Annotated in this window: 76 protein-coding genes (1 of these 76 running past the window's edge); 19 read left to right on the top strand and 57 right to left on the bottom strand. The window is 70.0% G+C overall.

Features of this window, described 5'->3' with window-relative positions:
• Nucleotides 1-451 precede the first annotated feature (451 nt).
• Nucleotides 452-1039, bottom strand: coding sequence for an HAD family hydrolase (locus ACIBQX_RS47580; protein ID WP_397016878.1), 588 nt, complete (start codon nucleotides 1037-1039; stop codon nucleotides 452-454).
• A 31-nt stretch (nucleotides 1040-1070) separates the two neighbouring features.
• Between ACIBQX_RS47580 and ACIBQX_RS47575 the strand changes: the two genes are divergently transcribed.
• Nucleotides 1071-2555, top strand: a complete 1485-nt coding sequence (locus tag ACIBQX_RS47575) for a glycosyltransferase family 39 protein (RefSeq protein ID WP_397016876.1) — start codon at nucleotides 1071-1073, stop codon at nucleotides 2553-2555.
• A gap of 161 nt (nucleotides 2556-2716) precedes the next feature.
• Here ACIBQX_RS47575 and tyrS read toward each other — a convergent pair whose 3' ends face one another.
• Entirely contained in the window at nucleotides 2717-3982 is a 1266-nt protein-coding gene (gene tyrS / locus ACIBQX_RS47570; protein WP_397016874.1) for a tyrosine--tRNA ligase, read from the bottom strand.
• A gap of 84 nt (nucleotides 3983-4066) precedes the next feature.
• Here tyrS and ACIBQX_RS47565 point away from each other — a divergent pair, with 84 nt between their 5' ends.
• Nucleotides 4067-4468: a PH domain-containing protein gene (locus ACIBQX_RS47565; protein ID WP_397016872.1), complete on the top strand. Its 402-nt coding sequence runs from the start codon at nucleotides 4067-4069 to the stop codon at nucleotides 4466-4468.
• On the opposite strand, the gene ACIBQX_RS47560 is transcribed toward ACIBQX_RS47565, so the two are convergent.
• The 9 genes from ACIBQX_RS47560 to argC form a co-directional block, all read right to left on the bottom strand.
• On the bottom strand, nucleotides 4408-5181 hold the full coding sequence (locus ACIBQX_RS47560) for a DNA-3-methyladenine glycosylase (protein ID WP_397016870.1): 774 nt from the start codon (nucleotides 5179-5181) through the stop codon (nucleotides 4408-4410). The genes ACIBQX_RS47565 and ACIBQX_RS47560 overlap by 61 nt on opposite strands.
• Complete coding sequence (gene argH / locus ACIBQX_RS47555) at nucleotides 5163-6560, bottom strand: argininosuccinate lyase (RefSeq protein ID WP_397016892.1); 1398 nt, start codon at nucleotides 6558-6560, stop codon at nucleotides 5163-5165. Before argH ends, ACIBQX_RS47560 begins: the two co-directional genes overlap by 19 nt.
• 68 nt (nucleotides 6561-6628) lie before the next feature.
• Complete coding sequence (locus ACIBQX_RS47550; protein ID WP_397016868.1) at nucleotides 6629-7828, bottom strand: argininosuccinate synthase; 1200 nt, start codon at nucleotides 7826-7828, stop codon at nucleotides 6629-6631.
• Nucleotides 7829-7873: 45 nt separating this feature from the next.
• Nucleotides 7874-8380 carry an arginine repressor gene (locus tag ACIBQX_RS47545; protein ID WP_397016866.1) on the bottom strand — a complete coding sequence of 169 codons (507 nt, stop codon included), beginning with the start codon at nucleotides 8378-8380 and terminating at the stop codon, nucleotides 7874-7876.
• Nucleotides 8377-9297 (bottom strand): ornithine carbamoyltransferase, encoded by a 921-nt coding sequence (argF, locus tag ACIBQX_RS47540; protein WP_397016864.1) that lies wholly within the window; start codon nucleotides 9295-9297, stop codon nucleotides 8377-8379. Before argF ends, ACIBQX_RS47545 begins: the two co-directional genes overlap by 4 nt.
• Nucleotides 9294-10460, bottom strand: coding sequence for an acetylornithine transaminase (locus tag ACIBQX_RS47535; protein ID WP_397016862.1), 1167 nt, complete (start codon nucleotides 10458-10460; stop codon nucleotides 9294-9296). The genes argF and ACIBQX_RS47535 overlap by 4 nt, the downstream gene beginning before the upstream one ends.
• Nucleotides 10457-11332, bottom strand: a complete 876-nt coding sequence (gene argB, locus ACIBQX_RS47530) for an acetylglutamate kinase (protein ID WP_189143760.1) — start codon at nucleotides 11330-11332, stop codon at nucleotides 10457-10459. Before argB ends, ACIBQX_RS47535 begins: the two co-directional genes overlap by 4 nt.
• Nucleotides 11329-12480: a bifunctional glutamate N-acetyltransferase/amino-acid acetyltransferase ArgJ gene (gene argJ / locus ACIBQX_RS47525; RefSeq protein ID WP_397016860.1), complete on the bottom strand. Its 1152-nt coding sequence runs from the start codon at nucleotides 12478-12480 to the stop codon at nucleotides 11329-11331. The genes argB and argJ overlap by 4 nt, the downstream gene beginning before the upstream one ends.
• Nucleotides 12481-12547: 67 nt before the next feature.
• On the bottom strand, nucleotides 12548-13570 hold the full coding sequence (gene argC, locus ACIBQX_RS47520) for an N-acetyl-gamma-glutamyl-phosphate reductase (RefSeq protein ID WP_397016858.1): 1023 nt from the start codon (nucleotides 13568-13570) through the stop codon (nucleotides 12548-12550).
• A gap of 224 nt (nucleotides 13571-13794) precedes the next feature.
• Between argC and ACIBQX_RS47515 the strand changes: the two genes are divergently transcribed.
• From ACIBQX_RS47515 to ACIBQX_RS47500, 4 genes are all read left to right on the top strand, one after another.
• On the top strand, nucleotides 13795-15456 hold the full coding sequence (locus tag ACIBQX_RS47515) for a class I adenylate-forming enzyme family protein (RefSeq protein WP_397016856.1): 1662 nt from the start codon (nucleotides 13795-13797) through the stop codon (nucleotides 15454-15456).
• A gap of 176 nt (nucleotides 15457-15632) precedes the next feature.
• Entirely contained in the window at nucleotides 15633-15821 is a 189-nt protein-coding gene (locus ACIBQX_RS47510; protein WP_397016890.1) for a DUF5999 family protein, read from the top strand.
• On the top strand, nucleotides 15818-16255 hold the full coding sequence (locus tag ACIBQX_RS47505) for an ATP-binding protein (RefSeq protein WP_397016854.1): 438 nt from the start codon (nucleotides 15818-15820) through the stop codon (nucleotides 16253-16255). The genes ACIBQX_RS47510 and ACIBQX_RS47505 overlap by 4 nt, the downstream gene beginning before the upstream one ends.
• Before the next feature lie 184 nt (nucleotides 16256-16439).
• Entirely contained in the window at nucleotides 16440-18818 is a 2379-nt protein-coding gene (locus tag ACIBQX_RS47500) for an ATP-binding protein (RefSeq protein ID WP_397016852.1), read from the top strand.
• A gap of 10 nt (nucleotides 18819-18828) precedes the next feature.
• Here the strand turns inward: ACIBQX_RS47500 and ACIBQX_RS47495 are convergent, their stop codons facing one another.
• Together ACIBQX_RS47495 and ACIBQX_RS47490 are read right to left on the bottom strand one after the other, a co-directional pair.
• Nucleotides 18829-18984, bottom strand: a complete 156-nt coding sequence (locus tag ACIBQX_RS47495; protein WP_397016850.1) for a hypothetical protein — start codon at nucleotides 18982-18984, stop codon at nucleotides 18829-18831.
• 380 nt (nucleotides 18985-19364) lie between these two features.
• Nucleotides 19365-20306, bottom strand: coding sequence for an SGNH/GDSL hydrolase family protein (locus tag ACIBQX_RS47490; RefSeq protein WP_397016848.1), 942 nt, complete (start codon nucleotides 20304-20306; stop codon nucleotides 19365-19367).
• A 675-nt stretch (nucleotides 20307-20981) separates the two neighbouring features.
• Between ACIBQX_RS47490 and ACIBQX_RS47485 the strand changes: the two genes are divergently transcribed.
• The 3 genes from ACIBQX_RS47485 (at nucleotide 20982) to ACIBQX_RS47475 (ending at nucleotide 23209) form a co-directional block, all read left to right on the top strand.
• The gene (locus ACIBQX_RS47485; RefSeq protein WP_397016847.1) at nucleotides 20982-21386 is read left to right on the top strand and encodes a hypothetical protein; all 405 of its coding nucleotides are present in this window, start codon (nucleotides 20982-20984) and stop codon (nucleotides 21384-21386) included.
• Nucleotides 21387-21434: 48 nt separating this feature from the next.
• On the top strand, nucleotides 21435-21791 hold the full coding sequence (locus ACIBQX_RS47480; protein ID WP_397016846.1) for a nuclear transport factor 2 family protein: 357 nt from the start codon (nucleotides 21435-21437) through the stop codon (nucleotides 21789-21791).
• 125 nt (nucleotides 21792-21916) lie between these two features.
• Entirely contained in the window at nucleotides 21917-23209 is a 1293-nt protein-coding gene (locus ACIBQX_RS47475; protein WP_397016844.1) for an MFS transporter, read from the top strand.
• Nucleotides 23210-23226: 17 nt separating this feature from the next.
• Here the strand turns inward: ACIBQX_RS47475 and ACIBQX_RS47470 are convergent, their stop codons facing one another.
• The 5 genes from ACIBQX_RS47470 to ACIBQX_RS47450 are packed head-to-tail and all read right to left on the bottom strand — an operon-like array spanning nucleotide 23227 to nucleotide 28491.
• On the bottom strand, nucleotides 23227-24696 hold the full coding sequence (locus ACIBQX_RS47470; protein ID WP_397016842.1) for a sulfatase-like hydrolase/transferase: 1470 nt from the start codon (nucleotides 24694-24696) through the stop codon (nucleotides 23227-23229).
• Nucleotides 24693-25661, bottom strand: coding sequence for an aliphatic sulfonate ABC transporter substrate-binding protein (locus ACIBQX_RS47465; protein WP_397016840.1), 969 nt, complete (start codon nucleotides 25659-25661; stop codon nucleotides 24693-24695). The genes ACIBQX_RS47470 and ACIBQX_RS47465 overlap by 4 nt, the downstream gene beginning before the upstream one ends.
• Nucleotides 25662-25694: 33 nt before the next feature.
• Entirely contained in the window at nucleotides 25695-26474 is a 780-nt protein-coding gene (locus ACIBQX_RS47460; protein ID WP_397016838.1) for an ABC transporter ATP-binding protein, read from the bottom strand.
• A complete protein-coding gene (locus ACIBQX_RS47455) occupies nucleotides 26471-27280 on the bottom strand; it encodes an ABC transporter permease (RefSeq protein ID WP_397016836.1) in 810 nt (269 codons plus the stop codon). The genes ACIBQX_RS47460 and ACIBQX_RS47455 overlap by 4 nt, the downstream gene beginning before the upstream one ends.
• Nucleotides 27277-28491: an ROK family protein gene (locus ACIBQX_RS47450; protein WP_397016834.1), complete on the bottom strand. Its 1215-nt coding sequence runs from the start codon at nucleotides 28489-28491 to the stop codon at nucleotides 27277-27279. The genes ACIBQX_RS47455 and ACIBQX_RS47450 overlap by 4 nt, the downstream gene beginning before the upstream one ends.
• A 312-nt stretch (nucleotides 28492-28803) precedes the next feature.
• Here ACIBQX_RS47450 and ACIBQX_RS47445 point away from each other — a divergent pair, with 312 nt between their 5' ends.
• On the top strand, nucleotides 28804-29898 hold the full coding sequence (locus tag ACIBQX_RS47445; protein WP_397016832.1) for a hypothetical protein: 1095 nt from the start codon (nucleotides 28804-28806) through the stop codon (nucleotides 29896-29898).
• 55 nt (nucleotides 29899-29953) lie between these two features.
• Here the strand turns inward: ACIBQX_RS47445 and ACIBQX_RS47440 are convergent, their stop codons facing one another.
• The gene (locus ACIBQX_RS47440) at nucleotides 29954-30187 is read right to left on the bottom strand and encodes a hypothetical protein (protein ID WP_397016830.1); all 234 of its coding nucleotides are present in this window, start codon (nucleotides 30185-30187) and stop codon (nucleotides 29954-29956) included.
• Between the two features lie 91 nt (nucleotides 30188-30278).
• Here ACIBQX_RS47440 and ACIBQX_RS47435 point away from each other — a divergent pair, with 91 nt between their 5' ends.
• A complete protein-coding gene (locus ACIBQX_RS47435) occupies nucleotides 30279-30884 on the top strand; it encodes a Uma2 family endonuclease (RefSeq protein WP_397016828.1) in 606 nt (201 codons plus the stop codon).
• A 54-nt stretch (nucleotides 30885-30938) separates the two neighbouring features.
• Here ACIBQX_RS47435 and ACIBQX_RS47430 read toward each other — a convergent pair whose 3' ends face one another.
• From ACIBQX_RS47430 to infC, 7 genes are all read right to left on the bottom strand, one after another.
• Nucleotides 30939-33494, bottom strand: coding sequence for a phenylalanine--tRNA ligase subunit beta (locus ACIBQX_RS47430; RefSeq protein ID WP_397016826.1), 2556 nt, complete (start codon nucleotides 33492-33494; stop codon nucleotides 30939-30941).
• Nucleotides 33494-34534, bottom strand: a complete 1041-nt coding sequence (pheS, locus tag ACIBQX_RS47425) for a phenylalanine--tRNA ligase subunit alpha (protein ID WP_397016888.1) — start codon at nucleotides 34532-34534, stop codon at nucleotides 33494-33496. Before pheS ends, ACIBQX_RS47430 begins: the two co-directional genes overlap by 1 nt.
• A gap of 131 nt (nucleotides 34535-34665) precedes the next feature.
• Nucleotides 34666-35748 (bottom strand): ATP-binding protein, encoded by a 1083-nt coding sequence (locus ACIBQX_RS47420; RefSeq protein WP_397016824.1) that lies wholly within the window; start codon nucleotides 35746-35748, stop codon nucleotides 34666-34668.
• Between the two features lie 50 nt (nucleotides 35749-35798).
• Nucleotides 35799-36602, bottom strand: coding sequence for a TrmH family RNA methyltransferase (locus ACIBQX_RS47415; protein WP_397016822.1), 804 nt, complete (start codon nucleotides 36600-36602; stop codon nucleotides 35799-35801).
• A gap of 115 nt (nucleotides 36603-36717) precedes the next feature.
• Nucleotides 36718-37101: a 50S ribosomal protein L20 gene (gene rplT / locus ACIBQX_RS47410; RefSeq protein WP_336212696.1), complete on the bottom strand. Its 384-nt coding sequence runs from the start codon at nucleotides 37099-37101 to the stop codon at nucleotides 36718-36720.
• A gap of 24 nt (nucleotides 37102-37125) precedes the next feature.
• Entirely contained in the window at nucleotides 37126-37320 is a 195-nt protein-coding gene (gene rpmI, locus ACIBQX_RS47405) for a 50S ribosomal protein L35 (protein ID WP_049568545.1), read from the bottom strand.
• A 124-nt stretch (nucleotides 37321-37444) separates the two neighbouring features.
• Complete coding sequence (gene infC / locus ACIBQX_RS47400; protein WP_397016820.1) at nucleotides 37445-38116, bottom strand: translation initiation factor IF-3; 672 nt, start codon at nucleotides 38114-38116, stop codon at nucleotides 37445-37447.
• 241 nt (nucleotides 38117-38357) lie between these two features.
• On the opposite strand from infC, the gene ACIBQX_RS47395 reads away from it, so the two are divergent.
• Both ACIBQX_RS47395 and ACIBQX_RS47390 read left to right on the top strand, forming a co-directional pair.
• Nucleotides 38358-38633 (top strand): type II toxin-antitoxin system Phd/YefM family antitoxin, encoded by a 276-nt coding sequence (locus tag ACIBQX_RS47395; protein WP_397016818.1) that lies wholly within the window; start codon nucleotides 38358-38360, stop codon nucleotides 38631-38633.
• A complete protein-coding gene (locus ACIBQX_RS47390) occupies nucleotides 38630-39052 on the top strand; it encodes a type II toxin-antitoxin system VapC family toxin (RefSeq protein WP_397016816.1) in 423 nt (140 codons plus the stop codon). Before ACIBQX_RS47395 ends, ACIBQX_RS47390 begins: the two co-directional genes overlap by 4 nt.
• Here ACIBQX_RS47390 and ACIBQX_RS47385 read toward each other — a convergent pair.
• From ACIBQX_RS47385 to ACIBQX_RS47345, 9 genes are all read right to left on the bottom strand, one after another.
• Complete coding sequence (locus tag ACIBQX_RS47385) at nucleotides 39027-39881, bottom strand: shikimate dehydrogenase (protein ID WP_397016814.1); 855 nt, start codon at nucleotides 39879-39881, stop codon at nucleotides 39027-39029. The two genes, ACIBQX_RS47390 and ACIBQX_RS47385, sit on opposite strands and share 26 nt — an antisense overlap.
• A 6-nt stretch (nucleotides 39882-39887) precedes the next feature.
• Entirely contained in the window at nucleotides 39888-41036 is a 1149-nt protein-coding gene (mltG, locus tag ACIBQX_RS47380; protein WP_397016812.1) for an endolytic transglycosylase MltG, read from the bottom strand.
• A gap of 247 nt (nucleotides 41037-41283) precedes the next feature.
• On the bottom strand, nucleotides 41284-42339 hold the full coding sequence (gene mltG, locus ACIBQX_RS47375; RefSeq protein WP_397016810.1) for an endolytic transglycosylase MltG: 1056 nt from the start codon (nucleotides 42337-42339) through the stop codon (nucleotides 41284-41286).
• Nucleotides 42336-42818 (bottom strand): Holliday junction resolvase RuvX, encoded by a 483-nt coding sequence (gene ruvX, locus ACIBQX_RS47370; RefSeq protein ID WP_397016808.1) that lies wholly within the window; start codon nucleotides 42816-42818, stop codon nucleotides 42336-42338. The genes mltG (ACIBQX_RS47375) and ruvX overlap by 4 nt, the downstream gene beginning before the upstream one ends.
• A 1-nt stretch (nucleotide 42819) precedes the next feature.
• On the bottom strand, nucleotides 42820-45492 hold the full coding sequence (alaS, locus tag ACIBQX_RS47365) for an alanine--tRNA ligase (protein ID WP_397016806.1): 2673 nt from the start codon (nucleotides 45490-45492) through the stop codon (nucleotides 42820-42822).
• Nucleotides 45493-45509: 17 nt separating this feature from the next.
• Nucleotides 45510-45740, bottom strand: coding sequence for a hypothetical protein (locus ACIBQX_RS47360; protein WP_397016804.1), 231 nt, complete (start codon nucleotides 45738-45740; stop codon nucleotides 45510-45512).
• Complete coding sequence (locus tag ACIBQX_RS47355; RefSeq protein ID WP_397016802.1) at nucleotides 45737-46099, bottom strand: DUF948 domain-containing protein; 363 nt, start codon at nucleotides 46097-46099, stop codon at nucleotides 45737-45739. Before ACIBQX_RS47355 ends, ACIBQX_RS47360 begins: the two co-directional genes overlap by 4 nt.
• A 158-nt stretch (nucleotides 46100-46257) precedes the next feature.
• The gene (locus ACIBQX_RS47350; RefSeq protein ID WP_397016800.1) at nucleotides 46258-47559 is read right to left on the bottom strand and encodes a replication-associated recombination protein A; all 1302 of its coding nucleotides are present in this window, start codon (nucleotides 47557-47559) and stop codon (nucleotides 46258-46260) included.
• A 9-nt stretch (nucleotides 47560-47568) separates the two neighbouring features.
• Nucleotides 47569-48027 carry a DUF2231 domain-containing protein gene (locus ACIBQX_RS47345; protein ID WP_397016798.1) on the bottom strand — a complete coding sequence of 153 codons (459 nt, stop codon included), beginning with the start codon at nucleotides 48025-48027 and terminating at the stop codon, nucleotides 47569-47571.
• A gap of 167 nt (nucleotides 48028-48194) precedes the next feature.
• Here ACIBQX_RS47345 and ACIBQX_RS47340 point away from each other — a divergent pair, with 167 nt between their 5' ends.
• The gene (locus ACIBQX_RS47340) at nucleotides 48195-49082 is read left to right on the top strand and encodes a peptidylprolyl isomerase (protein WP_397016796.1); all 888 of its coding nucleotides are present in this window, start codon (nucleotides 48195-48197) and stop codon (nucleotides 49080-49082) included.
• Nucleotides 49083-49145: 63 nt separating this feature from the next.
• Here ACIBQX_RS47340 and aspS read toward each other — a convergent pair whose 3' ends face one another.
• The 3 genes from aspS to ACIBQX_RS47325 are packed head-to-tail and all read right to left on the bottom strand — an operon-like array spanning nucleotide 49146 to nucleotide 52818.
• Complete coding sequence (gene aspS, locus ACIBQX_RS47335) at nucleotides 49146-50882, bottom strand: aspartate--tRNA ligase (protein ID WP_397016794.1); 1737 nt, start codon at nucleotides 50880-50882, stop codon at nucleotides 49146-49148.
• Complete coding sequence (gene hisS / locus ACIBQX_RS47330) at nucleotides 50879-52138, bottom strand: histidine--tRNA ligase (protein ID WP_397016792.1); 1260 nt, start codon at nucleotides 52136-52138, stop codon at nucleotides 50879-50881. Before hisS ends, aspS begins: the two co-directional genes overlap by 4 nt.
• A complete protein-coding gene (locus tag ACIBQX_RS47325) occupies nucleotides 52138-52818 on the bottom strand; it encodes an MBL fold metallo-hydrolase (RefSeq protein WP_397016790.1) in 681 nt (226 codons plus the stop codon). Before ACIBQX_RS47325 ends, hisS begins: the two co-directional genes overlap by 1 nt.
• 139 nt (nucleotides 52819-52957) lie before the next feature.
• Here ACIBQX_RS47325 and ACIBQX_RS47320 point away from each other — a divergent pair, with 139 nt between their 5' ends.
• The 3 genes from ACIBQX_RS47320 to ACIBQX_RS47310 all read left to right on the top strand — a co-directional run bounded on the left by ACIBQX_RS47320 (nucleotide 52958) and on the right by ACIBQX_RS47310 (nucleotide 56506).
• Nucleotides 52958-53833, top strand: coding sequence for a peptidylprolyl isomerase (locus ACIBQX_RS47320; protein WP_397016788.1), 876 nt, complete (start codon nucleotides 52958-52960; stop codon nucleotides 53831-53833).
• Nucleotides 53834-53894: 61 nt separating this feature from the next.
• Complete coding sequence (locus ACIBQX_RS47315; protein ID WP_397016786.1) at nucleotides 53895-55124, top strand: DUF349 domain-containing protein; 1230 nt, start codon at nucleotides 53895-53897, stop codon at nucleotides 55122-55124.
• Between the two features lie 284 nt (nucleotides 55125-55408).
• Entirely contained in the window at nucleotides 55409-56506 is a 1098-nt protein-coding gene (locus tag ACIBQX_RS47310) for a cupin domain-containing protein (protein ID WP_397016784.1), read from the top strand.
• A gap of 425 nt (nucleotides 56507-56931) precedes the next feature.
• Here ACIBQX_RS47310 and ACIBQX_RS47305 read toward each other — a convergent pair whose 3' ends face one another.
• From ACIBQX_RS47305 to pgsA, 19 genes are all read right to left on the bottom strand, one after another.
• The gene (locus tag ACIBQX_RS47305) at nucleotides 56932-59121 is read right to left on the bottom strand and encodes a RelA/SpoT family protein (RefSeq protein WP_397016782.1); all 2190 of its coding nucleotides are present in this window, start codon (nucleotides 59119-59121) and stop codon (nucleotides 56932-56934) included.
• Nucleotides 59122-59295: 174 nt separating this feature from the next.
• The gene (locus ACIBQX_RS47300; RefSeq protein WP_397016780.1) at nucleotides 59296-59817 is read right to left on the bottom strand and encodes an adenine phosphoribosyltransferase; all 522 of its coding nucleotides are present in this window, start codon (nucleotides 59815-59817) and stop codon (nucleotides 59296-59298) included.
• A gap of 184 nt (nucleotides 59818-60001) precedes the next feature.
• On the bottom strand, nucleotides 60002-60997 hold the full coding sequence (gene secF, locus ACIBQX_RS47295; protein WP_397016778.1) for a protein translocase subunit SecF: 996 nt from the start codon (nucleotides 60995-60997) through the stop codon (nucleotides 60002-60004).
• Nucleotide 60998: 1 nt separating this feature from the next.
• Nucleotides 60999-62789 (bottom strand): protein translocase subunit SecD, encoded by a 1791-nt coding sequence (gene secD / locus ACIBQX_RS47290; RefSeq protein WP_397016776.1) that lies wholly within the window; start codon nucleotides 62787-62789, stop codon nucleotides 60999-61001.
• A gap of 43 nt (nucleotides 62790-62832) precedes the next feature.
• Nucleotides 62833-63216: a preprotein translocase subunit YajC gene (gene yajC, locus ACIBQX_RS47285; RefSeq protein WP_397016774.1), complete on the bottom strand. Its 384-nt coding sequence runs from the start codon at nucleotides 63214-63216 to the stop codon at nucleotides 62833-62835.
• Nucleotides 63217-63410: 194 nt separating this feature from the next.
• Complete coding sequence (gene ruvB, locus ACIBQX_RS47280; protein ID WP_397016772.1) at nucleotides 63411-64442, bottom strand: Holliday junction branch migration DNA helicase RuvB; 1032 nt, start codon at nucleotides 64440-64442, stop codon at nucleotides 63411-63413.
• Between the two features lie 16 nt (nucleotides 64443-64458).
• Nucleotides 64459-65079 carry a Holliday junction branch migration protein RuvA gene (gene ruvA, locus ACIBQX_RS47275; RefSeq protein WP_397016770.1) on the bottom strand — a complete coding sequence of 207 codons (621 nt, stop codon included), beginning with the start codon at nucleotides 65077-65079 and terminating at the stop codon, nucleotides 64459-64461.
• Nucleotides 65076-65621 carry a crossover junction endodeoxyribonuclease RuvC gene (gene ruvC, locus ACIBQX_RS47270; protein ID WP_397016886.1) on the bottom strand — a complete coding sequence of 182 codons (546 nt, stop codon included), beginning with the start codon at nucleotides 65619-65621 and terminating at the stop codon, nucleotides 65076-65078. The genes ruvA and ruvC overlap by 4 nt, the downstream gene beginning before the upstream one ends.
• Before the next feature lie 85 nt (nucleotides 65622-65706).
• Nucleotides 65707-66861, bottom strand: coding sequence for an enhanced intracellular survival protein Eis (eis, locus tag ACIBQX_RS47265; RefSeq protein WP_397016768.1), 1155 nt, complete (start codon nucleotides 66859-66861; stop codon nucleotides 65707-65709).
• Nucleotides 66862-66872: 11 nt separating this feature from the next.
• The gene (locus ACIBQX_RS47260; RefSeq protein WP_397016766.1) at nucleotides 66873-68786 is read right to left on the bottom strand and encodes a carbohydrate ABC transporter permease; all 1914 of its coding nucleotides are present in this window, start codon (nucleotides 68784-68786) and stop codon (nucleotides 66873-66875) included.
• 165 nt (nucleotides 68787-68951) lie between these two features.
• Nucleotides 68952-69704, bottom strand: coding sequence for a YebC/PmpR family DNA-binding transcriptional regulator (locus ACIBQX_RS47255; protein WP_397016764.1), 753 nt, complete (start codon nucleotides 69702-69704; stop codon nucleotides 68952-68954).
• A gap of 3 nt (nucleotides 69705-69707) precedes the next feature.
• Nucleotides 69708-70298 (bottom strand): pyridoxal 5'-phosphate synthase glutaminase subunit PdxT, encoded by a 591-nt coding sequence (gene pdxT, locus ACIBQX_RS47250; protein WP_397016762.1) that lies wholly within the window; start codon nucleotides 70296-70298, stop codon nucleotides 69708-69710.
• A gap of 129 nt (nucleotides 70299-70427) precedes the next feature.
• Entirely contained in the window at nucleotides 70428-72122 is a 1695-nt protein-coding gene (locus tag ACIBQX_RS47245) for an alkaline phosphatase D family protein (protein WP_397016761.1), read from the bottom strand.
• Nucleotides 72123-72350: 228 nt separating this feature from the next.
• A complete protein-coding gene (gene pdxS / locus ACIBQX_RS47240; protein WP_397016759.1) occupies nucleotides 72351-73271 on the bottom strand; it encodes a pyridoxal 5'-phosphate synthase lyase subunit PdxS in 921 nt (306 codons plus the stop codon).
• Between the two features lie 112 nt (nucleotides 73272-73383).
• The gene (locus ACIBQX_RS47235) at nucleotides 73384-74361 is read right to left on the bottom strand and encodes a DUF3048 domain-containing protein (RefSeq protein WP_397016757.1); all 978 of its coding nucleotides are present in this window, start codon (nucleotides 74359-74361) and stop codon (nucleotides 73384-73386) included.
• A 100-nt stretch (nucleotides 74362-74461) separates the two neighbouring features.
• Nucleotides 74462-75004, bottom strand: coding sequence for a hypothetical protein (locus ACIBQX_RS47230; protein WP_397016755.1), 543 nt, complete (start codon nucleotides 75002-75004; stop codon nucleotides 74462-74464).
• Nucleotides 75001-76131, bottom strand: a complete 1131-nt coding sequence (locus tag ACIBQX_RS47225; protein WP_397016753.1) for a glycosyltransferase family 4 protein — start codon at nucleotides 76129-76131, stop codon at nucleotides 75001-75003. The genes ACIBQX_RS47230 and ACIBQX_RS47225 overlap by 4 nt, the downstream gene beginning before the upstream one ends.
• A complete protein-coding gene (locus tag ACIBQX_RS47220) occupies nucleotides 76128-77036 on the bottom strand; it encodes a phosphatidylinositol mannoside acyltransferase (RefSeq protein ID WP_397016751.1) in 909 nt (302 codons plus the stop codon). Before ACIBQX_RS47220 ends, ACIBQX_RS47225 begins: the two co-directional genes overlap by 4 nt.
• On the bottom strand, nucleotides 77033-77635 hold the full coding sequence (gene pgsA / locus ACIBQX_RS47215) for a phosphatidylinositol phosphate synthase (protein ID WP_397016749.1): 603 nt from the start codon (nucleotides 77633-77635) through the stop codon (nucleotides 77033-77035). Before pgsA ends, ACIBQX_RS47220 begins: the two co-directional genes overlap by 4 nt.
• Nucleotides 77636-77801: 166 nt before the next feature.
• Between pgsA and ACIBQX_RS47210 the strand changes: the two genes are divergently transcribed.
• Together ACIBQX_RS47210 and ACIBQX_RS47205 are read left to right on the top strand one after the other, a co-directional pair.
• Nucleotides 77802-79940 carry an elongation factor G-like protein EF-G2 gene (locus ACIBQX_RS47210; protein ID WP_397016747.1) on the top strand — a complete coding sequence of 713 codons (2139 nt, stop codon included), beginning with the start codon at nucleotides 77802-77804 and terminating at the stop codon, nucleotides 79938-79940.
• A gap of 121 nt (nucleotides 79941-80061) precedes the next feature.
• On the top strand, nucleotides 80062-80942 hold the 5' portion of the coding sequence (locus ACIBQX_RS47205; RefSeq protein WP_397016745.1) for a glycoside hydrolase family 10 protein. Its footprint extends 685 nt past the window's final position; the window shows 881 of its 1566 coding nt (coding positions 1-881); the start codon lies at nucleotides 80062-80064; its stop codon lies off the right edge, out of view.

Here is an 80942-nt window from a genome sequence, read left to right as displayed (position 1 = left end):
ATGCACTGGCTTTTAACACACTGTTGAGTTCTCAAGAAACGGACGCGTACATCCCCACACCATCTGATCTCTCAGACCGAGCAGCGGAGGCGCTCATTTCGTATTTAGATCTTAATGGACCGCTTATTTCCTGTCAAATTCAGCGAACTTGCTGGAAATCGGTCAGCCCATCTAGAATTTCTTGCCCTCGAAACTTACCGTGCCATCCCGTGCCTGTCGAATCAACCGGTTTTTCGGTGATCTGGAGACACCCGAGGCGACTCGTGCCTGAGCGCGCTGAAGCGCCTCAACCGAGTGGTCTGTTCTCAAGGGCCCGCTCTGGGGCCCGTCCGCCTGTCGGCGTCCGGCTCACTCCCGGGGCGAACTAAAAGAATAGGTCGCGATCCCCCAGACGTCAAATCGCCCCCGCACCCGCCCACCTGGACGACCCGGCACAGGGACGCCCGGCGCCTCAGGCCGTCAGGGTGCGGACCTGCTCCGGCGAGGTGAAGAGCTCCGCCGACATCCCCGCCGCACGCGCCGCTACGACATTGACCTCGTTGTCGTCGAAGAACAGCACGTCCCCCGTGGCCACGCCCATCCGTTCGGCACAGATCTCGTACGCCCGCCGATCCGGCTTGGCCACGCCGATCCGGCACGAATAGGTGAGCGCGGAGAAGCGCCCCAGCCAGTCCCCGTGCCGCGCCTCCCAGATGGGCACCAGTTCCTCGATGATGTTGGACAGCAGCCCGAGCATCCGCCCCCGGTCGGCCAGTTCGTGCACCACGGCCACCATCTCGGGATCGACGTGGCACCAGCTCTCCAGGTCGGCGTCCATCAGCGCCGGCACATCGGCGAAGCGGGTGCCCAGCCGCCCGGCGACGTCCGCCCAGTACAGGGCACTCTCCTGCCCGGCGTCATAGGCGGGCCTGCACGCCCAGTAGGCCTCCCAGAACGACTCCTCCTGCACCCCGGCAAGATCGACGAGCTGCTGCTTCGCCTCATCTGTCTGCGTACGGGCGATAACGCCGTACAAATCGAACACGATTACTTCAGGCATGGTTTCGAGCTTATGCGCGTATTCTGCCCCGGTGACCAGTGCCGCCACGCTTGCCCCACCCATCACCCCAGCCACCCGTCCGTCCAGGTCAAGCCCATGGTGGGCGGCCCTGGCGGCCGGAGCGGTGGCGTTCAGCGGGACGGGGGCCTCCACCCTCAACGGTGACGAGATCGCCACGATCAGCGCGGCCACCCGCTCACTGTCGGGGCTGTGGGAGCTCGCCCAGCACATCGACGGGCATTTCCTGCCCTACTACGTGTTCATCCACTTCTGGGCGATGGTCAGCACGGCGGAGCTGTGGTTGCGGCTGCCGTCCGCACTGGCGATCGCGGTGGGCGCGGGGTTTCTCGTCGAGCTGGGGCGGCGGCTGCACAGCACCCGAGCGGGGCTGACGGCGGCCGCGCTGTTCGCCGTGCTGCCTTCGGTGTCGTACTACGGGGCCTTCGCGAGGTCGTACTCCTTCGCCGCCGCCGCGGTGGTGTTCTCGTTCTGGGCGCTGCATCGGGCCGTCGAGTCGCCGGCCGCGCGGCGCTGGGTGCTGTACGGGGTGAGTGTGGCGCTGGTGTGCTGCACGCACCTGTTCGCGGTGCTCGTCCTGCCCGCGCAGTTGCTGGCCGCCGCCGTTCTGCTGCCGCGCCGGACGCTGCTGCTGCGGATGCTGCCCGCGCTCGCCGTCGGCGGGCTGCCCGCCCTGGTGCTGGGACTGGTGGGGTACGGCGAGCGGCACGCGATCAGCTGGATCCCGCAGCGCGGTCCCGACGTGCTGCTGAAGTTCCCCAAGATGGCGGCGGGCGCGACCGAGCCCGGGGTGCTGCTGTTCGCGGTGGCCCTGGCCGGGGTGGTGCTGCTGTGGCTCGCGGCGCGCGGTTCGCGCGCCGACGGCCGGATCGTGGTGAGCCGGCCGTGGCTGGCGGCGCTGCTGGGCTGGCTGCTCCTGCCGCCGCTGCTGCTGCTCGCGGTCTCGCATCTGGTGACGCCTGTGTACGTGGACCGCTACCTCTTCGTCACCGCTCCGGCGCTGGCGCTGCTGGCCGGGCTCACGGTGGCGGGGATGTTCCGCGGCCGCACGGCGGTGCTGGCGTGCTGCGCGCTGGTGCTGGTCACCGGTGGCGCCGGGGTGATGCAGCAGTTGGAGGTACGGGAGGTCAACGGGCGCTTCGAGGACGTCCCGTGGGCCGTACGGAAGATCGACACCCGGCCGGGGGACGCGATCGTGTTCGGCCAGAGCGCGGTGCGGGCCAGGTTCGACTATTACGGTGACGACTCGATGCCCGACGACGTGCTGCGCGTGGGGTCGGCGCCGGAGCCGGACGGGTTCGGGTTCCCGGAGCGGGACGATGTGGCCGAGGCGCTGGCCGGGCGGGAGCGGGTGTGGGCCGTGTGGCGCGGCGCCAAGTCAGCCGGGCCCCGCTTCGACCGGATCAAGGCACTGCGAAGCGCCGGCTTCACGCAGGAGTCGGCGTGGCACTCGGCGGATCTGCCCGGCCTCACGGTCGCGCTCTACACCCGACGGTAGCGAGCCCGTGCCCCGAGCTCTGCACCCGGCGGTAGCGAGCCCGTACCCGGAAAGCGCTCCGACGACGGCGGGCCCGTGAACGAAAACACCAGCGGCCGCTCAGGAACACCCGAGCGACAGCGAACGGGCCCTCCCCGTGGGAGAGCCCGTTCGCGTCGGGCTCAGCCGACCTCGACGCCGCCGATCGACTTCTTGCCGCGCCGCAGCACCATGAACCTGCCGTGGAGCAAGTCGTCGGCGGACGGCGTGTGGGTCTCGTCGGTGATCTTGACGTTGTTGAGGTAGGCGCCGCCCTCCTTGACCGCCCGGCGGGCCGCCGACTTCGACTCCACCAGGCCGCTGTCGGCCAGCAGGTCCACGAAGGTCGCGCCGAGCGCGGGGACGGTGGCCTTGGGCACCTCCGCGAGGGCGGCCGCCAGCGTCGAGGCCGGGAGCTCGTCGAGCGAACCCTGGCCGAACAGCGCCTTGGACGCCGCGACGACCGCGGCCAGCTCGTCGGAGCCGTGCACCATCGTGGTCAGGTCCTCGGCGAGGGTGCGCTGCGCCTCACGGGCGAAGGGCCGGTCGGCGACGGCCTTCTCCAGCGCCTCGATCTCCTCCCGGCCACGGAAGGTGAACACCTTGAGGAAACGGATCACGTCCCGGTCGTCGGCGTTCAGCCAGTACTGGTAGAACGCGTACGGCGAGGTCAGCGCCGGGTCGAGCCAGACGGCGCCACCGGCCGTCTTGCCGAACTTGGTGCCGTCGGCCTTGGTGATCAGGTGGCCGGTCAGGGCGTGCACGTGGACGCCCTCGACCCGCCTGATCAGGTCGACGCCCGCGGTGATGTTGCCCCACTGGTCGGTGCCGCCGACCTGCAGCGTGCAGCCGTGGCGGCGGTAGAGCTCGAGGTAGTCGTTGGACTGCAGGATCTGGTAGCTGAACTCGGTGTAGCTGAGGCCGTCACCGCCGAGCCTGGCGGAGACCGCCTCGCGGGCCAGCATCCGGTTGACCGGGAAGTGCTTGCCGATGTCGCGCAGGAAGTCGATGGCGGACATCTCGGCCGTCCAGTCGAGGTTGCTGACCAACTCCGCCGCGTTGGGCCCGCCCTCGAACGACAGGAACCTCTCCACCTGCACCCGGATCCTGGACACCCACTCGGCCACGACCTCGGAGGTGTTGAGCACCCGCTCGGTGCTGCGGCCGCTGGGGTCGCCGATCAGGCCGGTGGCGCCGCCGACCAGGCCGATCGGCCGGTGGCCGGCGCGCTGGAAACGGGTCAGGATCAGCAACGTGGCGAGGTTGCCGACATGCAGCGACGGCGCGGTGGGGTCGAAGCCCGCATAGACCGTGATCGGACCCTTCGACAGCGCCTCCCGCAGGGCGTCGATGTCGGTGGTCTGCGCGGTCACGTCGCGCCATTCGAGCTCATCGAGAATGTCGGTCACGGTGCTGGCTCTCCGCTAGAGGTTGAGTGGTTACAGCGTGCCCGATCGCGCCGCATGACCGCTACTTGGATAGTCTCGATCACCATGTGGAAGGTCCGTCGCGAGCTGGCATTTTTCAAGATCTTAGGGGGTCTGGCATGCGCCGGGCTCGCCGCCTACTGGTACGTGGACGGTGACGTGCGCGGGGTGATCCTGGCGGTGCCGGCCGCCCTGCTGGTGGGGGCGATGGGGGTGCGCGATCTGCTGGTGCCGGAGCGGCTCTCGGCGGACGAGGACGGCATCACCGTGGTGCACGGCTTCGCCGGCCGGCGGCACGTGCCGTGGGATGCGATCGAGGACGTCAAGGTGGACGTGCGCAGGAGGTTCGGGCTGCGCAGCGAGATGCTGGAGATCGACACCGGCGACAACCTGCACATCTTCAGCCCTCACGATCTGGGCGCCTCCCCCACCGAGGTGGCCGCGGTGCTGCGCCGGCGCGGCGCGTGAACCTTGTAGGGCGACACGGTCGGGTCGCCCTCGACCCAGAACCGCCAGGGTACGTCCTTGGCCGTCGAGACACCCGTCCGCGGCCCTGACCTGATCGCGCCGGGCTCCGGCGGGTGGCCTTCGAGCAGGACGACCGAGCCGACCGGCAGGCCGGTCAGCGCGCGCGACCGGCCGTGACCGTCCGGCGAGCCGCCCGGCGGCCCGCCCAGCGGCCCGCCCAGCGCCTGCGGGGAGCCCTCCCAGATGGCGTCGAGGCCGTTGTGCTCGCGCAGCAGCCCGAGCGCCACCGCCAGCCGGGCCGGGCCGCGAGCCAGGTCCCGGTCGGCCAGCGCCTTGCCGCCCGAGCGGCGCGCGCGGGCCACGCTGCCGCCCGCGATCACCTCGCCGGCCCGCATCAGCACCCCCGACCCGTGGCCCTCGGGCAGGCAGACGACGTTTGCGCAGAAGTGCATGCCGTAGGTGAAGTACACGTACAGGTGGCCGGGCGGGCCGAACATGACCGCGTTGCGCGGCGTCCTGCCCCGGTAGGTGTGGGCCGCCGGATCCTCGCCCGCGCCGCCGTACGCCTCGACCTCGGTGAGTCGTACGGCGACCAGCCCGTCCACGGTGCCGTGCACGAGCACGCGCCCGAGCAGCTCGGGCGCGACCTCGTGCGACGGCCTGTCGAAGAAGGCGCGCGGCAGGGGCGCGGAGCTCAGGAGCCCGCCGCCCATGCCGCCTGGGCGTCGACCGCCTCGCCCAGCGCCACGAGCTGGTCGCGGACGCGGTCGGGGGCGGTGCCGCCGGGGGCCTTGCGCGCGGCCAGGGCGCCCGGCACGTTGAGCACGTCGCGGACGTCCGGGGTGAGGTGCGGTGAGACCTTGGCCAGCTCGTCGTCGGTGAGGTCGCCGAGGTCGGAGTCGTTGACCTGGCACCACACCACGAGGTGCCCGACGGCCTCGTGCGCGTCGCGGAACGGCACGCCACGGCGCACCAGCAGCTCGGCCAGGTCGGTGGCCAGCGCGAAGCCGTCGGGGGCGGACTCCTGCATGCGGGCGGTGTTGACGCGCATGGTGGCGACCAGGCCGGCCACCGCGGGCAGGACCAGCAGCAGCGTGTCGACCGAGTCGAACACGGGCTCCTTGTCCTCCTGCAGGTCGCGGTTGTAGGTGAGCGGCAGGCCCTTGAGCGTGGTCAGCAGCGCCATGAGGTTGCCGATGAGCCGGCCGGACTTGCCGCGGGCCAGCTCGGCGACGTCCGGGTTCTTCTTCTGGGGCATGATCGACGAGCCGGTGGAGTAGGCGTCGTCCATCTCGATCCAGCGGAACTCCTGCGAGGCCCAGAGCACGATCTCCTCGCCCAGCCGCGACAGGTGCATGCCGATCATGGCGGCCGCGAACAGGAACTCGGCGGCGAAGTCACGGTCGGAGACCGCGTCCATCGAGTTGGCCGCCGGCGCCGAGAAGCCGAGCTCCTCGGCCACGGCCTGCGGGTCGAGCGGCAGCGACGAGCCGGCCAGCGCGCCCGCGCCGAGCGGCGAGATCGCCGCGCGCTTGTCCCAGTCGATGAGCCGGTCGATGTCGCGGGTGAAGGCGTGCACGTGCGCGAGCAGCTGGTGGCCGAAGGAGACCGGCTGCGCGTGCTGCAGGTGCGTCATGCCGGGCGCGGCGGTCTCGGCGTGCTGCTCGGCCTGGGTCATCAGCGCCGTTTCCAGCTCGACCAGGCGGGAGACGATCGTGCGGGCGTGATCGCGGAGATAGAGGCGCAGGTCCGTGGCGATCTGGTCGTTGCGGCTGCGGCCCGCGCGCAGCTTGCCGCCGAGCGAGCCGAGCCGCTCCAGCAGGCCGCGCTCCAGGGCGGTGTGCACGTCCTCGTCGGCGACCGTCGGCCGGAACTCCCCCGCCTTGCAGGCGCGTTCGAGGTCGTCGAGCGCGCCGATCATGCGCTCGAGCTCGTCGGCGTCCAGCAACTCCGCCTTGTGCAGCACGCGGGCGTGCGCCCTGGACGCTGCCAGGTCGTACGGCACCAGCCGCCAGTCGAAGTGCACGCTCACCGAAAGGCGGGCCAGCGCGTCGGACGGGCCGCCCTCGAAGCGGCCGCCCCACAGCCGCATCGGCTTGCCATCACTCACCAGTGTCTCCTCAAACTTCCCCACGACGTCCTCCGCGACGATAGTGCAACTCAGCCGTGCTTGGCGTCGCGCGCCGCTGCGATCTTGGATGGCAGGCTGAAGAGCTGCACGAAGCCCTTGGCCAGGGACTGGTCGAAGGTGTCGCCGGTGTCGTAGGTGGCGAGCGAGAAGTCGTACAGGGACTGCTCGGAGCGCCTGCCGGTGACGGTGGCCTTGCCGCCGTGCAAGGTCATGCGGATGTCACCCGAAACGTACTTCTGCGTGTCGGCGATCAGCGTGTCGAGGGCGCGCTTGAGCGGCGAGAACCACAGGCCGTCGTAGACGAGCTCGCTCCAGCGCTGGTCGACGCCCCGCTTGAAGCGGGCCAGATCGCGCTCGACGGTGACGCTCTCCAGCTCCATGTGCGCGGTGATCAGCGCGATGGCGCCGGGCGCCTCGTAGACCTCGCGGGACTTGATGCCGACCAGCCGGTCCTCGACCATGTCGATGCGGCCGACGCCCTGCGCGCCGGCGCGCTTGTTGAGCTCGTCGATGACCTGGTACGGGGTCAGCGGGCGGCCGTCGATCTTGACCGGGACGCCCTGCTCGAAGGTGATGACGAGCTCGTCCGGCTCGCGCGGGACGGCGGGGTCGGCGGTGTAGGAGTAGACGTCCTCGGTGGGGCCGTTCCAGATGTCCTCCAGGAAGCCGGTCTCGACGGCGCGGCCCCACAGGTTCTGGTCGATCGAGAACGGGTTCTTCTTGGTGGTCTCGATCGGCAGGCCCCGCTGCTCGGCGAACTCGATCGCCTTGTCGCGGGTCCAGGCGTAGTCGCGGGCCGGGGCGACGACCTTGAGGTCGGGCGCCAGCGCGGCCAGGCCGGCCTCGAAGCGGACCTGGTCGTTGCCCTTGCCGGTACAGCCGTGGGAGACGATCGTGCCGCCGAACTGCTTGGCGGCGGTGACCAGATGCTTGACGATGAGAGGCCGCGACAGCGAGGACAGGAGAGGGTAGCGGTCCATGTAGAGGGCGTTGGCCTGGAGGGCGGGCACGCAGAAGTCCGCGGCGTACTCCTCCTTGGCGTCCACCACGACGGACTCGACCGCGCCGCAGTCCATGGCGCGCTTCTGGATGACCCCCATGTCCTCGCCGCCCTGGCCGAGATCCACCGCGACGGCGACGACCTCGGCGTTCATCTTCTCGGCGAGGAACGGGATGGCGACTGACGTGTCGAGGCCACCCGAGAACGCTAGAACTACTCTCTCCGTCATTTCGTGATCTCCATTACTAAAGTCTGAAATTTCGCCTGTAGTGGGCTAGGTGCGTCGGTCAGCCACCTTCAGCAGGGCCTCGGCAACAGCATGTCCGCCCTGCGGATCACGGCTGATGACCAGGATCGTGTCGTCGCCCGCGACGGTGCCGAGGATCGACTCCCAGTCGGCGTGGTCGATGGCGGAGGCGAGGAACTGCGCGGCGCCCGGCGGCGTCCTGGCGATCACCAGGTTGGCCGACGCTTCGGCGCTGACCAGCAGTTCCTCCGCGATGCGGTGCAGCCGGGCGGCGGGCGACTCGCCGGTGCCGAGCCGCGCCAGCGGGATCCGGCCGCCGCCCTCGCCGGGCAGCGCGTAGACCAGCGAGCCGTCCTCGGCGCGCAGCTTGAGCGCGCCCAGCTCGTCGAGGTCGCGGGAGAGCGTGGCCTGGGTGACCTCGACGCCGCTCTCGGCGAGCAGCTTGGCCAGCTCGGGCTGGGAGCGTACGGCCTGCCGCTGCAGCAGGTCGGTGATCTTCGCCTGCCGGGCGACCTTGGTCATCGGTACGGTCATGTCCGGCTCACCAGCCAGTGCAGCAGCGCCTTCTGCGCGTGCAGCCGATTCTCCGCCTGGTCCCACACCACACTCCGCGGGCCGTCGAGCACCTCCTCGGTGATCTCGTTGCCACGGTAGGCCGGCAGGCAGTGCAGCACGATCGCGTCGTCCGCGGCGTGCGCCATGAGCTCGGCGTTGACCTGGTAGGGCATGAGCGTCGCCAGCCGCTCCTCCTTGCCGTCCTGGCCCATCGACACCCAGGTGTCGGCGGCCACGACGTGCGCGCCCTGGACCGCGGCCACCGGGTCCGACAGCGAGACCACGGAGCCACCGGTCCGCGCGGCGATGGCCGCCGCCTGGCCGAGGACGACGGCGTCGGGCTGGTAGCCGGCCGGGGCGGCGACGCGTACGTGCATCCCCGCCGTGGCGCCGCCGAGCAGGTAGGAGTGGGCCATGTTGTTGGCGCCGTCGCCGACGTAGGTCAGCGTCAGCCCGGCCGTCCTGCCGAGCTTCTCCCGCACCGTCTGCAGGTCGGCGAGGATCTGGCAGGGGTGGAAGTCGTCGGTGAGCGCGTTGACCACGGGCACCGCGGAGTTCGCCGCCATGGTGTCGATCAGCCGCTGGCCGTTGGTGCGCCAGACGATGGCGGCGACCTGCCGGTCGAGCACCCGCGCGAGGTCCTCGACGGGCTCCCCCCGGCCCATCAGCGTCGAGACGCCGTCGACGACCAGCGGCAGGCCGCCGAGCTCGCCGATGCCGACGTGGAAGGAGATGCGGGTCCTGGCCGACGGCTTGTCGAACAGCACCGCGACCGTCTGGGGCCCCTCGAACGGACGGTAGCCGTACCGGTCCTTCTTCATCGCCGCGGCCAGGTCGAGCACCTCGGCCTGCTCGTCGGGCGACAGGTCGTCGTCGCGCAGGAAGTGCCTGGTCATCCGGCCGCCTCCGTCAGGATCCGGGGGAACGCGTCGACGAACGCGTCGATCTCCTCGGCGGTCACGACCAGCGGCGGCGCGAGCCGTACGGCGTCCGGCTGCAGGGCGTTGACCAGGAAGCCGGCGTCGGCGGCGGCCTGCTGCACCTTGCCGGAGACCGGCTCGCGGAGCACGACGGCCAGCCACAGGCCGCGCCCGCGCACCCCCTTCAGCAGGGGGTGGTCGATCGCCTCCAGCCCGCCGCGCAGCCGCGCGCCGGCCGACCGCACGTGGTCGAGGTCCACATGATCGAGTACGGCCAGCGCGGCGGCGCACGAGACCGGGTTGCCACCGAAGGTGGAGCCGTGGTCGCCCTTGTCGAACAGGGTGCCCGCGTCGCCGAAGCCGATGCAGGCGCCGATCGGCAGGCCGCCGCCCAGACCCTTGGCCAGGGTGAGGATGTCGGGGGTGAAGCCGTCGGCCTGGTGGGCGAACCAGTGGCCGGTGCGGCCGATGGCCGACTGGATCTCGTCGGCCACGAGCAGCGCGCCGGTGGCGTCGCAGATCTCGCGGGCCGCCGCCAGATAGCCGTCGGGCGGCGGGACCACGCCCGCCTCGCCCTGCGTGGGCTCCAGGAAGACCGCGGCGCAGTCGCCGGTGACGGCCTCCTTGAGCGCGTCCGCGTCACCGTACGGGACGAACCGGACGTCCGTCGGGAACGGGCCGAACTGATCGCGGATCGACGCCTTGCCGGTCAGCGACAGCGCGCCGAGGGTGCGGCCGTGGAATCCGTTCTCGGCGGCGACCAGGTAGGTGCGGCCGGTGCGCCTGGCGTACTTGAGCGCGAGCTTGAGCGCGGCCTCGTTGGCCTCGGTGCCGGAGTTGGCGAAGAACACGCGGCCGGGCGTGTCCAGCAGGCCCAGCAGCCGCTCGGCGAGCAGCACCTCGGGCTCGTGCAGGAACAGGTTGCTGGTGTGCGCGATGGTTGCCACCTGCTTGGAGACCGCCTCGACCAGCGCCGGGTGGGCGTGGCCGAGCGAGGTGACCGCGATGCCGCCGATGAAGTCGAGGTAGGGCTTGCCGTCGACGTCCCATACGCGGGTGCCCTCGCCCTTGGCGAGTGCGACCGGCGGGACGCCGTAGTTGGGCATGAATGCCTGCTCGAACCTTTCGTAGAGGCTCATGAGGGCATCACCATGGTTCCGATTCCTTCGTTGGTGAAGATCTCCAGCAGCAGCGAGTGGGGCACCCGGCCGTCGAGCACGTGCGCCTGCGGGACGCCGCCCTGGACCGCGGTCAGGCAGGCTTCCATCTTGGGCACCATGCCGCTCGACAGGCTCGGGATGAGCCGTTCCAGCTCCGCCGCGTTCAGCTGGTCGATCAGTTCGGTGTTGTCGGGCCAGTTGGCGTACAGGCCCTCGACGTCGGTGAGCACGACCAGCTTCTCCGCGCTCAGCGCCACGGCGAGGGCGGCGGCGGCGGTGTCGGCGTTCACGTTGAAGACCTCCCCGTCGACGCCACGCGCCACGCTGGAGACCACGGGGATGCGACCGTCGGCGATCAGGGCCTGCACCGCGCCGGGCTCGACCTTGACGATCTCGCCGACCTGCCCGATGTCGACCGGGCTGCCGTCGACCATCGCGCTCTTGCGCTCGGCGGTGAACAGGTGGGCGTCCTCGCCCGACAGGCCGACCGCGAACGGGCCGTGCCGGTTGACCAGGCCCACGATGTCGCGGTTGACCTGGCCGACCAGCACCATCCTGACGACCTTCATGGCCTCCGGGGTGGTGACGCGCAGCCCGGCGGTGAAGGTCGACTCGATGCCGAGCCGGTCGAGATGCTCGCTGATCTGCGGGCCGCCGCCGTGCACGACGACGGGCCGGAGCCCGGCGTAGCGCAGGAAGACGATGTCCTCGGCGAAGCCCTCCTTGAGCGCCTCGTCGGTCATCGCGTTGCCGCCGTACTTGATCACGATGGTGGCGCCGTGGAAGCGCTCCAGCCAGGGCAGCGCCTCGATCAGCACGCCCGCCTTGGCGTGTGCGGTGCCGGCCCTCATGAGGAGTACGCCGAGTTCTCGTGGACGTAGTCGGCCGTCAGGTCGGTGGTGTGCACGGTCGCGGTGTGCGGCCCGGCCGACAGGTCGACGGTGATCGTCACGTCTCGGGGGCGCATGTCCACCTTGGCGCGGTCGTCGCCGACCGCGCCGGCGCGGCAGATCCAGATGCCGTTGATGGCGACGTTGAGCCGGTCGGGCTCGAACTCGGCGTCGGTGGTGCCGACGGCCGACAGCACGCGGCCCCAGTTGGGGTCCTCGCCGTGGATGGCGCACTTGAGCAGGTTGGAGCGGGCGACCGCCCGGCCCACCTTGACCGCGTCGTCCTCGGACGCGGCGCCGACCACCTCGATGGCGATGGCCTTGGAGGCGCCCTCGGCGTCGACGAGAAGCTGCCTGGCCAGGTCGGCGCAGACCTCGGTGACCTTCTGCTCGAACTCCGAAATATCGGGCTTCGTCCCGGAAGCGCCGCTCGACATCAGCAGGACCGTGTCATTGGTCGACATGCAGCCGTCGGTGTCGAGCCGGTCGAACGTCTGCGCGGTGGCCCTGCGCAGCACCGCGTCGAGCTCCTCGGCGGTGAGGTCGGCGTCGGTGGTGATGACGCTGAGCATGGTGGCCAGGCCGGGAGCGAGCATGCCCGCGCCCTTGGCCATGCCGCCCACCATGTAGCCGTCGCCCCGCTTGAAGGAGATCTTGGACACGGTGTCGGTGGTGCGGATCGCATCGGCCGCGGCCAGGCCGCCGTCGCGGGAGAGCTGTGCGGCCGCCACCTCCACGCCGGGCAGCAGGTCGTCCATGGGCAGCCGCTCGCCGATCAGGCCGGTCGAGCAGACCGCGATCTCGCCCGCGGAGTCCTCGATGACCTCGGCCACCTTCTCGGCCGTAGCGTGCGTGTCCTGGAAGCCCTCGGGGCCGGTGCATGCGTTGGCGCCGCCTGAGTTGAGCACGACCGCTCGCAGCCGGCCGCCGCGCAGGACCTGCTGTGACCAGAGCACCGGAGCGGCCTTCACGCGGTTGGCGGTGAAGACTCCGGCGGCCGCGCGGCTCGGACCGTCGTTGACGACGAGGGCCAGATCGCGCGAGCCGCCCGCCTTGATGCCGGCGGCGACGCCCGCGGCCCGGAAGCCGAGAGGTGCGGTCACGCTCATACGGCCTCCCTCATCGTCCGCCAGGGTGTCAGCCACCCGTGCTTGCTGGTTGATCGACTGCGCTTGCTCACGGAGCAACTCCTGTCAGGGGGAGGCCGAGCTCTTCCGGCAGGCCGAGGGCGAGGTTGGCGCTCTGGACAGCGCCCCCGGCCGTGCCCTTGGTGAGGTTGTCGATGGCGATGACGGCGACCACGCGGCCGGCGCGCTCGTCGAGCGTCACCTGCACGGCGGCGGTGTTGGCGCCGTAGGTCATCGCGGTGGCGGGCCAGGTGCCTTCGGGCAACAGGCGCACGAACGGCTCGGCCTTCAGCGCCACCTCGTAGGCGGTCCTGAGCGACTGCTGGGTGAGGCCGGGCTTGGCGGGTGCCGAGCAGGTGGCCAGGATGCCGCGGCTCATCGGGGCCAGGGTCGGGGTGAACGACACCCGCACCGGCACTCCCGCGGCCAGGCTGAGGCCCTGCTCCATCTCCGGCGTGTGGCGGTGAATCCCGCCCACGCCGTAGGCGCTGACCGAGCCCATGACCTCGCTGCCCAGCAGGCTGGGCTTGAGCGACCGCCCGGCGCCGCTGGTGCCGCTGGCGGCCACGACCACCACCTCCGGCTCGGCCAGGCCGTGCGCGAAGGCGGGGAGCAGCGCCAGCAGGACGGAGGTCGGGTAACAGCCCGGCACCGCGATGCGGGTGGCGGCGCGCAGCACGTCGCGCTGGCCGGGCAGCTCGGGCAGGCCGTAGGGCCAGGTGCCGGCGTGCTCGCCGCCGTAGAACTCCTGCCAGGCGGCGGGGTCGGCGAGCCGGTGATCGGCGCCGCAGTCGACGACGAGCGTATCCTTTCCGAGCTGGGCGGCCACCGCCGCCGAGTGGCCGTGCGGCAGGGCCAGGAAGACCACGTCGTGGCCGGCGAGCGCCTCCGCGGTGGTCTCCTGGATGATCCGGTCGGCCAGCTGGGGCAGCTGGGGCTGGTGGGCGCCGAGCGCGCTGCCCGCGCTGGAGGCCGCGGTGAGCGTGCCGATCTCCAGTTCGGGGTGGCTGAGCAGGAGGCGGAGCAACTCGCCACCCGCATAGCCACTGGCGCCGGCGATCGCCGCTCTCATCAGACCTCCTGCATGTTCATGCATCCGTGCTCATGTTCTTGCTTATCGATGATGCCCTCCAGAGGGTGCACATGCAAGCCGATAGCGCCGAGTGTCCAGATGTCGAGACGATGTCCGAGTCCTCATTCCCCCTGCGACCGGCCGTGAGGACGCCTAGCGCTACGTACCTACCGGTCGGTATTGTGATGTATTCGACAGTCGTGACCTGCCGGGAGTACTGCGTAATGACCCTTTCGCACGACGAGGTTCAAGCCAAACTCACCGCCCCGGGCGAGCTTTTCGAGACCGTGGAGCTCGGCGACACCGGAATACGCACGTGGAAACACGCCCCCACCGACCACCGTGCCCTGCTCGACATCAGCAGGTTCCACGGCGACAAGGTCTTCCTGGTCTACGAGGACGAGCACATCACCTTCGAAGACCACTTCCGGCGGGTCGCGGCCCTGGCCGGCCGCCTCATCGAGGACTACGGCGTGAGCAAGGGCGACCGGGTGGCGATCGCCATGCGCAACTATCCGGAATGGTCGATCGCCTTCTCCGCCGTCCTGGTCTGCGGGGCCATCGCCGTGCCGCTCAACGCCTGGTGGACCGAGCCCGAGCTGGCCTACGGGGTGAACGACTCGGGGGCCAAGGTGCTCATCGCCGACGCCGAGCGCGCCGTCAGGCTGCTGGGGACCGGCGTGCCGCTGATCGTCGTCAGGGGTGAGGCGCCGGAGGGCGCGCGGACCTTCGAGGACGTGCTGGGCGAGGTCACGCCCGAGGCGGCGCTGCCCGTGGTCGACCTCTCCCCCGACGACCCGGCCACCATCTTCTACACCTCGGGCACCACCGGCCACCCCAAGGGCGCGCTCGGCACGCACCGCAATCTGGGCCAGTCGCCGATGACGGTCGCCTACGGCTTGATGCGCGCCGTGACGATGGCGGGCAAGGACTACGCCGCGGCCGCCACCGTACGCAGGGTGACGCTGCTGACCGTGCCGCTGTTCCACGTCACCGGCTGCTTCTCCGCGCTGACCACCACCATGTTCAGCGGCGGCTGCCTGGTGCTCATGTACAAGTGGGACGCCGGGAAGGCGCTGCGGCTGATCGAGCGGGAGCGGATCACCGCGATGCTCGGGGTGCCGACCAACGCCTGGCAGCTCCTGTCGCACCCGGACTTCGGCTCCTACGACCTGTCTTCGCTGACCACGCTCGGCTACGGCGGCGCCCCCGCGCCGCCCAAGCTCCTGGAGCGCATCACCCAGAACCTGCCCGACCGGGCGCCCTCCAACGGCTACGGCATGACGGAGACGACGGCGCTGGCCATCGGCAACGGCGGCGCGGACTACCACGCCAGACCCGACAGCATCGGCCGCCCCACGGCCGTGGTGGACGTGCGCGTCGTCAGCCCGATGGGCGAGGAGCTGCCCGCCGGCCAGGTGGGCGAGCTGTGCGTACGCGGCCCGAACGTCATCCGGGGTTACTGGAACAAGCCCCAGGCCACCGCCGAGACGTTCGTGAACGGCTGGCTGCACACCGGCGACCTGGCCAGGATCGACGAGGAGGGCTTCGTCTACATCGTGGACCGGGCCAAGGACATGGTGATCAGGGGTGGCGAGAACGTCTACTGCGCCGAGGTGGAGGCGGCCCTGTTCGATCACCCGGCGGTGGACGACGTGGCGGTGATCGGCGTACCGCACGACGAGCTCGGCGAGGAGGTGGGCGCGGTTGTCCGGCTGGCGCCTGGCGCCACGGTCACCAAGGAGGAGCTGCGGGCCTTCCTGACCGGCCGGATCGCCCCGTTCAAGATCCCCGCGCACGTCTGGTTCCACGACACCGAGCTGCCGCGCAACCCGGGCGGCAAGATCCTCAAGACGCACCTGCGCAGGCAGATTCTGGGCGGCTGAACGACCCGGCGACCCGCGCGGCATCCAGATCTTAGGATCCGCGCGGGTTTGCACGCTTCTGGGACTACCTAGGTAATCCGAATATGGGTAGTGACATAGGGATTTATCACCTGCTGCTGGCGTATGGGGGGAGAGATCCTGGTTAACTCGACTGTTTCACCTGGATGGGGAGAATGATGTGTCAGCACCACCCGCCGTGTCCACCTGCGGACGCCCCGAACCATGAGGCCGCCCGGCTCGTCGCGTATCACCCGGAACAGGGCTGGGGGCTGCTCTGTAACGGGGTCGTGTCCTTCGACGACACGGGCGAGCTGCTGCCGGACGGACAGGCCGTGCCCGCCGGCACCGCGGAGGGCGTGGCATGAACCTGCTCGTACAGCGGCTGGTGACGGCCATGACCGGGGACCGGACCGGAACGGTCTCCTGGACGTTCCCGCCCACCGCCGTCTCCGTCCGCAGGGCCCGCCACCAGGCTCGCACGCAGCTGGAGCAGTGGGGCTACGGCCGGCACGGTGAGGTCGTCGAGCTGCTCGTCAGTGAGCTGGTGACGAACTCGCTCCGGCACGGCCAGGGGCAGATCCAGGTCACCATGTCCGTCGAGGACGGGGTGTTGCGCTGCGGGGTCGAGGACGAGAGCGACCAGCCGCCGCGCATGCGCGAGCTGAGCTGGGACGCCGAGCGGGGGCGCGGCATGCACCTGGTCGACATGCTGGCCTGCTGCTGGGGCAGCGAGAGCACCCGCCTGGGCAAGATCGTCTGGTTCCAGCTGGCCGTGCGGGCCGGCGCCACCTGCTGGTAGACCGCTCCCGGCGTGTGCTGATCACTCTCCGGGCCCTCTCCCCGGGCCCTTCGTCACGCGATGCCCAAAAGTAGTTGCAGCTCCTTTGACCTGCCGGTACGCATCCTTCCAGAGAACCGGGCATAACCAGATAGTCCAGACATGCCCTCACAAAAGGAGCTGCCTTCCCGGCATGAAGGCATCCATGACTGCGGTGACAGCGAGCTCCACCCGGCGACGCCGGCCGAACGGGCTGCCCGCCGAGGTGACCAGTTTCGTGGGACGTCGGCACGAGGTGGCCGCCGCCAGGCAGGCCCTGAGCGAGTCACGCTCGGTGACGCTGACCGGCGCGGGCGGGGTCGGCAAGACCCGGCTCGCCCTGCGGGTGGGCGAGGAGGTGGCACGCGCGTTCAGGGACGGCGTGTGGCTGGTGGAGCTGGCGGCGCTGGACGGCCCCGGCCTGCTCGCCCAGACCGTGGTCGAGGCCCTGGAGATCCGCGGCTCCTCGGCCTCCGAGCCCCTGCGGGTTCTCACCGACCACCTGCACGACAAGCAGGCCCTGCTGATCCTGGACAACTGCGAGCACCTCGTCAAGGAGTGCGCCGTGCTCGTGGAGAGACTGCTGCGCGCCGCCCCTGAGGTACGCGTCCTCGCCACCAGCCGGCAGGCGCTGGGCATCGCCGGTGAGCAGGCGCTGACCGTACCGACGCTGCCGCTGCCCGCGGACGGCGAGCCCCGCGAGTCGCTCGACACCCTGCTGCGGTCCGACGCGGTGCGGCTGTTCGCCGAGCGGGCCCGCGCAGTCCTGCCGACCTTCACCGTCACCGAGGAGAACCGGGACGTGGTGGCGGCCATCTGCCGCCACGTCGACGGCCTGCCGCTCGCCATCGAACTGGCGGCCGCCCGGCTGCGGGCGCTGTCGGCGCAGCAGATCCTCGACCTGCTGGACGACCGCTTCCGCCTGCTCACCGCCGGGTCGCCCGCCGTGCTGCCCCGCCATCAGACGCTGCGCGCGCTGATCGACTGGAGTCACGCCCTGTGCTCGGAGCAGGAGCGGCTGCTGTGGGAGCGCGCCGCCGTGTTCACGGACGGCTTCGCGCTGCCGAGCGCCGAGGAGGTGTGCGCGGGTCCGGGCATCGCCCGCGGGGACGTCGTCGACCTGGTGATCGGCCTGGTGGACAAGTCCATCCTGATCCGGGAGGAGCACCAGCAGGACGTGCGTTACCGGATGCTGGACACGATCCGCCAGTACGGCCGCGACCGGCTCGCCGCCTCGGGACAGGAGGACACGCTGCGGCGGCGGCATCGCGACCACTACCGCGCCCTGGCCGCCCGGGTGCGCTCGGAGCTGTTCGGGCCCGCGCAGGTGGCCTGCTTCACCCGGCTCCACCTGGAGCACGCCAACCTGCGCGCCGCGCTGGAGTACTCCTTCGGCGAACACGCCGAACACGGTGAACACGGTGAACACGGCGATCCTGACGACATCGCCGCCGGCATCGAGATGGCCACCGACCTGCTCTACCACTGGATCACCAGCTACTACCTCGGCGAGGGACGGCGCTGGCTCGACCAGGGGCTGGCCACCTACACCGAGCCGGACGAGATACGCGCCCGCGCGCTGTGGGCCAACAGCTGGCTGGCCATCATCCAGGCCGACATGCCCGCCGCCACGACGATGCTGAAGGAGAGCCGCGGCATCGGCGAGCGCCTGCAGGACGAGTCGATCCTCGGCTACGCGGCCCTGTTCTCCGGCATGGTCGCCATGTCCGACGGCCGCGCGGAGACCGCGGTCAAGCTGTACGAGGACGCCCTCGCCAGGCATGCCGACACCCAGGACCCGGTGGGCCGGACGCTGTCGCTGATCCGGCTGTCTCTCGCGCACTCCTTCCTCGGCAACTCCTCGCTGGCCATTTCCCTGGCCGAGGACTGCATCGCCGTGTGCGACGCCCACGACGAAGGCTGGCATCGCGCGTACACCTCGATGGCGCTGGGCGTGGAGGAGTGGCGGCGGGACAACGTCGAGCGCGCGACCGAGCTGGAGAAGCAGAGCCTGCGCTTCAACGGCTCGCTCGGTGACGCGCTGGGCTCCGGCGTCAACCTGGAGGTACTGGCGTGGATCGCCGCCGACCAGAAGCGGTATCGGCGGGCGGCCCGGCTGCTGGGGTGCCTCATGACGGTCTGGCGGTCCGTCGGCGCGCCGCTGTCCGGCTACGGGCATCTGGCCGGCTATCACGACGACTGCGAGGCACGTACCCGCAAGGCGCTGGGCGAGCCGGCCTTCACCGCCGCCGTCCGGCGCGGCGCCCGGCTCTCCTACGACGAGGCGCTCGCCTACGGCCTGGAGGAGGACAGGCCCGCGGAGGAGGAGCCCGCCGAGCCCGCGCCGCTCACCCGGCGGGAGACCGAGATCGCGCGGCTGGTCGCCCAGGGGATGACGAACAAGGAGATCGCGGCGTCCCTGGTGATCGCCCAGCGGACGGCGGAAGGCCACATCGAGCATATTTTGACCAAACTCGGCTTCAACTCCCGCTCGCAGATCGCCGTGTGGGTCGGCGAGCAGGCCAGAGCCTCCTCCGAGGCCTGACGACCGCGCGTCAACCGGTCCGTCTGGACCACGTCCTGACCAGCCAGGCCAGCCAGGCAAGCGCCAGGAGAGCGCACCCGCCGGCCGCGATCCGGTATCCGCCCACCGCGGCCGTCGCCCGGTCCGCCCCCTCGGCGGCGGTGTAGACCGTGCGGCCGTCGACCACCGCGCCCAGCGATCTCGCGGATCGGGGATCCAGGCCTGGTAGTGAGCCAGCTGTGGCAGCCGCGCGGTCAGCGTCTCGCGCTGGGCCTGCGATAGGGCGGCTACATGGTCAAGGACAGCCAACATCGGCGATGATGAGGGGGCAGGCACGGTCTTCCCTCACGATCAAAGGCGTAGACAACCTCATGATCGCGGAGACCGTGCCTGCATGCGTACCTGCCAGCAGCCTTTCCGGAGAACCGGACAATCAAGCAGAAACTTCAACTACGCCGGAGCCCTGCTCCGCCGCACCCGGTGTTCACCGGATGCGGCAGGATGGCCGGACGTTATCGCACTGCGCTTGCCACCCGGGTGTGACAAGTCCTCAGCTCTGGGAATGGGTTAATTCTCGAGAACCTGAATCCCAGTGGGGAGAGTCTCACCCAGGATGAGGTCGGCGAGTGCGGCGTGGCCCTGCCGGTTGAGGTGTAGCACTGCGACCGGGCCTTCTTGGCCGGATGCGAGGGCGTCGAATCCACGGTAGAACGGAGCGGTCGATTCGCACAGTGAATGGCCCGCGAATTCCGGCCGGAGTGTGGTCGAGTCCTGGTAAGGGCTGGCGAAGCGCACATTGATGCCCTGCGCTTTGGCGGATTGCGCGGCCTGGGACAAGGCATTGTCCAGCGCCGCGAAGATCTTGCCGCCGCTGGCCCGTTCCCGGTCTGTGAGCAGGCCGGCGCCACAGATCAGGTCGAGTGCCACGCCTGGAGGGTTGGGGGCGTCGCTGACTATCCTGCCGTACCCGGTCAGGATGATCTGGGCGCGCGGGCTGCGCTGGTTGATCTCGGCGAGCAGGTCGACAAGGGTGGGCGTCACCCTGGGAATGCGATCGAGGATCGCTGTGCTGGCCGTACCCGTGCAGTCGCCCTGAAGGCACATAAGACCGAAGGTGACAAGGTCGATATCGATGGCGCCGATGGTCAGCGTCACCAGATCGGTGTCCTGGCGAAGCGCGTCGAGCTGCGGAAGCTCCCCGTTGAATGTCCGCCGCAGATCCGCGATGGCAGCGCCGCTGCAGGTGGCGTTGACAAAGTCCACCTCCGTGCCACGCTGCCGAAATTCTTCGACGATGATCGTGGAGGCGGAGTTACGACTGCGATAGCAGGTCTGCTCGGTGCCGGGCTCGTAATCCCCCGCGCCCGTGCCGGCGGCGATGGAGTCACCCAGCGCTACCACGTTCAAACGTGGTGTGTCCTGAGCGCTGGCCGGAATCGCCGCCCATATTAACCCACCCCCCATGACGAAGCTGATGACCCCTGCGATGATTTTGTTGCGCGCGTGCATCAACAGTCCCCTTCTGATGACTGCCGTCGAGATCTGACGGCGAAGGCATTCTGGCAGAAATGAAGCGAGTTATGGGGCGGTTCGCACGCCATTTCTGGACGCCCAAAAGGTGAGGTCGCCTCGGCATTAAGTCAGGGCTCCGGCGTAGTTTAAGTTTCTGCTTGATTGTCCGGTTCTCCGGAAAGGCTGCTGGCAGGTACGCATGCAGGCACGGTCTCCGCGATCATGAGGTTGTCTACGCCTTTGATCGTGAGAGAAGACCGTGCCTGCCCCCTCATCATCGCCGATGTCCGAGTGGATGAAAGCTGTTTTGCGTGGACGTAAAGGGCTTCTCCGCCCCCTATCCCTGCCGGGGCAACTCCCGCCAGGTCCGCATCTACATCGAGGCACGGCCATGAGCGTCACCACCCGGACCTGCCTGGTCATCACCTGCACCCGCTGCGGCGAGGTCAACGACGTTCCAAACACCGGAGACCGGTGAGTGAGTGACGAACTGCGTGACAACGGCCCCGGCTCATCATGGACGTTGGCGAACGTGTGTGGACGCTTTGGGCTGGGTCTTCTGGAACCGTAGCCGTGATCGAAACGCTGCTTGCTTTACCTCACACGTAATCGCGGCGGCTATGTGCCCGGTGAGACCTTGGCGTTGTCGAAAACGCCCTAAGGAGACATGAAATGAGCACTCCTGCCGTTGTCACCACCGATCGCACCAGGTTCCTGCGCCTCGTCCTGGCCCTCGACGCCGCCGTCACGGGGGTCAACGGGCTGGCCTACCTCGCGGGCGCCGGTCTCCTCACCGACCTGCTCGGACCCGACGCGGGCCTGCTGCGCGGGCTCGGGATCTTCCTGCTCGGGTACGGCGCGGCGGTCGGCCTGCTGGCCGCTCGCGGCACCGTCAGCAGGGCGGCCACCACGGTGGTCATCGGGGTGAACCTGGCCTGGGCGCTCGGCAGCGTCGCCGCCGTCCTCACCGGGGTGCTGGAGTTCACCACGATCGGGGCGGTCTGGGCCATCGCCCAGGCGCTCGTGGTGGCGGTCTTCGCCGAGCTCCAGATCACCGGCCTGCGCAGGTTGCGCTGACACGCCGTACCCCATAGACCGAAATATCGTTTGAAAGGCTGAAAAAATATGAGCAATCTGGTCGAGCGTTACCTCGCCGCCTGGAACGAGACCGACGCCGCCGCCCGCGCCAAGGCCGTCGCCGAGGTGTGGACCGAGGACGCCACCTACACCGATCCGCTGGCCGACGTGGCCGGGCACGCCGGGATCGCCGCCGTGATCGAGGGCGCCCAGGGGATGTTCCCCGGCTTCGTCTTCACCGCCGGGAAGGTGTACGACGCCCACCACGGCATCGCCCGCTTCACCTGGCATCTGGGCCCGGCGGGCGAGGAGCCCGTGGTGATCGGGTTCGACGTGGTGGAGCTCGCCGGGGACGGCCGGATCAGCAAGGTCCTGGGCTTCCTGGACCAGGTCCCCGCCGCCTGACGCCCCACCCGCGCCCTTGGCCTCCGGGACACCGGGGGCTTTCGGCGTGCCGGGGCGGTGGCGAAGATCATGGCGGGTGGAAAACCGTTTGTGGGGCGTGGCGCGGCAGGAGAGAATCGGACTCCGTGTCCGATCGCATCAAGAACCTCGCATCCCACCTCGCGCTGGACGTGAGCCCGCTACGCGACTCACGCGACTTCCGGTTGCTGATGGTGTCGGGCGTCGTGACGATGTTCGGCACGTTCATCACCATGGTGGCGGTGCCGTACCAGATGTGGGAGCTGACCGGCTCCTACCTGGCGGTCGGGCTGATGAGCCTGGCGGAGTTCGCGCCCATGGTGGTCTGCGGGCTGTGGGGCGGGGCGATCGCCGACTCGCTGGACCGCCGTAAGGTCATCCTGCTGAGCGAGCTGGGGCTGGCGGTCACCTCGGCCCTGCTCATGGTCAACGCGATGCTGCCGGAGCCGCAGATCTGGGTGCTGTACGTGGTCGGCGCGCTGGCGACGGGCATCAGCTGCCTGCAGCGGCCCAGCATGGAGTCCCTCATCCCGCAGGTCGTCCGGCACGACCAGCTCGGCGCGGTGGCGGTGCTGACCAGCGTGCGCTGGAACTTCGGCGCGATCGCCGCCCCTGCGCTGGGCGGCCTGCTGGTGTCCACGCTCGGCACGGCCTTCGCCTACGGGCTCGACACCCTCAGTTTCGTGCTGTCGCTGCTGCTGCTCTGGCGGATCGAGTCCAGGGCACCGGCCCAGGACGCCGGGTCCGCCTCGCTCGGCTCGCTGGTCGAGGGCTTGCGCTATGCCGTCGGCCGCAAGGACCTGGTCGGCACCTACCTGGTCGACATCGCCGCGATGGTGTTCGCCATGTCGACCTCCCTCTACCCCGGCCTGGCCGAGGAGTACGGCGCGCTGGAGGCCGTCGGGCTGCTGTACTCGGCGGGCGCCGTCGGCGGCCTGCTCGCCTCGCTGACCGGCGGATGGACCGCGCGCGTGCGCCGGCACGGCCTGGGCGTGCTGGTGGCGGCGCTGCTGTGGGGCGTGGCGGTGACCCTGGCCGGGCTGGTCCCGAACTTCTGGACGATGGCCGCCTGCCTGGCGCTCGCGGGCGCGGCCGACATGGTCAGCGGCATCTTCCGGATGACCATGTGGAACCAGACGATCCCCAACGAGATGCGCGGCAGGCTGGCGGGCATCGAACTGCTCTCCTACTCCACCGGCCCGATGCTGGGCAACACGAGGGCGTCGCTCATGGAACGGCTCGGCGGGCCCCGGATCTCGATGGCCGCGGGCGGGTTGCTGTGCGTCGCCGCCGTGGCCGCGCTCGCCGCCGCGCTGCCGCAGTTCCGCCGCTACGACTCCAGCACCGACGAGCACGCGCTGGCGGAGCGCGCCCGCCGAGCCGAGCAGGCCCCGGTCTGAGCCGGTCTAGTTCGGGTCTAGGTCCGCACGCCTTCCGGTTCGAAAGAGCTCAGACTCGGGTCGTAGTCCGAGGCGCCGATGTCGTACATGGGCGTCATCCAGTGGTAGAAGTTGTCGCCGCGTTCCCGGAGCAGGTCGTACAACCTGCGCATGAGACGGCGGCGCACCGGTTGCAGCTCCGGGTGCGGATACCGGTTGGTGAGCTCGTGCGGGTCCTCGACGAGGTCGTAGAGCTCGTTGACCGACTCGGGGTTGACCACGAGCTTGTACCGTTCGTCGCGGATCATCCGCTGTGGGTACGGGAAGTGGTGACCGTGGAACTCGGCGACCAGCTCGGCGGGCCACTCCGGGTGCTCACCGCGGACGAGCGGCACCAGGCTGCGGCTGTCCACCGCCGGTGACGGGTCGCAGCCGGCCAGGTCCAGGATCGTGGCCGTACAGTCGGTGAGGGTGACGAACTCGTCCCTGACCTGCGGCTCGGCGCCCGGAACCCGGATGATGCCGGGGATGCGGTAGATGTCCTCGTACATCGCCGGGCCCTTGTCGTGCAGCCGGTGGGCCCCGGTGAACTCGCCGTGGTCGGCGGTGAAGAAGACGGCCGTCTCCTCGGTGAGGCCGAGCTCGTCGAGCCTGGCCAGCATCCGGCCGATCTGCTCGTCGATCAGCGTGACGTAACCCCAGTAGACCGCGATCAGCTTACGGGTGACCTCGATCGGGATCGTGTCGAACGTCCAGTGCGCACTGTAGTTGCGCTGCACGGGAGGCTTGCCCTCGAAGGTCTCCGCGATCGACGGCGGCAACTCGACCAGGGCGGGATCGTACCGGTCGAAGTACTCGTCCGGCAGCAGATAGGGCAGGTGCGGCCCGAAGAAGTGGGTGGCGAGGAAGAACGGCCGCCCGTCCTCGGCGTAGCGGTCCAGCTGCTCGATCGCCCGGGTCGCCAGATAGTGCTCGAACGTCGCCTCGACCGGCTGGTGCAGCCGGGCGGCCAGCAGGTTGCCGGGATTGCCGTTGGGCGTGGTGCCGCGGATCAGGTCGGAGATCCGGTACGGCGGCAACCCGCGCTCGGCCAGGTAGGCCAGGTAGTCGGGATGGTCGACGGGATTGTGCCAGCCCGGCAGGTCGGGACCGTCGAAGCCGTACGACGCGGCGTTGCGGTGGGTGCCGCCGTGCCACTTGCCGATCAGGCCCAGCTGGTAGTCACGCTCCCGCAGCGCGTCGGGAAAGGTGAAGGCATCGGCCCGCAGGTCTTCGAGATAACCGACGTTGCGCTCGTAGTTCGCCAGGAGCCGGTGCCGGAACGGCGCCTGCCCGGTGAGCAGGCTGGCGCGCGCCGGCGTGCAGATGGCCGTCGGCGTGTAGAACCGATCGAATCGCGTACCGGTCGCGGCCAGCCTGTCGAGGTGCGGCGTGGCGACGTGCGGGTTGCCGTAGCAGCCCAGCGTGTCAACGCGATGCTGATCGGTCATCAGGAACAGCAGGTTCACTTGCTGAAGGCCTTCGTGTAGAGGTCACCGGTGTAGTAGGTGGCCGGGTCGGGGGCCGACGGGAGCTGGCCCGTGCTGACGAAGAAGTCGCCCAGGCTGTTGAGCCACTTGCCGACACTGCCGTCCTTGGTCTTGGCGACCAGGTCGGCGGTCGTCATGGTCTCCACGTTGGCCGCGTCCGCCTGGACCTTGGCCTTGTCGAGCTTGAGCAGGGCGGCGGCTTCGGCGATCGCCTCGTCCGGATGTGCGGCCCGCCAGTCGTTGGCGTCCTGCAGCACCTTGATCACCTTCTCGGTGAGCTCGGGCGCCACCTGGGTGCCGCCGACGAAGGCCGTCGGGAAGGAGTTGTCGGGGAACTCCTTGGTGCTGGCGAGCTCCACCGTCCCGGGCACCTTCGCCTTGATGTTGTCGATCAGCGGGTACCAGATACCGGCGCCGTCGATCTGGCCGGCGACGAACGCGGAGACGACGGTGGCCGGGTCCATGGGCACCTTCTCGATGTCCTCGGCCGTCATGCCCGCCTTGCGCAGGGCCAGGTTGAGCACCATGTCGCCGGAGGTCCCCTCGGGGACGCCGACCTTCTTGCCCTTGAGCTGCTGCATCGTGGTGATGCCGGGCCTGGCGATGACGCGGTCGGCGTACGCGAGCGTGTTGATCGCGACGACCTTGGCCTTGCCCGAAGCGGGCAGCCACATGGCTCCCGGGCCGATGTAGCCGAAGTCGAGGTCGCCCGCGCCGAGCGCCTGGATCTGCAGCGGGCCGTTGGTGAAGACCTTGATGTCGGGAGTGAGCCCCTGCTTCTCCCACATGCCCTGCTTCTCGGCGATGGCGAGGAGGCTGGCGCCGTTGTAGTCGCTGATGTAGCCGAATCGGACCGTGGAGCCGTCGGAGGAGCAGGCGGTCACGGACAGCGAGAGCATGGTCACCGCTGCGGCGGTGGTCAGGGCGCGTCGAAGTACACGCATGGCGGTACGTCCTTTCTGGGGGGTGGGTGGGCGTCAGGCCGCGGGGGCGGCCGGTGCCTGGTGGTAGACGGAGTGCCAGACCTCGTTACGGATCCGGCCGAACTCCTGGGAGAGCCGCATCTCCTCGGTCCGGGGGTAGGGCAGGTCCACGTCGACGATCTGCTGGACGCGGCCCGGCCTGGCGGCCATCACGATCACCCGGCTGGCGAGGTAGACGGCCTCGTCGACGTCGTGCGTGATGAACATGACCGTGCGCTGCTCCTGGCTCCAGGTGTGCAGCAGCTGGTCCTGCAACTGCACCCGGGTCAGCGCGTCCAGCGCGCCGAACGGCTCGTCCATGAGCAGGACCTGCGGGTTGACCGCGTACGCGCGGGCGATGGCGCATCGCTGCTTCATCCCGCCCGACAGCGTCTTGGGCAGCGCGTCGGCGAAGTCGGTCAGCCCGACGAGCTCGATGGCCCGCTCGGCTCGCCGCCTGCGCTCCTCGGCGGAGATCGCGGTCAGCTTGAGCCCGAACTCGACGTTCTTGCGGACCGTCAGCCAGGGGAAGAGCGCGTACTGCTGGAAGATCACCCCGCGGTCGGGGCCGGGGCCGGTGACCGGCACGCCGTCCACCAGCACCTCCCCCTCTGTGGGCCCGACGAGTCCGGCGGCCATGCTCATCAGCGTGCTCTTGCCGCAGCCCGAGGGGCCGACGACCGTGACGAACTCCTGGTCGGCGATGTCCAGGCGGACGCGATCGAGGGCGACGAAGGTGCCGTCCCGCATCGGGTAGGTCTTGACCACGTCCCTGAACGAGATCTTGTTGTTCATCGGCGCTCCTGCCAGTCGGTGAGGCGTCGGTCGGCCAGCAGCAGCAGCCGGTCCATCAGCAGGCCGAGCACGCCGATGGCGATCAGCCCGACGAAGATCGTGGAGAGGTCGTAGTAGAGCTGGGCCTGCTGCATGCGGAAGCCGAGGCCCTCCTGCGCGGCGATCAGCTCGGCGGCGACCAGGGTCCCCCAGGCCGAGCCGAGCCCGACCCGCATGCCGACCAGGATGAACGGGGTGGACGCCGGCACCACGACCTTGAGGAAGATGGTCCGGTCGGAGGCCCCGAGCACGCGCGCGGCGTTGATCAGCGTCTTGTCCACGTCCACGACGCCCTGGAACGTGGCCACCACGCTGGACAGGAACGAGGCCAGGAAGATGACGAAGACCTTCGGCACCTCGCCGATGCCCAGCAGCACGATCGCCAGCGGGATGATCGCCAGCGGCGGGATCGTCCTGAAGAACTGCACATACGGCTCCAGGAGCCCGCGGGCGGTGGCGTACCAGCCCATCAGGAACCCGACGGGGACGGCCAGCAGGGTGCCGAGGACGAAGCCGAGCAGCACCCGGCGCAGGCTGGCCGCCGCGTCCAGGAGCAGCGTGCCGTCGGCGATCAGCTCGCCGCCCTTCGCCGCCACCGCGAGCGGGCCCGGCAGGCCCTGCACGCCGATCGATGACAGCAGTGTCCAGAGGGCGAGGCCGAGGGCGACCGCGATCAGGTTGAGCACCACGGCACGCCGCGGCCGGTACGCGCCGGCGCGCCTGTCGGGCGGCATGGACGTCTTCTCGGACGTGATGATCGCGGTCATGGCCGTGCCAATCGGTTCATGTGGGGGTCCTCCGCTTGGTCCGGCTCCGCCGGATAGCGCGACAGCAGTGGTGACTCGTGCAGCACCAGCGCGATGCCGCCGAGGGCGCCGGCGACCTCGCCGAGCGTGGCCTGGCGCAGGCTCACCCGGTTCCGGGCGATCGGCATGATCTGCGCGCCCAGCGTCGCCTCGATCGGCTCCAGAAGTGCGGGGCCGGCCTCGGCCAGCTCACCGCCGATGACGATCATGCTGGGCCCGATGGCGTTGCAGAGCGCGGCGAGCACCGCGCCGATCCGCGAGCCGACGTCCCCGAGCAGGTCGAGCGCGGCCCGGTCACTGGACCTGACCGCCTTCACCAGCTCGGCGACGTCGTCGGCGTGCCCGCCCGCGGCGCGATAGGCGTCGAGGACGGATCGGATCGAGGCCACGGTCTCCAGGCATCCCGTGCCGCCGCAGTCGCACCGGGACCCGTGCGGATCGACCGTGATGTGCCCGAACTCGCCCGACAGCCCGTACGCGCCCCGGTGCAGGGCCCCGCCGACCACCAGGCCGCCGCCGACGCCGTGGGACAGGCGCAGGTAGAGCACGTCCGCGCCGCCCGCGGCCGCCCCCCAGATCGACTCGGCGAGCGCGGCCAGCCTGGTGTTGTTGTCGCTCATCACCGGCACGCCGAAGCGCTCACGCAGCAGGTCTTCGACCCGGTGGCGGTCCGCCCGCTCCTCCTCGGGGTCGCCGACCGGGCCCACCACACCCACGCCCATCGCGCTGAGCGCGCCCAGCCGCAGGGTGCCGCCGGTGTGGGTGCCGGTCAGGCCGCCGACGAGCCGGCCGGCGAGCTCCACCTTGCCCTCCCAGGACAGGTCGGCCGGGTGCGGCTCGCTGGCCGAGCCGACGACCTCGTGGGCGACGTTGACGGCGGCCACGTGCACCGCGCGCCGGGCGAAGTCGATGCCGATCGCCTGGCCGGCGTCGGGGTTGAGCGTCAGCGTCTCGGCCGGGCGGCCTCGCCCGCGCGGGGCCTCCTGCGAGGTCGCGGTGACGACCGCGCCGCTGGTGACCAGCTCGGCGAGGATGTCGTACAGGGTCGTACGGGACAGCCCGCAGCGCTTGCCGAGCTCGCCGCGGCTGAGCGGGCCGTGTTTGCGCAGCAGCCCGAGCACGAGCTCTTCGTGCCCGCGCCGCAGTTGTGAGAGGGGACCGAGGTGACGCATGCCGCTGAGTCTGCCGACGGCCGGTCATTTTGGTCAATAACCCGGAAAAATGGCCGTTGAGGTGCATATCACGGCTTTGACCAGGCAATACACGGCGATTACGGCACTTGAGGGGCTCGTAACATTCGCGTAACGACAGCGGCGCGCCGCCTCTTCTCGCTCACCTGGTGTTTGACCCGCGGCCATGGACCGGCCAGACAGGAGTCTGTCAGGATCTCACCAGACACCCTAATGTCCTCCTTTATCACCAGAAATCCATGGAAGGTAAGAGAAGAACACATGCGGGTTGCATACGTGGTTGCTACGGCTTTGATGGCTTCTGCCCTGATTACCTCTCCTGCGCACGCCTCCGGCAAGCCGGAGTTCCCGGCGGAGGTGTCCGGCGGAGCGTGGCCGTCGGGCCATGTGCAGGGGATCGCGGTCGACGAGAAGAGGGGGTTCATGTACTTCTCCTTCACCAACCTCCTCGTCAAGACGGACCTGACCGGTCGCCCCGTGGGCTCCGTCACCGGCTTCACCGGCCACCTCGGCGACCTCGACTTCAACGCCAAGGACGGACGGGTCTACGGCTCCCTGGAGTACAAGGACGCGCAGGCCTTCTACATCGCCATCTTCGACGTCGACCGGATCACCAGCCTCGACATGAACGCCGAGACCTCCGAGGTGGTGACCGCCGTCTACCTCAAGGAGGTCGTGGCGGACTACAGCGCCGACATGAACGGCGACGGCGTGTTCGACGGCAACGTCGGCGCCACCCCGGACCACCGCTACGGCTGCAGCGGCATCGACGGCGTCGCCTTCGGCCCCTCGTTCGGCAAGCGGCACGGCAAGCAGAAGCTGACCGTCGCCTACGGCGTCTACTCCAACACCGGCCGCCAGGACAACGACCACCAGGTGCTGCTGCAGTACGACATCACCAAGTGGCGCGGGTTCGAACGCCCGCTCACCCAGGCCGACCCGCACACCTCCGGCCCCGCCCGCCCCGACGGCAAGTACTTCGTACACACCGGCAACACCACCTACGGCGTACAGAACCTGGAGTACGACGGCTACACCGGCAAGTGGCTCATGGCGGCCTACAAGGGCGTCAAGCCGCAGTTCCCCAACTACTCCCTCTTCACCGTCGACGGTTCCGAGCGTCCCACCCGCGGTCCGGTCAAGGGGCAGCCGCAGCCGGAGCAGGGCGACCTGCTCGCCCTCTCCCCCGAAGGCCTGCACCACCCGGAGAGCGGCGTCCGGGGCTGGGAGTCCGGCGGGCAGTACGGCCTGGCGTCACTGGACGACGGCCGCTTCTACGTGACGCAGGACGGCAAGATCGTCGAGGACGGCGTGACCAAGCAGACCGCCCACTCCCGCCTCCACCGCTGGACCGGCCAGACCCCGACCCCGTTCGAGCGCATCCAGTAGCCCGCCGGCCTCCGGCGTCGGACCGTGCCGCCCCGGCATGCTCCGACGCCGGGGCTCAGCCCCGCTCGCGCCAGCCGTCGTAGCGCTCCACCAGCTCATCGACCTTCGCCAGGCCGCCCTCGTCGAGCCCCTCGGCCACGACCAGCCACTGCGCGTCCTCGGCGTCGTCCTCCCCCGCCAGCGTCTCCCGGACCACCCGCGGCATCCCGAGCCCGGGAAACCACTCGGCCAACGTCTCGGCGACCTCCTCGGCATCGTCCCGCTCACCGAACACGAGTAGCTGCCTCATGGATCGGCATTCTGCCAGCCGTCCGCCGAGGCGCCGAACTGTACGGGATCGTTCACAGACAGTGAACGCGATAGCTTGCTATCGTACGACCATGACGGCCGAAGCGGTGAGTATTGACATGAGAGAGTCCTCGCTGCCCGACTGGATCTTCCCTCCGCCGGAGGGCTTCGTGGCGGAAGACCTCGATCACATTCCGGATTTGCCAGCGCACACAGAGTTGATTGACGGAAGCTTGGTCTTCGTGAGTCCACAGGCTTCTTTCCATATGCGCATGGTCGACCTTCTGGTCCTCTCCCTGCGCCGCACCGTTCCGGATGATTTCCGGATACGTCGGGAAATGAGCGTCATCCTCGCCAAGGATCAGCGTCCCGAGCCGGACGTGTGCGTCATCCGCGCCGGCGCGGACCAGAGCCCGGAGCAGACCTACTACCATGCCCGGGACGTCACGCTCGTCGTCGAAGTGGTCTCCCCCGAGTCCAGGTCACGGGATCGCAAGCGGAAGCCGGCGCTCTACGCGGAGGCCGGGATCCCGCACTTCTGGCGCGTCGAGAGCAGCGCCGGCCGGCCCGTGGTCTACGTCCACGAGCTCGACCCGCCGACCTCCATCTACGTCCCCACCGGCATCCACCACGAACGCCTCAAGACCACCGTCCCCTTCGACATCGACCTCGACCTCACCGAGATCGACCGCCTCTGACACACGAGGAAAGGGCCGGTACGGAAGCCGTACCGGCCCTTGCCGTCGTGCCTGTCAGGCGCTGCGGAGCTGAGCCCCGACGCGATCGGCCGCCAGGGCGACGGCGGCGTCGCGGGCGGCGGTGGTCTCCTCGGCCGTCAGCGTGCGGTCCGGCGCCCGGAAGCGCAGGGTGTACGCCAGGGACTTGTTGCCCTCGCCCACCTGCTCACCGGTGTAGACGTCGAACAGCCGGATGGACTCCAGCAGCTCCCCCGCGCCGTCGCGCAGCGCCGCCTCCACGTCGGCCACCGGTGTGAAGTCCGGCACCAGGAGCGCCACGTCCTGGGTCGCCACCGGGTAGCCGGAGATGGCCGGCGCCTGGACGGGGCCGGGCATGGCCGCCTGCAGGCGGGTCAGCTCCAGCTCCATCGCGGCCGTGCGCGGCGGCAGGCCGTAGGCCTCGATGACACGCGGGTGGAGCTCGCCGGCGTGGCCGACGAGGGTGTCGCCGACGTACAGAGCGGCGCACCTGCCGGGGTGCCAGGGCTCGTGCTGGTCGGCGGAGATCGACAGCTCCAGCCGCGCCTCGCCCGCCACCAGCCGCGCGGCCTGCACCGCGTCGGCCCAGGAGGCCTGGCGGCCGGCGCCCCACCAGCCGGAGCGGTCGAACTCGCCAGCGAGCACGACGGCGACCCGGATCGGCTGGTCGGGCAGCGCCTCCTCGATCGACGCCAGCTCCTCGGCCGTCGGCCTGCGCTCGACGCCGAGCACCGGCGCGGTCGCGGGGGCGCCCTCACGCGGCCGGTAGACGGCTCCGGTCTCGAACAGCGCCACGTCGGTGAAGCCGCGCCCAGCGTTGCGGACCAGGGTCTTGAGCAGCCCCGGCAGCAGCGTCGTGCGCATCAGCGGCTCGTCCTCGGCCATCGGGTTGGACAGCCGCATGGCACGCCGCCGCGCGTCGTCGGCCGGCAACTGCAGGTGGTCGAAGTCGTCGGCGCTGATGAACGGGTAGGCGAGCACCTCGACGTAACCGGCCTCGGCGAGCGCCCGGCCGACCCGCCGATGCAGCCGCTGCCCTTCGGTGAGCCCGGCGCCGGCCGGGGCCTTGGGCAGGATCGAGGGCAGGTTCTCGTAGCCTTCGAGCCTGATGACCTCTTCGGCCAGGTCGCTGGGGTCGGTGATGTCCGGCCGCCACGAGGGCGGCGTCACCGTGATCATGTCGTCGCCGGCGACGGCCAGCCTGGCCGCCAGCTCGCCGCCCGTCACGACGCCGGTCGGGTCCACCCCGCCCCTGCGCACGGCGGGGTCGTCGCCGTCGACGACGGTGCAGCCGACCTGCTCCAGCCGCTGGACGACGGTCTCCTTGGAGTAGGGGACGCCGGCCACGTCGCCGGGATGGCTCGCCGGGATGGCGATGCGGGCCGGCTGGACGTCCACCTCGGCGTGCGTGACCCCGGGGTGGACGGTCGCGCCGCCCAGCTCGGCCAGCAGTTGCACGGCTCGCCACGAGGCGACCAGCGGCAGCTCCCTGTCGACGCCCCGCTCGAACCGCTTGGACGCCTCCGACACCAGGTTGTGCCTGCGCGACTCGCGGGAGATGCCGGTCGCCGAGAAGTGCGCGGCCTCGATCACGATGTCGGTCGAGACGCCGGAGATCTCGGTCTCCAGGCCGCCCATGGTGCCGGCCATCGAGATCGGGCCCGAGTCGTCGGTGATCAGGATGTCGTCGGGGTCGAGGTCGCGCACGACGTGGTCGAGCGTCTCCAGCCGCTCCCCCTGCCTGGCCCTGCGCACGACGATCTCGCCGGTCAGCCTGCCGGTGTCGAAGGCGTGCAGCGGCTGGCCGAGCTCCAGCATCAGGTAGTTGGTGATGTCGACGGCCAGCGACACCGGGCGCATGCCGGCCCGGGACAGGCGCACCCGCATCCACAGCGGGCTCTGCGCGTCAGGGTCGAATCCGCTCACCTGACGGAGCACGAACCTGTCGCACGCGGTCGGGTCGGCGATCGAGGCGGGCCACGAGGACTCCGCCTGCTCGGGCAGCTCGACGTCGGCGGGGTCGCGGAACGGCACGCCGAAGCCGGTCGCGGCCTCGCGGGCCACTCCCCTGATCGACAGCGCGTAGCCGATGTCGGGGGTGATCTCCAGCTCGATGACGTCGTCACGCAGGCCGAGCAGCTCGACCACGTCGGCGCCGATGGGCGTGCCGGGCGGCAGCACCATGATGCCGTTGTGGTCCTCGCCCAGCCCGAGCTCGCGCTCGGAGCAGATCATGCCCTCGGACAGGCGGCCGTAGGTCTTACGCGCGCCGACCTCGAACCCGCCGGGCAGCACTCCGCCCGGGAGCACGACGGGCACCCGGTCGCCGACGGCGAAGTTGACGGCGCCGCAGACGATCTCGCGCGGCGTCGCCTCGCCCACCTCGACCTTGCAGTGCCGGATCGGCTTCTTGAACCCGGTCAGCTCCTCGATCTCCAGCACCTCGCCGACCACGACGTTCTTGACGTCGTAGCCGTGGGAGGTGATGGACTCCAGCTTGAGCCCTGCCGCGGTGAGCTTGTCGGCCACCTCGTGCGCGGTGACCGCCGGGAGATCGACACACTCCCGCAGCCAGGAAAGCGGGACCTTCATCAGATCTCCATTCCGAACGGGAGCGTGAAGCGCACGTCTCCCTCGATCATGTCGCGCATGTCCTCGGCGTTGTGGCGGAACATCAGCGTCCGCTCGATGCCCATGCCGAACGCGAACCCGGAGTAGACGGACGGGTCAACGCCGCAGGCGACGAGCACCCGCGGGTTGACCATGCCGCAGCCGCCCCACTCGATCCAGCCCTCGCTCTTGCAGGTGCGGCAGGGCGGGCTGCCGGGAACGGCGGAGGCGCCGCGGCAGACGAAGCACTTGAGGTCCATCTCGGCCGACGGCTCGGTGAACGGGAAGTAGTTGGGCCGGAACCGGGTGGTGATGCCCTCGCCGAACATGACCTCGGCGAACCGGTCGAGCGTGCCCTTGAGGTGGGCCATCGTCAGGCCCTTGTCGACGGCCAGCCCCTCGGTCTGGTGGAAGACCGGGGTGTGGGTGGCGTCGAGCTCGTCGGTGCGGAAGGTCTTGCCGGGCGCGATCGCGTAGCAGGGGGCACCCCGCTCCAGCAGCGCGCGGATCTGCAGCGGCGAGGTCTGGGTGCGCAGCACCATGCCCGAGTCCGCGGAGCCGACGAAGAACGTGTCGTGCTCGGAACGGGCCGGGTGGTCCTTGGCGATGTTGAGCGCCTCGAAGTTGAACCATTCGGCTTCGAGCTCGGGGCCCTCGACCACCTCGTAGCCCATCGCGACGAAGCTGTCCTCGATGCGCTCCTGCATGGTGGTCAGCGGGTGGCGGGCGCCGCGGGGCCGCCGGTCCCAGGGCTGGGTGACATCGACGGCCTCCTCGACGAGCACGCGGGCGTCGCGCTCGGCCTCCAGCTCGGCCTGGCGGGCGGCGAGCGCCTCGCTGATGGCCTTGCGGGCGCCGCCGACGCGCTTGCCCGCCTCGGCGCGGGCGGCCGGCGGCAGGGCGCCGATCTCACGGTTGGCGAGCGCGATGGGCGAGCGGTCACCGGCGTGCGCCAGCCTGGCCTGCTTGAGTGCGTCGAGGCTGTCGGCCGTCTTGATCGCCGCCAGGGCGTCGGCCTCCATGCGGGACACCTCGTCGGCGTGCAAGGGTGTGACCTCGACCGGGTCGTAGTCAGACAAGAGTGAGCTCCGTATTCAGGGCTTGAGCGGAAAAGTCTAGTGGGGCCCGGACGCCCCAGCCCACCGGTCCTGCTCTACGCGAAGTCAGGGGTGCCGGTGGGCATGGTAAATCGGAAATCCGCCCCGCCCTCGGGCGCCTGCTGCACGATGATGGTGCCGCCGTGGGCCTCGACCAGCCCCTTGACGATGAACAGACCGAGACCGGTGCCGCCGCGCCTGCGGCTGTTTCCCCGCCAGAACTGCCTGAAGACGCGCGGGGCCAACTCGGGCTTGACGCCCTCGCCCTGGTCGCGCACCGACACGGCAACTCCCCATCCCACGGATTCGATCTCTGTCGTCACGGTGCCGCGCCCATGGCGCACCGCATTTTCCACCAGATTAGCGAGGATCTGGTCAACCTTGTCCTGGTCGAGCCACATCTCGGGGAGATTGTCGCCCACGATCAGCTGGAAACGCTCCTCCTGCTCACCGGCGGCGACCCGGCCCGCGATGATGCGCCGCACCCTGGCCGGCACGTCGACGACCTGCCGGTGCACCTCCATGCGGCCGGACTCGATCCGGGAGACGTCGAGCAGCTCGGTGATGAGCCGGGTGACGCGGTCGGCGTCGTTGTTGACGGTCTCCAGCATGACGCGCTTCTGCTCGTCGGTGAAGCGGGTCCACTTCGCCAGCAGCGTCGCGGTGAAGCCCTTGACGCTGGTCAGCGGTGAGCGCAGCTCGTGGGCGACCGTGGAGACCAGGTCGGCGCGGCTGCGCTCCAGCCGGGCGCGGGCGCCGCCGTCGCGCAGGGTGATCGCCACCCGCTCGACGTCGCCGGACCGCTCGGGCTCGCGCACCAGCCTGGCCGCGACGTACAGCTCCTGACCGCCCGGCAGGTGGAGCGGACGCTCCGGCACTCTGGCGCGGGTGCGCAGGCCGCCCTCGGGATCGAGGGCCTTCCACCACTCGCGGCCGTCGTTGTCGCGCAGCGGGAACACCTCGTTCATGTCCCTGCCGATCGCGCGCTCCGCGGACACCTTGGTGAGCCGGGCGGCGGCGCGATTAACGGCGAGCACGCGGCCGAACCGGTCGGTCACGATGAGGCCGTCGGGAAGGTCGTCGATGGCTATCGTGCACGCGGCGGCCACTACTCGCCCGTCGGTGTCCTCGCCGTGCACGACCTCGCCTCCTCCGCCTACAAGGCCGACAATAGCGGGTTTCACGCCGCCTAGGACACTCGCTGAGCCCTTGCGGACGAGTAAAGGCAGACCGCCGCGGCGGTCGCCAGGTTGAGGCTTTCGGCCCGGCCGTAGATGGGCACCCGGACCACCTCGTCGGCCTGTCCGAGCACCTCGTCGGGGAGCCCCCACGCCTCGTTGCCGAAGATCCACCCGGCGGGTCCGGAAAGATCCACGTCATCGAGGGTGTGCTTGCCCGCGCCGTCCGCGGCGAGCATCCGCAGGCCGCGCTCCCTGAGCACGCCGACCGCCCGCGCCACCGGGGCGCCGATCACCACGGGCAGATGGAAGAGGCTGCCCGCGCTGGCCCGTACGCACTTGCCGTTGTACGGATCGACGGAGGCGTCGGTGAAGATGACGGCGTCCGCGCCGGCGGCGTCCGCGGCCCGCATCACGGTGCCCGCGTTGCCCGGATCGCGCACGTGCGCCAGCACGGCGACCAGGCGGGGCGCGGCGGGCAGTGCCTCGTCGAGAGACACGTGGACCAGCCGGCAGACGGCCAGCAGCCCCTGCGGGGTGACGGTCTGGGACAGCTGCGCCATGATCTCGCCGCTGGCGCGGTGGACCGGCACGCCCTGGAGCGTGGCCTCGGTGACGAGCTCGGGGTGGCGCAGCTCGGCCTCGGCGGTGACGAACAGCTCCAGCGTCACGCCGTCGAGCTTGAGCGCCTCGCGCACGGCCTGCGGGCCCTCGGCGAGGAACTTGCGGTCCTGCTCGCGGTAGGCGCGCTTGGTGAGCCTGCGCGCCGCCTTCACCCGCGGCGACCGCACGTTGGTCAGCTCGGTTCCGGCCATCTCTCCCCCTGCTCGCGCGTACGGGACACCGCACGCCTGCCCTGCAACATGCCGAGGGGCCCACCTGAACGGTGGACCCCTCGACTCACAAGCCCGGCCGGGCTTGTCGAACGGCTCAGCTCGCGGCCGGCGCGTTCACGTCCGCCGGCAGCGCCTTCTTGGCGGCCTCGACGAGCGTGGCGAAGGTCTGGCTGTCGTTGACCGCGAGGTCGGCCAGGATCTTACGGTCCACCTCGATGTTGGCCAGTCGAAGGCCCTGGATCAGGCGGTTGTAGGTCATGCCGTTCTGGCGGGCGGCGGCGTTGATCCGCTGGATCCAGAGACGACGGAAAGCGCCCTTACGGTCCTTGCGGTCCCTGTAGGCGTACGTCATCGAGTGGAGCATCTGCTCCTTGGCCTTGCGGTACAGCCGCGACCGCTGGCCACGGTAACCGCTCGCCCGATCGAGGACGACCTTGCGCTTCTTCTTGGCGTTGAGCGCCCGCTTCACGCGTGCCATGATTCTTCTCCCCGGGGGTTCGCGTTACTTGGCGAGCAGTTTCTTGATCTTCTTGGAGTCTGCGTCCGAAAGGACGACCTCGTTCTTGAGACGGCGCGTCAGCGTGGACGACTTCCACTCGTTGTAGTGCGCGCGGCTGGCGCGGCGGCGCATGACCTTGCCGGAGCCGGTAAGCCGGAACCGCTTCTTCGCACCGCTGTGCGTCTTCATCTTCGGCATGTCGCCGTCTCTCCTCAATTCGGTCGTGCCGGTGGCCGGGTCGGGGGTGGGCCGACCCGGTCGCGGCGTCTTCGTCGGGCGGTGGCTGCTCGGGGTGCTCGGTAAGGCTAACCCGAACTGCGGGTCACGCTTCCTGTGGGGAAGGCTCCTCGCTGCCACTCTGTGCCTTGGCGGCGGCCTTCTCGGCCTTGGCCTCAGCCTTCTTCTTGTGCGGACCGATCACCATGATCATGTTTCGGCCGTCCTGCTTCGGCTGGGATTCGACGAACCCGAGCTCCTGGACGTCCTCGGCCAGCCGCTGCAGGAGCCGGAAACCGAGCTCCGGGCGGGACTGCTCGCGACCACGGAACATGATCGTGACTTTGACCTTGTCCCCTGCCTTGAGGAACCGCACCACGTGACCCTTCTTGGTCTCGTAGTCGTGCGGGTCGATCTTCGGCCGGAGCTTGATCTCCTTGATGATCGTGTGCGCTTGATTCTTGCGCGCCTCGCGCGCCTTCATCGCGGACTCGTACTTGAATTTGCCGTAGTCCATGAGCTTGCACACGGGCGGTCGAGCCGTCGCCGCGACCTCGACGAGGTCAAGGTCGGCTTCCTGGGCGAGCTTGAGCGCATCGTGAATCGACACGATGCCCACCTGCTCACCGTTCGGGCCCACAAGGCGAACCTCGGGAACTCGGATACGCTCGTTGATGCGGGGCTCAGTGCTGATGGGGCCTCCTAGGTTTGCGATCCCTACGTGCTCGTCGTGCCGGAGAGCTTTCGCAAAACGCGAAAAGCCCCGCACGTCGCGCATGCGGGGCCACTGAGCTCTTCGGCGTCGCGGCCTTAAGCTCCCCGGAGAGTCCGGCGTGATCCGTTACCCGGCCGCCTTTCGGCGACTCAGGTGGGAGGGAGACCTCCGCTTGCGCGTCCAGCAGTCATGCCGGACCGATCAGGGAGCTACATTACCACAACCACGAGACTTCCTCGAATCATCCCCGCAGGCCAGAATCCCTCGGCTAGAATTCTGTCCAGAATAGTCAGAAGGGGATCTTATGTCCGTAAATCAGGTGGAAGCCACCAAGTGGCAGCTCCAAGAGGCCAAGCAGCGCTTCAGCGAGGTCGTCCGCCGCGCCCACGACGAAGGCCCGCAGATCGTCACCCGGCACGGGCAGGACGTCGCGGTGATCATCGACATGGAGGAGTACCGCCAGCTCAAAGGCGACGAGCCGGACTTCAAGGAGTTCTTGCTCAGCGCCCCGGACTGGCCCGACGACCTGGAGATCCCGCGCTGCAAGGATCTCCCGCGAGAAGTGGACCTCGGCTGGTGAGCGTCGGCTACATTCTCGACACCAACGTCATCTACGAGGTACGCAAGCCGAACGGCAGCGCGCTGGTGAAGGAGTGGGTGAGCGCCTCCCCAGGACCGACGCTCTACCTCAGCGTCATGTCGGTCGGCGAAATCCGGTGGGGCATCGAACAAGTCAGACAACGCGATCTCCAGCAGGCGCTGACCATCGAACGGTGGCTGGACGGGCTCTCTCGATCCTTCCAGGGCCGGATCATCCCGATCACGGAGGCCGTCGCCGAAGAATGGGGGCGGATGCGCAAGGGACGCCCGTTGCCGGTCGCTGACGCGCTGATCGCCGCCACGGCCAAGGTGCACGGCTGGAGCGTCGTAACCCGCAACGTGAAGGACTTCGCGGACACCGGTGTCACGGTGATCAACCCGTTCGACTGGCCCGCCTGAGGATCTCCGCCTCGCCGGCGGCGCGCATGGCCGCCACCGGCACGTCCGTCCGGCCCGTCATCAGCTCCACCTGCCGCACCGCCTGGTGCAGCAGCATCTCGAACCCGCCGACCACGGTGCCGCCCGCAGTTCGTACGGCCACCGCCGCGCTGGTCGGCCAGGGCGAGTAGACCACGTCGAAGAGCGCGGGAACCCCCGCCAGCCGGTCGGCGAACACGTCCGCCGCGCCACCGGGCAGTGTGGACACCACCAGGTCGACGTTCGTGAGCGCGTCGAGCTTGTCGAACGTCCGCACCGACAGCGCCACGCCGAGCCGCTCGGCCACCTCCGCCGTCTCCCCCGCCCTGGCCGGATCGCGCACGACCAGCGTCACGGCGAACAGCCCGAGGTCGCGCAGCGCAGCCACCGCCGAGCCGGCCGTCGCCCCGCCGCCCAGCACGGTCGCCGACCGTGGCGCCGGCACCCCGGCCTCCGACAGCGCCCGCCTGATGCCGTACACGTCGGTGTTCTCGCCGTGCGCGGCACCCTGTGCGAACACCACCGTGTTGGCGCCGCCCACTTCGACGGCGAGCTCCGAGACGGTGTCGAGCAGGGGCAGCACGGCTCGCTTGAGCGGCATGGTGAGCGACAGGCCCGCCCACGTGCCCGCCGTGTCCGGCCCCTCGCCCCGCACCGGACGTAGCTCGCGCAGCATCCCGGGCAGCCGCTCCTCGTCGCACTCGAACGACTCGTAGCTCCAGCCGGTCAGCCCCATCTCCCGGTAGGCCGCCCGGTGCAGGAACGGCGACAGGGAGTGGGCGATCGGCGATCCCAGCACCGCGGCACGCATCGGCGCTCAGCCTCCGTTGCGGCGGAGCTTGGCCTCCAGGGACTGGAACTCCGCTTCGGTGGTGGCGAACTCGGTGATGTTGCTCTTCGGGTCCGTCGCCACGAAGAAGAGCCAGGTGCCCTTGGCCGGGTTCAGCGCCGCCTCGATCGCGTGGTCACCGGGGTTGGTGATCGGGCCGGGCGGCAGGCCGAGGTTCTTGTAGGTGTTGTACGGGGACTTGATCTCCAGCTCGGCGTGGGTGGCCGTGGTCCGGTAGCGCTTCCAGGCGTACATCACGGTGCTGTCCATCGACAGCGTCATCGGCGGCTTGCGGTTCAGCCGGTTGTAGATGACGCGGGCGATCTTGGGCATGTCCTCGTGGCGACCGGCTTCGGCCTGGATGATGCTGGCGATGGTGATGATCTCGTGCGGCGTGTGGCCGAGGCTCTTGGCTCCGCCCTCCAGGTCGACCTTCTCCGCCGCCTGGTGGAACCGCTGGACCATCCGCGACAGTATGTCGCCGGCCGTGGCCTTGGGCGGGAAGTCGTAGGTCGCGGGGAAGGCGTAGCCCTCGAGCTTGCCCCTGGCGTAGGCCGGCAGGTCGAGTTTGTCGGTGTTCTTGGCCGCGGCCTCGAACTTCTTGCGGTCCAGGCCGGTCTGCTCGGCGAGCTTGGTGTAGGTGTCGGACAGCCGCAGGCCCTCCGCGAGCCGCACCTTCGTGAGCACCCGCTGTTTCGGGTCGAGGAGCAGCTTCACCACGTCGGCGGCCGGCATCTGCTTGCGCACCTTGTACGTGCCGGGCTGGAGCGCGGCGCTCTTGCCGGCGCTGCCGATGGCGTTGGTGAAGGCCCTGGCGCTGGCCACGACCCCCTGCCGCTCCAGTTCCTGAGCCACGTCCGAGGCGATCTGGCCTTCCTTGACCTCGAAGACGATCTCTTCCGTGCCCTGGCCGGTGTAGTCGTCGGGCACGAGAGCGTCGTTGGCCCACCGGTAGCCGTAGTAGCCGCCGCCGCCGATGATGCCGGCCAGGATGATGAAGGCCAGCAGCGGGGCGAGCAGGCCGCCGCGGTTACGGCGCCTGCGCCGCCTGCGGCCGCCGCCGCCTCGCTTGCCGGAGCCTCTGGTGCGGCGTCCGCCCCGGCCGTCGTCGTCCTCGGCGCCGAGGAGGAAGTCCATGTCGAGATCGTTCATAGCTGAGCTGGCCAATCTCCCGGTACAGCGAACCCGGCGTCGATTGGATGCACCGGGCGGTGGGGGGGCACCGAGCGGACGAGGGGGCTGCGCCGGACGTGGCGTGACGGCCGGCGGGAGTCACTGTGGGTAGCCATGCTAGAGGACGGAAAGAGGGTGTGTGTCCCGGATCGGAAGTGCCGCACAGGGGCGACGGCGATCTCCCGCGCGGCGGTGTGCGGCCCGATGAGCATCAGTTCGTCCCGAGGTTCTCGTTCAACTCTTTCCGGTATCTCACGAACTCGCTCTCTTTGTTGGTGAATTTGGTGATTCTATGCACCGGATCCGTCGTAACGAACCAGCGCCAATCACCCTTCGCCGGGTACAGCGCCGCCATCAGTGCCCTCTCTCCCGGATTGGCGATAGGGCCCGGCGGCAGTCCCTTGCGGGCGAAGGTGTCGTACGGCGAGTCACTCCGCGTGACGTTGACGGCCCGGCCGTCCTGGGCGTACGCGAGGGTGCTGTCCAGCCGGAGCGGCAGGCCGCGCCTGAGCCGGTTGTAGATCACTCTAGCGATCTTCGGATAGTCCGGCTCCGCGCAGGCCTCCACCTGGACGATGCTCGCCACCGTGACGGCCTCCAGCGGCGTGAGATGCACCCGCGCCGCCCGCTGCCGCAGCCGCAGCTGCCTGGCGGTGACGCCGAACCGTTCCACCATCGAAGCCAGCACGTCCACGCCCCTGGCCTCGGGCTCCACCTCGTACGTCGCCGGAAAGAGGAACCCCTCCAGCCCCGCGGCGTACGCCGGCAGCCCCACCAGGGCGGGATCAACCCCGCGCAGCTCGTCCAGCGGCAGCCCGGACTGCGCGGCGACCCGCCGCAGCGTCTCCGCCACCCGCAGACCTTCTGGTACGGTCACCCGCCGGACGACGCGTGATCCAGGAGCCAGCAGCAGGTCGAGCGCCGCCGCCGCGGCCATGCCCCGGCGCAGCCGGTAATGGCCCGGCCTGAGCCGGGAGGCCATCGAGCGCCGCTCGGCCACGTTGACGAAGGATCGCGCGCTGGCCACCACCCCGGCGCCGGCCAGCGTGGAGGCCACGTCGGCGGCGGTCGCGCCGGGCGCGATCCGCACGGTCACCGCCTCGCCGCCGCCACCCTCGAAGTCCTCGGGGTCGACGTACGGCTTGAGCACCGCGTAACCGCCGACGCCCAGGGCGAGCACCGAGGCGGTCAGCCCCAGCGCGAGCGCCTTCGACCGGCGCCGCGCGGGCAGCGTGGGCAGGGTGGAGCCGACAGGGCCGCCGGTCATGAGCCGGAGCCGTCGGCCGCCTCGGAGGGCGGGTCGACAGGCCTGCCCGGCGGCCGGTCCGTGACGCGTTCGGAGTCGAGGGCGTCCTGCAGCAGCACCACCGCGGCCGCCTGGTCGATGACGCCGCGCTGCTTCTTGGCCCGCACACCGCTGGCCCGCAGGCTCTGCTGGGCGGCCACGGTGGTGAGCCGCTCGTCGAACAGCCGGACCGGCGTCGGCGCGAGCCGGCCGGCGAGCAGGACGGCGAACTCGCGCGCCAGCTCCGCGGCCCGCCCCTCCCTGCCGGACAGCGAGGTGGGCAGCCCCACCACCACCTCGATCGCCTCATGCTCCACGGCGATCGCGGCGATGCGGTCAAGGTCACCCTGACCCCGCCTGACCGTCTCCACCGGCGTGGCCAGCGTCCCCGAAGGGTCGCTGCGTGCCACGCCGATGCGTACGGACCCGACGTCGACGCCGAGGCGCGAACCGAACCTCATATCAGCCGAGCTGCTCCGTGACGGCCTGCTCGACCTGCCGCAACGCGTCGTCGATCGCATCCGGGCGGGTCCCGCCGCCCTGCGCGACGTCGTCCTTGCCGCCACCGCCACCCCCCAGCGCCTTGGCGGCGACGCCGACCAGTCTCCCGGCCTTGAGCCCCCGCTCGCGCCCCGCCTCGTTCACCGCGGCAACCACCACGGGCCGGTCGGAGGGGACACCAGCGATCACGATCACCGCCGGTCGGTCGGCCGGGAACCTGCCACGCACGTCAAGCGCGAGCTTACGCAGGTCGTCGGCGCTGGTGCCATCAGGCGCGCGGTGTGTCACCGCGGAGACTCCGGCCAGGTCACGAGCCTGGGCGGCGAGCTCGCCCGCCACCTGGAGCACCTGCGCCGAGCGGATCTTGTCGAGATCCTTCTCGGCGGTGCGGAGCCGGGTGACGATGCCCTCGATGCGCTCGGGCAGCTCCTCGCGGCGCACCTTGAGCTGCTCGGTGAGCTGCGCGACCAGCAGGCTCTCGCGCGCCAGGAAGCGGAAGGCGTCGATGCCGACCAGCGCCTCGACCCGGCGCACGCCCGCGCCGACCGACTGCTCGCCGAGCACCTTCACCAGGCCGAGCTGACCGGAGCTGTGCACGTGGGTGCCGCCGCAGAGCTCGCGGGAGTAGTCGCCGATCTCGACCACGCGCACCTCGTCGCCGTATTTCTCGCCGAACATCGCCAGCGCGCCCATCGCCCTGGCCTCCGCCTGCGAGGTGTAGAAGGCGTTGACCTTGAGGTCGTTGATGAGGACCGCGTTGACCTCGTCCTCGACGTCACGCAGCACGCTCGGCGGGACCGCGCCCGCCGCGGTGAAGTCGAAGCGGAAGCGGCCGGGCGAGTTCTCCGAGCCCGCCTGCGCCGCCGACTCGCCCAGCGCGTTCTTGAAGCCGCGGTGGACCAGGTGGGTGGCGCTGTGGCTGCGCGAGATCGCGCGGCGGCGCTCCAGGTCGATCTCCGCGCGCGCCTCGTCGCCGACCTTGATCTCGCCGCTGCGGACCTTGCCGCGGTGCACGACCAGGCCGGCGAGCGGCGTCTGCACGTCGACGATCTCCACTTCGGCACCCGCCGTGCGGATCACGCCCTGGTCGGCGAGCTGGCCGCCGCCCTCCGCGTAGAAGGGGGTGCGGCCGAGCACGACCTCGACCGTGCTGCCCGCACCCGCCGCAGGCACCGGCACCCCGTCGACCAGCACGCCGATCACGCTGGTGTCGGACTCGATCTCGTCGTAGCCGAGGAACTCGACCTTGCCCGCCTTCTCCAGCAGCTCACCGAAGACCGAGATGTCGGCGTTGCCGGTCTTCTTGGCCGCGGAGTCGGCCTTCGCCCGCTCGCGCTGCTCCTTCATCAACCGGCGGAAGCCCTCTTCGTCGACCTTGAGCCCCTGCTCGGACGCCATCTCAAGGGTGAGGTCGATCGGGAAGCCGTAGGTGTCGTGCAGCTGGAAGGCCTGCGCGCCCGAGATCGCGTGATGGGACGAGCGCTTGGTCTCCTCGACCGCCACGTCGAAGATCGCGGTGCCGGTGCGGAGCGTGCCGAGGAAGGACGCCTCCTCGGCGTCGATGACCCCGTGGATCTGCGGCGCGTCGGCCTTGAGCTCGGGATACTGCTCGGCCATCACGCCGATCGCGATGTCGGTCAGCGTGTGCATGTGGCGCTCGTCGCCGGAGCCGAGCAGGCGCAGGTTACGCACCGAGCGGCGCAGGATGCGGCGCAGGACGTAGCCGCGGCCCTCGTTGCCGGGCATGACGCCGTCGGCGACCAGCATGGTGCCGGTGCGGACGTGGTCGGCGATGACACGCAGGTTGACGTCGGTGCGCGGGTCGTGACCGTAGCGGGTCCCGGTGAGCTCCGCCGCCTTGTCCAGGATCTTGTAGGTGGTGTCGATCTCGTAGATGTTGTCGACGCCCTGCAGGATCGCCGCCATGCGCTCCAGGCCCATGCCGGTGTCGATGTTCTTGCTCGGCAGGTCTCCCGCGATGTCGAAGTCGACCTTGCTGCGCACCTGGCTGAGCTGGTACTGCATGAAGACGAGGTTCCACACTTCGAGGTAGCGGTCCTCGTCGGCGATCGGCCCGCCCTCGCGGCCGTACTCCGGGCCGCGGTCGTAGTAGATCTCCGAGCAGGGGCCGCCGGGGCCGGGCACGCCCATGTGCCAGTAGTTGTCCTCCAGGCCGCGACGCTGGATCCGCTCGGCGGGCAGGCCGACCTTGTTGCGCCAGATGTCGTAGCCCTCGTCGTCCTCGAGGTAGACCGTCGCCCAGAGCCGGTCCTCGGGGAAGCCGAAGCCGCCGTCGGACTCGGACCTGGTGAGCAGCTCCCAGGCGAACGGGATCACCTCGGCCTTGAAGTAGTCGCCGAAGGAGAAGTTGCCGAGCATCTGGAAGAAGGTGGCGTGCCGGGTGGTCTTGCCGACCTCTTCGATGTCGGGGGTCCGCACGCACTTCTGCGCGGTGGCCAGCCGTGACCCCGGAGGCCTGCGCTGCCCCAGGAAGTACGGCTTGAACGGCACCATACCCGCGTTGACCAGGAGAAGCGTTGGGTCCTCAGCGATCAGGCTGGCCGAGGGCACGATCTTGTGCCCACGCTCCTCGAAGAAGCGCAGGAAGCGGCGCGCGATCTCTGCCGACTCCATGGTGGCCATCCTTTGCTTTAGTCGTTGGTTTCAGCGTTGCCGAGGCCGAAGTGGGCCCGCAACTCGGTTTCGCGGCCGGCTGCCTCGCCGAGCGCGTCCGATGTAAAGTCTCTCACTCGCGTGAGCATGTCCGCCGCGCCGCCGACGGTCCGGCGGGCCACATGGGTCGGATGCAGCGCCTGGAGCCTGCGCATCACCCACAGGGTGAGGAGCGCGCCGAGCGACATGTAGAACAGCCGCCTGATCATCGCCGCACCGCCCTGCGGGCCTCGATGGCCCGGCGCACGCCGTGACCGAGGGCGGAGACCTTGATCAGCGGCCCGGTGAAGATGGTCTGCGTCACGGCGCTGAGCTTGGCGGCGTGCCCGCTGACCTGCTTGACGTCCCGCGCGATGGCCTCCACCGCGGCGAGCCGCCTGTTGGTCTCGTTGACCGTCACGCTCATGTCGTCGAGCAGCGGCGTCAGGCGTGCGTTGAGCTCAGAGACGGCCTTGGTGGTCGCGTTGAGCAGCCTGGCGAGCTTGACGAGCACCATGACGAGCACGCAGACCAGGACCACCCAGCCCGCGGCGGCGATCAGACCGGCGACCTCTCCAGCGGTAAGCATCCGCTCATCTCCCTCGTACGCTGGGCCGGAACGGCAAGACCCTATCGCGTCCTGGCGACAAGGTCGGTGAGGCCGACGCAAACTCGGCATCCCGCCACGCTCTTCTCCGGTGCGGCGGGTCACGGCGGCCCACCGCGGGTGTCACCTCGTGGAGGAGGTCAGGCGCCCCGGAGGAAATCGCGGATCTTCGCCCAGCGCTCGGCGACCGGGCCTTCCGCACCGTGGGTGGTGGGCTCGTAATAGCGCCGGTCGCGGACCTGCTCGGGGGCGTAGTCCTGGCGCACCAGACCGTGGTCGAAGTCGTGCGGGTACTTGTAGCCGTCACCGTGGCCGAGCTTGGCCGCCCCCGGGTAGTGGCCGTCGCGCAGGTGGCCGGGGACCTGGCCGATGAGGCCCCGGCGCACGTCGCCGACGGCCGCCCCGATGGCCTTGACGACGGCGTTGGACTTGGGCGCCAGCGCGCAGTGGATGACGGCGTGCGCGAGGTTGATCTGCCCCTCGGGCAGGCCGATGAGCTGCACCGCCTGGGCCGTGGCGACCGCGGTCTGCAGGCAGGTGGGGTCGGCCAGGCCGACGTCCTCGGAGGCGAAGATCACGATGCGGCGGGCGATGAAGCGGGGGTCCTCGCCCGCCTCGATCATGCGGGCGAGGTAGTGGAGGGCGGCGTCGGCGTCGGAGCCGCGCATCGACTTGATGAAGGCGCTGATCACGTCGTAGTGCTGGTCGCCCTGCCGGTCGTAGCGGACGGCCGCCTTGTCGACGGCCTTCTCCACCACCTCGATCGTGATGTCGTCGGCGAGCAGGGCCGCCGCCTCCAGGTAGGTCAGCGATCGGCGGGCGTCGCCGCCGGCCAGCCGGACGAGGTGGTCGAGGGCCTCGGGGGCGAGGGTGCCGCGCCCGCCGAGCCCGCGCTCGTCCGTCACCGCGCGCCGCAGGACGGCGCCGATGTCGTCGTCGGTCAGCGACTCCAGCGTGAGCAGCAGCGAGCGTGACAGCAGGGGCGAGATGACGGAGAAGAACGGGTTCTCGGTCGTGGCGCCGATGAAGGTGACCCAGCGGTTCTCGACGGCGGGCAGCAGGGCGTCCTGCTGGGCCTTGTTGAAGCGATGGACCTCGTCGACGAAGAGCACCGTCTGGCGGCCGCTCATGCCGAGCTCGCGCCGGGCGTTGTCGATGGCGGCCCGGACGTCCTTGACGCCCGCCGAGACGGCGGAGATCTCGACGAAGCGGCGCTTGGTCACGTTGGACACCACGTAGGCGAGTGTCGTCTTGCCGGTGCCCGGAGGCCCCCACAGGAAGAGCGACATCGGCGCCTCGCTCTCGACCAGCCGGCGCAGCGGGGTGCCCGGGCCGAGCAGGTGCCGCTGGCCGATCACCTCGTCGAGCGTGCGGGGGCGCATGCGGACGGCCAGCGGCTGCGGTGTGGCGTCCTCAGCCGCCGCGTCGAACAAACTCTCCACAACGTGAGGCTACCCCCACACGGCCCTTGCTCCGGAGTCGCCGGCGCGGAAGACGTAATAGGCGGCGGCCAGTGCCAGCACCACGGTCAGGCCCGACAGCACCGTCGTGCCGGACTTGCCGAAGCGGTCGCCGCGCGAGGCGTACACCAGAATCAGCGAGGCGGCGCCGAGCCCGAGGACCGACAGCAGCAGCGGGACGGCGAAGGACGCGTGCGTGGCGATGTTCCCGGCCAGCGTTCCCTCGGCGGTGGCGAAGCGCGCCTCCAGCAGCCTGGGACCGCTCGCGAAGGAGGCGAAGACCGCCACGGGCGAGGCCAGCGCGAGCAGGATCACCGCCCATGCCGTGGACGGGCGCCAGCGGGGCACGAGGGCGTAGGCTACGGCGACCGCGACGAGTAATGGGGTCAGAACCACTGCGAAGTGGACGACCAGTGCGTGGACCGGCAGACCGAGGACTTCATCGAACATGTCGGGGCTCCTTAGTTTCAATTTGAACTAGTCTCCCCGAACCTTACGGCTCCCGAGCGGTCTCGCCACAATGGTCACTTTCTGTCACTTACGTGCAGCACATTTCAGGGCCGGTAGCATTCCCGTGTTGTTCGGGTCATGTGTAGGCAAAGATGGAGGACATACCGGTGAGCGGCGACGACGACCGCCAGAGCGAATTGGCGCGGGAGCACAAGGAACGGCAGGCGCAGCGCGCCACCGAACAGGCCGCCAAAGCGAGGCGTAACACCTTCATCGGCGCGGGCGTGGCCGTAGCGGTGGTGGCAGGCGGGATCTTCGCCGTCACCACGATGGTCGGCGGCGAGCCGTCCAAGCCCGTGGCCGCCGAGACCTCGGCCTCCGCCACACCGTCGGCCCCGCTGCCGGCCGCGACGACCCCGGCGCCCAAGAAGACCGGCCCGGTGACGTGCACGTACAAGCGGGACACCTCGGACGTGCCGATGAAGTACGTCGGCATGCCGCCGAAGAAGCCCAACATGAAGCTCGAGAAGATGACCATCACCACCAACCATGGTGACATCGTCATCGACGTCGACCCGGCCGTCTCCCCGTGTTCGGTGAACTCGATGGCCTTCCTGGCCAAGAAGAAGTTCTACGACAACACGAAGTGCCACCGCCTGGCCAAGCCCGAGACGACGGGGCTGTACCTGCTGCAGTGCGGCGACCCGAAGGCCAAGGCCGACGGCAAGAACCCCACCGACGGCCAGGGCACGGCCGGCTACGTCTTCGGCGACGAGGCCGTCGGCCTCGTCCCCTACGCGCGCGGCGTGGTGTTCCTGACGCAGGCCCCGGACGCGGTCGGGCAGAACAGCAGCCAGTTCGCCATCTCCATGTCGGACGAGAACACCCAGATCGATCCGGCGTACTCGGTGCTCGGCATGGTCAGCAAGGGCCTGGAGATCATCGACAAGGTCGCCGAGGACGGCGTGATCGTCAACGAGGACGACATCACCGGCGACGGCGGCTCCTCGCCCCCGAAGACCCCCATCATCATCAAGAAGGTCACGCTCTCCTGACGAGTACGGCAGGCGTCCCGTGGACGCCTGCCGTAGCCCTGACCGCTCTGACCGGGGAAGCCGTTACGCCTCCGTCTTCGGCCGGGCGTCGACGCCCGCCTCCTTGCGCTGGCCCGCCGTGATCGGCGTGGGCGCGCCGGTGAGCGGGTCGAAGCCCGAAGCCGTCTTCGGGAACGCGATCACGTCACGGATGGACTCGCCGTCCGACAGCAGCATGCAGATCCGGTCCCAGCCGTAGGCGATGCCTCCGTGCGGGGGCGGGCCGTAGTTGAACGCCTCCAGCAGGAAGCCGAACTTGCTCTCCGCCTCCTCCTTGGAGATGCCGAGCACGTCGAAGACGCGCTGCTGCATCTCGGCGCGGTGGATACGGATCGAGCCGCCGCCGATCTCCATGCCGTTGCAGACCATGTCGTAGGCGTAGGCCAGCGCCTCGCCCGGATGGTCCTGGAAGGTGTCGGCCCACTCGGGCTTGGGACCGGTGAACGGGTGGTGCACGGCGGTCCAGCCGCCCTCCCCGTCCTCCTCGAACATCGGCGCGTCGACCACCCACAGGAACGACCACTGCGAGAAGTCGATGAGGCCGCAGCGGCGGCCGATCTCCAGCCTGGCCGCGCCCAGCAGGTCGCGCGAGGCGCTCCTGGCCCCGGCGGCGAAGAACACCGCGTCGCCCGGCTGGGCGCCGACCTTGGCCGCCAGACCCGAGGTCTCCGTCTCCGACAGGTTCTTGGCCACCGGGCCGCCGAGCGTGCCGTCCTGCTGGACCAGCACGTAGGCCAGGCCCTTGGCGCCGCGGCTGCGCGCCCACTCCTGCCAGCCGTCGAGCTCCTTACGGGTCTGCGACGCCCCGCCGGGCATCACCACGGCCCCCACGTAGTCGGCCTGGAAGACGCGGAAGGAGGTCTCGGCGAAGTAGTCCGTCATCTCCACGAGCTCCTGGCCGAAGCGCAGGTCGGGCTTGTCGGAGCCGTAACGGGCCATAGCGTCGGCGTAGGTCATGCGCGGCAGCGGCAGCGGGATCTCGTAGCCGAGGATCTCCCGCCAGAGCCGCCCGATCAGCTTCTCGCCGACCTCGATGACGTCCTCCTGGTCGACGAAGGACATCTCCACGTCGATCTGGGTGAACTCCGGCTGGCGGTCGGCCCGCAGGTCCTCGTCGCGGTAGCACTTGGCCAGCTGGTAGTAGCGCTCCAGACCGCCCACCTGCAGCAACTGCTTGAACAGCTGCGGCGACTGCGGCAGGGCGTACCAGCTGCCGGGCTGCAGCCGGACGGGCACCAGGAAGTCGCGGGCGCCCTCGGGCGTGGAGCGGGTCAGCGTCGGCGTCTCGACGTAGACGAAGTCGAGCTCGTGCATCACCTCGTTGGCCAGGTAGGTGGCCTTGGACCGGGTGCGCATCGCCTGGGCCACCTGCTGGCGGCGGATGTCGAGGTAGCGGTACTTCAGCCGCGCCTCCTCCGACACGCCCGCATTCCCCTCGATCGGGAACGGCAGCGGCGCCGACTCGCTGAGCACCTCGACCGTGTCGGCCACGACCTCGATCGCGCCGGTGGCCAGCTCGGGGTTCTCGTTGCCCTCGGGCCGGACCCGGACCTGGCCGACGACCTTCACGCAGTACTCGGCGCGCAGGTCGTGGGCGTGGTCCTCCTCGCGGAAGACCACCTGCGCCGAGCCCGAGGCGTCGCGCAGGTCGATGAAGACCACGCCGCCATGGTCACGGCGGCGGGCCACCCATCCTGCGAGCGTCACCTGCTGCCCGGCGTGCTCCTTGCGGAGCGACCCGGCCGTATGCGTGCGGATCACTGCACTTTCCCCTTCAAGACGTCAACGACCTGGGCCAGCGGCACCTCGGTCTGCTCAGCGGTGGTCAGGTCCTTCAGCTGTACGGCTCGCGCCGCCAGGTCACGCTCGCCCAGGATCAGCGCGAACCGCGCCCCGGAGCGGTCGGCGCCCTTCATCGCGCCCTTGAGCCCCTTGCCGCCGAAGGCCATGTCGGCGCTGACACCCGCCTGGCGCAGCTCGTGCACGAGCAGGAACATCCGGCGGCGGGCGTCCTCACCCAGCGCGACACCGTACACCTGGACGCGGCCCGGTGCGGCTTCGGCGATCAGCCCCTCGGCCTCCATGGCCAGGAACGTGCGGTCGACGCCGAGCGCCCAGCCGACGCTGGGCAGCGGCGGCCCGCCCAGCATCTCGCTCAGCCCGTCGTAGCGGCCACCGCCGCCGATGGCCGACTGGGAGCCGAGCCCGCCGTGCAGGAACTCGAACGTGGTGCGGGTGTAGTAATCCAGGCCGCGCACGAGCCGCGGGTCGTCCTCGAAGGTGACGCCGGCGGCGGTCAGCAGGGCGCGGACCTCCTCGTGGTAGCTCTTGCAGGCGGCGCAGAGATGGTCGACCACCAAGGGCGCGCCGCCGAGCTGGGCCTGTACCTCGGGCCGCTTGTCGTCGAGCACCCGCAACGGGTTGATCTCGATTCGGGCCCTGGTGTCCTCGTCGAGGTCGAGGGCGCGCAGGAACTCCTGGAGCGCCGCCCGGTAGGCGGGGCGGCAGGTCCGGTCGCCGAGCGAGTTGAGCAGCAGCCGCACGTCCTTCAGGCCGAGCGCGGCGAAGCCCTGGGCGGCGAGCACGATGAGCTCCGCGTCGAGCGCCGGGTCCTCGGAGCCGAGCGCCTCGGCTCCGACCTGCCAGAAGTGGCGGTAGCGGCCCTTCTGGGCACGCTCGTAGCGGAACTGGCTGCCTGAGTACCACAGCTTCACCGGAAGCTGCCCGTTGTGCAGGTTGTGCTGGAGCACGGCGCGCACCACGGACGCGGTGCCCTCGGGGCGCAGGGTCAGCGAACGGCCGGCCTTGTCGGGGAAGGTGTACATCTCCTTGGAGACGATGTCGGTCGACTCCCCCACGCCTCTGGCGAACAGCTGCGTGTCCTCGAAGACGGGCGTCTCGATGTAGCCGTAGCCCGCTCGCCGTACCGGGGCGACGAGAGCCTCGCGGACGGCGAGGACCTGCTCGGAGCGGGGTGGCAGCCAGTCGAAGGTGCCCTTGGGTGCTTGGAAGCTCATTAGATCCCTCGTGTGGGACCGGCGTGCGGCGCGGCCTCCTTGAGATAAGGATTGGTGGCGCGCTCGTGGCCGATCGTGGTCTGTGGTCCGTGGCCCGGTAGGACGACCGTATCGTCCGGCAGCGGCAGACACTTGGCCGCCAGGCTGCGCAGGATCGTCGGGAAGTCGCCGCCCGGCAGGTCGGTGCGGCCGATGGAGCCGGCGAACAGCAGATCGCCCGCGAACATGATGTCCTCGGCGGGCAACCGGAAGCTCACCGACCCCCTGGTATGGCCGGGCGTGTGATCGACCACCAGCTCCATCCCGGCGAGCCGCAGCGTGGCCCCGTCGGAGAGCTCGCGCACGTCGTCGGGCTCACTGAGGGTGAGGCCGCCGAACATCGAGGCGCTGCCCGGCGACAGTCCCGCGGAGGGATCGCTCAGCAGGTGGCGGTCGTCGGGGTGGATCCAGGCGGGGATGTCGCGCGCGCCGCAGACGGGCGCCACCGACCAGACGTGGTCGAGGTGGCCGTGCGTCAGCAGGACCGCGACCGGCTTGAGCCGGTGCTCCCGCACCATCTCCTCGATCCCCTCCACGGCGTCCTGACCAGGGTCGACGATCACGCACTCCTCGCCCGCGGCGGGCGCGACGGCGTAACAATTGGTCTGGAAGGCCCCTGCGGGGAAGCCTGCGATGAGCATCTGCCTCAGCTGATCTCGTCAAAAAAGCCAATGGGAATGTAACCGAAGGGTACCGGTGCGGGTCGCCGGGCTGCGAATCATTACCCGTTGGCCGATACGATTCGCCCACCTCAGTTGATTCACTATGGGAGGCAAAGCGGTGGCCACGGGGAAGGACCGGCAGAAGCAGCTGGCACGCGAGCACCATGAGCGGCAGCTCCAGCGCCGTCTCGAGCGCGAGCAGCGTAACAAGCGCACGGCCATCATCGGCTCCACGGTGGGAGTCGTCGTGGTGGTGGGCGGCATCGTCGCCGCGGTCGCGCTGCTGGGCGGCGGCGACGAGCCGACCGACGCGGCCGCCTCGCCGACGGCCTCGGCGCCACAGGACACCGCCTCGGCGGCGCCTGCGGCCCAGCCCAAGCCGTACGATGCCGCGACCGGCACCTGCGGGTACGTCGCCGACACCACGGGCGGCAACGTCAAGGACGTCGGCATGCCGCCGGCGAAGGTCAAGCTCAAGCCCGCCACGAAGACCATGACGCTCGACACCAACCTCGGCGACATCGTGGTGGAGCTCGACAACTCCAAGGCGCCGTGCACGGTCAACTCGCTGCAGCACCTGGCGGACAAGAAGTTCTACGACGGCAGCAAGTGCCACCGGCTGGGCAACGCCAAGTTCCCGATGCTGCAGTGCGGCGACCCGACGGCCAAGGCCGACGGCAAGGGCGCGCAGGACGGCTCCGGCGGCCCCGGCTACGTGATGGTCGAGGAGAACCTCAAGGGCGCCGCCTACAAGCGCGGGGTGATGGCCATGGCCAAGACCTCGGCGCCGGGCTCGACAGGAAGCCAGTTCTTCCTGGTATATGGCGACATCGGGCTCACCCCCGATTACACGCCGGTGGGTACGATCACCAAGGGACTCGACATCCTGGACAAGGTAAACAAGGCGGGCGTCATCGGCGATTCGGGCGATGGCACCGGAGCGCCGAAGGAAACCGTCGAAATCAAAGACGTGACAATCAGCGGCAAGAGCTGACGTAATACAAACTAGGGGCGAGTAGTCCCGAAGGGTCTGATGGAAAGTGCGGGAGGACACGGTGAGCACCGACCCGTGGGGCCGGGTAGACGACGACGGCACCGTCTACGTGCGTACGGCTGAGGGAGAGCGGGCCGTCGGGTCCTGGCAGGCCGGTGAGCCCGAAGAGGCACTGGCCTATTTCCATCGCAAGTACGACGAGTTGGCCGGACAGGTCCAACTGCTGGAGCAGCGGGTCAAGGGCACCGACCTGGCTCCGGCGCAGGCGGAGGCCAGCATCGTCAAGCTGCGCGAAGCCGTGGCCGACGCGCACGCCATCGGCGACCTGGCGGCTCTGACAGCACGTCTCGACGGGCTGACGGAGCTGGTCGCCAAGCGCCGCGAGGAGGTCAAGGCCGCCCGCGAGCAGGCACGCGCCGAGGCCAGGACGATAAAGGAAGGCATCGTCGCCGAGGCCGAGCGCATCGCCGAGGAGACCACCCACTGGAAGTCGGGTGGCGAGCGGCTGCGCCAGCTGGTCGAGGAGTGGAAGGCCGCCGACCGCATCGACCGGGTCACCGAGGCCGCGCTCTGGAAGCGGCTGTCGGCCGCCCGCACCGCCTTCGCCAAGCGGCGCAAGGTCTACTTCGCGGGCCTCGACGAGCAGCGTGAGGGGATTCGGGCCGCCAAGGAGGCGATCGTCGCCGAGGCGGAGGCGATCGCGGACTCCACCGACTGGGCGCAGACGGCGGCCGTCTACCGGGACCTCATGCAGCGCTGGAAGACGGCGGGCAGGGCCTCGCGCGAGGTGGAGGACGAGCTGTGGGCGCGCTTCAAGGGCGCCCAGGACCAGTTCTTCCAGGCACGCTCGGCCGTCTTCGCCGAGCGTGACGCCTCGCTCGCGGCCAACGCCGAGGTGAAGGAGGAGCTGCTGATCGAGGCCGAGAAGCTGCTGCCCGTCACCGACGCGCGCACCGCCAGGGCGACGCTGCGCAATCTCCTGGAGCGCTGGGAGGCCGCCGGGCCGGTGCCGCGCGAGCAGCGTGACCGGCTCGAAGGCGGGCTCCGCAAGGTGGACGAGGCCGTGCGCAAGGCCGAGGACGCCGAGTGGAAGCGCTCCAACCCCGAGGCCAGGGCCCGCGCGCAGAGCACGGTCGACCAGCTCCGCACCTCGATCGAGCAGCTGGAGAAGCGCCGGGCCAAGGCGGAGGCCGCCGGCCGGGCCAAGGACGTCAAGGAGGCCGAGGAGGCCATCACGGCCCGCCTCTCCTGGCTCCAGGAGGCCGAGCGCACCCTGGCGGAGTTCAGTTAACGCCTGACGGGTCGGTGTCCGCCGGGCGCCGCCGGAAAGGCGGTGTCCGGCCCCGTGATCGGGGACGGACACCGGCCCTTACGGTCCGCGGGACGGGCGGCCCGCCGGTTCGGCGTGCGTTTCGGGCCGCGGCGGACGGGCGTCGGCTCCGGGCCGCAGCGGGTGGGCGTCGGCGTGCGTTTCGGGCCGCGGCGGACGGGCGTCGGCTCCGGGCCGCAGCGGGTGGGCGTCGGCGTGGGCTTCGGGCTGCGACGGACGGGCTTCCGCGTGTCTAGGGTGGTCGTATGGATGCCGTGACGGACGCGCGAGCCCTCGTCGACGAGCTGTTCCCGGACGCGCTGTACGCCTTTCTGGGCGGCAGCGTGGTGAACGGGCGCCGCACCGCCACCTCGGACCTGGACGTGGTGGTCGTGCTCGACGGCCTCGTCCGGCCGCAGCGGGAGTCACGCCGGTGGCGCGACTGGCCGGTGGAGCTGTTCACGCACAGCCAGACCAGCCTCACCGCCTACCTGGACCAGGACGCCGAGCGCCGCCGGCCGACACTTCTGCGCATGTGCGCGGACGGGGTCGTGCTCGTCGACCGGGGCGGCGGCCGCGCCACCGCGCTCCAGCAGGAGCTACGCGCCCGCCTGGCCGCCGGGCCGGCCGCTCAGGAGCCGGCGGAGCTGGACCGGGCCCGCTACGTCCTGACGGACCTCCTGGACGACCTGTCGGGGGCGACGGATCCGGGCGAGCGGGCGTTCATCGGCTGGAACGCCGTCCAGGAGACCGCCAAACTGGCGCTGTCCCTGGCGGGCGGCTGGCACGGCAGCGGCAAGTGGCTGCTGCGCGAGCTGCGTGCCCACGATCCGGCGCTCGCCGAAGAGCTCCTCGCCGCACGTGAGAACCCCGGGGCGTTGGCCGCCGTGGCCTCCCGTGTCCTCGACCGGGCGGGCGGCCGCCTGTGGGAGGGCTACCAGGTCGCCGGGGACGCCTTCCACCGGCCGCTGCGCCACATCACCGCTGCCCAGCTGTCGGGCCGGACGGCGCAGACGTCGGGCATGCGCAGGCTGGCCGCGATCGGCCGGAGCACGACGGGCGCGCGGCGACTCTGGATGGGCCAGACCCATGTCGCTCCCGCCTCCCGATCCGCCGACCACCATCACGGCAGATCGGAGACCGCGATCTACGTGGTGGACGGGACCCCGTCGTTCGTCTTCCTGGACCCGGACAACGGACAGGAGACCCGGATCGACACCGAGCCGGGCGACTACATCTTCGTGCCGCCCTATGTCCCCCATCGGGAGGAAAATCCGGACCCGTCCCGAGAAGCGGTCGTCGTCATCGCCCGCAGCACCCAAGAGGCCATCGTCATCAACCTCCCCGACCTCAGACACCACTGACCCAAACACCGACAAACACCTAGCCCCAGCCCCCAGTAAGGCCGACGGGTAGACGGCAGCACGGGTTGACGGTGGGCGGGCTGGCGGGCTGGCGGGCTGGCGGGGACGGGGCTGACAGGGCTGACGGCGCTGGACCCTGGTGGTGGACGGATGACAACTCACCCGGTGAATGGGCGACCATTCTCGCGTTACGGCGGCCCGCCGTCATCCGGTCAGCGGCCGTTCCCCTGGAGGCCCTCAGCCCCGTGCGACGAGCGGCCGAACCAGGCCGGCCGTAAAAGAAAGAAGACGCAGCCGGCCGCGACAAGCCATCAATCCTGTACGACGAGCGCCCGAACCAAGCCGACGGCTAACAAACAGGCCCACGGCCGGTTCGGCGGCCGTTCCTACGGCGAGCGGCCGAACCGGCCGGAAAGGCGGCTCGCTCAGCTGCCGGCGCCGCTCACCCGGTAGACGTCGAAGACGCCCTGGATGCCGCGCACGGCCTTGAGGACGTGCCCCAGGTGCTTCGGATCGCCCATCTCGAAGGTGAACTTGCTGATCGCCACCCGGTCGCGCGAGGTGGTGACCGACGCGCTCAGGATGTTGACGTGCTGGTCGGACAGGGTGCGGGTGACGTCGGACAGCAGGCGGGGCCGGTCGAGCGCCTCCACCTGGATCGCCACCAGGAACACGCTGTCGTCCCCGGGCGACCAGCTCACCTCCACCAGCCGGTCCGGCTGCTCCCTGAGCTGCTCCACGTTGGTGCAGTCGGCGCGGTGCACGGACACGCCGTGGCCGCGGGTGACGAAGCCGACGATCTCGTCGCCCGGCACCGGGGTGCAGCACTTGGACAGGCGTACCCACACGTCGGCGTCGCCCGCCACCACGACTCCCGCGCCGCCGCCCCGGGGGCGACCGCGCAGGCGGGTCGGCAGCGAGGTCTCGGCGATGTCCTCCTCGGCGCTGTCGACCCCGCCGATGGACGCCACGAGCTTCTGGACGACCGTCTGCGCGGCCGTGTGGCCCTCGCCCACGGCGGCGTACAGGGCCGACACGTCGGGGTAGCGCAGGTCGCGCGCCAGCGCGAGCAGCGCCTCGCCGGACATCAGCCGCTGCAGCGGCAGGCCCTGCTTGCGCATGGCCCGGCCGATGGCCTCCTTGCCCGCCTCGATCGCGGTCTCGCGGCGCTCCTTGGAGAACCACTGGCGGATCTTGTTACGGGCGCGGCCGGACTTGACGAACTTCAGCCAGTCCCGTGAGGGGCCCGCGTCGGGCGACTTGGAGGTGAAGATCTCCACGGTGTCGCCGTTGCCGAGCCGTGACTCCAGCGGCACCAAACGGCCGTTGACGCGGGCGCCGATGCAGCGGTGGCCGACCTCGGTGTGCACGGCGTAGGCGAAGTCGACCGGCGTGCCCCCCTCGGGCAGGGCGATGACCTGGCCCTTCGGGGTGAAGACGTAGACCTCCGACACCGACAGGTCGAAGCGCAGCGACTCCAGGAACTCGCCGGGGTCGGACGTCTCCTTCTGCCAGTCGAGCAGCTGGCGCAGCCAGGCCATGTCGCTGCCCGGCTTGACCTTGCCCGTGGGGCCGGGCCCGCCGACCTCCTCTTTGTACTTCCAGTGGGCTGCCACGCCGTACTCGGCCCGGTGGTGCATGCCGTGGGTGCGGATCTGCAGCTCCACCGGCTTGCCCTCGGGACCGATCACCGTCGTGTGCAGCGACTGGTACATGTTGAACTTGGGCATCGCGATGTAGTCCTTGAACCGGCCGGGGACCGGATTCCAGCGCGCGTGGATCGTGCCGAGCGCCGCGTAGCAGTCGCGCACGCTGTCGACGAGGACCCGGATGCCCACCAGGTCGTAGATGTCGTCGAAGGCCACGTCGCGGGCGATCATCTTCTGGTAGACCGAGTAGTAGTGCTTGGGCCTGCCCTTGACCACGGCGCGGATCTTCGCCTCGCGCAGGTCGCCGGAGACCTTCTCGATGACCTCCTGCAGGAACAGGTCCCGGCGCGGGGCCCGCTCCGACACCATCCGGGCGATCTCGTCGTAGCGCTTGGGGTAGAGCATGGCGAAGGCCAGGTCCTCGAGCTCCCACTTGATCGTGTTCATGCCGAGGCGGTGGGCCAGCGGCGCGAAGATCTCCAGGGTCTCGCGGGACTTCTGGTGGCGCTTGTGCTCGGGCAGATAGCGCATGGTGCGCATGTTGTGCAGCCGGTCGGCCAGCTTGATGATGAGCACCCGGATGTCGCGCGACATGGCGACGACCATCTTGCGCACCGTCTCGGCCTGCGCCGCGTCGCCGAACTTGACCTTGTCCAGCTTGGTGACGCCGTCGACCAGCGACATGATCGTGTCGCCGAAGTCGGCGCGGAGCTCGTCGAGGCTGTAGGCGGTGTCCTCGACCGTGTCGTGCAGCAGGGCGGCGCAGAGCGTCTCGTCGTCGGTGCCGAGCTCGGCCAGGATCGTCGCCACGGCCAGCGGGTGCGTGATGTACGGGTCGCCGCTCTTACGCTTCTGGTCGCGGTGGTGGTAGGCCGCCACGTCGTAGGCGCGCTCGATCAGCCGCAGGTCGGCCTTGGGGTGGGTGGCCCGGACCGTCCTGAAGAGCGGCTCCAGCACCGGATTCATGGCCCCACCCCCAAAGCGCCTGCGACGTGCGGTGGGCGCGCCGGAGACCGTCTCGGCACTGCCTGCGTCCGTTACGTCGGGCACGACCACATCACGGGGCACACAGACTCCTTACGTTCGAGTCCAGATCCCCCAGTGTATCCAGGCGGCGAACCTGGCCCGCCGCGGGCCCGCTCAGACGATCACCAGGGAGCGGATCTCCACTCCTGTCAGCCGCTCGCGCCCCTTGAGGAAGGCGAGTTCCATCAGCACCGCGAAGCACACCACCTCCGCGCCGGCCCTGCGCACCAACTCCACGGTCGCCGCCGCGGTGCCGCCCGTGGCGAGCACGTCGTCGATGATCAGCACTCGTTCGCCCGGCTCGAAGGCGTCGTGGTGCACCTCGATGGTGGCGGAGCCGTACTCCAGATCGTAGGACTCCGCCAGGGTCGCGGCAGGAAGTTTGCCCTTCTTCCTGACCGGCACGAATCCGGCGCCGGTGCGGTAGGCGACCGGGGCGGCCAGGATGAACCCGCGTGCCTCGATTCCCACGATCTTGTCCACCTCGTGCAGCCCGGCCAGCTCGTCCACCACGGCCGCGAACGCCACGGGGTCGCCGAGCAGGGGGGTGATGTCCTTGAACAGCACTCCCGGCTGGGGGTAGTCCGGCACGTCCCGGATGCGCTCCAGGATCGTCGTGCTCAGCTCGCTCATCACCGTTACTCCTCGGGCAGGTCCCACGCCTGACGGGCTCCATGATGGCCCATGACGGCCCTTGCTCCGACCACCTGCCCCGATTCCCCGCCACGGGCCGCCAGGGGCGCACACGCCCGCTGAGGGGCGGCCGGGCATGACGACGCCCCCGCCCTGGACCTGGACGGGGGCGTCGGTGCGGAACAGGTCAGCCCTTGGCCGCCGCGGCGCTCTTGGAGCCCTTGGCTCCCTTGGCGCCGCTGGTGGAGGCGATCCTCCTGGCGATGGCCTGATACTTCGGCTCCCGCTCCTTGAGCGTCACCAGCAGCGGGGTGGCGACGCACAGGGAGGAGTAGGTGCCGACGATCATGCCGACGAACAGGGCCAGCGACAGGTCCTTCAGCGTCCCCGCGCCCAGCACCGTGGTGCCGATGAACAGGATCGCCGCGACCGGCAGGATCGCGACCAGCGAGGTGTTCAGCGATCGGATCAGGGTGTGGTTGAGGGCGTCGTTGGCCGCCATCGAGTACGTCTGCTTCGAGGTGGCACCCAGCTTGGCCGTGACTTCCTTGATCATGTCGAACACCACGACCGCGTCGTAGAGCGAGTAACCGAGGATGGTCAGGAAGCCCAGCAGGGTCGCCGGCGTGACCTCGAAGCCCGACCAGGCGTAGACACCCGCGGTGATGACGAGGTCGTGGACGAGCGCGACGATCGCCGCCACGGCCATCTTCGGCTCGAACGCCATCGACAGGTACAGGATGATCGCCAGCATGAACACGCCCAGGCCGATCCAGGCCTTCTCCGAGACCTCACCGCCCCAGGACGCGCCGATCGACTGGATGTTGACGTCCTTGACCGGGACGCCGTACTCCTTCGCGATCACATCCTGCATCTTGAGCGTGGTGCTCTCGGAGAGGGTCTCGGTGGTGACCCGGTAGCGCACTCCCGCGGTCTGCACGATCGGCTGGTGCACGCCCTGCTCGCTGAAGGTGCTGCGCACCTCCTCGACGCTGACGCTGGACTGCGGCTGGAAGGAGAAGACCGACCCGCCCTTGAACTCGACGCCCAGGTTGAGGCCGTTGATCAGCAAGCCCGCGAGCGAGATCACCAGCAGCAGGCCGGAGAGGCTGTACCACAGCTTCCACTGGCCGACGAAGTCGACATCGATCTCGCCGCGGTAGAGGCGACGCCCTAGTCCCATCTCAGGCCTCCTGCGGGGTGGTCTTGCGGCCGGCGGCGCCGGACGACGGGCTGACGCTCATGCGCTCGGCGTCGAGGCCGGACAGCGGATGCCCCTTGGCGAAGAACTTCATTCTCGCCAGCAGCGCGATGAACGGCTTCGTGAACATGAACACCACGACGACGTCGATCAGCGTGGTCAGGCCCATCGCGAACGCGAACCCGGCCACACCGCCCACGGCCAGGACGTAGAGCACGACCGCGGCGATGAACATGACGGCGTCGGCGATCAGGATCGTGCGCCGGGCGCGGACCCAGGCCACCTCGACGGCCGCGCGCAGCGTCCGCCGGCCTTCCTTCATCTCGTCACGGATGCGCTCGAAGTAGACGATGAAGGAGTCGGCGGTGATGCCGATGGACACCACCAGGCCGATGATGTGCGGCAGCGACAGCCGGAATCCGGCGTTCTGGCCGAGCACCACCACGGCCGTGTAGGTGAGGATCGAGGCGACCACGAGGCTCAGCACGGCCACGATGCCCAGGCCGCGGTAGTAGAGCAGTGAGTAGACGACCACGAGCGCCAGGCCGATGATGCCGGAGATCAGGCCGCCCCGGAGCTGGTCCTGGCCGAGGGTCGAGGAGACCGTCTCGATGGAGCTGCGCTCGAACTTCAGCGGCAGCGCACCGTACTTGAGCTGCTCGGCCAGCTCACCCGCGCTCTTCTGGTTGAAGCCGCCGGTGATCTCGGCGCGCCCGCCGGGGATCGGGCTGATGATGTTGGGGGCGGTGATCACGACGCCGTCGAGGACGACCGCGACCTTGTTGCGCGGCTCCTGCGAGTTGAACGCCGTGGAGGTCAGCTTGCTCCACTCGGTGGCGCCCTTGCTCTTGAAGTCGAGCTGGACGACCCACTCGGTGCTGCCCTGCTGGACGCCCGAGGAGGCGGTGTCGATGTCGGTGCCGACCACCTTGGCCACGTCGAGGACGTACTTGAAGGTGCCGTCGGACTCGCATCCGGCGTACTGCTTGTTGGGGTCGTCCTGGACGCCCTGGCCGCGCTTCTTCGGGTCGGTGCAGTCAAGCTCGTGGAACTGCTTGAGCACCGCCGGGTCGATGCCCGTGGTGTCGATGCCGGCGTTGGGGTCCTGCTCGGGTTGAGCGGACGGGCTCGGCGTCGGCGTCGCCTTCCTGCCGTTGTCGCCCTTGTTGGGCTGCTTCTTCGTCTCGGTCGCCGTCGGGGCCGGGGCCGGAGAGGTCAGGGCCGACGACAGCGCCTTGCCCGTGGGAGAGGTCGAGGGCCGCGCGGCCGGTGACGTGCTCGACTGGGGCTGGACCGACTTCGTCGGCGTGGACGACGAGGAGGAGCTCGGCGCGGCGGACGGCGAGGCGCCGGGGGTCGGAGCCTCGGTCGCCAGCTGATCCTGCAACAGCTGCGTCGCCTCCATGGCCATCACCTGACGGAAGCGGAGCTCCGCGGTGGTGGCGACCAGCGCGATGGCCTCGCTCTGCCCGACGCCGGGGATGGAGATGATGATGTTGTCGCCTGATTTGGCGACTTCCGCGTCGGAGATACCGGTCCCGTTGACCCGGGTCCGGATGATGTTGACCGCGCGGTCCAGGATCTCCTCAGGTGGAGCCGCACCGTTCTGGGTGACGGGAGAGAGTGTCACCGTCGTGCCACCGGCGAGGTCTAGCCCCAGCTTCGGCGTGAACGCCTGCTGCAGGAACATCGTCCCGCCCAGGGCGAGGATGAGCGCCAGGAGCAGCAGGAGCGTGCGCCCCGGCTTGCTGTGGCTGCTGGTCGGTCGGGCCACTGGTCGTCAGTTCTTTCAGATAGGAGTCGGGTGGAGAGCCTAGTCAGGATTGCTTACTGCTGGAGTCCTGATCGCCGTTGGGCTCCACACTTGTATCCTTCTCGTCGTCCGTGTCGCTGTCGACCTTGTCCACGGGCTCGTCACCGGGGGTGACGACCCGACCGATGGCCGCCTTGACCCAGCGGGTCTCGATGCCGGGCGCCACTTCCAGGATGACGTCCTCGTTCTCCACTGCGACCACGGTGGCGAACAGGCCCGTCGTCGTCATGACGCGAGCGCCGGGCGCCAGGGAGTTCTGCATCTTGAGCGCTTCCTGCTGCCGCTTGCGCTGAGGACGGATCAGCAGGAAGTAGAACACCACCACCAGCAGAATCAGCGGCAGGATGCTGCTGAGTTGTCCCATGTCCATAAGAGGGCGACCTTCCATCGTCGTACAAGAAGTTGACACCGGCCTCGCGCCGGAAATTCCGTGCGTTGCTTCGGGCCGCGCCGCTCAGCCCGTCAGCCTACACAGCCAGCCAAGGCACGGAGTGTAGGCGGTTGTTGCGAAACGCGGCAACGAAGCAGCGTTTCGGCGCGCGGGGAAGTTCCCGATTTGAAATGGTTGCAACCATTCTGTAATCAGTCGAAAAGTGTAGCTCCGAACGCATCCGGCGGAGCCGTCAAGCCCAGGTGCGCCCACGCCGCGGCGGTCGCGACCCGGCCGCGCGGGGTGCGCGCGAGCAGGCCCTGACGCACCAGGAACGGCTCGGCCACCACCTCAACCGTCTCCGGCTCCTCCCCCACGGCCACGGCCAGGGTGGACAGCCCGACGGGCCCGCCGCCGAACTTGCGCAGCAGTGCGTCGAGCACCGCCCGGTCGAGCCGGTCGAGCCCTTCGGCGTCGACTTCATAAAGATTGAGCGCCGCCGACGCGATTTCACGATTTATCACGCCATCGGCCCGCACATCGGCGAAGTCACGCACGCGGCGCAGCAGCCGGTTGGCGATGCGGGGCGTGCCGCGCGAGCGCCTGGCGACCTCGTGCGCCCCCTCCGCGGGCAGCGTCACGCCCAGCAGTCTGGCGGAGCGCTCCAGCACCCGCTCGAGCTCCTCGACGTCGTAGAAGTCCATGTGCGCGGTGAAACCGAACCGGTCGCGCAGCGGCGCGGGCAGCAGCCCCGCCCTGGTGGTGGCGCCCACCAGGGTGAACGGCGCGATCTCGAGCGGGATCGCGGTGGCGCCGGGCCCCTTGCCGACGATGATGTCGACCCGGAAGTCCTCCATCGCGAGATAGAGCATCTCCTCGGCGGGCCTGGCCATCCGGTGGATCTCGTCGATGAACAGCACCTCGCCCTCGGCCAGCGTGGACAGGATGGCGGCGAGGTCGCCGGCGCGCTCCAGGGCGGGCCCCGAGGTGATGCGCAGCGGCGCGTTCAGCTCGGCTGCGATGATCATGGCCAGGGTGGTCTTGCCGAGCCCCGGCGAGCCGTTCATCAGCACGTGGTCGGGCGGCCGTTGCCGGCGCAGCGCGCTCTCCAGGACCAGCGAGAGCTGCTCGCGCACCCGCGCCTGCCCGATGAACTCCGCCAGCCGCTTGGGCCGCAGGGCCGCCTCGATCTGCAGATCGTCGCTCTCGGCGGCCGGCGACACCAGCTCGCGTTCGTAGGTCACCCGTCCACCCGCGCTCTCATCGGACGCTCAGCGCACGCAGCGCGGCCTTCAGCAGGCTCGCCACCTGAGGCTGGCGGCCGGCGGCGAGATCGGCCTCGGCCTCCGGCTCCACCACGGCGATCGCCTCGTCGGCGTCCTTGCTGGAGTAGCCGAGCCCGACCAGTCCGGAGTGCACCTGATCGCGCCAGACGGCGACCCGCCGGCCGCCGTTGAGCGCGGCGTTGACCGCCTCCTCGGGCGTGCCGAGGCGGTCCTTGAGCTCCAGCACGATCCGCTGGGCGCCCTTCTGGCCGATGCCGGGGACCCGGGTGAGCGCCTTGAGGTCCGCGCCGGCGACGGCGACCCGAAGGGCCTGGGGCGAGTGCACGGCGAGCATGGCCAGGGCCAGCTTGGGGCCGACGCCGCTGGCCGTCTGCAGCAGCTCGAACACGGTCCGCTCGTCGTCGGTGGCGAAACCGTACAGCGTGAGGGACTCCTCGCGCACCACCAGGCTGGTGGCCAGGCGCGTCTGCTCCCCCACCTTGAGCGTGGCCAGCGTGCCAGGGGTGCAGTGGGTCAGGATGCCGATCCCGCCGACCTCCACGACCGCCCCGTCAGGGGCGATCGCGATCACCTGTCCGGTCACCGACGCGATCACAGCCGCAGGTCCTTTCGTGCGCGGGCGTCCGTCTTGGCGCGGGCCACGGCCTCGGCCAGGCGGTGCTGGACGCCGCCGCGCCAGACGTGGCAGATGGCCAGCGCCAGGGCGTCGGCGGCGTCGGCGGGCTTGGGCATCTCGGTCAGCCGCAGCAGCCGGGTCACCATGGCGCCGATCTGCTTCTTGTCGGCGGTGCCGCTGCCGGTGACGGCGGCCTTGACCTCGGAGGGCGTGTGCAGCGCGACCGGCAGGCCGCGCCGGGCGGCGCACAGGACGGCGATGCCGGCGGCCTGCGCGGTGCCCATCACGGTGCGGACGTTGTGCTGGCTGAAGACCCGCTCCACCGCGACCGCGTCGGGCCGCACGTCGTCGAGCCACTGCTCGATGCCGGCCTCGATGCCGACGAGCCGGGCGCCGAGCTCCTCGTCGGCCCCGGTGCGGACCACTCCGACGGCCACCAGGCTGAGCGGCGCGCCGGGGCGCCCCTCGACGGCGCCGAGGCCGCACCGGGTCAGTCCTGGATCGACGCCCATCACCCGCACCCGCATGCCTCCCCGCGCCCGCCGAACACCTGTTCGGCACGAGACTCTACCCCTGCCCGCGCGGTCTCGCATCGGGAAACGCCCGTCAGAAGTGGTCGAGCATGTACGGTCTGGCGGCGAAGGCGGCGTCGAGCACCTCGTCGTATCGCTCGTCGCCCGACATGAGCCCGCCGCCGCGCAGCGTGGCAGTGGGAATGCCGGCGTACAGCGCGGAGAAGGCGTTGACGGTGAGCACCGGCCCCGCCGCGTCCCCCTCCAGGGCGGTCGCCGAGCCCTCACCCTCGGCGAACTCCAGCCGCCAACGGCCGGTGTTGCCCTCCAGCAGCGGATCGTTCACCTGGACGACCGCGGTCGCGGTCACGACCTCCGGGTAGCCCCTGCGCCGCACGGCCGCGGGCAGGTCGAGCACGCGGAACATCCACGGATCGCGGGTGATCTGATCCTTGGTCCGCTCACGCAGCAGCCACAGCACCGGGTCGTCGGGGGCGACGGTGGCGGTGATCCGCTTGGCGACCGAGGAGGAGCTGCCGACGATCGACCACAGCGCCCTGGCGGTATCGGCGGAGCCCGCGACGAGGTTGTCCACCTCCATGTCGGGGCCGTCCCAGCGGTAGACGAGGAAGCCGTCGTCGGCCAGGTAGAGGAAGTCGTCCTTGTCGGCGAGCCAGAGCCGCCAGATGTCCTCACCCCAGGACATCGGCCCGCTGGCGCGGGTCGCGGCGTGCACCCGGTGGAGCACGGAGACGACCTCCGCGGCGTCGCCGGGGCCCATCCTGCGCAGCTTGACCTGCTGGGACGGCACCACGGCGCGCAGCGCCTCCGCCGGCAGGCTCACCTGGTAGCGGGCCCCGGCGTGCTCGAAGCCGAGCGAGCGGTAGATCGGCGTGGTGGCCGGGAAGAGCGCCGACACGGCGTCGCCGAACGACACGGCCCGCGCCACCGCCGCGCGCATGATCGTGGTGCCGAGGCCGCGCCCCCGGTCCTCGGGGCTGACGGTGACGCCCGCGACCCCGGCCATCGGCTGCGGCCTGCCGTGCCACCACTGGGTGAACGGCCGCAGCCGCGCGGTCGCCACCAGCCGGTCGCCGTCGAAGGCGCCCAGGTAGCGGCCCTGCGCCAGGGTCGGCAGCACCGAGGCGCGCCAGGTCTCCGCGTCAGCGACCGCCAGCAGGCCGAAGGAACGCTTGCGAATGTCGAGTACGGCGTCCAGATCGTCGGCCGTCAGGTCACGAATTTCCACAATGACCAAACTTACGCAGGTGGCGCGGGCACTCGCGACCGGGTGTCGCCGCCGACCGTGATGGCCAGCCGGTCCAGGTAGAGCAGTTGCGCGGCGACCACGGCGGCCAGCGCGAGCCCGACCACGATCAGCGGGGTGGTGACGCCCACCTCGGCCGCCCCGCCGCCGAACCCGTTGAGCGGCATCAGCTGGGCGACGGGGGCGGTGGCCAGCTCTCTGTCCTGCGCGACCAGCAGGGGCCAGAGCAGGTCCTGGGCGTTCACCAGCGTCACGGCGCCGGCCAGGATGCCCGCCATGGGCAGCGAGGGCAGGACCACGCCGCTCAGGAAATCCCGGTCGGTCCGCGTGGCCAGTCCCTTGCACAGCAGGGTCAGGACGAACAGCGCGGGCACGCTGATCAGCAGCGGCGGGATCAGCGCCACGAAGGTGTCGATCAGGCCGAGGCCGCGCAGGTTGTTCCAGTTGGCGACGCTCAGCGGGCCGGCGCCGACCAGCAGCCAGGGGGCGAACGGGAGCAACAGCCACTCGCTGCGGCGGCCCAGCGGGCGCAGGCCGCCGATGCCGAGCGCTCCCAGGTAGGCGACGCCCACGGAGACCAGGGCGCCCAGAAGCGCGGGCACCCACGTGTTCAGCTGGACGCGCAACCCGGAAGGCGCCGGGGCGGCCTCCCCGGGAGGCGTGAACAGGGCCGCCAGCCACGGCCAGGCCCAGATGACCATGATCACGGCGACGACCAGCAGCGCCAGCACCCCGACCACGACCGCCACAACCGAGGGCCGCCGCGCGGAGCCGGCGGACGCCGCGCCGTCCGCCTGCCCGCCCGGCGGGTGGGCCTGCCCGGCCTTCGGGTACGCCTGCCCGCCCTGAGCCGGCCACCCGGCCGGAGGCTGCTGACCTACCGGAGGCTGCTGACCCGCCGGAGGCTGCTGACCCGCCGGAGGCTGCTGACCGACGTGCGCGTACGCCTGCTGTCCGTACGACGGCGCCTGGCCTGGGAAGGGCGACTGTCCGTACGGCGTCGCCTGGCCTGGGACGGGTGCCTGGCCTGGGAAGGGCGGCTGGTCGGACGGCGGCGGCTGGTCCGTCGCGGGCGGTGCGGTGAGGGCGATCCGCATGCCGCTGATCACCACGATGAGCGCGGCGGCGATGCCCAGCGCGCCGAGGATCACCCCCGTCGCGGTCGCGATGGTGGCGCCCACCCCGAGCCGGGCCACCTGGAAGACGACGGTGTACTGAAGGAGCGCGAGCGTCATCGTCGAGTCGAGCGGACCGCCACGGGTGAGCGCCAGGCTCAGCGTGAACATCTGCAGGCCGGTGGCGACGGCGGCCAGCGCGACGACGCCGGCCACCGCGAACATGGCCCCGGTCACGGTGCCGCCGCGCAGGGCGGGCAGGAAGGCCAGCACGGCCAGGGCGCACACCAGCCCGAACGTCGTGGCGGCGACGACCAGCCGGAAGGTGCCCGGAGCCGTCTCCGGATCGGTGAACGCGCGCACCATCGTGGCCAGGCCGCCCGCCGCGGGATCGAGCCCGCGCAGCCACGACACGGCCACGGCGGCCGGCGAGAAGGTCACCAGGGACAGCGACAGCACGATCCGGCCGGCCCGTCTGGGCCAGGCGCCGGCCCGGTCGAGCGCCAGCGCCAGCAGCGGGCCGACCACCAGGGCGACGAGCAGCGGCATGATCGTGAGCGACAGGGTGAAGCCCAGCGCGGGCCAGAGCGAGCCGGCCGCGCCCAGGACCGTGTCGTAGTTCTTCAGGCCCACCGACTCCGACGGGCCGACGAGCCCGCCCGACCTGAAGCTGAACGCGATCGTCTGCACGGTGGGCAGGACCAGCGTGATCAGGGTGCCGAACACGGCCGGCATGAGGAGCAGCCAGCCGAGCGCGGGCGAGGGGGCCTGGGGTGCTGTGCGGGAGGTCACGACGCCCGACCTTACGCCGACTCCCGTGTACCCGGCCAACTGGAAGCCGAGAACGGTGAAACCCTCAGATGCCGCCAGATCGGCCCCACGGCAGGAGGAGGCCCAGATCAACGGGCACCTGCCTGTACTCGCCGTACCGGCGCTCTGAGAAGCGCCTGGAGGGCGTCAGACGTCGAGCTTCTCCATGACGTCGTCCGACACGTCGAAGTTCGCCCACACGTTCTGCACGTCGTCGCTGTCCTCGAGCGCGTCGATGAGGCGGAACACCTTCTTGGCCGCCTCCTCGTCCAGCGGCACGCTCATCGTCGGCAGGAAGCTGGACTCGGCCGAGTCGTAGTCGATGCCGGCCTCCTGCAGCGCCTTGCGGACCGGCACCAGATCGCCGGCCTCGGAGACGACCTCGAAGGAGTCGCCGAGGTCGTTGACCTCCTCGGCGCCCGCGTCGAGGACGGCCATCAGGACGGTGTCCTCGTCGAGGCCGCCCTTGGGCACGAGCACGACGCCCTTGCGGTTGAACATGTAGGACACCGAGCCGGGGTCGGCCAGCGAGCCGCCGTTACGGGTGAGCGCGACGCGCACCTCCGAGGCGGCGCGGTTGCGGTTGTCGGTCAGGCACTCGATGAGCACCGCGACGCCGCCGGGCGCGTAGCCCTCGTAGGTGATGGTCTGCCAGTCGGCGCCGCCGGCCTCCAGGCCGCCGCCGCGCTTGCGGGCGCGCTCGATGTTGTCGTTGGGCACGGAGCTCTTCTTGGCCTTGAAGATGGCGTCGAAGAGGGTGGGGTTGGCATCCGGATCAGGGCCACCGGTCCGGGCCGCCACCTCGATGTTCTTGATGAGCTTCGCGAAAAGCTTGCCGCGCTTGGCATCGACCACGGCCTTCTTGTGCTTCGTCGTCGCCCATTTGGAGTGGCCGGACATTGGCTACTGATCCCTCACTGTGTTGACAACCATGTCTACGAAGTAACGGTGCACCCGCGGGTCCCCGGTCAGCTCCGGGTGGAACGAGGTCGCGAGCAACGGTCCTTGGCGAACCGCGACGATCCTATCGCCAGGCTCGGCCGTGCCCAGCACATCGACGTCCGCGCCGACCGATTCGACCCACGGCGCGCGGATGAACACGGCGTGCAGCGGCGAGCCGGCGAAGTCGAGGTCGGCCTCGAAGGAGTCGATCTGGCGGCCGAAGGCGTTGCGCCTGACGACCATGTCGATGCCGCCGATGGTCTGCTGACCGGCGGCGCCGTCCTCGATCCGGTCGGCCAGCATGATCATGCCGGCGCAGGATCCGTAGGCGGGCATGCCTTCCTTGATCCGCATGCGCAGCGGCTGGAGCAGGTCGAAGGTCTCGGCGAGTTTCCCCATGGTGGTCGACTCACCGCCGGGGATGACCAGCCCGTCGACCGCGTCGAGCTCGCCGGGCCGGCGAATGGCCGTGGCCGAGGCGCCTGCCTCCTGGAGCATGCGCACATGCTCGCGCACGTCTCCCTGCAGCGCGAGTACACCGATCGCGGGCAACGTTCATCCTTCCGTCAGGTTGCGGGTGCAGTCGATTCAACACCACGTCCGCCTGACATCTTCCTACAGACCCGCGGAAAGACGAGAAAGGCGGCACCCGTCCGGATGCCGCCCCGCCGTCGTCCGGGCTCAGGGACGCTCGGTCTCCAGGCGTACGGTCTCCTCCACGGTCATCTCGGTGCGCAGGCGCAGCGTCGGGTCGATCGGGCGCAGGTAGGTCTGCTTCACGCCCGGCACCCGGTCCTCGATCACGAACGTGGCCTTGGTGTGCGCCTCCGCGCCGGGCTCGCGCACCTGGGGCACCACCTTGAAGTCGGCGGTGAGCAGGTCGCGATCGATCTTCGTCAGCACGTAGCCGCGCTGGTTGTTGTAGAACTTCAGATGCGGGTTGATCTGCAGGAACGGGTGGGCGGCCGGGTCGGAGTCGCCGCCGTCGCCGCCGGTGGAGATCGAGCTCGCCACCAGCTCCGAGCCGACCGACGGCCCGGTGGGGTCGTCGTAGTCGAGCTTGAGGTCACTGGCCCAGTGCGCGTGCACGTCGCCGGTGAGCACGACGGGGTTGCGCACCTCGGCGTCGATCCAGCCCTGGGTGATGCGGCGGCGGGAGGCGACGTAGCCGTCCCAGGCGTCCTGGCTGGTGATCTTCGCGGGGCCGGCGTTGTTGTCACGCTGGGCGAAGAAGACCTGCTGGCCGATGATGTCCCATTGGGCCTGCGAGTGGCGGAAGCCGTCGAGCAGCCACGCCTCCTGCTCGGCCCCGGTGATCGACCGGGTCGGGTCGACGGCGGCGGGGCAGTCCCGGTAGCCGTCGCCGCAGCCCTGGTCGTCCCGGTACTGGCGGGTGTCGAGCATGTGGAAGGTGGCCGTCCGGCCCCACCGGACCCGCCGGTAGAGCTGCATGTCGATGCCGCGCGGGATGGAGGTGCGGCGCAGCGGCATGTTCTCGTAGTACGCCCGGAAGGCGGCCTCACGCCGGGACAGGAAGTTCGGCTGCGGCACCTCGGGCTTCTCCGGCACCTCGTCGGCCCAGTTGTTGTCGAGCTCGTGGTCGTCCCACACGACCAGCCACGGCGCGGCGGCGTGCGCGGCCTGCAGGTCGGGGTCGGCCTTGTACTGGGCGTGGCGCTGGCGGTAGTTGGCCAGCGTCTCGGTCTCCGGCCCCTCGTGGTGGCGGATGTTGCCGCCGGGGCTGTTGTAGGTGTTCTTGGTGTACTCGTAGGTGTAGTCGCCCAGGTGCAGGACGACGTCCGGGTGCTCCTCGGCCAGTCTGCGGTAGGAGGTGAAGTAGCCGTGCTCGTACTGCGCGCACGAGACGAAGGCCATCGCCAGCGGCCCGCCGTACGAGCGCGGGTGCGGCGCGGTGAGCGCCCTTCCCACCGGGGAGATGTACGGGCCGACGCGGAAGCGGTACCAGTATTCGCGGCCGGCGCTCAGGTGGTCCACCTCGACGTGCACGCTGTGGCCCCACTGCGGCGCCGCCACGGTCACGCCGGAGCGGACCAGGCGGCGGCAGCGCTCGTCGGCGTAGATCTGCCAGAGCACCGGGAACGGGCGCTGCGGCATGCCGCCGAGGCCGTCCTCGGCCAGGGGCTCCTGGGCCAGCCTGGTCCACAGGACGAAGCCGCGGTGGTCCGGGTCGCCGGAGGCGACGCCGAGGGTGAAGGGGTCGGCGCGCAACCCGCGCGAGGCCAGGCTCTGCGCGGTCTCGGCGGCGGGGTCGGCGGCAGGGCCGGGGTCCGCGTGCGCCGCGCCTGTCGGGACGGCCGCGGCGGCGCCTGCCGCTAATCCGGTGACGAGGAAGTGCCGGCGGTTGAGTTCGGGCATGGGTGCTCCTGGGACGATCATGGCCGGGGGACGACCGACAGCCTGACTCGGCACCATGACCACGGAGTTAACTCCACCCAACACGAAAAAGGCGACATCCTTCGTGGATGTCGCCTTCTTCGGAAATTTCTACCGTCACACCACGACGCCCCCGCCAGGCGGCCTGGGCCGCCCACCGCGGACGATCATGTCATGCGGCGTGACAGGCCCCCGGACGGGACACGCCGATCACCAGCCGCGCTCGGCCAGGCGGTGCGGCTGCGGGATCTCGTCGACGTTGATGCCGACCATGGCCTCGCCCAGGCCGCGCGAAACCTTGGCGATGACGTCGGGGTCGTCGTAGAAGGTGGTGGCCTTGACGATGGCGGCGGCGCGCTTGGCCGGGTCACCGGACTTGAAGATGCCGGACCCGACGAACACGCCCTCGGCGCCGAGGTGCATCATCATCGCGGCGTCGGCCGGGGTGGCGATGCCGCCCGCGGTGAACAGCACGACCGGGAGCTTGCCGGCGCGGGCCACCTCGACGACCAGCTCGTAGGGTGCCTGCAGCTCCTTGGCCGCGACGTACAGCTCGTCCTCGGGCAGCGAGGACAGCCGCTTGAGCTCGGCGCGGATGGTGCGCATGTGGGTGACGGCGTTGGAGACGTCGCCGGTGCCGGCCTCACCCTTGGAGCGGATCATGGCCGCACCCTCGGTGATGCGGCGCAGCGCCTCGCCCAGATTGGTCGCCCCGCACACGAAGGGCACCGTGAACTGCCACTTGTCGATGTGGTTGGCGTAGTCGGCCGGGGTGAGCACCTCGGACTCGTCGACGTAGTCCACGCCGAGCGCCTGCAGCACGCGGGCCTCGACGAAGTGACCGATGCGGGCCTTGGCCATGACCGGGATCGAGACGGCGGCCACGATGCCGTCGATCATGTCAGGGTCGCTCATCCTGGAGACGCCGCCCTGCGCGCGGATGTCGGCGGGCACCCGCTCCAGAGCCATGACGGCGACCGCCCCGGCGTCCTCGGCGATCTTGGCCTGCTCCGCGGTGACGACGTCCATGATGACGCCGCCCTTGAGCATCTCGGCCATGCCTCGCTTGACCCGGGCGGTGCCGGTGACGGGGCCGGTGGTTGAAGCGGTTTCGGGCGTGCTGCTGGACACGGTCTTCCTTCACGAGCTCTGGGGGGACGGTAAGTTATCAAACCCATCGTAGGTCCTGAGGCGCTCATTCCCCGCATATCACCATGTCAGCGATGGCGAGGAATTTCGTACGTCAAGGAATCACGGGCTTGCGGCTGGCGAGCGCCACCCAGACCTGGCCGGGCGCGAAGTTCATCGGCTCGCCGCTCTGTGTGGTGAACGTCGTGCCCCCGTCCTCGGATTCCCGCTCCCACTTCGCCTTGTACGCCTGGCCGTCGCGCAGCACGATCGCCGAGCCCTTGCCGGTGGTGTGCACCAGGGGCGTGTAGCTCTGGTTGCTGTCGTGGAACTCGGAGCGCTCGGTCTTGGTGTACTGGATGACGATCGTGGGCGCGCCCAGCTGGCCGCCCTCGGCGGCCATGTCCTTCTTGCCGTCCTGCCAGATCAGCCACTGCTTCTTGGCCTCGGACCAGGTGAAGGTGAAGCGGGCGGCGGGCCATTTGACCGTGTACGACTTCCGCTCGACCCCGCCCTCGGCCGGCGGGTCGCCGAAGGTGAAGCCCACGTCCTTGGCCTTGCTCGCCTTGGGCGCGGCGGATATCAGCTTCTTGGTGTCGGCGAACAGGTTGTAGGGGGCGAAGCGGCCGGGCTGGCGGAAGTAGGCGCCCGGCACCCTGCTGTCGGAGACGTCGAACAACGACGCCTCGGCGATGAACGGCAGCATCTTGGTCTGCGCGCCGGAGTAGGCGAACGCGGGCTTGCCGAACATCGGCGCGATGTGCAGGTCGGAGATGCGGGCGCTGCGGACCGGGCCCACCTTGGGCGGGATCTTCGAGGAGAAGATCGCCATCAGGCGGGTCAGACCGGCCTCGACCTGCTCGATGTAGACGATGTCGGCGCTCTTGAGCCCGAGCTGCGGCTTGCCCGCCGCGGTGTTCTCGATCTTCACGGCGACCACGCGTTTGGCCGCGGTGTAGGGCTTGCCGGTGAAGGGATGCAGCTTCTCCGGCGTCGGCTCCTCGATCGGGCCGGTGGAGACGCTGGCCTCAGGCGCCTGACCGGCGGCGGGCTCGTCGGACGAGCAGGCCGCGGTGGGTATCAAGATAGCCACTCCGGCAAGCGTCACCGTGATCATCCGGGGTAGCCGCACGTGTCCACTCCTCCGCTTTTGCCCAGAACGGAAGGAAGCTTACCGGTCTATACAAATCGGGTCATTCAGTTGCCATGGCCACAGGTGGATTGTCATCAATCTCGAAGAATTGGGGATATTCCGTGTGGCCGGCCAACCGCAGCGTCCGAGCCAGCCACCGGCGCTGCGCCGTACGCGTGACCCCCACCGCGTTGTTGTAGAAGCGGCGCGAGTAGACGACCTTGGCCACGGCCGCGTCGAGCTCCTCCAGCAGATCCTGGCCGCCGGGCGACTCCGACAGCTTCTCCCGGAACCGCTCCTGGTCCACCGCCGCGCGCAGCGCGCCCGACAGATCGCTCTCGGCGTGCTCACGCTCCTCCGGGCCCGCCATCCTGGCCTCGTGCGCCGCCGCCGCGAGCACCAGCGAGGTCGCCGGGTCGAGCAGCCGCGAGCCCGCCAGCTCCAGCACCACCGCCCGGCGCCGCACCAGCGCCGCCTCCAGCGCCTCGCGGGCCAGCTCCAGCCGGATGTGCAGCCGGTCCAGGCGGCCGGCCCGCCAGGAGATGTAGACGGCCGTGAGCACCACGACGATGCCCACGATCAGGAAGATCATGGTGGATGTCACAGGTCTTCCTCCACCCGCCCGGCGCCACCGGCCGTCACGGTCTCGTACACCCGCACCACGTCACGCGCCACCGTCGACCAGTCGTACTTCATCACCGCGACCAACGCCTCCTCCGCCAGTTTGGCCCGCCGCTCCGGCGCGTCGAGCAGCGCGCCCGCCTCGCGCGCGAGCGAGGCGGGGTCGCCGTTGGCGAACAGCGCGCCCGCCTGGCCGTCGCCGAGCACCCGCCGGAACGCGGGGATGTCACTGGCCAGCACCGTCGCGCCCGAGGCCATCGCCTCGGCCAGCACGATGCCGAAGCTCTCGCCCCGCGTGTTGGGCGCGCAGAAGACGTCGACCGAATGGTAGGCGCGGATCTTGTCGGCCTCGCTCACCATGCCGAGCACCGTGACCCGGTCATGGAAGCGCTTGGGCACCCGGTCGTAGACGTCCTTGGCGTCACCCGGCCCGGCGATCAGCAGCTTGAGCTCCGGCCGATCGGCGGCCAGCAGTTTGTACGCCTCCAGCAGGATCGGCAGGCCCTTGCGCTCTTCGTCCATCCGGCCCAGGAAACCGATGGTCGCGCCGTCGGCCCCCCAGCCGTCGAGCGGCTCGGCGGTGGTGTAGCGGCCGACCGTCACCCCGTTGGGGATCAGCACCGTGTCGCCGCCGAACTGCTCGACCAGGCTCTTCCTGGCCGCGTCGGAGACCGCGATGCGCCCGCTCAGCTTCTCCAGCGCGCTGCGCAGTAACGGCTCGGCCACCGCGATCGCCCGCGAGCGCACCCACGAGGCGTGGAAGGTCGCCACGATCGGCCCCTTGGCCGCCCAGCAGGCCAGCACGCCCAGGCTCGGCACCAGCGGCTCGTGGATGTGCAGCACGTCGAAGCCGCCGTCGCGCACCCAGCGCCGCACCCGCGCGGCCGAGATGAACCCGAACGACATCCTGGCCACCGACCCGTTGTAGGGCACCGGCACCGCCCGGCCGGCTCCGGTCACATACGGGGGCAGGTCGTCGTCCTCGCTGGCCGGCGCGATCACCGAGACGTCGTGCCCGTGCGCGATCAGTGCCTGGGCCAGGTCGTCGACGTGCTGCTTGACGCCGCCCGGCATGTCCCAGGAATACGGGCAGACGATGCCGACCTTCATGGGCGCAGGTCCTCCAGCCACAGCCGCTGCAGCATGTGCCAGTCCTCAGGATGCTCGGCGATGCCCTTCTCGAACACGCCGACCAGCCCCTGCGCCACGGCCGCGACCTTCTCCTGCCGGGTGCCCTCGGCCGGGACCGGGATCTCCTCGTGGATGTGGATCCCCCAGTCGTCGCCGACGGAGTAGACGATGGCCGGCAGCAGCGCCGCGCCCGTCTGCACGGCCAGCAGCGGCGGCCCGGCGGGCACCTTGGTGGTCGCGCCGAAGAACTCCACCTCGACGCCGCTCTTGGTCAGGTCGCGCTCGGCCGGCAGGCAGACCACGCCGCCCTTGCGCACGCGGGTGGCCAGGGTGCCGAAGTTGTGCCCGTCGCCGCCGGTCAGCGGCAGCACCTCCATGCCGAGGCTCTCGCGGAAGCGCACGTAGCGGCGGAACAGCGACTCCGGCTTGAGCCGCTCGGCGACCGTGGTGAAGGGGTGTCCCACTCCCACCAGCCAGGCCCCCGCCTGGTCCCAGTTGCCCATGTGCGGCAGCGCGAGCACCACGCCGCGGCCCGCGGCCACGTTGTCGTGCACGTGCTCGGCGCCGATCACGTGGCTGCGCCGGACGATCTCCTCGGTGCTCATCTTCGGCAACCGGAAGATTTCATGAAAATAACGGAAATAAGAGCGCATGCCGGCTTTACTCAGCTCGCGGAGCTCACGACTGCCGGGCGCCAGCCCCGTCACCCTGGCGAGGTTGGTCTCCAGCCGGCTCACGGATCTGCCGCCCTTGCGCCACACCCGATCGGCCATGAAGCTGAACACCGCGGCCGTCGGCCGCTCGGGCAGCAGCGGGACCAGCGTCCAGCCGGCCGCGAACCCCGCGGCCACGACGCGATCGCTGACTGACGGCTTGTCGCTCATCGCTCCCTCGCCTGCCGGTAGACATGGACAACACGCTGTACAACGGTGACGCCACTGGCCACCGCGAGCAACCACATGCCGGCCGCCAGGATGTAGGGCACGCCCAGCCCGCCGAAGCAGGTGGCGACCAGCACCACCACCAGCCGCTCCGGCCGCTCGGCCAGGCCCACGTCGCAGGTGAGCCCGAGCCCCTCGGCCCGCGCCTTCGCGTACGACACCAGCAGGCCGGCCACCAGGCAGAACAGCGTCACCGCGGTCAGCAGCCCGTCACCGGTGGACACGAAGTAGAGGATCAGCCCGGCGAAGATGGCCGCGTCGGCCACCCGGTCGAGCGTGGAGTCCAGGAACGCGCCCCAGGTGCTGCCCCCTCCCCCGCCCATCCGCGCCACCAGGCCGTCGAGCAGGTCGAACAGCACGAAGACCGTGATCACGACAGCGCCCACGGGCAGCTGTCCCAACGGGAAGAAGAGCAGGGCGGAGACGACGGTGCCCAGGGTGCCGATCGCCGTGACGGCGTTCGGGCCGATCCCGCGGCGGACCAGTGCCCTGCCCAGCGGGGTGAGTATCCGGGTCATGGCCGGGCGCAGGAGTTTCAGCATCGCGCTGTCGATCGTAGGCCATCCGGCGGCCGGCGACTTTCTTTGCTTCACCCCTCTTGTGATATCCGCCACAGGGGTATTTGGTGAACACACCGCGTCCATGCGGTCCTGATCCCCTCCGTGCGGGCGCGGCGTTGGCACGCACAACGACGACGCGGGAGGCGATGTGGCGGACAAGAACGCAACCAGTGCCATGGGAGCCGCGGGCAGGGCACCAGCGGCCGACAAGGCGGACGTGATACGCAATGTCGTCCTGGTCGGCCACTCAGGATCGGGCAAGACCACCCTGGTCGAGCAGCTCCTGGCCGCCACCGGCACCATCCAGCGGCCCGGCCGGGTGGAGGACGGCAACACCGTCAGCGACTTCGACGAGGTCGAGGTCCGCCAGCAGCGCTCGGTCAACCTCACGCTGGCACCGATCATGCACACCGGCATCAAGATCAATCTCCTGGACACCCCCGGTTACGCCGACTTCGTCGGAGACCTGCGCGCCGGGCTGCGCGCCGCCGACGCCGCCCTGTTCGTCGTGTCCGCCTGCGACGGCGTCGACGGCCTGACACAGATGCTGTGGGAGGAGTGCGCCCAGGTCGGCATGCCCCGGGCCGTCGTGATCACCAAGATCGACCACCAGCGGGCGGACTTCGACGACGTGCTCGCCACCTGCCAGGATATCTTCGGCGACGGCGTCGCCCCTCTCTACCTGCCGGTGATCACCAACGGGCATGTGAACGGCCTGATCGGGCTGCTGACGCAGAAGTTCTACAACTACGCCACCGGCTCCCGCACCGAGAAGGAGCCGGGCACTGAATACCAGACCCAGATCGAGGAACACCGCGGCGTCCTGCTCGAAGGCATCATCCAGGAGAGCGAGGACGAGTCGCTCATGGAGCGCTACCTCGAAGGCGAGGAGATCGACACCGGCGTCCTCATCGACGACCTGGAGAAGGCCGTCGCCCGGGGCAGCTTCTACCCCGTGCTCTGCACCGGGCTCGGCGTCGGCGCCACCGAGCTGCTGGAGCTCATCACCCAGGGCTTCCCCTCCCCGCTCGAACACCCGATGCCCGAGATCACCACCCTCGACGGCAAGCCGGTCCAGGGCATCGCCTGCGACGCCGACGGCCCGCTGGTCGCCGAGGTCGTCAAGACCACCAGCGACCCGTACGTGGGCCGCATCAGCCTGGTCCGCGTCTTCTCCGGCACCCTGCGGCCGGACATGACCGTGCACGTCTCCGGCCACGGCCTGGCCGACCGCGGGCACGAGGACCATGACCTCGACGAGCGCATCGGCGCCCTGACCTGCCCCCTGGGCAAGCAGCAGCGCGGCGCCGCCAAGGGCGTGGCCGGCGACATCGTCGCCGTCGCCAAGCTGTCCAGGGCCGAGACCGGCGACACGCTCTCAGACGTCGACCGGCCCCTGCTGATGACCCCCTGGAGCATGCCCGAGCCGCTGCTGCCGATCGCGATCCGCGCCCGATCCAAGGCCGACGAGGACAAGCTGTCCCAGGCGCTGGGCCGCCTCGTGGCCGAGGACCCGACCCTGCGCCTGGAGAACAACCCCGAGACCCGGCAGCTCGTGCTGTGGTGCATGGGCGAGGCCCACACCGACGTGCTGCTGGACCGCCTGTCCAAGCGCCACGGCGTCGAGGTCGAGCGGGTCGAGCTGCGCGTGCCGCTGCGCGAGACGTTCGGCGGCAAGTGCCAGGCGATGGGCCGCAACGTCAAGCAGACCGGCGGCCACGGCCAGTACGCCATCTGCCACCTGGAGGTCGAGCCGCTGCCGTCCGGCGGCGGGTTCCAGTTCGTCGACAAGATCGTCGGTGGCGTGGTGCCCAGGCAGTTCATCCCGTCGGTGGAGAAGGGCGTGCGAGCGCAGATGGAGCGGGGCGTCGTCGCCGGCTACCCGATGGTCGACGTGCGCGTCACGCTGTACGACGGCAAGGCGCACTCGGTGGACTCCTCCGACATGGCCTTCCAGATCGCCGGTCAGCTCGCGCTGAAGGAGGCCGCCGCGAAGGTGCCGACGCTGCTGCTCGAGCCGGTGGACGAGCTGTCGGTGCTGGTCGCCGACGACCACGTCGGCGCGGTGATGTCCGACCTCTCCGCGCGCCGCGGGCGGGTGCTCGGGACCGAGCCGGTCGGCACCGGCCGCACGCTGGTCAAGGCCGAGGTGCCGGAGCTGGAGCTCACCCGTTACGCGATCGACCTGCGGTCCATGTCGCACGGCACCGGGACCTTCCACCGCGCGTTCCTGCGCTACGAGCCGCTGCCGCCGCATCTGGTGGGCAAGGTCGCGGAGACGGGGTGAGGCGTGGCCGGGAGGTTCGCCCCTCCCGGCACAGCGCCACCGTTCATCACAATGGCATCACAAGTCGATTTCCTTTTTCCGTACGGAGCACGCCGGAGCTGATGTCACACTGGGTAGCATTATGCGAACCGGACGCCCACTCCTAGCCGTTGCCGCCCTCGCGATCGTCTCCACCGGTGCCGCCTACACCTTCGGCCCCGGAGCTGACCAGAGCACGGCGGCCACCGCGGCCAAGAAGAAGACGACCGAGACGGTCGAGACCGCCGCCTGCACGGCCGACGCCCGATATCCCAAGCGGCAGCTGCGCGGTGTGTGGATCGCCACCGTCCAGAACATCGACTGGCCCTCCCGCACGGGCCTGGCGGTCGAGCGCCAGAAGGCCGAGTACGTCAAGCTGCTCGACGCCGCCGCCAAGCGCAGGCTCAACGCGGTGTTCGTCCAGGTGCGGCCGGCCGCCGACGCGATCTACAAGTCGTCGATCGAGCCGTGGTCGCGCTTCCTCACCGGCACCGCGGGCAAGGACCCGGGCTGGGACCCGCTGCCGTTCCTCATCCAGGAGTCGCACAAGCGGGGCATGGAGTTTCACGCCTGGTTCAACCCGTACCGCGCCTCCTACGACGCGAACGTCTCCAAGCTCCCGTCGAACCACCCCGCGCGCCGCCATCCGGCCTGGACCGTCAAGTACGGCGACCGCGTCTACTTCAACCCCGGCCTGCCCCAGGTCCGCGACCATGTCACCAAGGTCGTCACCGACGTGGTGAAGCGCTACGACATCGACGGCGTGCACTTCGACGACTACTTCTACCCCTACCCGGGTGGGGGTGGCACGTTCGACGACGCCGCCGCCTTTACAAAGTATGGCAAGGGCAAGAAGCTGGCCGACTGGCGCCGCCAGAACGTCAACAAGCTCATCGCCGAGGTCGACGAGGCCGTCCACGCCACCAAGGGGCACGTCAAGTTCGGCGTCAGCCCGTTCGGCATCTGGCGCAACAAGTCCAACGA

This window comes from Nonomuraea sp. NPDC049714, from assembly GCF_044465295.1.
Lineage (GTDB): Bacteria > Actinomycetota > Actinomycetes > Streptosporangiales > Streptosporangiaceae > Nonomuraea.
Note: the sequence above shows the minus strand (reverse complement) of the source record. Positions and strands in the feature narration are given on the sequence as shown.

What these genes read in the sequence shown, in the direction of transcription:
- ACIBQX_RS47500 (WP_397016852.1), top strand. Translation starts at nt 16,440, where the DNA reads ATGACTGCGGTGACAGCGAGCTCCACCCGGCGACGCCGGCCGAACGGG.
- infC (WP_397016820.1), bottom strand. Translation starts at nt 38,116, where the DNA reads ATGCGCGACGTGCGGGGCTTTTCGCGTTTTGCGAAAGCTCTCCGGCAC.
- ACIBQX_RS47535 (WP_397016862.1), bottom strand. Translation starts at nt 10,460, where the DNA reads ATGAGCCTCTACGAAAGGTTCGAGCAGGCATTCATGCCCAACTACGGC.
- ACIBQX_RS47360 (WP_397016804.1), bottom strand. Translation starts at nt 45,740, where the DNA reads ATGATCAGGCGGCTGTTCTACATGTCGCTCGGCGCGCTCCTCACCCTG.
- argH (WP_397016892.1), bottom strand. Translation starts at nt 6,560, where the DNA reads ATGCGGCTGTGGGGCGGCCGCTTCGAGGGCGGCCCGTCCGACGCGCTG.
- ACIBQX_RS47465 (WP_397016840.1), bottom strand. Translation starts at nt 25,661, where the DNA reads ATGCGTGTACTTCGACGCGCCCTGACCACCGCCGCAGCGGTGACCATG.
- ACIBQX_RS47325 (WP_397016790.1), bottom strand. Translation starts at nt 52,818, where the DNA reads ATGCTCATCGCAGGCTTCCCCGCAGGGGCCTTCCAGACCAATTGTTAC.
- argJ (WP_397016860.1), bottom strand. Translation starts at nt 12,480, where the DNA reads ATGAGCGTGACCGCACCTCTCGGCTTCCGGGCCGCGGGCGTCGCCGCC.
- ACIBQX_RS47510 (WP_397016890.1), top strand. Translation starts at nt 15,633, where the DNA reads ATGTGTCAGCACCACCCGCCGTGTCCACCTGCGGACGCCCCGAACCAT.
- rpmI (WP_049568545.1), bottom strand. Translation starts at nt 37,320, where the DNA reads ATGCCGAAGATGAAGACGCACAGCGGTGCGAAGAAGCGGTTCCGGCTT.
- ACIBQX_RS47255 (WP_397016764.1), bottom strand. Translation starts at nt 69,704, where the DNA reads ATGTCCGGCCACTCCAAATGGGCGACGACGAAGCACAAGAAGGCCGTG.
- ACIBQX_RS47550 (WP_397016868.1), bottom strand. Translation starts at nt 7,828, where the DNA reads ATGACGGAGAGAGTAGTTCTAGCGTTCTCGGGTGGCCTCGACACGTCA.
- ACIBQX_RS47310 (WP_397016784.1), top strand. Translation starts at nt 55,409, where the DNA reads ATGGATGCCGTGACGGACGCGCGAGCCCTCGTCGACGAGCTGTTCCCG.
- ACIBQX_RS47580 (WP_397016878.1), bottom strand. Translation starts at nt 1,039, where the DNA reads ATGCCTGAAGTAATCGTGTTCGATTTGTACGGCGTTATCGCCCGTACG.
- ACIBQX_RS47220 (WP_397016751.1), bottom strand. Translation starts at nt 77,036, where the DNA reads ATGAGCGACAAGCCGTCAGTCAGCGATCGCGTCGTGGCCGCGGGGTTC.
- ACIBQX_RS47440 (WP_397016830.1), bottom strand. Translation starts at nt 30,187, where the DNA reads ATGAGGCAGCTACTCGTGTTCGGTGAGCGGGACGATGCCGAGGAGGTC.
- ACIBQX_RS47515 (WP_397016856.1), top strand. Translation starts at nt 13,795, where the DNA reads ATGACCCTTTCGCACGACGAGGTTCAAGCCAAACTCACCGCCCCGGGC.
- ACIBQX_RS47225 (WP_397016753.1), bottom strand. Translation starts at nt 76,131, where the DNA reads ATGAAGGTCGGCATCGTCTGCCCGTATTCCTGGGACATGCCGGGCGGC.
- ACIBQX_RS47385 (WP_397016814.1), bottom strand. Translation starts at nt 39,881, where the DNA reads ATGCGTGCCGCGGTGCTGGGATCGCCGATCGCCCACTCCCTGTCGCCG.
- argF (WP_397016864.1), bottom strand. Translation starts at nt 9,297, where the DNA reads ATGACCAGGCACTTCCTGCGCGACGACGACCTGTCGCCCGACGAGCAG.
- mltG (WP_397016812.1), bottom strand. Translation starts at nt 41,036, where the DNA reads ATGGACTTCCTCCTCGGCGCCGAGGACGACGACGGCCGGGGCGGACGC.
- secF (WP_397016778.1), bottom strand. Translation starts at nt 60,997, where the DNA reads ATGGGACTAGGGCGTCGCCTCTACCGCGGCGAGATCGATGTCGACTTC.
- ACIBQX_RS47455 (WP_397016836.1), bottom strand. Translation starts at nt 27,280, where the DNA reads ATGACCGCGATCATCACGTCCGAGAAGACGTCCATGCCGCCCGACAGG.
- argB (WP_189143760.1), bottom strand. Translation starts at nt 11,332, where the DNA reads ATGAGGGCCGGCACCGCACACGCCAAGGCGGGCGTGCTGATCGAGGCG.
- ACIBQX_RS47395 (WP_397016818.1), top strand. Translation starts at nt 38,358, where the DNA reads ATGTCCGTAAATCAGGTGGAAGCCACCAAGTGGCAGCTCCAAGAGGCC.
- alaS (WP_397016806.1), bottom strand. Translation starts at nt 45,492, where the DNA reads ATGGAGTCGGCAGAGATCGCGCGCCGCTTCCTGCGCTTCTTCGAGGAG.
- ACIBQX_RS47435 (WP_397016828.1), top strand. Translation starts at nt 30,279, where the DNA reads ATGACGGCCGAAGCGGTGAGTATTGACATGAGAGAGTCCTCGCTGCCC.
- hisS (WP_397016792.1), bottom strand. Translation starts at nt 52,138, where the DNA reads ATGAGCTTCCAAGCACCCAAGGGCACCTTCGACTGGCTGCCACCCCGC.
- ACIBQX_RS47345 (WP_397016798.1), bottom strand. Translation starts at nt 48,027, where the DNA reads ATGTTCGATGAAGTCCTCGGTCTGCCGGTCCACGCACTGGTCGTCCAC.
- ACIBQX_RS47560 (WP_397016870.1), bottom strand. Translation starts at nt 5,181, where the DNA reads ATGGGCGGCGGGCTCCTGAGCTCCGCGCCCCTGCCGCGCGCCTTCTTC.
- ACIBQX_RS47480 (WP_397016846.1), top strand. Translation starts at nt 21,435, where the DNA reads ATGAGCAATCTGGTCGAGCGTTACCTCGCCGCCTGGAACGAGACCGAC.
- ACIBQX_RS47505 (WP_397016854.1), top strand. Translation starts at nt 15,818, where the DNA reads ATGAACCTGCTCGTACAGCGGCTGGTGACGGCCATGACCGGGGACCGG.
- pheS (WP_397016888.1), bottom strand. Translation starts at nt 34,534, where the DNA reads ATGGAGGCCGACGCCCTGGCGGCGATCAAGACGGCCGACAGCCTCGAC.
- ruvX (WP_397016808.1), bottom strand. Translation starts at nt 42,818, where the DNA reads ATGAGGTTCGGTTCGCGCCTCGGCGTCGACGTCGGGTCCGTACGCATC.
- ACIBQX_RS47565 (WP_397016872.1), top strand. Translation starts at nt 4,067, where the DNA reads ATGTGGAAGGTCCGTCGCGAGCTGGCATTTTTCAAGATCTTAGGGGGT.
- rplT (WP_336212696.1), bottom strand. Translation starts at nt 37,101, where the DNA reads ATGGCACGCGTGAAGCGGGCGCTCAACGCCAAGAAGAAGCGCAAGGTC.
- ACIBQX_RS47490 (WP_397016848.1), bottom strand. Translation starts at nt 20,306, where the DNA reads ATGCACGCGCGCAACAAAATCATCGCAGGGGTCATCAGCTTCGTCATG.
- ACIBQX_RS47245 (WP_397016761.1), bottom strand. Translation starts at nt 72,122, where the DNA reads ATGCCCGAACTCAACCGCCGGCACTTCCTCGTCACCGGATTAGCGGCA.
- ACIBQX_RS47445 (WP_397016832.1), top strand. Translation starts at nt 28,804, where the DNA reads ATGGCTTCTGCCCTGATTACCTCTCCTGCGCACGCCTCCGGCAAGCCG.
- ACIBQX_RS47355 (WP_397016802.1), bottom strand. Translation starts at nt 46,099, where the DNA reads ATGCTTACCGCTGGAGAGGTCGCCGGTCTGATCGCCGCCGCGGGCTGG.
- argC (WP_397016858.1), bottom strand. Translation starts at nt 13,570, where the DNA reads ATGAGAGCGGCGATCGCCGGCGCCAGTGGCTATGCGGGTGGCGAGTTG.
- ACIBQX_RS47545 (WP_397016866.1), bottom strand. Translation starts at nt 8,380, where the DNA reads ATGACCGTACCGATGACCAAGGTCGCCCGGCAGGCGAAGATCACCGAC.
- ACIBQX_RS47450 (WP_397016834.1), bottom strand. Translation starts at nt 28,491, where the DNA reads ATGCGTCACCTCGGTCCCCTCTCACAACTGCGGCGCGGGCACGAAGAG.
- pgsA (WP_397016749.1), bottom strand. Translation starts at nt 77,635, where the DNA reads ATGCTGAAACTCCTGCGCCCGGCCATGACCCGGATACTCACCCCGCTG.
- ACIBQX_RS47305 (WP_397016782.1), bottom strand. Translation starts at nt 59,121, where the DNA reads ATGAATCCGGTGCTGGAGCCGCTCTTCAGGACGGTCCGGGCCACCCAC.
- ACIBQX_RS47485 (WP_397016847.1), top strand. Translation starts at nt 20,982, where the DNA reads ATGAGCACTCCTGCCGTTGTCACCACCGATCGCACCAGGTTCCTGCGC.
- ACIBQX_RS47430 (WP_397016826.1), bottom strand. Translation starts at nt 33,494, where the DNA reads ATGAAGGTCCCGCTTTCCTGGCTGCGGGAGTGTGTCGATCTCCCGGCG.
- ACIBQX_RS47460 (WP_397016838.1), bottom strand. Translation starts at nt 26,474, where the DNA reads ATGAACAACAAGATCTCGTTCAGGGACGTGGTCAAGACCTACCCGATG.
- ACIBQX_RS47415 (WP_397016822.1), bottom strand. Translation starts at nt 36,602, where the DNA reads ATGGCCGGAACCGAGCTGACCAACGTGCGGTCGCCGCGGGTGAAGGCG.
- yajC (WP_397016774.1), bottom strand. Translation starts at nt 63,216, where the DNA reads ATGGAAGGTCGCCCTCTTATGGACATGGGACAACTCAGCAGCATCCTG.
- mltG (WP_397016810.1), bottom strand. Translation starts at nt 42,339, where the DNA reads ATGACCGGCGGCCCTGTCGGCTCCACCCTGCCCACGCTGCCCGCGCGG.